This window comes from Pseudomonas citrullilanati (genome assembly GCF_030580855.1).
Classification (GTDB): domain Bacteria; phylum Pseudomonadota; class Gammaproteobacteria; order Pseudomonadales; family Pseudomonadaceae; genus Aquipseudomonas; species Aquipseudomonas citrulli.
This window is the reverse complement of the sequence record NZ_JAUQOP010000030.1, coordinates 1-80,943: the sequence shown is the minus strand read 5'-3', so window position 1 is coordinate 80,943 and position 80,943 is coordinate 1. Positions and strand designations below refer to the sequence as shown.

Sequence of the window (80,943 nt, the reverse complement as noted above, 5' to 3'; positions counted from 1 at the left end):
GTTTTTTTTTTGCCAACAAATATTTGGGGGGGGGGGATGTTTACTGCACCGGGGGGGGGGGGGGGGGGGCGCGGGGGGGGGGGGGGCGGGCCCCCCCCCCCCACAAAAGCTCTTGAGCTCGCGTTTTTTTGCGTCGAACAAAATAATTCGACATTCGCTGTAACACTTCCCCACGTCCCTTCTCTAGTTCAGCAGACCGGCGCTGAAGCCGGTTCATTTCCCAAGAAGAACTGGAGAAACATCATGTCCGCTACCACCCGTACCCTGTCCGCTTCCGCCCTGATCCTGGCCCTCGGCTCCGCATTGAGCGTCGCCGCCGTGCCGACCGCCCACGCGGCGGATGACAACATGGAGAAATGCTTTGGCGTGGCCATGAAAGGGCAAAACAACTGCGCCGCCGGCGCGGGCACGACCTGTGCCGGCACCGCCAAGATGGACTACCAGGGCAACGCCTGGAAGCTCGTCCCGAAAGGCACCTGCATGACCACCGAGAGCAAGACCTCGCCGACCGGTTTCGGTCAACTCCAAGCCTTCAAAGCCAAGTCCTGATCCCCTGGCCGCCTGGGTGTCGATCATGACCATGTCTTGTGAACCTGCTTTCTCCGGCACCCAGGCAGCCTGCGTCGGGCTCCCGCCCCGCGCCGGGCTGGGCCTCAAGACCGGGCACTTCCAGCAAGTGCTCGGTTCAAGGCCGGACATCGGCTTCTTTGAAGTCCACGCCGAAAACTACATGGTGGCCGGCGGCCCGTTCCCTCATTACCTGGGTTTGATCCGCGAACGCTATCCGCTGTCGCTGCACGGCGTCGGCTTGTCCATCGGCACCGAGGGCGAGCTGGACAAGGCGCATCTGGGGCGCCTCGCCGAACTGATCGAACGCTATCAACCCCAAGCCTTTTCCGAACACCTGGCCTGGTCCAGCCATGGCCCGGTGTTTCTCAACGACCTGCTGCCCCTGGCCTACGACGCGCCAACACTGGACCGTGTCTGCGCCCACATCCAACAGGTGCAGGACACCCTCAAGCGCCCGCTGTTGCTGGAAAATCCGGCGACCTACCTGGCGTTCCAACGCTCGACCCTCGACGAACCGGATTTCATCAACCACGTCATCCGTCGCACGGGTTGTGGCCTGCTGTTGGACGTCAACAACCTGTACGTGTCCTGCGTCAATCATCAGCGCGAGCCCCTGGCTTATCTCGATGCGCTGCCGCTGGACGCGGTAGGCGAAATTCACCTGGCCGGCTTTGCCGAAGATGCCGACAACCTGGGCGATCGCTTGCTGATCGACGACCATGGCGCGGCCATCGACCAGGCGGTCTGGGCACTGTATCGGCAGGCGCTGGAACGCATCGGCCCGGTGGCGACCCTGATCGAGCGGGACAACCAGGTCCCGGCCTTCAGCGTCCTGCTGGACGAAGCCCGCCAGGCCGACGAACTGCTGCGCAGCGCGCGGAGGCCGGCATGAGCAGCCAGGCCGCATTCGCCGCGGCGCTGCTCGACCCTCGGCAGGCCTGCCCGGACGGTTTGTGCTGCGCCAACGGCGCCGACCCGGCGAGCCGCTTCGCGGTGTATCGCAACAACGTCCTGGGCTCATTGATCAATGCCTTGGCGGACGGCTACCCGGTGGTCCGGCAACTGGTGGGCGACGAATTCTTCCAGGCCATGGCGGCGATCCACGTGCAAGGCTGCGCGCCCGATAGCCCGCTGATGAATCGCTATGGCGCCGGCCTGGCCGAGTTTATCGAAGGCTTCGAACCCGCATTCGCCGTGCCGTACCTGGCGGATGTGGCCCGGCTGGAACGGCTGCGCACGCTGGCCTACCACGCCGCTGACGCCCAAGCGCCAGCCCCCGGGCAGATTGTCGAGGCACTCGCCGAACCACACGCATTGGACGCGTTGCGGGTGACCTTTCACCCTTCCGTGCAGCTGCTCGCGTCAGGCTTCGCGGTCGTGGCGATCTGGGCCGCCCATCAGACCGGCGCGACGCTCGCCGGCATCGATCCGCACCAGCCACAACAGGCCCTGGTCCTGCGCAACGGTCTCGATGTCGAGGTGTTCGCCATCGACCATCCGACACACACCTTCATCCGCCACCTGCAAGAGGGCCAGGCGCTGGGCCAGGCCTGGGCGGGCGTGCCGGACGTCGACCCCACACACACCCTGGCACTGCTGATCAGCCACAACGCCATCACTCGCCTGCATCACGACAAGGTCTCGCCATGAACAACCCCGTCACCCGCGCCATCGCCCTGCTGGAACGAATCCCCCACAGCCTGATCGCCTTCATTGCCCGATTTTCCATCGCGGCGGTGTTCTGGAAATCCGGGCAGACCAAGGTCGAAGGGCTGGCGATCGATCTGATCGACGGTACGTTCCAGCTCGGTTGGCCACACCTGGCCGACTCGACCGTGCCGCTGTTCGAGAGCGAATACCACGTGCCGCTGTTGTCGGCGGAAGTCGCCGCCCACCTGGCGGCATTCGCCGAGCACGTGTTCCCGGTGCTGATCCTGCTCGGGCTCGCCACACGCTTTTCGGCCCTGGCGCTGCTGGGCATGACCCTGACCATCCAGGCCTTCGTCTACCCCGACGCCTACCCGACCCATGGCACCTGGGCCGCCGTGCTGCTTTACCTGATGGCACGCGGGCCTGGGGCGTTTTCCCTCGACCACCTGATCGCCCGCCGCTGGGCATGAGGGATCACGGCTGGAGCCGGTCCAGTGCTTCGCCGCTGCGCTTGAACCAATCGATCAAGTAGTCGGCCAATACCTGGGTCCGCTTGGGCAACCCGCCTTGGTAGGGATGCACCAGGTACATCGGCATGCGCCGGGTCTGAAAATCCCGCAGGATCTGGCGCAAGCGCCCGTCAGCCAATTCCTCATGGAGCAGGTACGACGGCAACCGGGCAATGCCGGCGCCGGCTAGCGCGGCTTTTTTCAGCAGGCTGTAGTGGTTGCTGGCGAAGGGCCCCGACACCCGGACCCGCAACAGCTCGTGTTGCTGGTGATACAACCATTCCTCCCGGCCGCTGTAGTGACTGTTGAGCAGGCAGCGGTGTTCCGCCAGGGCCTGGGGCGTGTCTGGCTCGCCATGACGGTCGAGATAGGCCGGGCTGGCGCAGGTCATTTCATGCCACGCCAGCAACGGCCGGGCCACCAGGCGCTCATCGATGGCGGCGTCGGAACGGATCGCCAGGTCGAAACCCTCGCGGCTCAGGTCGCGGTAGCCGTTGCTGAGCTCCAGTTCGATCTGCACGTGGGGGTAGGTGCGCGCGAATTCCACCAGCAAACCTTCGAAGAAGGTTTCACCCAACGACACTGGCACCGTCATGCGCACCGGCCCGGCGATGTCGTCCTTCAGCCGTGCCAAGGCCTGGCGGGCCTTTTCCACCTGCACCAGCAACGCCTGGGCCTGGGGCAACAACGCCGCGCCCGCCGCCGTAAGGCTCAAGCGCCGGGTGGTGCGTTGCAGCAACACCACGCTGAAGCGGCTTTCCAACAAGCTGATGCGCTTGGACAACTGGCCCTTGCTACAGCCCAATTGCTGGGCCGCCAGGGTAAAGCTGCCGGCCTCCATCAACACGGCGAACGCCGCCAGGTCATCCATCTCGCTCATTGGATTGTTTCCAATTGAAAACCAAAGGTTGCTTATTAGCACGATTATCACCAGAAGGAACCCTTCTAGACTGCAACCTCTTCCCCACACATAGAGGACCTGCTCATGAAAATCCTGTTGATCGGCGCCAACGGCACCATCGGTTCGGCCATAGACAAGGAACTGTCGCCCCGCCACGACATCGTTCGTATCGGTCGCGACAGCGGCGAATTGCAGGTGGACATCAGCGACAGCGCCTCCATCCGCGCCCTGTTCGAAAAGACCGGGCGCTTCGACGCCCTGGTTTGCGCAGCCGGCAATGTCACCTTCGCGCCCTTGGGCGACATGACCGAAGAAAGCTTCGCCCTGGGCTTGAAAGACAAGCTGATGGGCCAGGTCAACCTGCTGCTGATCGGCCGTGAGTTCGCCAACGATGGCGCCTCCTTCACCTTTACCACCGGCGTCCTCAGCCACGACCCGATCAAGAGCGGCGCGTCGGCGGCCCTGGTCAACGGTGCCCTGGACAGTTTCGTCCGCGCGGCGGCCATCGAGTTGCCCCGGGGCTTGCGGGTCAACTCGGTAAGCCCGAATGTGCTGCTGGAGGCGATGGACAAGTACGCCCCCTACTTCCGCGGCTACAAGCCGGTGCCGGCCGCAGACGTGGCATTGGCCTACGCGAAAAGTGTTGAAGGCCTACAAACCGGACAGACTTTTCATGTGGGTTGAATAGCATCTTGCCTACGCTCCCGCTTGTGATGCGGGATCAGTCTGAGTAACGTGGCGGCACCTGTCTGGAGACCCAATGATGCGTGCCGCCCGCTCCCTGCTGTTTATCGCCCTCCTGCCGCTGTTCGCTGGCTGCCAACTGCTCGATGCTCCGCGCCAGAGCGTTTCCCACGCCGGGCAAACGCGCCTGCAGGGCGAGCTGACGGCGGCCGATGGCAAGCTGGTGTTCCAGCCATGCCAGGAACAGCGTCGCTACATCGTCAACGACAGCGGCGGCACCAGCGTGCTGCAACAAGCCGCAACCCTGGCCGACAAGCAGGGCAAGCTGTTCGCCGACGTGCGCGGCCGCATCGTGTCCAGCACAACGGCGGGGGCCGACAGCCAGTTGGACCTGGAACAGCTCTATCGCCTCGAACGCTCGGGCAGCGCGTGTGACGACGGCAATTTCAAACGGCTGGTCCTGCGTGCCAGCGGCCATGGGCCAGAGTGGGACCTGAAGGCCAACGGCAAGGGCCTGGTGCTTGAGCGTGAAGGCCAACCGCCACTGGCCGTGCCCTACCTCGAGGAACAATTGGGCGACGGTCGTTTCAACCTCAGCACCGAAGCCAACGGCCAGAAAGTCGATCTCTGGGTCGCGCCGCAGCGCTGCGTCGACAGCGTCACCGGCAGCGTCCAGCACATGAGCGCCGAGGTACGGATCAACGGCCAGGTCCAGCGCGGCTGCGCCTATTTCGGCGGTGCTCGCGACGACTGATTCACCGCGGCCAGGCATTGCAGCCTATAATCGCCGGTTTGAAGAACGCCCTGGCGCAGTTGTGCGCCCCGCGAACCGGACCCCGCCATGTTACGAATCACCGAACTCAAGCTGCCGCTCGACCATCCCGAAGAAGACCTGCGCGCCGCCATCCTGCAGCGCCTGGGCATCGCCAGCGATGAGCTGCTCGATTTCACCTTGTTCAAGCGCAGCTACGACGCCCGCAAGAAGTCTTCCGAGCTGTGCTTCATCTACACCATCGACCTGACGGTGCGCGACGAAGCCAGCCTTCTGCGCAAGTTCGCCGATGATCGCAACATCAACGAAGCGCCGGATGTCAGCTACACAGTGGTTGGCCAGGCACCGGCCGGGCTGGAGGAGCGGCCGATCGTGGTCGGCTTCGGTCCCTGCGGGATCTTCGCCGCCCTGCTACTGGCCCAGATGGGCTTCAAGCCGATCATCCTCGAGCGCGGCCCGGAAGTGCGCCAGCGCACCAAGGACACCTGGGGCCTGTGGCGCAAAAGCGTGCTCAACCCCGAATCCAACGTGCAATTCGGCGAAGGCGGCGCGGGGACGTTCTCCGATGGCAAGCTCTACAGCCAGATCAAGGATCCGAAGTTCCTTGGCCGCAAGGTCCTGCACGAGTTCGTCAAGGCCGGCGCGCCGGAAGAAATCCTCTATGTCAGCAAACCGCACATCGGTACGTTCCGCCTGACGGGCGTCGTGGAAAACATGCGTGAGGAAATTCGCGCCCTGGGCGGCGAAGTGCGCTTCCAGCAGCGGGTCACCGACGTGCTGATCGAGGACGGCCAACTGGTCGGCGTCGAACTGGCCAGCGGTGAACGCCTCCACTCCCGGCATGTGATCCTGGCCCTCGGCCATAGCGCCCGGGACACCTTCCGCATGCTCCACGACCGTGGCGTGTACATGGAAGCCAAGCCGTTCTCGGTGGGTTTCCGGATCGAGCACCCGCAATCGCTGATCGACCGCGCGCGCCTGGGCAAGTACGCCGGGCACCCGAAACTCGGCGCCGCCGACTACAAGCTGGTGCACCACGCCAGGAATGGTCGCTCGGTGTACAGTTTCTGCATGTGCCCGGGGGGCACCGTGGTGGCCGCGACGTCCGAGCCGAACCGCGTCGTGACCAACGGCATGAGCCAGTATTCGCGCAACGAGCGCAACGCCAACTCCGGCATCGTCGTCGGCATCACCCCGGAGGTGGATTATCCGGGCGGCCCGCTGGCCGGCATCGAATTGCAGGAGCGCCTGGAATCCCACGCGTTCGTGCTTGGCGGCAGCAACTACGAAGCCCCGGCGCAACTGGTGGGCGATTTCATCGCCGGCAAACCGTCGACGGCCCTGGGCAGTGTCGAGCCGTCCTACAAGCCCGGCGTCTCCCTGGGCGACCTGGCCCTGGCCCTGCCGGACTTCGCCATCGAAGCCATCCGCGAAGCCCTGCCGGCGTTCGAGAAACAGATTCGCGGCTACTCCCTGCATGACGCCGTGCTGACCGGCATCGAGACCCGCACCTCGTCGCCGCTGCGCATCACCCGCGACGAATCGCTGCAGAGCTTGAACGTCAAAGGCCTGTTCCCGGCCGGTGAAGGCGCCGGTTACGCGGGCGGGATTCTCTCGGCGGGCGTGGACGGTATCCGGATCGCCGAGGCCGTGGCGCGGGATATGCTGGGCCTCGAAGCTTGACACCCATCCCTTGTGGGAGCGGGCTTGCCCGCGAATGCGGTACATCATCCACTGATAAGTTGACTGATCCACTGCATTCGCGAGCAAGCCCGCCCCCACAGGGGCCTCAGTGATTCAGATATTCGCCCGCAACACACTCTCCGGCAGTGCCTCGCCCCGCTCCACGCTCGCCGCCACGACCGTCATCAACCCGTCCAGCTCATAGCCCTGGGCCTTGAGCCAGGTCGGATCGTAATAAGTCGTTGCATAACGCTCGCCGCCGTCGCACAGGATCGCCACGATCGAGCCCGACTCGCCCGCTTGCGCCATCTGCCGCGCGGCGATCAGCGCCCCTATCAGGTTGGTGCCGCTGGAACCCCCGACCCGCCGTCCCAGGCGCTGGGCCAGGTAGTGCATGGCCGCCAGCGACAGGGCATCCGGAACCTTGACCATCGCATCGATGACCTTCGGCAGGAACGACGCCTCGACCCGTGGCCGGCCAATGCCCTCGATCCGCGAGCCGCAATCCAGGCGCAGGCTGGCGTCGCCGCTGCGGTAATAGTCGAAGAACACCGAACGCTCGGCATCGGCGCACAGCACGCGGGTACCGTGCTGGCGATAGCGCACGTAACGCCCCAGGGTGGCCGTGGTGCCCCCGGTGCCAGGGCTGGAGATCAGCCAGCTCGGCTCCGGGTAGTGCTCGAACCGCATCTGCTGGAAGATCGATTCGGCAATGTTGTTATTGGCCCGCCAGTCCGTTGCCCGCTCGGCATAAGTGAACTGGTCGATGAAGTGGCCATCGTGCTCACGGGCCAGGCGTTCGGATTCGGCGTAGATCTGCGTAGGATCATCCACCAGATGACTCTGGCCGCCGTAGAACGCGATCTGTGCGATTTTTTCCCTGGAAGTGGTCGCCGGCATCACCGCAATAAAGGGCAGCCCCAGCAGCCTGGCGAAATACGCCTCGGAAATCGCCGTCGAGCCACTCGAGGCCTCGATCACCGGCGCCCCGGGCTTGAGCCAGCCGTTACACAACGCATAGAGGAACAGCGAACGCGCCAGGCGATGCTTGAGGCTGCCAGTGGGATGGCTGGACTCATCCTTGAAGTACAACTCGATACCCGGCAGGCCCGGCAACGGCAGCGGGATCAGGTGGGTATCGGCGCTGCGCTGGAAGTCAGCCTCGATGATGCGGATCGCTTCGCGCGCCCACTGGCGATGGTCGTTCATGGTGTGTTCTCACAGGATCGGTTCGCACGGGAAATCCCCGTGGTCATGCAGGCACGGATTGATTCGGAAAAACCAGTCGCCAGCTTAGGAAAAAACCGACATCTCGCACAGGTACAGCTAAGGTCCAATATGGGCCGTAACTGCCCGACCGCCTGGCACGGCTGTTTGTAACGTCATATAACAAAAAAGAATATAACTTTTGTTTTAACAACTAACAGTACGGGTTAGGGTGTGCCGACTTTTTGATCGATGAATGGAGAGCAAATCTTGGCTCTACGTAACTCACTGACACGCTTCTTCCAACTGGAAGCCGCCAGTGGCCTGCTGCTGATCGCCGCCGCCATACTGGCCCTGGTCATCAACAATTCGCCGCTGTCCTGGCTGTACAACGGCCTGCTGGACACGCCGGTGGTCGCCCAGGTCGGCGCATTGAAGATCGCCAAGCCGCTGCTGTTGTGGATCAACGACGGCCTGATGGCCATGTTCTTCCTGCTGATCGGCCTGGAGGTCAAGCGCGAAGTCCTCGATGGCCAGTTGTCGAGACCTTCGCAAATCGTCCTGCCGGGCGCGGCGGCGATTGGCGGCATGCTGGTCCCGGCGCTGATCTACTGGTTTCTCAACCGCGACAACCCGCCCGCCCTCGCCGGCTGGGCGATTCCGACGGCCACCGACATCGCCTTCGCGCTTGGTGTCCTGGCGCTGCTGGGCAAGCGTGTGCCGGTGTCGCTCAAGCTGTTCCTGATGACCCTGGCAATCATCGACGACCTCGGCGCCATTATCATCATCGCCATCTTCTACTCCGGCGCCCTGTCGACCTTGTCGCTGATGCTGGCAGCCGCCTGCATCGCCGTGCTGGTGGCGATGAACCGGATGGGCGTGGTCAAGCTCGGGCCGTACATGGTCGTGGGCCTGATCCTGTGGGTCTGCGTGCTCAAGAGCGGTGTCCACGCCACCCTGGCCGGCGTGACCCTGGCCTTCTGCATCCCCCTGCGCACGAAAAACGCCGAGACCTCGCCGCTGCGAACCCTGGAGCATGCCCTGCATCCCTGGGTGGCCTACGGCATCCTGCCGCTGTTCGCCTTCGCCAACGCCGGCTTGTCCCTGAGCGGCGTGACGGTCGAAAGCTTCACCCACCACGTCCCCATGGGCATCGCGATCGGCCTGCTGCTGGGCAAGACCGTGGGCGTGTTCGGCCTGACCTGGCTGGCCGTGAAGGTCGGCATCGCCAACCTCCCCGCCGGCGCCAACTGGGGGCAGGTGCTGGGCGTGGCGATCCTGTGCGGCATCGGCTTCACCATGAGCCTGTTCGTCGGCTCCCTGGCCTTCGAGCCGGGTGTCAGTGATTACGCGGGCATGGACCGGATGGGCATCCTCACGGGTTCGATCCTGGCGGCGTTGCTGGGCTACGCGATTACCGCGGCAGCCAGCCGCAAATCCGTTTCGATGCCCGGGCACGGCTAGCCCGACATCGCCAGCCGCCAAGGGCCAGTGGGAGCGAGCCTGCTCGCGATAGCGGTGGGTCAGCCTGCATCGGTGTTGAATGGACCGCCGTCTTCGCGAGCAAGCTCGCTCCCACAAGGGGCAACAAAAAACGGCGCTGCCCTCTTCAGGACCAAGCGCCGTTTACGCATCAGAAAACCTCAATCAGTGCGATACGCGACTCGTACCACCCACGGTGGAAATCCGAACCCGCTCACCCACGCGGAACACTTCGTTCTCCTGAACCTGCTGCACATAGGCACGCATGCTACCGTCGTCTTCGCGAACGGTAATCTCCACGCCCTGGGTACGGGTCAGGCCTTCTTCGGTGGCGGAGCCGATCAGGCCGCCGGCCACGGCGCCGATCACCGCGGCAACGATGCTGCCACGGCCACCGCCGACGGCGCTGCCACCGACACCGCCCACCACGGCACCGGCGGCGCCACCGATAGGGGTCTTGGTGCCTTCGATCTTGACCGGACGCAAGGATTCGATGGTGCCCATGCGAATCGTCTGCACGCGACGTGCTTCGTCGCGGGAGTAGGAGTCACCGGTCAGGCTCGACTGACAGCCAGTGAGCAACATCGCCATCGTGGAAAAGGAAGCAACCAGTAAAACAGACTTACGCATAGCATCAGCTCCAAAAGACAGGAATTCATTAAACTCCCCAACTTGACGCCTGTCACGGCCTCGCCGGGATAAAATTGCTTTCATTCAGGTGGGATACAGGCGCGCCCGAAAAATTCACCCAACAGTAGCGCCTATTTCCGAAACCTGCGTCCTCAACCTGGGATTTTCCATGGATTACTTCATCATCGTCGCTACCACCGTGGCCGGTTTGTACTTCCACTGGTGGCTGTACGTGCGGATCAAACGCTGGGCGGACCGCGACCTGGCGCTGTCGCTGGCCGGAAAGGACGAGCAGAAGAAAAGCTACATGCTGCAACAATTGGCCAGCGCCCGGGAACAAGGGATCAAGCGCCGGGACCTGCCGCGGTGGCTGGAAACCGCCGCGGCAGGGTACGCCGAGGCTAAGGCGCCAGGCGCTCGCGCGTCCAGTTCGCCCCTTGCAGGCGGTAGTTGAGGCGATCGTGCAGGCGGCTCGGGCGGCCCTGCCAGAATTCGATGCGCTCGGGCAGCAAGCGGTAGCCGCCCCAATGTTCCGGACAGTCGGGCTGACTGTCACTGAAGCGCTGCTCGGTGGCCTTGAGCAAGTCTTCCAGCTCACCGCGCCCGGCGATCACCCGGCTCTGGGGTGACGCCCAGGCGCCGAGGCGGCTGCCCAGCGGACGGACCTGGTAATAGGCATCCGACTCCTGCGCCGTGACCTTCACCACTTTGCCCTCGATGCGCACCTGGCGCTCCAGGCCCGGCCAGAAAAATGTCATGGCCGCGAAGGGATTCGCCGCCAGTTGCTGGCCCTTGGCACTGTCGTAGTTGGTGAAGAACGTGAACCCTTCGGCATCCAGCCCCTTGAGCAGCAGGACGCGGCAATGGGGACGACCATCGGCATCCACCGTCGCCAGGGTCATGGCGTTGGCTTCCACCGGCGCCTGTTCGGTCTTCACCGCCTCGGCGAACCATTGGTGGAACAGTGCGAACGGCTCGTCCGGGGCCAGGGCCTCGGTCAAGCCATCACGGGTGTAGTCACGGCGCATATCAGCCAGCGCTTGGGTCATGGCGCGTTCCTTGTGGTTGGCCCATCACTGCTTGGGCGTATCGGCGGCCGCGACTTTCTTGGTGTCCGTGGCGGCTTTGGCCGGTTGGGGTTTCTTCGCCGGAGTCGCGGCCTTGGCCGGTGCCTTCTTGGCAGGGGCCTTGGCGGCGGCTTTCTTCGCCGGCGCTTTCTTGGTCGCCGGGGCAGCGGCTTTCTTGGCAGCAGGAGCAGGTGCCGGGGCAGCAGGCTTCACATCCTGGGCAGCCACCATCGTCACGGGTGCCGGGGCCGGCATGTTGTATTTGCTCAGCAGCGCCACCATGGTGTTCTGCGGTGTCACCAGCAGCTCCACGCGACGGTTCAAGGCACGGCCTTCGGCGCTGTCGTTGGCCGCGCGCGGCGATACCGCGCCCATGCCGCGCAACATCAGGCGGTCACGTTGCAAGCCACTGAGACGGAAAATCGCCGCCACGGCCTGGGCCCGCTCCTGGCTGAGCTTCAGGTTGGCTGGCGCGGCGCCCGTAGTGTCGGCGTGGCCCAGCACCAGCACGGCGGTCTTCGGGTCGGCCTCGAGGATCTTCGCCACCCGGGTGAACGGGCCGAGGGTCACGGGCAGCAGCATGGCCGGACGATCCGGGTTGAAGGAACTGTCCACCGGCGCGGTGACCACCAGCACGTTGTCGCGACGCTCAAGCTCGAGCTTGCTGTCCTGGATCGCCGTGCGCAGCTTCGGCTCGTAGTCGTCGAGCCAGGCCTGGGTCACCTTCGGGTCGGGCATCGGCACGGCCTTGGCGGTTTCCTGTTCCTTGCCGCCGAATGGCCACCACCACTTGCCGTTGCTTTCGGCTTCGGCCTTGGCGACCGTGGCCGGCGCCTTGGCTTCGGACTTGACGGGCTCTTTAGCGGCGACGTCGGCGCTGTCATCGGACGAGAACGGCCACCACCAGTGCGTGGCGCTCTCGGCCTTGGCTTGCGGCGCGGCGGCCGCCGGCTTCAGGGGTGCCGCTGGCGCCGTGGGCGCGGTGTCCTTGGCCGCCACCTTGTCGGAGGAGCCGAACGACCACCAGCTGCCACCGCGTTCGGCATCATTTTGTGGGGTTTGTGCGCAACCGGTAATCGCGAAGCACAGCGCCAGGGCGAGGGTTTTATTCGATGACATTGGATATCCACAAAATGATGTAAATGAAAAAGTTGAAGGCCGTGTCCAGGCCACATAAACAGACGCTTCGAAACTGAAAAGGGCATGAGGTTCCTGTGCCCATCGCCTTCAATGGCGTTTTACAGACAAGTGGCAAGGACCCTTGCCAGGTTCTGCGCGCGCGGGTCCATCAGCACGTACGGGCCAAGCGTGTTGGTCACGAAGCCAAACGCGACATCGTGTTCCGGATCGGCGAAACCGATGGAGCCGCCTGCCCCCGGATGCCCGAACGCCCGTGGCCCGAGGCCGAAGGTCGCGTTCGCCACGTCTGGCTGGTCCAGCATGCAACCCAGGCCGAAACGGGTCTGGGTCAGCAATGTCTTGTCGTCGCCGAAGCTGTGCTGGCGAGTCAGCTCATCGAGCATTTCCCCTTCCAGCAGGCTGCCGTCCAGCAGGCCGGCATAAAAACCGGCCACGCTGCGGGCATTGCCATGGCCGTTGGCGGCGGGTTGCTGCATGCGCCGCCATTCCGGCTTGTTGGTGCTGGTCATGATCGACGGCGGATTGGTGAAGGCCCGCGTGGTCATGGCCGTGGGTTCGCGCATCGTCACTTGCAGCAGGCGCTGGGCCGCCGCGTCGCCGACGTTACCCTTGCCGCGGGCGATGTGGGCCACGCGATGGAATTCGGCATCGGCCAGCCCCACGTGGAAATCCAGGCCCAACGGCTTGGCCACCCGGGCCACGATGGACTCCCCCGGGCCACGACCGTCCGCCCTGCGCAACAGCTCGCCGACCAGCCAACCGTAGGTGATCGCGGCGTAGCCGTGCCCTTCGCCGGGCGTCCACCAGGGGCTTTCGGCGGCCAGGGCATCGACCATGGCTTGCCAGTCATACAGCGCCTCGGGCGGCAACAGTTCGCGCAGGGCCGGCAGGCCGGCCTGATGACAGAGCAGTTGGCGCAGGGTGATGGCGCCTTTGCCGGCGGCGGCGAACTCCGGCCAGTAGCGCGCGACCGGGGCGTCCAGTTGCAACTTGCCTTCAGCCACCAATTGCAGGGCGGCGACGGCGGTGAAGGTCTTGGTGCAGGAAAACAGATTGGCGAGGGTGTCGCTGTGCCAGGCCTCATGGCCGTCCTTGTCCGCCGTGCCGGCCCACAGGTCGATCACCGTCCGGCCACCGACCTGGATGCACAACGCCGCGCCGCGCTCCTGAGGATCGTCGAACAGCGCCGCGAAGGCTTCACGCACGGCTTCGAACTGAAGTTCATAATGACCTTGAATGTGCACCCGCAACTCCCTCGAAACAAAGGCTTTCTCACGTGGCCGCATTGTTTCAGCCATTGGCGGTTTTGGGAACCACCACGGGACGGCTGGCAGTTCGCCCGCGCCTGGAGAAGGCTGTCTCTAGAGCACCTTGCCGCCCGGCCTCAGGAAATTTCCCGCCGAAATGGCGGCAGCGCATTCAGGATCGCCTTGCCATAACGCTGGGTCACCAGCCTGCGGTCAAGCAAGGTGATGGTCCCGCGGTCTTCCTCGGTGCGCAGCAGCCGGCCACAGGCCTGGACCAGTTTCAGCGACGCATCCGGCACGGAGATCTCCATGAACGGGTTGCCGCCCCGGGCCTCGATCCACTCGGCCAGCGCGGCTTCCACCGGATCGTCGGGCACCGAGAACGGAATCTTGGCGATCACCACGTGTTCGCAATACGCCCCCGGCAAGTCGACACCCTCGGCAAAACTGGCCAGGCCGAACAACACGCTGGAGTCCCCGCCGTCGACCCGGGCCTTGTGCTTGTTCAGGGTTTCCTGCTTCGACAGGTTGCCCTGAATGAACACCTGCTTGCGCCAATCACGGTCAAGACCGTCGAACACGTCCTGCATTTGCTTGCGCGAGGAAAACAGCACCAGGGTGCCGCGCGAGCCTTCCACCAGCTCCGGCAGGTCGCGGATGATCGCAGCGGTATGGCCGGCGGCATCCCGTGGGTCGGCGTTGAGGTCCGGCACCCGCAACACGCCGGCATCGGCATGGTGGAAAGGGCTCGGGACCACGGCGGTCACAGCTTTCTTGGGCAGCCCGGCACGCATGCGGAAGCGGTCGAACGTGCCCAGGGCCGTCAGCGTGGCGGAAGTCACCAGCGCGCCATAGGCGACGTTCCACAGGTTGCGCCGCAGCATGTCCGCCGCCAGGATCGGGCTGGCGTTGACCTCGATGTCGAACAGCGAGCCGCTTTCGGCCAGGGTCAGCCAGCGCGCCATCGGCGGGTTGTCTTCCGGGTCCTCGACGGTGAAGGCCGTCCATAGCTCCCAGTTGCCCTGGGACCGCGACAACAGGCTGCCGAACAATGGGTACCATTCCTCGGCCTGGTTGCTGGCGATGCCGATATTCACTTCGCCGTCCATGCCTTCCTTGAGCAGGTCGGTCAGGCGGGTGAACAGGTCGGTCAGGCGCGCGAAGCCTTTCTTGAGCTCGATGCCCATTTCGCGCATGTGCTCGGGGATCACTCCACCGACGAACCGGTGGCGGGGTCGCTCGCGGCCCTCGACGTCTTCGCCCGGCTTGAAGTCGGCCACCTGCTCGCAGGCGGTGAACATGAACTGCTGGTTCGTCTTGATTTCCCGCGCCAGCTCGGGCACCTGCTCGATCAGCTTGCCCAGGTCGCCGGGCAAGGGATGCTGGGCCAACAGCTTGGTGAGGTTCTTGGCGGTGGTTTCCAGCCAGTCGGCGGTGGAACGCAACCGGGTGTAATGGGCGAAATGACCGATGGCCTTGTCCGGCAGGTGATGGCCTTCGTCGAACACGTAGATCGTGTCCCGCGGGTCCGGCAGCACCGCGCCACCGCCCAGGGCCAGGTCGGCCAGGACCATGTCGTGGTTGGTGACGATCACATCGACCTTGCCCATGCCTTCGCGGGCCTTGTAGAAGGCGCACTGACCGAAGTTCGGGCAATGGCGATTGGTGCACTGGCTGTGATCGGTGGTCAGGCGGGCCCAATCGGCGTCTTCCAGCGCGGTGGACCAACTGTCGCGGTCGCCGTCCCACTTATTGCCGGCGAGTTTCTCGATCATGCTGGTGAACAGCTTCTGGCTGGCCTCGTCGACCTCGATCTTGAAGCCTTCTTCCTCGAACAACTGGGCCGTGGCGGTCTGCGCCTGGCCTTCCTGGAGCAGCATGTCGAGCTTGGACAGGCACATGTAGCGCCCACGGCCCTTGGCCAGGGCGAAGGTGAAGCTCAGCCCGCTGTTGCGCATCAGGTCGGGCAGGTCCTTGTAGACGATCTGCTCCTGCAGGGCGACGGTGGCCGTGGCGATCACCAGGCGCTTGCCGGCAGCCTTGGCGCTGGGAATCGCCGCCAGGCTGTAGGCCACGGTCTTGCCGGTACCGGTGCCGGCCTCCACCGCCACGACGGCGGGCTCGCCATTGCGCCGGCCTTCGTCGTCGGTGTCGATATCGCCGAGGACTTTCGCCACTTCGGCGATCATCAGGCGCTGGCCGTATCGCGGTTTCAGGCTCTTGGCTTCGAGAAAACGCGAATAGGCGCCCTGGATCGTGGTTTTGAGTTCGGTGCTGATCATGAATGGTCGGGCGCTGGAAACGCTGGATAAATTTTCAGTGGTTCGGATCGGCGGCTATCATACCCCGCTAATGAATCCTGCGCAGAACGGAGTAACCCAATGACACCCTTTGCCCTTGTCTACACCCTGCATTTGTTGGCGGCCCTGGTCTGGGTCGGCGGCATGTTTTTCGCCTGGATGATCCTGCGACCCGCCGCAATGACGGCACTTGAGGGCCCTGCCAGGCTCACGCTGTGGGTGGAAGTGTTTCAGCGTTTTTTCATTTGGGTGTGGGTCGCGGTGATACTTTTGCCGATCAGCGGTGTAGGCCTGATCCACTTGCGCTTCGCCGGTTTCGAAACCGCGCCGCGTTATGTACAGGTGATGATGGGCTTGTACGTGGTAATGACCGCCCTGTTCATCCGCATCCAGGCCTTGCAGTTGCCGCCATTGCGCAATGCCGTGGCCGCGCAGGACTGGCCAACGGGCGCGGCGATGCTGGGGAAAATCCGCAAGCTGGTGGGCATCAACCTGCTGATCGGTTTGCTGGTGGTGGCGCTCGGCGCGGCGCGACCGATGTTCTGAACGTAACGCATCACCCTCTGTGGGAGCCAGCCTGCTCGCGATGGCGGTGTACCCGCCACCTCAGGACTGGCTGACCCGACGCTATCGCGAGCAGGCTCGCTCCCACACCGGATCTGGCTAGGACACAATTTCCCGGGCCACCCCAAATCCCTCTGTGGGAGCGGGCCTGCTCGCGATGGCGGTCTGGCTCAACCCGTGATGTCGGACTGTGCCGTCACCTTCGCGAGCAGGCTGGCTCCCACAGTCAGATTCGAAGCCGTCCTAGAACCGCTGCACCGTTACCACGCCCGCCGCTCCGGCAGGCCCAGGCTGGCCGTCGGCGCCAGGGCGGCCGCTTTTGCCGCCATCCGCGGTATAGACCAGGCAGCCCTTGGCCTTGCCACCGTGCCCGGGCTTGCCACCCGGCCCCGGGGCGCCGCCGGCACCGCCGTCCACCGTCACCTTGATCTGCTCGGCGGGGAAGGCGCTCGGCAATTCGAGGCGTACTCGCGCACCCGCCGCGCCCGGCAGGCCGTCGCTGCCATTGCTGCCGTCGGCGCCACGACCGGCCGCGCCCCACGTGCAACCCGGCGCCTGGCCGTTGGCGCCGTCCAGGCCGACATAACCCGGCGCGCCGGCACCGCCGCGCGCATCCACGGACAGCACAGGCGCAGTCAAGGCATTGAAACGCAGATTGAGATCACGTCCCGGCCGTGCCGCCTTCGTGTAGGTGCCCGGGGCGCCGCGCGACGTGATCTGGCTGCCCTCGGCCAATTCTGCCTGAGCCACCTTCAGGTCCAACGCCTGTTGCGCCGGCACGATGGCGATCCGGGCTTCACGCCCCAGGTGCAGTTGGCCAACGGACAATTCGGTGACATTGGACGGCACCAGCAGCGTGCCGTAATCGGCCACGACCAACCGCTCCAGGGTCAGGGTGCTGGTGGTATTGGGCAGGCGCATCAGCGAATGGCTTTCCACCTCCAGTACCTGGGCCGAGGCCCATGGGCAGACGAGGGCGAAGAGCAGGCACAATTTACGCATGGGAAGCCTCTGGCGCGACCGGAAGGGTTTGCAGGTGGAAAATGCCGAACAGCAGCACGCGCAGGCGATCGCGGCCCGGTGCCGGTCGCCCGCGGAAACTGGCCCTGAACAGCAGCAGTTCCAGCCCATGGAGCACCAGCAGCACAGCGCCGGCGAGATTGACCAGCAGAGCCAGCGGATGGACCAGCGGCATGCTCAGGTTGACCAGCACCACTAGCCAGAACAGCAGGGTCAACAAGCGGCCCAGCCCCCAGAACACCTTCATACGCCCCCCGATCAACATTATTCTTTGGGCGCACAGTAACGGCTAGCGCGCGGGATAAGCCAGAGGCCGGGGCAAATTTAATTTAACGCCGGCCGACGGCCGCCGGTTCCCGTCATGGCGAGCCGGCGGCCATCGGCGGACTGTCAGTGGACCGGATCAGCGCTGGATGTGCAGTTCCACCCGACGGTTCTGCGCCCGCCCTTGCTCGGTCTCGTTATCGGCCACCGGCTCGCTTTCCCCCTTGCCTTCACTGGTGAGCTTGTCCGGCGCCAGCCCTTGGGTCAGCAGGTACTCCACGACACTACTGGCCCGCCGCTCGGACAACCCTTGGTTATAGGCATCCGTCCCGACGCTGTCGGTGTGGCCGACCACACGGATACTGGCGACATTGGCATGGCCCAGCTTGCCCATCAGCCCGTCAAGCTCACCTCGGGCGGCGGGCGTGAGGTCGGACTTGTCGAAATCGAACAACACCTTGCCGGCATCGTTGAGGGTGACGACTTCCGTCGCCGGTGCCTCGGGTTCGGCCACCGGGGCGCTGGCCGGGTATTGCGGCAGCGGGCAGCCGTGATGTTCGACCGGGGTGTTGGCCGGCGTATCGGGACAACGGTCACGGCGATCGAACACGCCATCGTCGTCTTCATCGCCATCCTGGGCGTAACAGATCAATCCACCGCCCAAGAGGCCCAGCGCGGCGCCGCCGGCGGCCCAGCCACTGCTTTCGATGGCGCCCAGGCCACCGCCAGCCAAGCCGCCGATCAAGCTGCAGATCGGCCAGGTACGTTGATTGAGAGCGGCGCTGCCATCGCTGTGGGTGGCGCAACCGGACAACAGACTGCTCGCGAGCAGTACCGGTAAGGCGGCCCTGATTAGAACGTTCATGGTGAAGGCTCCTGTGTCACCGGCCCATACCGGTCACACAGGAGTAAAGACGGCCATCCGCAACTCTACAAGCCGCGGATGGCAAGGGCTTCAGCGGTTTATCCGAATTTCGGTGCGGCGGTTCAGGGCACGTCCGTCGGCGGTTTTGTTATCGGCCACCGGCTGGCTCTCCCCGGCGCCGGACACCGAGACGAAACTGGCGCGCGGCACGCCCTGCTCGACCAGGTATTGCACCACCGAATTGGCGCGTTTTTCCGACAACCGCTGGTTATACGCATCGCTGCCAACGCTGTCGGTATGGCCGGTGACCCGCAGTTGCGCGGTGGACGTTTCCTGCTTCAACCGGGTCGCGACGGTGCCCAGGACCTCTTTGTCGGTCGGGGTCAGCGTGGCCTTGTTGAATTCGAAGTGCACGTCGCGGATCACGATGGTTTCTTCCTTGACCACCACGGGGGTCTCGACCACTGGCGCTGGCGCCGGTGGCGGGCAGCCATCGGCATCGACCTGCACGCCCTTCGGCGTCCCCGGGCACTTGTCGCGGCTGTCCGGCACGCCATCACCGTCTTCGTCGCCGTCGCCATGGGCCCAGCACCAGGCCCCTGCCACGGTACCGGCGACCAACGCGCCAGGACCGATCCAGGAACTGCTTTCGATGGCGCCCAACCCGGCGCCGACGACACCACCGGTGGCCGCACAGATCGGCCAGTCGGTCTTCTGCAAACCTGCGCAACCAGTCAACACACTGGTTAGCAGAACCAGGGGTAACGCTGTCCGAACTATGCTCATCGGGTGTTCTCCTTGAGGGATCGGCTGGGCGCCGATTCAGGGGAGTAAAGACCCGAGTTCGGATCTGCGCCAGCTTCACGCGATCGCGGCTTTTGCCCAGTGTTTGCGACCGTTCGACACGGTTAAGCGCAAACCGCTCTAGGCCACGCTGTCCGGGCAGGCTATCGTGGCGGCTCTGACAGAGGAACTTCGATGACCGTTGCCATTTCTTCACGCACGCCCCAGCAAGCCTTGGCGGCCGTGCTTGAGCGCTATGCCCCGCAAAGACTGCTGTTGCTCGGTGCCAGCGGCTTTCCCGCGCTCGAGGCGTTCCAACAGGCACACCCGGCCGCCGAAGTGGTGCACGCCGGCCCCGGGCCGTTGCCGGCGGACGTAGCGGCGCGGCGTTTCGACCTGGCCCTGGCGCTCGATTGCCTGGAGCATTTGCCCAAGCGCGACGGTCTGAACCTGTTGGGTGGCATCCGCAACCTGAACGCCAGCCGCATCGCCGTACTGGCGGACCTGGACGCCTGCGGCTGGCAAGAGACAGATTTTTATTCCCTGGCCCTGCAAGCCAACGAGCGATTCCAGCGCGAGGAACAGGTGCTGACCTTGTTCACCTACGATCTGCTTGAATACAAGCAGGTCCCCGACTGGCTCAACTCACGCTTTTGGGCCAACCCGGAAAACTTTGGAAAATACTGGTGGTAGCCGAGACCATGAGCCCACACACCCCCATTTGCCCGTGCGGCAGCGGCAATTCGCTGGACGCCTGCTGCGGCCATTACCACGACGGCCACCCGGCGCCTTGTGCGCAAGCCCTGATGCGCTCGCGCTACAGCGCCTACGTACTGGGACTAGTGGATTATCTCGTCAGCACGACCCTGCCCGCCCAGCAGGACGGCCTCGACCGCCAGGCCATCCGCGACTGGAGCGCCAACAGCACCTGGCTGGGGCTGGAGGTGGAAAGCAGCGAAGTGTTCGGCGGCCAGCCGGAACACGCCTTTGTCACGTTCACGGCGCGCTGGCACGATGGCCAGGGCGAACACAGCCACCGGGAACAGTCCTCGTTCGTGCAGAACGACGGGCGCTGGTACTTCATCGATCCGACCGTGCCGGTCAAGGCCGGGCGCAACGACAGCTGCCCGTGCGGCAGCGGGCACAAGTTCAAGAAGTGCTGCGCGGGCTACTTCGGCCGTTGATTTCGGACACGTCCGACACTCACGCCTTTCGCCAGCGGGCTAGACTGGGGTAAACCAGAGGCGCGGACATGACCCAGACAACGCACCTGCTCCGCATCACTTGCCTGCTGCTGTTCATCGGGCTTGGCGGCTGTGCGTCCTGGCAAGGTGAAGAGGCGCCCGAGCCCCAGGTGCACCTGGCCAAGGTCGAGGTGGTGCGGGCCCGGCTGCTGGAGCAGAAGTTCACCCTGCACTTTCGCGTCGACAACCCCGGCGACAGCGACCTGACCGTGCGCGGCCTGACCTACCGCATCCACCTGGGCGACCTGCTGCTGACCGAAGGCGAACATGAACACTGGTTCACCGTAGCTCCCCGGCACAGTGCCTATTTCAAGGTGCCGATCCGCACCAACCTGTGGCCCCAGGTGCGGGAGGTGGTGAAACTGCTCCAGAAACCCCGGGAGCAGATTCCCTATCGGTTGGAAGGTGAGCTGGAAACCGGATTATTCATCGCCCACTACGTGCACCTGGAGCGCAATGGCGTGATAATCGCCGCCGATTTAATTGCGGAGTAACCCCTATGACCCAGCAACCCCACGTCCACGGCCCTGATTGCAACCACGATCACGACCATCATCACGATCATGACCACGGCCACGTCCATGGCCCGAACTGCGGCCACGCCCACCAGGAGCCTGTGCGCAACGCCCTGAAGGACGTCGGTCGCAACGACCCTTGCCCGTGTGGCAATGGCAAGAAGTTCAAGAAGTGCCACGGGGCTTGATCGGTCGGTCGATACGCTGTTTCGCCGGCTGAATCGTCTTCGCGAGCAGGCTCGCTCCCACAGGGCACCCGGGCATGCACACCCTGCATGCCGCCACCCTGAATCATCGTGGGAGCGGGCCTGCTCGCGAAGGCGCCGGCCCAGTCACCCCCGCTTCAATCCGCCTCCAGAATCCGCTTCACACTGACCACCGTCGCATACTCGCCCTGCAAGTTCCCCAGGGACATGCCGTGCACCTCTCCAGCCGACCGGGCAATGCCGAAATAGTCGGGTTTGTCGAAGGTAAAGCAGGCGTCTTCGGCCACCCAGGTGTCGAAACCCAGGTTGCCGGCCGTGCGGGCCGTGGACTCCACCGAATTGTTCGTCGCCACGCCCACGATGACCAGTTGCTCGATACCTGCCTGGCGCAGGTCCGCCTCCAGGTGAGTGCGGCAGAACGCGTCCGGCACACCCTTGTGGATCACCCACTCCCCGGCCATGGGCTCGAACCGCTGCTGGACCTCCACGCCCGACTGCCCCGGCCAGAACACCGATTCCGGCGAACGGGACAAGTGATGGACATGCACCACCGGCCGTGCCGAGGTTCGCCAGAACCCCAGCAGTTCCAGCATGCGCAGCTCCGCCTCGGGGTTGTTGCGGGGCCCGAGCCTGGGATGGAGGATGCCTTTTTGCTGGTCGATGAGGATCAAGGCCGCGTTTTTCCGTAGTTCCATGCCGTGTCTTCCTGGCGTGCTTGAGCGCCCTCTCTTCCTACCCGCAACAGCGGACAAGATCAACCCGCCCCGGCCCCGATGGCCGAGGTTCCATTCGCGCAGGGGCTTTCATCGCCAAATCGATAAATAACCCTCGCCCCCGCTTGCGCGGCCCCCTGCCGCTCACTAACGTAGCGCCTTTATTGACGCTACCCCCTCCCGCAGGAGCTTTGCCATGGCCTCGCCAGCCTCTATTTCCTTCATCCCCCGGCTCGGCGTTGCCGCCGCAGTGGCCAGTGTGCTCGGTTTGAGCGGATGCCAGTCCTGGAACACCCAGGACACCGTCCCGCCCACCTCCGGCGTGCAGCCGCTCAAGGGGCTGGCACAGAACGTCTCGGTTCGGCGCAATGCCATGGGCATGCCGCTGATCGAGAGCAACAGCTTCCATGATGCGCTGTTCTCCCTCGGCTACGTCCACGCCAGCGACCGCATCGGCCAGATGGTGACCCTGCGCCTGCTGGCCCAGGGACGCCTGGCGGAAATGTCCGGTGCCGAACGGCTGGACGTCGACCGCTACATGCGTGCCGTCAACCTGAAGAAGAGCGCCGATGAGCTGTACAAGGCTTCGTCGCCACGGCTCAAGCGCTTCTTCGAAGTCTATGCCCGGGGCGTCAACGCCTACCTGTTCCGCTACCGCGACAAGCTGCCGGCGGACCTCGCGGCCACGGGCTACAAGCCCGAATACTGGAAGCCGGAAGACTCGGCACTGATGTTCTGCCTGCTCAACTTCAGCCAGTCGGCCAACCTGCCGGAAGAGATCGCCAGCCTGGTGCTGGCCCAGACGGTGACCCCGGACAAACTCCCCTGGCTGAGCCCGTCCTACCCGGACGAACCATTGCCCCTGGCCGAAGCCGACAAACTCCAGGGTCTGCGCCTCAACGGCCAGGTCCCGGGCCTGGGCGAGATCAGCAAGGCGAGCAGCCAGTTGGCCACGATGAACCTGCTTGGCGCCGCGTCGTCGAGCAACTGGGCCATCGCGCCGCAACGCAGCCGCAGCGGCAAGAGCCTGCTGGCCAGCGACAGCCACGGCCCCCTGGGCGTGCCGGCGCTGTGGAGCCCGGTGCAGATCCGCGCGCCCAAGTACCAGGCGGCCGGGATGTCCGTGGCCGGCATCCCGATGATCCTGAGCGGTTTCAATGGCAAGGTGGCCTGGAGCATGACCAGCGTGCTGGGGGACAACCAGGACCTGTTCCTGGAAAAAATCCGACGCCAGGGCAATGGCCTGTCCTACGAGGTCAACGGCAAATGGCAGCCGGCAATGGTCCGCAACGAAACCTACTTCATCAAAGGCCAGCGGTCGATTCGTGAAGCCGTCTACGAGACCCGCCACGGTCCGTTGCTCAACAGCGCCCAGGGCCCGGCCCTGGCCAATGGCTTCGGCCTGGCCTTGCAGGTGCCGAGCTTTACCGACGACAAGACCCTGGACGCGTTCTTCGACCTGTCCCGGGCCCAGAGCGCCGAGAAGGCCTCCGATGCCAGCCGGGAAATCCGTGCCATGGCCGCGAACCTGGTGTTCGCCGACGCCAACCACATCGGCTGGCAAGTCACCGGGCGCTACCCGAACCGCCGCGAAGGCGAAGGCCTGCTGCCATCGCCGGGCTGGGACGGCCGCTACGACTGGGACGGTTATGCCGACCCGATGCTGCACCCCTACGACCAGGACCCGGCCCAAGGCTGGCTCGGCACCGCCAACCAGCGGGTCATCCCCCATGGCTACGGCATGCAGTTGTCCAACTCCTGGGCGGCGCCGGAACGTAGCGAGCGCATGGCCGAACTGGCCGGCGCCGGCAAGCACGACACCCGCAGCCTGACCGCCATGCAATACGACCAGACCACTCTGTTCGCCGCCAAGCTCAAGAAAGCCTTCGAGGCGCCAGGCATGGCCCAGCCACTCAAGCAGGCGATCGAAGCCCTGCCGACGGCCGAGCGAGCCAAGGCGCGTGAAGCGTACACCCGCCTGATGGCGTTCGATGGCCGCCTTAGCCCGACCTCCGCCGACGCGGCGATCTATGAGTTGTTCCTGCAGGAAAGCATGAAGCAGATCTTCCTCGACGAACTGGGCCCGGACAGCAGCCCGGCGTGGAAAGCGCTGGTCGCCAACGGCCAGATGTCCTACTCCGCCCAGGCCGATCATCTGCTGGGGCGCGAGGACAGTCCGTTCTGGGACGATGTGCGCACGCCGCAGAAAGAAGACAAGGCGGTCATCCTCGCCCGCAGCCTGGCGGCCGCCATCAGCGCCGGTGACAGTCAACTGGGCGGTGCCCATCAGGCCTGGCAGTGGGGCAAGTTGCACGGCTACGCGTGGAAAAACAGCAGCGGCCAGGTCGTGCGCGGCCCGCTGGCGGCGGGTGGCGATGCCAGCACGCTCAACATCGCCGCGTTCGCCGGGGGCCAGGACTTCGCCACCGCCGTGGCCCCGGCCATGCGCTTGATCGTGGACTTCGGCCAACCTGAACCGCTGATGGTCCAGGACGGCGCCGGCCAATCCGGCAACCCGGCCAGCCCGAACTACCTCAATGGCATCGATCCGTGGATCAAGGGCCAGTACCAGAGCCTGCCCTTGCAACCGCAGAACTTCGACCGGGCCTATGGCAAGACGCGGTTGACCCTGGTGCCGGGGAAGTAACCTGCCGCCTGTGTGGCGAGGGCGCTTGCTCGCGCCTGGGTGCGCGGCGCCTACGGCAATCCCGGGACCGCCTCGCGGCCCGGCGGGAGCGAGCGCTGTCGCCACACAGACTTGCGCAACCCCGTCAGGGCACCAAACCCGATAGAACTTCTCCCCCCGCCACCGCCTCTACCTGACAAGCCCATTGCCAGGTGTTTGCATGGATCTTGTCATCGCCCGACCCGAAGGATTGTATTGCCCGCCCGGGGATTTCTACATCGACCCCTGGCGCCCAGTGGAGCGCTCGGTCATCACCCACGCCCACGGCGACCATGCCCGGGGCGGCAACCAGCACTACCTGGCCGCGGCACCCGGCGAAGGCATCCTGCGTTCGCGACTGGGCCAGGACATCAACCTGCAGACCCTGCCCTACGGCGAACGCCTGCTGCATCACGGCGTGACGCTGAGCTTCCATCCCGCCGGCCACGTGCTGGGATCGGCCCAGGTGCGCCTGGAATATCAAGGCGAAGTCTGGGTCGCGTCCGGGGACTACAAGGTCGAACCCGATGGCACCTGCACACCGTTCGAACCGGTGCAATGCCACACCTTCATCACCGAGTCGACCTTCGGCCTGCCGATCTATCGCTGGCAGCCCCAGGCGCAGATCTTCAATGAGATCAACCAGTGGTGGCGGGCCAACATCGCCGTCGGACGCGCCAGCGTGCTGTTCTGCTATTCCTTCGGCAAGGCCCAGCGCATTCTCCACGGCATCGACGCAAGCCTCGGGCCGATCCTCGCCCACGGCGCGGTGGAGCCGCTGAACCGCGTCTACCGCGAGGCCGGCATCCATCTGCCGCCGACGATCTACGCCGGCGACGTGAAAAAGAACGATCCGCTCATGGGCCAGGCGCTGGTCATTGCCCCGCCCTCCGCCGGCGGTAGCACCTGGATGCGGCGTTTCGGCGATTACAGCGATGCTTTCGCCAGCGGCTGGATGCGCCTGCGCGGCACCCGCCGGCGGCGCGGCGTCGACCGCGGCTTCGTGCTCTCCGACCACGCTGACTGGCCGGGCCTGCTGTGGGCGATCGAGCAGACCGGCGCCGAACGGGTCATGGTCACCCACGGTTCGGTGGGCGTGCTGGTTCGCCATCTGCGCGAGCTGGGCCTCGACGCCCAGGGCTTCACCACGGAATACGGCGATGACGAAGAAGACGTGGCCAGCACCGCCGACGCCGAGGAGGACGCCCCATGAAAGCCTTCGCCGAACTGTATGCCGACCTGGACGCCACCACCTCCAGCAATGCCAAGCTGGCCGCCATGCAGGACTACTTCGCCAAGGCCCCGCCCCAGGACGCGGCCTGGGCCGTGTACTTCCTGTCCGGAGGACGCCCGCGGCAGTTGGTCCCGGTCAAGATCCTGCGGGAATTGGCGGTGCAGGTCTCGGGGCTGTCCGCGTGGTTGTTCGAGGAGAGCTATCAAGCCGTGGGCGACCTGGCCGAGACCATTTCGTTGGTCATGCCCGAGTCGCCCCACCGTTCCGACGAAGGCCTGGCCCTGTGGATCGAGGAGAAACTGCTGCCGTTGCGCGGCGAGACGCCCGAGGTGCTGGCGCAGCGACTACCCGCCTTGTGGGCGCAACTGGACCGGCCGAGCCTGATGCTGTGCATCAAGCTCATCACCGGCAGTTTCCGCGTCGGCGTGTCCAAGCTGCTGGTGACCCGCGCCCTGGCCGGCCTGGCCGGGCTGGACAGCAAGCGGGTGGCCCAGCGCCTGGTGGGCTACACCGACCTGTCCCATCGCCCGAGCGCCGCGAGCTACCTGAAGCTGATCGCCGCCGAGTCCGCCGATGAACATGCCCAGCGCGGCGGCCAGCCTTATCCGTTCTTCCTGGCCCACGCGTTGTCTGCGCCGGTGGAACAATTCGATGCCCTGCTGGGCCCGGCCAGCGGCTGGCAAGTGGAATGGAAGTGGGACGGCATCCGCTCCCAGGTGGTCAAGCGCGACGGCCATTTGTGGGTCTGGTCCCGGGGCGAAGAATTGGTGACCGAGCGTTTTCCCGAATTGCATTCACTGGCCCGGGCCTTGCCCGACGGCACGGTGATCGATGGCGAAATCGTTGTCTGGAAAACCTCGCCCGCGCTGACCGAGGACGCGTTCGACCCGGATACGCCGCTGTCCGCCTCGGTGCAACCCTTCGCCCTGTTGCAGCAGCGTATCGGGCGCAAGACCCTGGGCAAGAAAATCCTCGAGGACGCGCCGGTGGTGGTGATGGCCTACGACCTGCTGGAATGGCAGGGCGAGGACTGGCGCAATCGCCCCCAGGCCGAACGCCGCGAGCAACTGGAGGCCTTGCTGGCCCGGGTCCACAGCCCGGTGCTGCTGCCCTCGCCGGTCGTCACCGGCCAGGACTGGCTTGACCTCGCTCGCCAACGAGAGGCGTCGCGCAGCCTGGGCGTCGAGGGCATGATGCTCAAGGCCCGCGATGCGCTGTACGGCGTCGGGCGCACCAAGGACATGGGGGTGTGGTGGAAGTGGAAGATCGACCCGTTCAGCGTCGACGCGGTGCTGATCTACGCCCAGCGCGGCCACGGTCGACGCGCCAGCCTCTATAGCGACTACACCTTCGCCGTGTGGGACAACCCGCCAGGCAGCCGCGAGCGCACGCTGGTGCCGTTCGCCAAGGCCTACTCCGGCCTGACGGACGCCGAGATGCGCCAGGTCGACAGCATCGTGCGCAAGACCACCGTGGAGAAGTACGGCCCGGTGAGCAGCGTCACGCCGACCCTGGTGTTCGAACTGGGCTTCGAGGGCATCGCCCTGTCCAAGCGCCACAAGAGCGGCATCGCGGTACGGTTCCCTCGGATGCTGCGTTGGCGCCAGGATAAAACCGTCGATGAAGCCGACACGTTGGCAACGCTTCAGGACCTGCTGAAATAGCAGGCACTCCCTTTGTGGCGAGGGGATTTATCCCCGCTGGGCTGCGAAGCAGCCCCCAAAAAGCCTGAGATGAACAACCTGACACTCCGAGGCGGCTGACTGTTGGGTCTGCTGCGCAGCCCAGCGGGGATAAATCCCCTCGCCACAAATAATTGCTCCCCCCATAGTGTTTACCCAAACAACGCACGCGCCATCCCGGTGCACCTTTTTGTTGTACGATCTCCCCCTCGCGCACCAATGCGTTCCGTTGCCCGCCGCCGACGCTTTTAAAACACTTGTTCGGCACTCTGGTTCGGAAATTGCTACCTTTATGCCGTCATACCGTTCTCGCCTTCACCGGTAACAATACTTACGCGCCACAAGCGCTCATATTGGTTTTAGGGATTGAATAATGAAAAAAACACTGCTGACCCTTTCTGCACTGGCGTTGTGCATGGCCGCCGGCGTTGCCACGGCCAAGGAATACAAGCAATTGCGTTTTGGTGTCGATCCTTCCTACGCCCCGTTTGAATCCAAGGCGGCCGACGGCAGCCTGGTGGGTTTCGACATCGACCTGGGCAATGCGATCTGCAAAGAACTGAAGGTCGAGTGCAAGTGGGTCGAAAGTGACTTCGACGGCATGATCCCGGGCCTGAAGGCCAACAAGTTCGACGGCGTGATTTCTTCCATGACCGTCACCCCGGCGCGTGAAAAGGTCATCGACTTCTCCAACGAACTGTTCTCCGGCCCGACCGCCTACGTATTCAAGAAGGGTTCTGGCCTCAACGAGAGCGTCGCTTCGCTCAAGGGCAAGACCGTCGGCTACGAGCAGGGCACCATCCAGGAAGCCTACGCCAAGTCCGTGCTGGACAAGGCCGGGGTCAAGACCCAGGCCTACCAGAACCAGGACCAGGTCTACGCCGACCTGACCTCCGGGCGCCTCGACGCGGCCATCCAGGACATGCTGCAGGCCGAGCTGGGCTTCCTGAAATCGCCGAAGGGCGCCGATTACGAAATCAGCAAGCCGGTGGACAGCGAACTGCTGCCGTCCAAGACCGCCATCGGTATCAAGAAAGGTAACAACGAGCTGAAGGCGCTTTTGGATAAAGGTATCAAAGCGTTACACGATGACGGCACGTACGCCGAAATCCAGAAAAAACACTTTGGCGATCTGAATCTGTACAGCGGCAAATAATGCGCGGCGCCCATCCCTTACGCGGATGGGCGCTTTTTTCCTGCCAAAGGCTTCCTCCATGTTCGAACAACTCCTACAAAATCTGGGGCTCGCCGCCTTCAGCCTGCAGGGCTTTGGCCCGCTGCTGTTGCAGGGCACCTGGATGACGATCAAGCTGTCGGCCTTGTCCCTGCTGTTGAGCGTCGTGCTCGGCCTGCTGGGCGCCAGTGCCAAACTGTCGAGCGTCAAACTGCTGCGAATTCCTGCCCAGCTCTACACCACGTTGATTCGCGGCGTGCCGGACCTGGTGTTGATGCTGCTGATTTTCTACAGCCTGCAAACCTGGCTGACATCCTTTACCGACTTCATGGAATGGGAATACATCGAGATCAACCCATTCGGCGCCGGGGTGATCACCCTGGGCTTCATTTACGGCGCGTACTTCACCGAGACCTTTCGTGGTGCGATCCTCGCGGTGCCGCGGGGCCAGGTCGAAGCCGCCACGGCATACGGACTCAAGCGAGGCCAACGCTTTCGCTTCGTGGTGTTTCCCCAAATGATGCGCTTCGCCTTGCCGGGCATCGGCAACAACTGGATGGTGATGCTCAAGGCCACCGCCCTGGTGTCGATCATCGGCCTGGCCGACCTGGTCAAGGCCGCCCAGGACGCCGGCAAGAGCACTTACCAACTGTTCTATTTCCTGGTACTGGCGGCCTTGATCTACCTGCTGATCACCAGTGCCTCCAATTTCATCCTGCGCAGGCTTGAACGCCGCTATGCCGCCGGAGCCCGGGAGGCCGTGCGATGATCGAACTCTTGCAGGAATACTGGCGACCGTTCCTCTACAGCGACGGTGTCAACGTCACCGGCCTGGCGATGACCCTGTGGCTGCTCAGCGCTTCGCTGCTGATCGGCTTCTTGGTGTCGATCCCGCTGTCCATCGCCCGGGTTTCGCCCCAGCGTTTCATCCGCTGGCCGGTGCAGTTCTACACCTACCTGTTCCGAGGGACGCCGCTCTACATCCAGTTGCTGATCTGCTACACCGGCATCTACAGCATCGCGGCGGTACGCGCCCAGCCCGTGCTCGACAGCTTCTTTCGCGATGCCATGAACTGCACGATCCTGGCCTTCGCCCTGAACACCTGCGCCTACACCACGGAGATCTTCGCCGGGGCGATCCGCAGCATGAACCACGGCGAGGTGGAAGCGGCCAAGGCCTACGGCCTGACCGGCTGGAAGTTGTACACCTACGTGATCATGCCATCGGCATTGCGCCGCTCGTTGCCGTACTACAGCAACGAAGTGATCCTGATGCTGCACTCGACGACCGTGGCATTCACCGCTACCGTTCCCGACGTACTGAAAGTGGCCCGGGACGCCAACTCGGCGACGTTCCTGACGTTCCAGTCGTTCGGGATCGCCGCGCTGATCTACCTGACCGTCACCTTCGCACTGGTAGGCCTCTTCCGCCTCGCCGAACGCCGATGGCTGGCCTTTCTCGGGCCGACCCACTAGGGCCTTGTTCCAGGACACACACGCACATGCGCCACCAGATCCATGACCTGCTGGCCCCGGTACCGGGGACCGCACGCAAGATCCACAGTTTTCACTTCGGCCCGGAAAAGGCCGCCGGCAAGATCTACATCCAGTCGTCCCTGCACGCCGATGAACTGCCCGGCATGCTGGTGGCCTGGCACCTCAAGCAACGCCTGGCGGAGCTCGAAGCGTCAGGCCACCTGCGCTACGAGATCGTGCTGGTGCCCGTCGCCAACCCGGTCGGCCTTGAGCAGGTGTTGATGGACGTGCCGCTGGGCCGCTACGAAACCGAGAGCGGACAAAACTTCAACCGGCGCTTCGTCGACCTGAGCGAAGAGATCGGCAACGAAATCGAAGCACTGCTCACCGACGATCCGCAGCACAACCTGATGCTGATCCGCACCAGCCTGCGCGATGCCCTCGCGCGCCAGACCGCCGGCACGCAATTGCAATCCTTGCGCCTGGCGCTGCAACGGCTGGCCTGTGACGCCGACATGGTGCTGGACCTGCATTGCGATTTCGAAGCCGTGGCCCACTTGTACACCACCCCGGAAGCTTGGCCGCAGGTCGAGCCGCTGGCCCGCTACATCGGCGCCGAGGCCAGCCTCCTGGCCACCGATTCGGGCGGCCAGTCGTTCGATGAATGCTTCACCCTGCTCTGGTGGCAACTCAAGGAACGCTTCGGCGAGCGCTTCGAGATCCCCCTGGGCAGCTTTTCGGTCACCGTGGAATTGCGCGGCCAAGGCGACGTCAACCATGGCCTGGCGAGCCTCGACTGCCAGGCCCTGATCGAATACCTGATCCGCTTCGGCGCGATCGACGGCGAACCGATGCCCATGCCCGAACTGCCCTACCCGGCCACGCCACTGGCCGGGGTCGAGCCGGTGGCGACGCCGGTGGGTGGCCTGCTGGTCTACAGCGCCCTGCCTGGCGAATACCTGGAGGCGGGCCAACTGATCGCGGAAATCATCGACCCGCTCAGCGACACCGTCACCCCTGTTCATTGCCGTAACGCCGGGCTGATGTACGCCCGTTCGCTGCGCCGCATGGCCACCGCCGGCATGGTGATCGCCCATGTCGCCGGCGCCGAAGCCTACCGCAGCGGCTACCTACTTTCGCCTTGAGGATGCCTGTTCCATGTACAAACTGACCATCGAAGGCCTGCACAAAAGCTACGGCGAACACGAGGTGCTCAAAGGTGTTTCGCTCAAGGCCAAGACCGGCGACGTCATCAGCCTGATCGGCGCCAGCGGCTCGGGCAAGAGCACCTTCCTGCGCTGCATCAACTTCCTGGAACAGCCCAACGACGGCGCCATGAGCCTGGACGGCCAGGCGATCCAGATGATCAAGGACCGCCACGGCATGCACGTGGCCGACGCGGGTGAACTGCAACGCATCCGCACCCGCCTGGCCATGGTGTTCCAGCACTTCAACCTGTGGAGCCACATGACCGTGCTGGAGAACATCACCATGGCGCCACGCCGGGTGCTGGGGGTTGATCGGCAGGAAGCCGAGGCCCGTGCCCGTCGCTACCTGGACAAGGTCGGCCTGCCCGCGCGGGTCGCCGAGCAATACCCGGCGTTCCTCTCCGGCGGCCAGCAACAGCGCGTGGCCATCGCCCGCGCCCTGGCGATGGAGCCGGAGGTCATGCTGTTCGACGAACCGACCTCGGCCCTCGACCCGGAGCTGGTGGGTGAAGTCCTGAAGGTGATCCAGGGCCTGGCCGAGGAAGGCCGGACCATGATCATGGTGACTCACGAAATGAGCTTCGCCCGCAAGGTTTCCAACCAGGTGCTGTTCCTGCACCAGGGCCTGGTGGAGGAAGAAGGCGCGCCGGAAGACGTGCTGGGCAATCCCACCAGCGAACGGCTCAAGCAGTTTCTCAGTGGCAACCTGAAATAGATTCGGGCATCTGAAAGAAGGGCCAGGTATTCATTTTGTGGCGAGGGGATTTATCCCCGCTGGCTGCGAATCAGCCCCAAGGGATTGGGGCTAATCTGCCGGATGCTCCGAAGTGGTCAACCGAGGGCTGCTTCGCAGCCCAGCGGGGATAAATCCCCTCGCCACAGGTTGTTGCCCGGCGATCAACCGTAGCGTCGCCCGCCAATCACTTGATAAAACCTTTCCCATCCCGCCGTGGTCACTGAAAGAAGACGTTCAGGGGCGCACACGGCAGGCATGGCGACAACCAATAACTTCGCGAAACAGTGGTTCGATGCCCGCGGCTGGAAGCCGTTCGCCTTTCAGAAACAGGTGTGGGCCGCCGTCAAGCGAGGCGAGTCCGGGTTGCTCCACGCCAGCACCGGCGCCGGCAAGACCTACGCCGTCTGGTTTGCCGCCCTCAACCGCTTCGCCCGCCCGGCGCCGCCACCCGACAAGCCGCGCAAGCGCAAGCCGCCGGCCGAACCGCTGACGGTGCTGTGGATCACGCCGATGCGGGCCCTGGCCGCCGACACCGGCAAAGCCCTCGAAGCGCCGCTGGCAGACTTGCAACTGCCCTGGAGCGTCGGCCTGCGGACCGGCGACACCAGCGCCAGCGAACGGGCCCGCCAAGGCCGGCGCCTGCCCACTGCGCTGATCACCACGCCGGAAAGCCTGACACTGATGCTCGCCCGCGCCGATGCCCACGTGGCCACCTCGACGCTGCGCATGGTGGTGGTGGATGAATGGCACGAATTGATCGGCAACAAGCGTGGCGTGCAGTTGCAGTTGGCCTTGGCCCGCCTGCGCCACTGGAATCCGGACCTCATCGTCTGGGGCGTGTCCGCCACGCTGGGCAACCAGGACCATGCCGGACACGTGTTGATCCCCCAGGGCAACGGGATCAGCGTGCAAGGCGCCGACAGCAAGGCGTTGCAGGTCGACACCTTGCTGCCCCCGGCCCTCGAACGCTTTCCCTGGGCCGGACACATCGGCCTGAAAATGCTGCCCCAGGTGGTGGCGCAGATCGACGCCAGCCGCAGTTGCCTGGTCTTTACCAACACCCGTGCCCAATCGGAAATCTGGTACCAGGCCATTCTCGAAGCCAGGCCCGACTGGGCCGGCCTGATCGCCCTGCATCACAGCTCGTTGTCGCGCGATACCCGCGATTGGGTGGAGCGCGCATTGAAGGACGGCCAGTTCAAGGCGGTGGTCTGCACCTCCAGCCTCGACCTGGGGGTGGATTTCCTGCCGGTGGAACGGGTGCTGCAGATTGGCTCGGCCAAAGGCGTAGCCCGGCTGATGCAACGGGCCGGGCGATCCGGCCATGCGCCGGGACGAACCTCGCGAATAACCCTGGTGCCGACCCACAGCCTGGAATTGATCGAGGCGGCGGCCGCCCAGGACGCTGTGGCCCAACGGCGCATCGAGCCGCGCGAATCCCCCCACAAGCCGCTGGACGTGCTGGTGCAACATTTGGTCAGCATGGCGCTGGGGGGCGGCTTCGTGCCCGAGGCGTTGTTCGACGAGGTGCGCGGCGCCTGGGCCTATCGCGACCTGAACCCGGCCGAATGGGCCTGGGCGCTGGCCTTCGTGCGCCACGGCGGCCTGTCATTGACCGCCTACCCCGATTACCGTCGGGTCGAACCGGACGAGCACGGCATCTGGCGGGTACCCGACGCCCGCCTGGCCCGCCGTCATCGCATGAGCATCGGCACCATCGTCAGCGACGCCAGCCTGCAGTTGAAATTCTGGAGCAAGGGCGGTGGCGGCAAGACCCTGGGCAGCGTGGAGGAAGGTTTCATCGCCCGCCTGCGGCCGGGGGACGGCTTCCTGTTCGCCGGGCGCCTGCTGGAGCTGGTCCGCGTCGAAGACATGACCGCCTACGTCCGCCGCAGCCAGGCGAAAAAAGCCGCGGTGCCGCGCTGGAACGGCGGGCGAATGCCCCTCTCCAGCGAACTGGCCGCCGCGGTCGTGGCCCGCCTGAGCGAAGCGGCGCAAGGCCGTTTCGAAGGCCCGGAGATGCACGCCGTCAAACCGTTGCTGTTGACGCAACAGCGCTGGTCCGGCTTGCCCACCCAGGGTTCGCTGCTGGCCGAGGCGCTCAAGTCCCGGGAGGGCTGGCACCTGTTCCTCTACCCGTTCGCCGGGCGCCAGGTCCATCTGGGGTTGGCAAGCCTGCTGGCCTGGCGCGTCAGCCGGCAACAGCCGGTGACGTTCTCCATCGCCGTCAACGACTACGGCCTGGAACTGCTCAGCGCCACGCCAGTGGACTGGTCAACCTACCTGACGCCCGGGCTGCTAAGCACCGAGCACCTGCTGGCGGACGTACTCGCCAGCCTGAATGCCGGCGAACTGGCCCTGCGCCGCTTTCGTGAAATCGCCCGGATCGCCGGGCTGGTATTCGCCGGTTACCCCGGCGCGCCCAAGAGCACCCGCCAAGTCCAGGCCTCCAGCGGCCTGTTCTTCCAGGTGTTCAAGCAGTACGACGCCGACAACCTGCTGCTGGCCCAGGCCGGGGAAGAAGTCTTGCGTGAAGAATTGGATATCCGTCGACTGGAGCAGACCTTGGAACGCCTCAACGCCTTGACGCTGGACCTGCATGTCATCAAGCGCCCCACCCCGCTCGGTTTCCCGCTGTTGGTGGAGCGATTCCGGGAAAGCATGAGTTCGGAAAAGCTCGCCGATCGCATCCGCCGGATGGTGAACGAGCTGGAAAAAACCGCCGATCGCGGTGACGCCTGATGCCCGCGGCCTATCCCGTCAACCTGGCCGGGGAGGAACTCTGGCTGCTGCCGGAAAAAGCCCTCTACTGGCCCGCCCAGGAAACCCTGATGGTGGCCGACGTGCATTTCGGCAAGGCCGCCGCCTACCGCAGCCTCGGCCAACCGGTGCCCCACGGCACCACCGCCAGCAACATCGAGGTTTTGGATGGGCTGCTGGCGCGCCTGCCGTGCCGGCAACTGATCTTCCTCGGGGACTTCCTCCACGGTCCGGGCTCCCATGCGCCAGGCACCCTGAACGCCCTGGCCGACTGGCGCGCCAGGCATCCGCACCTGGCAATGACGCTGATCCGTGGCAACCACGACAAGCGTGCCGGCGACCCGCCCGCGGCGCTGAACATTCGCGTGGTGCCGGAACCTTTGCTGCTGGGCCCGTTCGCCGTGCAGCACGAACCGGACCCCCACCCTAGCCGGCACGTCCTGGCCGGGCATGTGCACCCGGTCTATCACTTGAGCGGCAAGGGCCGGCAACGCCTGCGCCTGGCCTGCTTCCGGCTGGGCAGCGACATCAGCCTGCTGCCCGCCTTCGGCGCATTCACGGGGGGCTATCGGGTCGAACAGGACAACGACTGCAGGATCTTCGTCATTGGCGATAACGAAGTATGGCCCGTCAATTGACGGGCCATACCGTGATCAGGCAACTGGCGCGGGTGGCGGCTCGTCCGGCAGGGTAGGCTCGCCGGGCTCGGTGGGCTGTTCGTTGGGAGTATCGGGATCAGGCTGGCCGGGGATGCCACCTGCCGCTTCGACAGGATGGGCCAGCAGTGACCAGGCCATGACACCAATCTGATTGGGCTCAAGCCTTGCCAGTTCGGCACTGATTCGCGGATCGATCTTCATAGAGCAACTCCTGAGCGAAGGCCCGCTGCGCTGACGCAAAAAAAAACGGGCAGTACACCCAATAGAGTGCCTGCCCGCCCAGGAATTCCCACTGTTCGTCAGAATCAGGTCCGCGGCAGTGTCACGCCACGCTGGCCCTGGTACTTGCCGCCCCGATCCTTGTAGGACACTTCGCACTCTTCATCGGATTCGAGGAACAGCATCTGCGCCACGCCCTCGTTGGCGTAGATCTTGGCCGGCAGGGTCGTGGTGTTGGAGAACTCCAGGGTCACGTGGCCCTCCCACTCCGGTTCCAGCGGCGTGACGTTGACGATGATGCCGCAGCGGGCGTAGGTGCTCTTGCCCAGGCAGATGGTCAGGACGTTGCGCGGGATGCGGAAATATTCGACGGTACGGGCCAGGGCGAACGAGTTCGGCGGGATGATGCAGACGTCGCTCTTGACGTCGACGAAGCTCTTCTCGTCGAAGTTCTTCGGATCGACGGTGGCCGAATTGATGTTGGTGAACACCTTGAATTCGTCGGCGCAGCGCACGTCGTAGCCGTAGCTGGAGACGCCGAAGGAAATCAGCCGGTCGGCGCCTTCGCCACGCATCTGGCGCTCGACGAAGGGCTCGATCATGCCGTGCTCTTGCGCCATGCGGCGAATCCACTTGTCCGATTTGATGCTCATGGCGGGTTCCTGAATAGCGAGGTGGAAAAAAGACGTCCGGCATCTTACCGGGGCACGGGGCCGGGTTCAAAGCACGGGACGCAAATCTCGCCGATCCGCCGCGATTTACGGGGCCTGGCGCCCACTGCCGCCGCCGTCAGTCACCAAAACCGAGAAACCTTCGCAAAGACCATTGGCACGTTCCGGAAAAAGGGTTAAGGTGGCGTCACTGTGTTGCTTGTGTCACTGAGAATCTCTACACGATATGTTGAATTTCGATCCAACCATCTACAAGAATTTTTCCTGCTCTTTGCACTCAGTCTCGGCCAGGGTTCTTCCTGAGTCGCAGTTATCTTTGTTCAAGGAGTTACACCATGTCTAATCGCCAAACCGGTACCGTTAAGTGGTTCAACGATGAAAAAGGCTTCGGCTTCATCACTCCACAATCCGGTGACGATCTGTTCGTTCACTTCAAAGCTATCCAATCCGACGGCTTCAAAAGCCTGAAAGAAGGCCAACAGGTTTCTTTCATCGCTACCCGCGGTCAGAAAGGCATGCAAGCTGAAGAAGTACAAGTTATCTAACTTGTCCTTGCTTTAGTAAAAGGCCCCGCCCTCAAAAGCGGGGCTTTTTTGTGCCTGGGTGTTTTTACCGGCACAAAAAAAGGTGGGAGCGGGCTTGCTCGCGAAAGCGGTGTGCCAGTCACTGTACATCTGACTGATCCGACGCCTTCGCGAGCAAGCCCGCTCCCACGGCTTGTTTCGGGGTACGACTTACCAGGTCACGCCAAACCCGGCCGTATACCGCGTCTTGCTCAGGTCGCTGTCCTCGGTCCCTTCGATGACATCCTTCTCGGCCTTGAGGTTGAGCGACGCCCAGTCGGTGACCTTGTAGCGCAGGCCCATCTCCGCGTCGTAGGCGTACTCGGCCACGCCGGACAAAGGCTTGCCCACTTCGCCATTGGTGAAGAACTCCACGCGCTTGCCGATCAGGTAGCGGTTGTAGTCCCACTTCATGGCCACGGAATAGAAGTTGTCCTTGCCGCCATCCCGATACTCGTAGTCCGTGCGGTTGAGCAGCGAGCCCAGCGAGAACGCCCCCAGTTCGTCGTCCCAGAACTGGTAGCCCGGGCCGGTGCCGACCACGCGCTGGCGGGCCAGGTCTTCGACCTTGTCGCGCTTGTAGTTGAGCCGGCCCTGCCAGAACCACTTGTCCGTCAGGAACCGGTCGAGGGAGTATTCCAGGCGCCAGTTGTCGGTCGACACCACGTCGTCCTGGAATTCACGGTTGTATTCGCCTTCGGCGTTATGCCGCCACCTGCCGTGGCGTGCCGAGGTCTTGAAGTCGATGTCGTAGTCGTCGGTATCGTTTTCCGCGCGTTTGTAATCCAGCGCGGCATCGATATTGCCCTTCCACACGAGGTCCTCGACCACCGGCTTGGGCTTGAGGATCTGCTGGATACTGGCCAGCTCGACGGTCTTGGGCGCCTCGCCGTTGGCCAGCGTCACCTTGCCATCTTCGGCCGCGTGCAACGCCTTGGCTTTCTCGCCGGTGTAGGCGTCCTGTTTGACCAGCAACTGCTGGTCGCTCTCCAGGGTCTTGACCTGTTTCCAATCGATGGGAACCGCCCCGGCGTAATCGGTCTGGATCAGCAACTTGCCGCCATCGAAAACGGTGATCTTGCCGCTGAGCTTGTCGCCGTTCTTCAACCAGACGGTGTCGGCAAGCAAGGGCATGGAGGCGCTGGTAACAGCTAGGCATAGCAGGGTTCTTGACAACATAAGCGTATAAAGAGCTCAAGTCTGCGGTGAAAAGGCGGCATTATCCCCCAGGACGACACCTCAGCAACGACTGACCCGAGTATTTCGAATGAGTTCATTTCTCAATCGGCCTTGTAGGAATTAATCTACAGGCGGGCACTACATCATCAGGAATCCCACCCGTGACCGATACGCCAGCGGCTCCCGAGAACGCCGCCCAGATTCGCCGCACCACCCTCTACCTGACCCTGGCCCAAGTACCGTCCGGCAAAGTGGTCACCTATGGCCAACTGGCCGAAATGGCCGGCCTGGGCCGCGCGGCGCGCTGGGTCGGGCGCGCCCTCAGCCAGTTGCCGGACGACACCAAGCTGCCGTGGCACCGGGTGCTCGGCGCCGGCGGTCGGATCAGCCTGCCGGTGGGCAGCCCGTCGGGGGATGAACAACGCGCACGCCTGCGCACGGAAGGGATCAGTGTCCTGAATAATCGTGTTGATATTCAGCGTCATGGCTGGCGCCCGGTAGAGCACAGCGGTTAGAGTGCGCGCTTTGTTTTCGCAATTTTTGAGGCAGACTCCAGCCCATGCCCCGTAAAACCTGGCGCGCCGCCCTCGCCGCCTATGCCAGTCCCTCGACGCTCGTGCTGTTGCTGCTTGGCTTCGCTGCCGGCTTGCCGTACATGCTGGTGTTCTCCACGCTTTCGGTCTGGTTGCGCGAGGCCGGCGTGGCCCGCGAAACCATCGGCTACGCGAGCCTGATCGGCCTGGCGTACGCCTTCAAATGGGTCTGGTCGCCACTGCTCGACCAATGGCGCCTGCCGCTGTTGGGCAAGCTCGGGCGTCGTCGTTCCTGGCTGGTGCTCTCCCAGGCGCTGGTGATCCTCGGCCTGGTGGGCATGGGCTTCTGTGATCCACAAAAACACCTGTCGTGGTTGATCGCGATCGCGGTGCTGGTCGCCTTTGCCTCGGCCACCCAGGACATCGCCGTCGACGCGTATCGCCTGGAGATCGCCGACGACACCCGCCAGGCGGCGCTCGCCGCCAGCTACATGTCCGGCTATCGCGTCGCCGCGCTGCTGGCCACCGCCGGCGCGTTGTTCTTCGCCGAAGGGTTCGGCTCCACCGGTTTCAGCTACAAGCACTCGGCCTGGGCCGGCACCTACCTGCTGTTCGGCGTGCTGATGGTCCCCGCGCTGCTAACCTCGCTGTTCATGCGCGAGCCGCCAGTGCCGCTGCGCACCCAGCTGCAAGCCGGGCGCTACACCTTCGCCCACCAGCTGGCTTCGGTGTTCGTGCTGATCATCTTGCTGGTGTCGGTGCCGGCGATGTTCACCCAGCTCTACAACACCGACTTCGCCAGCGTATTGTTCGAAGGCGTCAGCCTGCTCGACCTGCTGCTGGAAGACCGCGCCTTCCTGCGGGCCATCCTCTATATCATCCTGACCTCCCTGTGCCTGTCGGCCATGGGCCGTCGCGGCCTGGCGCCGGTGCTCACGCCGGTCAACGACTTCATCCTGCGCTACCGCTGGCAGGCGCTGTTGCTGCTGGGCTTGATCGCCACCTACCGGATGTCCGACACGGTCATGGGGGTCATGGCCAACGTGTTCTACATCGACCAGGGCTTCACCAAGGACCAGATCGCCAGCGTCAGCAAGATCTTCGGCCTGATCATGACCCTGGTCGGCGCCGGCATGGGCGGCCTGCTGATCGTGCGCTTCGGCATCCTGCCGATCCTGTTCATCGGCGGCGTGGCCTCGGCCGCCACCAATATCCTGTTCCTGATGCTCACCGACATGGGCGCCAACCTGAAGATGCTGATCCTCACCATCTCCCTGGACAACTTCAGCTCCGGCCTGGCCACCTCGGCGTTCGTCGCCTACCTGTCGAGCCTGACCAACCTGAAGTTCTCCGCCACCCAGTACGCCTTGCTCAGCTCGATCATGCTGCTGCTGCCGCGCCTGATCGGTGGCTACTCCGGGGTCATGGTGGAGAAGTTCGGCTACCACACCTTCTTCCTGATCACCGCACTGCTCGGCGTGCCGACCCTGGTGCTGATCGCCTTGCACTGGTTCCAGGAAAACCGGCGCCAGGCCGCCGCGCCAGCGGTGGAACCGACGCCGACCCGCCCGGCGGAAGAGTCGTAGGACACTTCAGCAGACGCCGGTGAAACCGGCGTTCGCACCTGGCGACGACCCACGCGCCTGTACGCCAGGGCATCTCGCCCGTACAATGCTCCGTCACTTCTCGTCTCAGCAACCGACAACGGCCAACCATGCGCACCAGTCAATTTTTGCTCGCCACACAGAAAGAAACGCCTTCCGACGCCGTCGTGATCAGCCATCAGTTGATGCTGCGTGCCGGCATGATCCGCAAGCTCGCCTCGGGCTTGTACACCTGGCTGCCGATGGGCCTGCGGGTGATGCGCAAGGTCGAAGCCATCGTCCGCGAAGAAATGGACGCCGCCGGCTCTCTGGAAGTGTTGATGCCGGGTACCCAACCGGCCGAGCTGTGGCAGGAATCGGGGCGCTGGGAAGAATATGGCCCTGAGCTGCTGCGCATCAAGGACCGCCACGGTCGCGACTTCTGCGCAGGCCCGACCCACGAGGAAGTCATCACCGACCTGATGCGCAACGAGCTGAGCAGCTACAAGCAGCTGCCCATCAACCTGTATCAGATCCAGACCAAGTTCCGTGATGAAATCCGCCCACGCTTCGGCTTGATGCGCGGCCGCGAATTCATCATGAAGGACGCCTATTCGTTCCACACCGACCTGGCCTCGCTGCAAGTCACCTATGACCGCATGCACCAGGCGTACTGCAACGTGTTCACCCGCCTGGGCCTGAAATTCCGTCCGGTCGAGGCCGACAACGGCTCGATCGGCGGTGCCGGCTCCCACGAGTTCCACGTGCTGGCCGAATCCGGCGAAGACGACATCGTCTTCAGCAATGGCTCCGACTACGCCGCCAACATCGAGAAAGCCGAGGCCGTGCCACGGGAAACCTCCCGCGCCGCGCCAACCGAAGAGCTGCGCCTGGTGGACACGCCGAACGCCAAGACCATCGCCCAGCTGGTGGAAGGCTACAACCTGCCGATCGAGCGCACCATCAAGACCCTGATCGTGCACGCGGAAGAACCCGGCAAGCTGATAGCCCTGATCGTCCGTGGCGACCACGAGCTGAACGAAATCAAGGCCGCCAACCAGCCGGGCGTCGCCAGCCCGCTGGTCATGGCCAGCGAAGCCGAACTGCGCGACGCCATCGGCGCCGGTGCCGGTTCCCTTGGCCCGCTGAACCTGCCGCTGCCGATCATCATCGACCGCTCGGTGGAACTGATGAGCGACTTCGCCATCGGCGCCAACCAGGATGACAAGCACTATTTCGGCGTGAACTGGGAACGCGACCTGCCGGTGCCCACCGTGGCCGACCTGCGCAACGTCGTGGCCGGCGACCCGAGCCCGGACGGCAAGGGCACCCTGGAAATCAAGCGCGGCATCGAAGTCGGACACATCTTCCAGCTGGGCAACAAGTACAGCAAGGCGATGAAGTGCGAAGTGCTGGGCGAGAACGGCAAGCCGGTCACCCTGGAGATGGGCTGCTACGGCATCGGCGTGTCCCGCGTGGTCGCCGCCGCCATCGAGCAGAACAACGACGACAAGGGGATCATCTGGAGCGATACCCTGGCGCCGTTCCAGATCGCCCTGGTGCCACTGCGCTACGAGACCGACCTGGTTCGCGAAGCGACCGACAAGCTCTACGCCGAACTGACGGCCGCCGGCTTCGAAGTGTTGCTGGACGATCGCGACAAGAAAACCAGCCCCGGCATCAAGTTCGCGGACATGGAACTGATCGGCATCCCGCACCGGATCGTCGTCAGCGACCGCGGCCTGGCCGAAGGCAACCTGGAATACAAGAGTCGCACCGAGGCCGAGCCGCAAGCGCTGCCGGTCGCCGAGGTGCTGTCTTTCCTCCAGGCCCGTATCCGCCGCTGACACCAGATAGAGACGTCATGTTCAAGCGAAACACCTTAGGCCTCGGTGGCGCCGCCCTGTGCGGCGCCCTCTTGGTCAGCGGCTGTGCCAACCACATGTCCCAACGCAGCGAGCACGAAGAGCGGGTCGAGCGCAAATTGCTCGACCACAGCCTGCAGATCGACGTGGGCGAGCCCAAGGTGCTCGACCTGCCGCAGCGTCGGGTGCGCATCAATGAGCAGAAGACCTTCGAAGTCACCGAATTCGAGGTCACGCGCCATTACGACCGCTACACGCCTTACCAACCCTGGCGGGAGGTCTACGAGATCCCGTTGGGCGCGGTGGCCGTGGTCGCCGGTATCGGCGCGAACGTAGTCAATGTGTTCACCCTGGGCAACCTGCCGGACACCGTGACCCACGACTGGCTCAGCTACGGGGTCGCCGGTCTCAACCCGTTCATGAACGTCCCCTCCCACGGTCGCGCCCAACAGAACCTGGCCGGCATCGACGAAGTCCAGCGCGACAAGCGCACGGAGCACTCGAGCCTGCCCTGGAGCGAACGCCCGGTGGAGGTCAAGGCTGCCCGGCAGACCTTCGAGCTGAGCACCGACCGCAACGGCGTGCTGCGCCTGAACCTGCTGGAAAGCCCCTTCGCCGAGCAGGACCTCAGCCAGTTCGGCAAATTGCAGATCAGCGTGACCGATGCCCAGGACGAGGTGCACACCGATTCGTCCCTGAGCATCAGCAGCAGTTTGCGCAGCAAGCTGGTGGAAGCGCACGCGCTGATCTACGACGACCTGGAAGACGACGAGGTGAGCCAGTGGGTGCACCGGGTCAAGCGCCTGTCGGAACTGGGGCTTGAAGAAGAAGCCAGTGAACTGGAGCAGAGCCTGATCGAGCTGACGCGCAACGATCCGGAGCTGCAGACCGAGTTCATGAAGGCGCTGACCAAGGATGGCGGGCGGTTGGTCGCGGATCCGGGCGCTCGTTGAAAAAGCCAGGATTAGCCCTGTGGCGAGGGGATTTATCCCCGTTGGGGTGCGTAGCGCCCCCCTCCAAAGTCTGACAACTCAGATATTTCAGACATATCGAGTTGATTGGCTTGGGGCTGCTGCACACCCCAACGGGGATAAATCCCCTCGCCACAAACAACCCTTTGTGCAGGCCTTCCACCGCCTCACCGTTCGAACAGCTCCAACTGCTCGAACCCTCCACGCAGATCCTCCAGCCGCACCCCTATCCCCAGTAAACGCACCGGTTTGCCGCCACGGTTGAAGGCTTGGGTCAGCAACAGCTGATAACTGCCCAGGTCCCGCCCTGCCCCGGCCTGTTCCAGGGTGGTCTGGGTGAAGTCGTGGAATTTCACTTTGACGAACGGCTTGCCGGGACGGTAGCTGCTGTCGATGCGAGCCATTCGGCCGCTGAGGGTTTGCATCAGCTCCGGCAACTTGTCGAGACAGCTCGCCAGGTCAGGCAGATCGACGTCGTAGGTGTTTTCCACACTGATGGATTGCCGTCGGCTGTCATTGTGCACCAGGCGCTCATCGATCCCACGGGCCAGGCTCCAGAGTCGCTCGCCGAAACTGCCGAATTCGCGCACCAACGCCAGCTTGTCCCACTGACGCAACTGCAGGCAATCGATGATGCCGAGCCTGTTCAACTTGTCGGCGGTGACCTTGCCGACGCCGTGGAGCTTGCTCACCGGCAGGGCCGAGACAAAGTCCTCGACCTGGTCTGGGGTGATCACGAACAGCCCGTTGGGCTTCTTCCAGTCACTGGCGATCTTGGCCAGGAACTTGTTTGGCGCGACGCCGGCGGAGACGGTGATGTGCAGTTGATTGGACACGCGTCGCCGGATGTCCTGGGCAATGCGGGTGGCGCTGCCGCCGAAATGAGTGCTGGCGGAAACGTCCAGGTAGGCCTCGTCCAGGGACAACGGCTCGATCAGGTCGGTGTAGTCGCTGAAGATCGTATGAATTTCCTTCGATGCTTCCCGGTAGGCATCCATGCGCGGCTTGACGATGGTGAGGTCCGGGCAGAGCTTCAAGGCATGGCCGGAGGACATCGCCGAGCGCACGCCGTAGGCCCGCGCTTCGTAGTTGCAGGTAGCGATCACCCCGCGCCGATCCGCCGAGCCGCCCACCGCCAGGGGTTTGCCGGCCAGCCGTGGATCGTCGCGCATCTCGATGGCGGCATAGAAGCAGTCACAGTCGACGTGGATGATCTTTCGTTGCGTCATAAAGGAGCGGAGTGTGGGACGAATCGGGGCCCCAGTATCGCACCCATACCTGTATATAGCACCAGTGGTACGGAAAGATCGCACAACAGAGCCCGAAAAGACCTACGTGAATGTGTTCCTTTAATCGGAACAAACAGGTCAATAGAGCGCGAGCCCTTGCCGGGCCTGCGTCATAGCGCAGTCACCCGTCCCGGAGCCAGGCTAAGCGCTTGAAGCTGAACAGATTTTCTGAACACAGGGGTTGACAGCTGCTCGTTCCCCTGTAGAATGCCGCCTCACAGACGCGGGATGGAGCAGCCTGGTAGCTCGTCGGGCTCATAACCCGAAGGTCGTCGGTTCAAATCCGGCTCCCGCAACCAAACATCAAGAAAGGCTACTCGAAAGAGTGGCCTTTTTTGTGCGCGTATGTTTCAGGTCATCCTCGGCAGAAGCCGCCTACCCCACCGTCCTGCCGACCCTGCTTGTAGGACAATTTTCCCTTTGATTTCGAGTATTTACACAGCAAAGGGACGGTCGAGCGGTTTATTTGAGGCCACGCGCCGTTATCGGTTGACACTCGGGCGTTCGCCTGTAGAATGCCGCCACACAGACGCGGGATGGAGCAGTCTGGTAGCTCGTCGGGCTCATAACCCGAAGGTCGTCGGTTCAAATCCGGCTCCCGCAACCAAATATCAAGAAAGGCTGCTCGAAAGAGCGGCCTTTTTTGTGTCTGCTATAAAAGGCTACATTACAAATTTTTTGTAATTATTTTCTGCCGCAGGGATTGGTAACTTGGCTGGATACCCCCATCCTGTCGCGCATAGCTCAAGAGGTGATTGATGCGCGCCCACTCGTCTGACCCGCAAGACTCTGTTACCGCGACACAACCGATCAAGGCCGAGCGTCTGCGCTGGCTCGATCGGATCAGCCAGTACCGCCAGCCTATCGGTCTCGCCATCACGCTGCTGTTGTTCGCGATTGCATTGATTGCCTGCCGCCACTTGCTCAGCGAGCTCGACCTGTACGCGCTGCACGATTCGATCCTGGACGTGCCCCGGCCAGCCCTGCTCGGCGCATTCGCTGCCACGGCGGTCGGCTTCATCATCCTGCTGGGCTACGAATGGTCGGCCAGCCGCTATGCCGGGGTGAAGCTGCCGCCGCAGACGCTGATCCTGGGCGGGTTCAGTGCCTTCGCCATCGGCAATGCGATTGGCCTGTCGCTGCTGTCAGGCGGCTCGGTTCGCTACCGCCTGTATGCACGGCATGGCCTGGGCGCAGCCGACGTCGCCCACATGACGCTGTTCGCCAGCCTCTCGCTGGGTTGCGCGCTGCCCCCACTGGCGGCCCTGGCCACCCTGAGCAATCTGCCCGCTGCCGCTGCCGCGCTGCACCTGCCTGCCACCCTGCTTGGCGCGATTTCCGTGGCGGTGTTGCTGCTCACCAGCGTGCTGGCCATCGGCATCTATCGTCGGCGCCTGCCGGAACAGCCCCACCGCGACAGCCTGCTGGTCAAGGCCGGGCGCCGCACCTTGCGCCTGCCGGGCCGCCGCCTGACGTTCCTGCAACTGGTCATTACCGCACTGGATGTCGCGGCGGCCGCCACCGTGCTGTATCTGTTGCTGCCCGAGGCACCGCCATTCGGCCCCTTCCTGCTGGTGTACCTGCTGGCCCTGGCGGCCGGCGTGCTCAGCCATGTGCCGGGCGGCGTCGGCGTGTTCGAAGCCATCCTGCTGGCCGCGTTCGCCGACAAGCTGGGGGCCGCGCCGCTGGCCGCCGCGCTGCTGCTCTATCGGCTGATCTACGTGCTGCTGCCGATGTTGGTGGCGTGCGTCCTGTTGCTGGTCAATGAGGCACAACGGCTGTTCCAGACCCGCCAGACGTTGCGCGCGGCGTCCGGTTTCGCCGCGCCGATCCTGGCGGTGCTGGTGTTCCTGTCGGGCGTGGTGCTGCTGTTTTCCGGCGTGACGCCAGAGATCGATACCCGCCTGGAGCACATCGGTTTCCTGATCCCCCATCGGCTGGTGGACGCTTCGCACTTCGGCGCCAGCCTGGTGGGCGTGTTGTGCCTGCTGCTCGCCCAAGGCCTGCGCCGACGCCTGTCTGCCGCCTGGATGCTGACCACCGTGCTGTTGCTGATGGGCGCGCTGCTCTCGCTGCTCAAGGGTTTCGACTGGGAGGAAGCCACGCTGCTGACCCTCACCGCCGCCCTCCTGGCCGTGTTCCGGCGCTCGTTCTATCGCCCCAGCCGCCTGACCGAGCTGCCTTTCTCCCCGCTGTTCCTGATCGCCAGCCTCTGTGTGCTCGGTGCCTCGATCTGGCTGCTGCTGTTTGCCTACCAGGACGTGCCCTACAGCCATCAACTGTGGTGGCAGTTCACCCTCGATGCCGATGCTCCGCGCGGCTTGCGCTCCCTGCTGGGGGCGGCGGTGCTGCTGGTGGTGGTGTCATTGACTTGGCTACTGCGTACCGCACGGCCGGTGATCCACTTGCCGACCCCGGAAGAACTGGAGCGCGCCCGGACCATCCTCATGGCCTCCTCGCAGCCTGACGGCGGCCTGGCGCTGACCGGCGACAAGGCATTGCTATTCCACCCCAACGACGAGGCGTTCCTGATGTACGCCCGCCGCGGTCGCAGCCTGGTGGCGTTGTACGACCCGATCGGCCCCACCCAGCAACGGGCCGAGATGATCTGGCAGTTCCGCGACCTGTGCGACATCCATCATGCGCGCCCGGTGTTCTATCAGGTGCGTGCCGAGAACCTGCCCTACTACATGGACATCGGCCTGACGGCGATCAAGCTCGGTGAAGAAGCGCGGGTCGACCTCAAGCGTTTCGACCTCGAAGCCAAGGGCAAGGAGATGAAGGACCTGCGCTACACCTGGAACCGTGGCACCCGCGACGGCCTGTCGCTGGAGATCCATGAACCGGGCCAGGCGCCGATGGAGGAACTCAAGGTCATTTCCGACGCCTGGCTGACCGGCAAGAACGTGCGCGAGAAAGGTTTCTCCCTGGGCCGCTTCAGCGACGACTACCTCAAGCACTTCCGCATCGCGGTGATTCGCTTCGAGGGGCGCCCGGTGGCGTTCGCCAACCTGCTGGAAACCCACAGCCATGAGCTGGCCAGCCTCGACCTGATGCGCGCCCACCCCGAGGCACCGAAACTGACCATGGAATTCATGATGGTCGGCCTGATCCAGCATTATAAGAACCATGACTACGCCCGCTTCAGCCTTGGCATGGTCCCGCTGTCGGGCCTGCAACCGCGTCGCGGTGCGCCGTTGACCCAGCGCCTGGGTTCGATGGTGTTCCGCCGTGGCGAGCAGCTCTACAACTTCCAGGGACTGCGCCGCTTCAAAGACAAATTCCAGCCTGACTGGGAACCTCGCTACATGGCCGTGCCCGCCGGACTCGATCCGCTGGTGGCACTGGCCGATACCGCCGCCCTGATTGCAGGCGGCCTGACTGGACTGGTGAAACGCTGATGATGCAACGCTCCTGGCGATACATAGTGGCCGCCCTGCTGGTGCTGGCGGTGATTCTCGGTGGCGGCTACTGGTACTGGAACCGCCCCGCCCCACAACCCACCCTGGAACAGCTGGCGCCCGCCGATGGCGTCGCGATGACCCGGGTGGTCCCCGGCACCAAGCCCCGTGCCCAGGTGCTGGTGGCGGTCAATGAGGACCAGAAGCTCAGTGACACCCAGCTGACGACCCTCAGCCGCAGCGGTTCGGCGCAGATCGTCCAGGTGATCCTGCCCAAGGACTGCATGCAACAAGGGCGCGCCCTGCAAGCGGGCCTGCGCGAACTCCAGGGCCCCGCCACGCTGGTCAGCGGCATCGGCCCGGGCGCCGTGCTGGCCTGGCGCTGGCTGGCCGAGCAGAAAGACGACAAGACCACGGCCGTATCGGTGGACCTGGCCCTGGAAAAACCCGGCTGCACGCACCTGCTGCCCAAGAGCGCGGCCCACGGTCACTGGCTGGTGGCCTGGAACGACAACCCTGACGACACCAGCGCCGGTTTCGTACGGGACCAGAAAAACGCCGAGACCAGCATCAGCGACTACGACATCAGCCTGCCGCAAGTGCTGAACAACGAGCTGCGCAAGATCCTGGTGGGCGCCGACAAGGGCAAGGGTGGCCTGGCCATCCCGGTGGTCGAAGTGCCGGCCAGCCAGGCCCGGGACACCGTGACCCTGTTCCTCTCGGGCGACGGTGGCTGGCGCGACCTGGACCGCGACGTGGCCGACGAGATGGCCAAGATCGGCTACCCGGTGGTCGGCATCGACACCCTGCGCTACTACTGGCAACACAAGAGCCCCGAGCAGAGCGCGGTGGACCTCGCCGAGCTGATGCAGCACTACCGCCAGATCTGGGGCACCAAGCGCTTCATCCTGACCGGCTACTCGTTTGGCGCCGACGTGCTGCCAGCGATCTACAACCGCCTGCCGGCCACCGAGCAGCAGCGGGTCGACGCAATCATCCTGCTCGCCTTCGCCCGCACCGGCAGTTTCGAGATCGAGGTCGAGGGCTGGCTGGGCAACGCCGGCACCGAAGCCGCCACCGGACCGGAGATGGCCAAGCTGCCGGCCGAGAAAGTGGTGTGCATCTACGGCGGCGAAGAAGCCGATGAAAGCGGCTGCACCGACAAGACCGCCGTGGGCGAAGCCATCAAGCTGCCTGGCGGCCACCACTTCGATGAAAACTACCCGGCCCTGGCCAAGCGCCTGATCGATGAGATCAACAAGCGCCAGAGCAAACCTGCCGACCAGTAATCCATCGCAGATTCAAGAAAAAGCCCCTGCAGCCATACGGTTGCAGGGGCTTTGTCATTGTGGCTGCCGGCCGCTTCGCGAGCAGGCTCGCTCCCACAGGGTGCCGGGGGTGATGTCACTGGCCGGCCCTAACCCAAATGTGGGAGCGAGCCTGCTCGCGATGGCGGCCTCCCAGCCACCCTCACCGCCCGGGTCACATCTCGACCTGGGTCCCCAGCTCGATCACCCGGTTCACCGGCAGGTTGAAGAAGCGCAGGTTGCCGTTGGCGTTCTTCAGCAGGAAGGCGAACAGCAACTCGCGCCAGCGGGCCATGCCTTCGAGCTTGGAGGCGATGACCGTCTCGCGGCTGAGGAAGTAGGTGGTGCGCATCGGGCTGAAGTCCAGGTCATCCAGATGGCAGAGCTTGAGCGCCAGCGGGACATCCGGCTCATCGGTGAAGCCGAAGTGCAGGATCACCCGGAAGAACCCTTCGCCGTAGGCATCGACTTCGAAGCGGCGTTGCGGCGGCACCCGGGGAATGTCTTCGTACACCACCGTCAGCAGCACCACTTGCTCATGCAGCACCTGGTTGTGCAGCAGGTTGTGCAACAACGCATGGGGCACCGCGTCCGAACGGGCGGTCAGGAACACCGCGGTGCCCTGCACGCGATGGGGAGGCTGGACGCGGATGCTGCTGATAAAGATCGGCAGCGGCAGCGCGCCTTCGTCCAGGCGCTCCACCAGCAATTGCTTGCCGCGCTTCCAGGTGGTCATCAGCACGAACAGGGCAATACCGGCGATGACCGGGAAGGCGCCGCCCTGGATGATCTTCGGCACGTTGGCGGCGAAGTACAGGCCGTCCACCAGGAGGAAGCCGAGCAGCACCGGCACCGCCAGCAACGGCGGCCATTTCCACAACAGCAGCATCACCGCCGAGACCAGGATCGTGGTCATCAGCATCGTGCCCGTCACCGCCACGCCATAGGCCGACGCCAGCGCGCCCGAGGATTCGAAGCCCAGCACCAGCAGCACCACGCCGACCATCAGCGACCAGTTCACCGCGCCGATGTAGATCTGGCCCTGCTCGGCACTGGAGGTGTGCTGGATGTACATGCGCGGGATGTAGCCGAGCTGGATCGCCTGGCGCGTCAGGGAGAAGGCCCCGGAAATCACCGCTTGCGAGGCGATCACCGTGGCCAGGGTCGACAGCCCCACCAGCGGGATCAGCGCCCAGCTCGGCGCCAGCAGGTAGAACGGGTTGCGCGCCGCTTCCGGGTCCCCCAGCAGCAACGCACCCTGGCCGAAATAATTGAGCACCAGCGCCGGCAGAACCAGGATGAACCAGGCGCGGGCGATCGGCTTGCGGCCGAAGTGGCCCATGTCGGCGTACAGCGCCTCGGCGCCGGTCAAGGCCAGCACCACGGCGCCAAGGATCGCCACGCCCATGCCCGGATGGACCAGGAAGAAGCGCACCGCCCAGACCGGGTTCATCGCCTGCAGGACCTCCGGGTGCTGGCTGATGCCGTACACGCCGAGGGCGCCGAGCACCAGGAACCAGGTCACCATGATCGGCCCGAACAGGATGCCGATCCGCGCGGTACCGTGGCGCTGGATCAGAAACAGCCCCACCAGCACCACCAGCGACAGCGGCACCACCCAGTGGTCGATCCCTTCGAACGCCAAGCCCAGGCCCTCGATGGCCGAGAGCACGGAAATCGCCGGGGTGATCATGCTGTCGCCGTAGAACAGCGCCGCGCCGATCAAGCCGCAGATCACCAGGAAGGTCCGCAACCGCGCCCGTCCCGCCGCCGCCCGGCGCGCCAGCGCGGTGAGCGCCATGATCCCGCCCTCGCCCTGGTTGTCGGCGCGCAGGACGAACATCATGTACTTGATCGACACGACCCAGATCAGCGACCAGAAAATCAGCGACAGGATCCCCAGCACCCCGTCATGGTTGACAGGCACGCCATAGCCACCGGAAAACACTTCTTTCAGGGTGTACAACGGGCTCGTGCCGATGTCGCCATAAACCACTCCGACCGCCGCGACCAGCATGCTCAGCGGTTTGGCTGCCGAATGTCCGGCACCTGCCGCTTCACTACTTGCATGACCCATCCAACACTCCTGATTCCCAGACCTGTCTTCTCACGAAGCACTATGCTCGATGACGCAGCATGCGCTGTTTTACATCTCGTAACAGGTGTTTTATTGACTGTAAAAAACCGGTAAAGCGCAAAGGCGCGAAGCATAGCGCAGCACTCGTCGTTTTTCCCGGTATAAAGCTGGTCAACTGCCTCGTCCATCGCTAGAATTGCGCACTTTTTGATCAGAGGCGCGTTCAGGCGCCCTGTCTCGGCAAGAGACGATCCCCCTACACCGAGGTTAGACATGTCCACCACTACCGCGCCAGCCAATCCGAAGGTCGGCTTCGTATCCCTGGGTTGCCCGAAGGCTCTGGTCGACTCCGAGCGCATCCTCACCCAGCTGCGCATGGAAGGCTATGACGTCGTGTCCACCTACCAGGACGCCGACGTGGTAGTGGTCAACACCTGCGGCTTCATCGACTCGGCCAAGGCCGAATCCCTGGAAGTGATCGGCGAGGCCATCAAGGAAAACGGCAAGGTCATCGTCACCGGCTGCATGGGCGTGGAAGAAGGCAACATCCGCGAGGTGCACCCCAGCGTACTGGCGGTGACCGGCCCGCAGCAGTACGAGCAGGTGGTCAACGCGGTGCACGAGGTGGTGCCGCCGAAACAGGACCACAACCCGCTGATCGACCTGGTCCCGCCCCAAGGCATCAAGTTGACCCCGCGCCACTACGCCTACCTGAAGATTTCCGAAGGCTGCAACCATAGCTGCAGCTTCTGCATCATCCCGTCGATGCGCGGCAAGCTGGTCAGCCGCCCGGTGGGCGACGTGCTCGATGAGGCCCAGCGCCTGGTCAAGGCCGGCGTCAAGGAGTTGCTGGTCATTTCCCAAGACACCAGCGCCTACGGCGTCGACGTGAAATACCGCACCGGGTTCTGGAACGGTGCGCCGGTGAAAACCCGCATGACCGAACTGTGCGAGGCCCTCAGCACCCTCGGCGTCTGGGTTCGCCTGCACTACGTCTACCCGTATCCGCATGTCGACGAACTGATCCCGCTGATGGCCGCCGGCAAGATCCTGCCGTACCTGGACATCCCGTTCCAGCACGCCAGCCCGAAAGTCCTCAAGGCCATGAAGCGCCCGGCCTTCGAAGACAAGACCCTGGCCCGCATCAAGAACTGGCGCGAAATCTGCCCGGACCTGATCATCCGCTCGACCTTCATCGTCGGTTTCCCCGGCGAAACCGAAGAAGACTTCCAGTACCTGCTGGACTGGCTGACCGAAGCCCAGCTCGATCGCGTCGGCTGCTTCCAGTATTCCCCGGTCGAAGGCGCACCGGCCAACGACCTGGACCTGGACGTGGTGCCGGACGACGTCAAGCAGGACCGTTGGGAGCGCTTCATGGCGCACCAGCAGGCCATCAGCTCGGCGCGCCTGCAAATGCGCATCGGCCGCGAAATCGAAGTCCTGGTGGATGAAGTCGACGAACAAGGCGCCGTAGGCCGCTGCTTCTTCGATGCCCCGGAAATCGACGGCAACGTCTTCATCGACAACGGCAGCCATCTCAAGCCGGGCGACAAGGTCTGGTGCAAGGTGACCGACGCCGACGAATACGACTTGTGGGCCGAACAGATCGCCTGATCCACACCTGTGGCGAGAGGATTTATCCCCGCTGGACTGCGAAGCAGTCCCAAAGCAGGCGAATCAGTCGAACTGGAATACCGGGAGTTCAGGTTTTAGGGCCGCTTCGCGTCCCAGCGGGGATAAATCCCCTCACCACAGGGTTCTTGTCCAGGTCATTGGCTCGCACCGCCGCGGAAAACCCGAAAAGCCCTGCCTTGCGACAAGATGCGGGGCTTTTTTACGGCTATCGTATGGAGATCACCTAGAACATCCAGCACAAGGAACAGGCGGCATGCGTCAGCATTCGGTCATCCACACACCGAAACCGAGCGATTACCAGGAACTGACCCAACTGTGGGAAGCATCGGTGCGGGCCACCCATGACTTCCTGCCGGACAGCTACATCGAGTTGTTGAAGAACCTGGTGCTGACCCGCTACCTGGACGCGGTGATGCTGATTTGCACCCGGGATGCCCGGCAGCGCATCACCGGTTTCGCCGGCGTGGCGGCCGGCAAGATCGAAATGCTGTTCATCGATCCGCAGCACCGTGGCCAGGGCCTGGGCAAGCAACTGCTGCACTACGCCATGGACCATTTGAACGCCGATGAACTGGACGTCAACGAACAGAATCCGCAGGCCCTGGGTTTCTACCTCAAGCAAGGTTTCGAAGTCATCGGCCGCTCGGAACGGGACGGCATGAACCAGCCCTACCCGTTGCTGCACATGCGCTACAGGCAGGCCGACCTGAAGGCCCGGCGCGGCTAAAAAGCCACACGGCGCAAATGGACCCGCGATTAACCGGCGCCAGGCAGGTACAATGCCCACCCTCTTTTTGTTACGGCCCTGTCATGACTGACCCGATTCGTCTCTCCAAGCGCCTCATCGAACTCGTCGGCTGCTCCCGTCGGGAGGCTGAGCTGTTCATCGAGGGCGGCTGGGTCACCGTGGACGGTGAAGTGATCGATGAACCGCAGTTCAAGGTCACCACCGAAAAGGTCGCCCTGGACCCCGAGGCCAAGGCCACCGCGCCGGAACCGGTCACGTTGCTGCTGAATGTCCCCGCCGGCATGGACGTGGACACCGCCATGGCGTCCCTGGGGCCCCAGACGCTGAGCGAAGAACATCGCTTCGGCAAGCGCCCGCTCAAGGGCCACTTCCTGCGCCTGACCGCCAGCGCCGACCTGCAAGCCAACGCCAGCGGCCTGCTGGTGTTCACCCAGGATTGGAAGATCCTGCGCAAGCTCACCGCCGACGCCGCCAGGATCGAACAGGAATACGTGGTGGAAGTCGAAGGCGAGATGGTCGCCCACGGCCTCAACCGCCTGAACCACGGCCTGACCTACAAGGGCAAGGAGTTGCCGGCGGTCAAGGCCAGCTGGCAGAACGAGAACCGCCTGCGCTTCGCCATGAAGAACCCGCAACCGGGCGTGATCGCACTGTTCTGCCAGGCGGTCGGCCTCAAGGTGGTCGCCATTCGCCGCATTCGCATTGGCGGCGTGTCCATCGGCAAGGTGCCGCTGGGCCAGTGGCGCTACCTGTCCGCAAAAGAAAAGTTCTAATTCTACGGCGCCACGCCGAGCCGGGCGCCTACTGCCGATTGATCAGGATTGCACACATGATTCACAACGACGTACTGCGCAGCGTGCGCTACATGCTCGACATCAGCGACAAGAAAGTCATCGAGATCATCAAGCTCGGCGGCCTGGACGTGACCCTGGCGGACCTGGCCGGCTACCTCAAGAAAGACGAGGAGGAAGGCTTCGTGTTCTGCCCTGACGAGGTCATGGCGCACTTCCTGGACGGCCTGGTGATCTTCAAGCGTGGCAAGGACGAGAGCCGTCCACCACAACCGATCGAAGTGCCGGTGACCAACAACATCATCCTCAAGAAATTGCGGGTGGCCTTCGAGCTGAAGGAGGACGACATGCACGCGATCCTCAAGGCCGCCGACTTTCCCGTCTCCAAGCCGGAATTGAGCGCGCTGTTCCGCAAGTTCGGCCACACCAACTACCGCCCGTGCGGCGACCAGTTGCTGCGCAACTTCCTCAAGGGGCTGACGCTGCGCATTCGCGGCTGATCCCATGTCCTACACCGTCGCCCCCATCGGCTTCGTCCGCTCCTGCTTCAAGGAGAAGTTCGCCATCCCCCGCCAACCGCAACTGGCCCCTGCCGCACGCGGCGTGCTGGAGCTGGTGGCGCCGTTCGACCAGGGGGACGCGGTGCAGGGGTTGGAACAGGTCAGTCATGTCTGGCTGCTGTTCCTGTTCCACCAGGCCCTGGAAGACAAACCGCGGTTGAAGGTGCGCCCGCCGCGCCTGGGCGGCAACAAATCCATGGGCGTGTTCGCCACCCGCGCCACCCATCGCCCCAACGGCATCGGCCAGTCGGTGGTCAAGCTGGAACGGGTGGAAGCCGGGCGCCTGTGGATTTCGGGCATCGACTTGCTGGACGGCACCCCCGTGCTGGACATCAAGCCCTACGTGCCCTACGCCGACATCATCGGCGCAGCCACGAACGCCATCGCCAGCGCGGCGCCCGGGCTGGTCCCGGTGCACTGGGCGGACACCGCCCTGCTGCAAGCCCGCGACCATGCCATGCGCCTGCAGGAGCCCTTGGTGGAGTTGATCGAACAATGCCTGGCCCAGGACCCACGCCCGGCGTACCAGGTGCCTGCGCCCGAACGGGAATATGGCGCGCAATTCTGGGACCTGGATGTTCGTTGGCATTATCCGCAGCCGGGGTTGATCCGGGTGCTGGAAGTGGTCCCGGCGAACCCGTAGCCGCCAGAAACGAAAAAGCCCGCGCGGCCCTTATCAGGCGGCGCGGGCTTTTTTTGTGGCTATCAGCTGAATCGAGTCGCGGCTATCGCGAGCAGGCTCGCTCCCACAGGGATTTGTGTTAAGTGAAACTCCATGAACAACACAGATCAACTGTGGGAGCGAGCTTGCTCGCGATAGCGATCTTTCAGTCGCCACAAATACAGCTTACTTCTCTACGAACGCCCGCTCGATCAGGTAGTCGCCCGGCTCGCGCATACGCGGCGAAACGGTCAGGCCGAAGCTGTTGAGCACTTCGCTGGTCTCGTCGAGCATGCTCGGGCTGCCGCACAACATGGCGCGGTCGTCCTGCGGGTTGATCGGCGGCAGTCCGATGTCGCGGAACAGCTTGCCGCTGCGCATCAGGTCGGTCAGGCGGCCTTCGTTCTCGAAGGGCTCGCGGGTCACGGTCGGGTAGTAGATCAGCTTCTCGCGCAGGGCCTCGCCGAAGAATTCGTTCTGCGGCAGGTGCTCGGTGATGAACTCGCGGTAGGCGACTTCATTGACGTAGCGAACGCCGTGGCACAGGATCACCTTTTCGAAACGCTCGTAGGTTTCCGGGTCCTGGATGACGCTCATGAACGGCGCCAGGCCGGTGCCGGTGCTGAGCAGGTACAGGTGCTTGCCAGGCTTGAGATCGTCCAGCACCAGGGTGCCGGTGGGCTTCTTGCTGATGATGATCTCGTCGCCTTCCTTCAGGTGCTGCAACTGGGAAGTCAGCGGGCCGTCGGGTACCTTGATGCTGAAGAATTCGAGATGCTCTTCCCAGTTCGGGCTGGCGATCGAGTAAGCGCGCATAAGCGGGCGGCCATTGGGTTGCTGCAGGCCGATCATCACGAACTGACCGTTCTCGAAGCGCAGGCCCGGATCGCGGGTGCACTTGAAGCTGAACAGTGTGTCGTTCCAGTGATGAACACTGAGGACACGCTCGTGGTTCATGTTGCTCATGTACGGGGACTCCTGGGAATGATGCCTGCGTCGTCAAGGTGCGCAATTGCATCGCATTCTAATGGCGGCGACAATATCTGTTAACTGAATTATCAAGATAAGGGTTATCGGTTATATAGATATGCGATTTACTCTACGTCAACTTCAAGTCTTCGTCGCCGTCGCCCAGCAGGAGAGCGTGTCTCGCGCGGCGGGCCTGCTCAATCTGTCGCAATCGGCGGCCAGCACCTCTATCACCGAACTGGAGCGGCAATCGAGCTGCCAACTGTTCGACCGCGCCGGCAAGCGCCTGAGCCTCAATGCCCTGGGCAAGCAACTGCTGCCCCAGGCGGTGGCGCTGCTGGACCAGGCCAAGGAGATCGAGGACCTGCTCAACGGCAAGTCCGGGTTCGGCTCGTTGGCGGTCGGCGCGACCCTGACCATCGGCAACTACCTGGCGACCCTGCTGATCGGCGGCTTCATGCAGCGTCATCCGGAAAGCCAGGTAAAGCTGCATGTGCAGAACACAGCCAATATCGTGCACCAGGTCGCCCACTATGAAATTGATCTGGGTCTAATCGAAGGCGATTGCAATCATCCGGACATCGAAGTGCAAAGCTGGGTCGAGGACGAGCTGGTGGTGTTCTGCGCCCCGCAGCATCCCCTGGCCAAGCGCGGCCAGGCGAGCATGGAGGAACTGACCCATGAGGCGTGGATATTGCGCGAGCAAGGTTCGGGCACGCGGCTGACCTTCGACCAGGCCATGCGTCATCACCGCAGCGCCCTGAACATCCGCCTGGAACTGGAACACACCGAAGCCATCAAGCGGGCCGTGGAGTCCGGCCTGGGCATCGGCTGCATCTCCCGCCTGGCCCTGCGCGACGCCTTCCGTCGCGGCAGCCTGGTGGCCGTGGAAACCCCGGACATGGACCTGGCGAGGCAGTTCTACTTCATCTGGCACAAGCAGAAATACCAGACCTCGGCGATGCGCGAGTTCCTCGACCTGTGCCGAGCCTTCACCGCCGGCGTGCAGCGCAGCGACGAGATCGTGCTGCCGGCGATTGCCTGACGTATCAAAGCAGGATCACGCCCCACACCAGGGCGATCATCGTCAGGGCGACGAGCTGGGCGGCGCTGCCCATGTCCTTGGCGTTTTTCGACAACGGGTGCAGCTCCAGGGAAATGCGGTCGATCGCCGCTTCCACTGCCGAGTTGAGCAACTCCACGATCAATGCCAACAGGCAGACCGCGATCAACAGCGCCTGCTCGACCCGGCTGACATTCAGGAAGAACGACAACGGAATCAGCACGACGTTGAGCAGCACCAACTGACGGAACGCCGCTTCACCGACAAACGCGGCGCGCAGCCCGTCAAGGGAATAGCCGGAGGCATTGAGGATGCGTTTCAGGCCGGTTTGGCCTTTAAAAGGTGACATAGAGTAGGCACTGATCGAAAAGGAGGTGGAGAAGCTAATTCAAATCCGGTCAAAAAAGCGTGAAGCCGCGCTTCAAGGCTGTGGCGAAATTGACTCAAGTTGTTGCAGCAGCAACGCCGCCTGGGTCCGGGTACGCACATTCAACTTGCGAAAGATCGCCGTGACGTGGGCCTTGATGGTGGCCTCCGACACATTCAGTTCATAGGCGATCTGCTTGTTCAACAGCCCCTCGCACACCATGGTCAACACCCGGAATTGCTGCGGCGTCAGGCTGGCCAGGCCTTCGCTGGCGGCCTTGGCCTCTTCGGAGACGCTCACCGCTTCGAACGCCTGGGGCGGCCAGGACACATCGCCATCGAGCACTGCCTTCACGGCACGCTGGATCATTTCCAGGGAACCGGACTTGGGGATGAAGCCACTGGCCCCGAACTCGCGCGCCTTGACCATCACCGAGGCTTCTTCCTGGGCCGACACCATGACCACCGGGATCTGCGGGTATTGGCCGCGCAACAGCACCAGGCCGGAAAAACCGTAGGCACCGGGCATGTTCAGGTCCAGCAGGACCAGGTCCCAGTCTGCCTTTTCAGTCAGCCGGGCTTCCAGCTCCGCGATACTGGCCACCTCCGTCAACCGGACATCCGGGCCCAGGCCCAGGGTCACTGCCTGACGCAACGCGCTGCGAAAAAGCGGGTGGTCGTCGGCAATCAGGATTTCGTATGTGGCCATTTTTTCAATGATCCTGTTTTTAATGGCGGGCCCGATGCATTCGCGCCTCGCCAAAACAACTCAAGTCCACGGGGGCACATGCGCGCCAGACACAGCATCCAGCCGTTGGCCGCACCCGGGTCGGCGCCAAGCATGCCCAGCGAAGTCGGGGTGGTCAAGCAGCACGGCCGCCCCGGCCTCCAGTATGGGCCACTATTACGCCAATACGGCGGGGCCCATGCGGACAAAGGGCTGCAACTCGGCGTGAGCCGGGGTCGCTACATTCACGGCCTGCTGGCGCTTGGCCCCCAGGTAATGCTGGCTGAACACGTCGAAATAGGCGTCCAGCGCCGACGCGGCATCGCTGTCCCCCGCCAGTTCCAGGCACAACGCCGCCACCTCGGCGGTGCACAGGTGCTCGCTGCGGGTCGAACGGCGCAGGCGGTAGCGCGACAACCGGTCGGGCAACAGGCTCAGGATCGGCAGCCGGTCGAAATACGGGCTCTTGCGAAAAATCTTCCGCGCTTCCGTCCAGGTTGCGTCCAGCAGGATGAACAGCGGACGCCTGGCGTGATCGACGTCTACCGTGTGGGTCACCCGGGAAGGCTCGACGTACTCCCCCGGAAACACCAGGTACGGCTGCCGCTGCGGGTCGTTCAGCAACGCCAGCAGTTGCTCGTCGACATCGGTCCGCGACCAGATGAACGCATGATTGTCGCGCACTACGTCGGCGATCAACCAGCCGGTGTTGCTCGGCTTGAACACTTCCTTGTTGGTCATGATCAGGCAGATCCCGGAACGGGTCTCGACACTGGGGCGCCAGGCACACAGGCAATGGCTCTCGATCACCCGGCAGGCGCTGCAACGGGGTGCGCGCCAGCCGCGGGCCTGGAGCGGCTTGATGCCTTCATCGATACGCTGGTCGCGCAGGCGGGCGACGGCGTTGGGGGCATGGTTCATCGTGGACGACGCCGACGGACAAGGGAACTGGACACGAACAACACTCGGCAGGGCAATAAAGGCCGGCAGTCTACCAGAGCGCGCAAGCCTGTACCGTCCACCCGGGCTCCCCTATAATTCCCGGCCACTGAACGCACAGTCATGTGATCGGTCGAACCACCAGTCACTGAACCAGGAGAGTTTCATGCTGCGCCTTATCGTCCCCACCGTTGCCGTTCTGCTGGCGACGTCCTTCAGCGCTCAGGCTGCTTCGCTGAAAGAACTCGAACTGAACAAGATGCTGCAGAACGTTGCCAAGGAAAGCAGCATCGGTACGCCGCGGGCGATCAACGAAGACATCCTCGACCAGGGCTACACCGTCGAAGGCACCGAGCTGATCAATCACCTCAGTGTGCAGAGCAGCCATGCCCAGAAAATGCGTGCAGACCCCAAGGCCGTGTACTTCCAGCTGGGCTCCACGGTGTGCACCAACCCAGGGTTCCGCAAGCTGATGGCCAAGGGCGCGACGATGCGCTACGAATTCACCGAGGTGAAGACCAACCGTCCGGTGGCCACGGAACGCTTCCAGGAATCGGACTGCCCGAAACCGACCAAGCCGAAGAAGTAACCCGGTCGGCCCGCAGGCATCAACCGCACAGGCCACTGTCGCGCCGCTGCTCATCATCGGCGCGCAGTTCCTCCACCAGCGCCTGCAGGTAGCGCGAGCGCCAGGCCCGCCCTTCCAACCGACGACAGCACTCTTCCTCCAGGCTCAGCCGATTGGCCTGGGCCGACTCCAGCAGCATCAGGTACAACTGCCTGTCGAGTTCCAGCGTCACCCTCATTTTCCACGCCTCCCTGCACGATCCGACTTCAATCCATCGCGTGGCGCCCAGCCCTGGTGGCCTGTTTGCATAGACACGCTTGATATTCAGTAAATCAGAGCCCTGTGTGCCCGGCCGGGCATCTGACGAGCGGCGCGCCCTGTCCGGGTGTGTATCGAGCGGTTGCCAATCGTCACTTTTGGGCGCCATGATCAAGACAGCATTGATCGGGGCGAGGATCTGGATTCGTCCTGCCAAGAAGGAGAAGTTGAATGCCTTATAAACCGAATGACCTGCTCAGTCGTCATTTTGAGAACCACGGCCACGACCTCATCCACAAGGTTGAAGAACAACTCAACCTGGTTTCACCCAACAGCCCGAACCTGCCCATCTACCGCGACATGATCCTGACCGTACTGCGTATGGCCCAGGAAGATCACAACCGCTGGAATGCCAAGATCACCCTCCAGGCGCTACGGGAACTGGAGCACGCCTTCCGCACCCTCGAACAGTTCAAGGGACGGCGCAAGGTCACCGTCTTCGGCTCGGCCCGGACGCCGATCGAACACCCGCTGTACGGCCTGGCCCGGGAACTGGGGGCGGCACTGGCGCGCTCGGACATGATGGTCATCACCGGTGCCGGCGGCGGCATCATGGCGGCGGCCCATGAAGGCGCGGGACGCGAACACAGCCTGGGGTTCAACATCACCCTGCCGTTCGAACAGCACGCCAACCCCACCGTCGAAGGCACGCCGAACCTGCTGCCGTTCCACTTTTTCTTCACCCGCAAACTGTTCTTCGTCAAGGAAGCCGACGCCCTGGTGCTTTGTCCGGGCGGCTTCGGCACGCTGGATGAAGCCCTGGAGGTACTGACGCTGGTGCAGACCGGCAAGAGCCCGCTGGTGCCCGTGGTCCTGCTGGACGTGCCGGGTGGCAAGTTCTGGCAAGGCGCCCTGGATTTCATCCGCGAGCAATTGGAAGAGAACCGCTACATCCTGCCCACCGACATGAAGCTGATGCGCCTGGTGTACAACGCCGAGGATGCCGTGGAGGAGATCAACCAGTTTTACCGTAACTTCCACTCCAGCCGCTGGCTCAAGCATCAGTTCGTGATCCGCATGAATCACAAGCTCAACGAACAGGCGCTCCAGCGGATGCAGGTGGACTTTGCCGACCTGTGCCTCAATGACTGCTTTCATCAGCATGACGATAACGATGAAGAACACGATGAAGCCCGTTTCAGCCATCTGACGCGCCTGGCATTCAACTTCAACGCCCGCGACCATGGCCGCTTGAGGGAACTGGTGGACTACATCAACCTGGCGGAAAACTGGGCCCAGCCCGCCGAAAAGATCCAGCCCCTCACGTGGGAGCCGATCAAGGCAACCTGAACCCATAAAAAAAGACCCGCTATCGAAATAGCGGGTCTTTTGTGTTCAATCGTCCATGGCGCGACCGCTGAACAAGCGGTTGATCATCTCCATGGAATACCCTCGATACGCCAGGAACCGCCCTTGCTTGGCTCGCTCTCGTGCATCGACGGGCAAGTGCCCGGAAAATTTGCGCCGCCAGGTGTCCGCCAATTGCGCCTGCCAATCGATACCGCTTTCGCGCAGGGCGAGTTCGATATCCGGTCGCTGCAAACCTCGTTGGCCCAGTTCCTCACGAATTCGCAACGGACCGTAACCGGAGCGGGCGCGATAGGAGACAAAGCTTTCAAGGTAGCGGGCTTCCGACAGCAGGCCCTCCTCCGTCAAACGGTCGAGGGCCGTGTCGATCAGTTCATCAGGTGCGCCGCGCTGACGCAGTTTACGCGTCAGCTCGACTCGCCCGTGCTCGCGCCTGGCGAGCAGGTCCATCGCCGTTCGCCGCACCGCGACGAGTGTATCGAGTACGACGGTCATCGAATCGATCAGATGTCAGCGTCAGCCAGGTCGTCGGCGGTCTCACGGTTGGCCAGTGCCTTGACGTCGGCAACCGGGCTCAGCAGCTTGTCACGCAGTTGTTTCTCAAGGGCCGCTGCAACCTCCGGGTTATCCGCCAGGAACTTGGCCGAGTTGGCCTTGCCCTGACCGATCTTGGTGCCGTTGTAGGCGTACCAGGCACCGGACTTCTCGACGAAACCGTGCAACACACCCAGGTCGATCATCTCGCCATTGAGGTAGATGCCCTTGCCGTAGAGAATCTGGAACTCGGCCTGACGGAACGGCGAAGCCACCTTGTTCTTCACGACCTTGACGCGGGTTTCGCTGCCGACCACTTCGTCGCCTTCCTTCACCGCGCCGGTGCGGCGGATGTCCAGGCGAACCGAGGCGTAGAACTTCAGCGCGTTACCACCGGTAGTGGTTTCCGGGCTGCCGAACATCACGCCGATCTTCATCCGGATCTGGTTGATGAAGATCACCAGGCAGTTGGCGTTCTTGATGTTACCGGTGATCTTGCGCAGGGCCTGGGACATCAGGCGAGCCTGGAGGCCCACGTGCATGTCGCCCATTTCACCTTCGATTTCAGCCTTGGGTACCAGGGCGGCCACGGAGTCGACGATGATCACGTCAACCGCGTTGGAACGCACCAGCATGTCGGTGATTTCCAGGGCCTGCTCGCCGGTGTCCGGCTGGGACACCAGCAGGTCGTCGACATTGACGCCCAGCTTGCCGGCATACTCCGGGTCCAGGGCGTGTTCGGCGTCGACGAAGGCGCAGGTCGCGCCCGCTTTCTGGGCCTGGGCGATCACCGACAGGGTCAGGGTAGTTTTACCGGAAGATTCAGGGCCGTAGATTTCAACGATCCGGCCCTTTGGCAGGCCGCCGATGCCCAGTGCGATGTCCAGGCCCAGGGAGCCGGTGGAGATGGAAGGAATAGCCTGGCGGTCCTGATCGCCCATACGCATTACGGCACCCTTGCCGAATTGACGTTCGATCTGACCCAAGGCCGCAGCCAAGGCTTTCTTCTTGTTGTCGTCCATTAAAGTCCTCACGTAATCAATAAGGCCTGGCGGCCAACACCTGTATAAGTAGCCAGTATTATTCCACAGGGATTGAAGATCGCCTACCCCTGATTTGAGATTTCTGCCGAGGCATACTGCAGCAGCCCCTCTAGCGCGGCCTTCACCGTTTGTCGGCGGACCTCATCGCGGTTGCCCGGGAAAAAGCGCCGTTCACTGATCACCACCTCGCCAACGCCCCAGGCCAGCCACACGGTGCCCACCGGTTTGTGCGGCGAGCCCCCGTCGGGCCCGGCCACGCCGCTGACCGCCACGGCAAACCGCGCCAGGCTTTTTTCCTGCGCGCCCTGGGCCATGGCCTCGACCACCTCGCGGCTGACGGCGCCCACCGTCTCGAACAAGCCGGCTGGCACGTCCAACTGCTGGGTCTTCTGGCGATTGGAGTAGGTGACGTAGCCGGCCTCGAACCAGGCGGAGCTGCCCGGAATCCGCGTGATCGCCTCGGCGATCCCGCCACCGGTACAGGACTCGGCAGTGGTGACATGGGCATTGAGCAGCTGCAAGCGCCGGCCCAGTTCAGCGGCCAGTTGGGTAATGTCGTCCACGGTGCCCTCCAGATTCGACGCAATGAAGGCCTACCGTACACGAGCGGTCGAAGCTTGCAAGGCTCGCCGGATTACCGACCCAGGGCCCTGACGTAGGCCTGGCAAGCCTGCAAGGCGATCAGTCCACGGTCGCCTTCGTCGGTGATGGCGATAATTCGTTGAGCATGCGCCGGGTCAAGTCGGGCGCGTGGGGGGCCATGATCCACGCCGCTGGCGCCGGGGGTGGAAGGCACTGCGCAACCGGCGGCAACCTCGTCGGCGTCGAGGAGGACTGACAGCCGGACATCGGCAGTAGCAAGGCGATCGCGCAGGCGATCCTGGTCACGTTGGGCATCGCTCAAGGCTCGGTAGTGGGTTTGTTCGCTGGCGGAGAGTTGCCGCTCCAGGGCCAGGCGCCTATCGGTCTCGCGTTGTTGCGAAGTGGCAGCGGCGAGGTTCAATTGATTCAAGGTGTCGGCCTGCGACTGGGCCTGCTCCGCGAGCGCTCGACCATAGCGCCAGTCCTGGACCTTCCACGCCACGCCCGCCGCCGCCAACGCCAGGACCAGTACCGAGATGTACCTCAATAAGCCCGGGCTCATTCCAGCACCTGCAATGCCCGTGCATAAAGCGCCTGGCGATCCGCGGCGCCATTCTGGCCGCCGTTGATCCGCTGCGTGATCTTGTCGAACCGCCCCGCATCGGCCAGGGCGTTGAGACCGTGGGTCGCCCAGAACCAAGCCGCCGACTCGGCGGCCCATTGTGGCAGTTCCAATAACGCCGGGTCATTGACCAGGTCCAGGCCCAGGGCTTCACCGCACGCCTGGTAGTTGGCTCGTCCGGTGATCTGAATCAAACCCCGGCCCCGGTAGCGCTGGCCATCACCGTCCGCCGTGGGTGTGTTGCCGAGGCGCAAGGCCAGTGGGCCGGTGTCATATTTCGACAGGTAGGCCTCGTTACCCGACTCTCGCACATAACGTAGTTGGCCGGACTCATGACCCACCTGGGCGATGAATGCGGCAACCCGGCTACGACCGATGATCTGGTGGCGACCCATGGCGATATTCAGGACAGGTGCAAAAACGCCAGCGTTGACGCCGGCGTTCGGGAGAATGCGCAGCAATTGCGCTTGAGTAATGGGCACGGCGTGCTCCTTGCCGCGATCGCGGGATCGCTTGCGCAGAAGTGGTAATGGGTCAGGCCTTGGCATCCAGGCAGGTCGCGTCGATGCTGCAACGGTAGCTTTTTGCCCGGTCGCCACTGGCGGTGACCTTGTCGATCGACCAGCGACCGCGCATGAAGTCCGGCCAGGAGGGATCCAGCAGGACGATACCCTCGGCGCAAAGCCCTGGGTTGCCCGGGCATTCGATCGTCAGCTTGAGGGCCTCGCGCAGCATCCGGCGCACCTCCCCCTCCCCGGCTGCGCGGGCGTCGTCGGCGCCCTGGAAGCGCTGGCGCAAGGTCTTGAACGGCGCCAAGCCGCTCTCCTCGATCCGCAACTGGCCGGCCGCCGCGTCCCACCAACGGGTCTTGCAGCCCTGGTACTTGGCCCGGGCAGTGTCATCCAGCTTGGCCGAGATGAACGCGTGGTCGCCCGGGCGGTTGTTCGTGGTCACCGACAGTTTCGCTTCTGGCAGGACCTTGCCCGACAACGACTTCACCTGGCCGCGCCGGGCCAGCACATACAACTCGTTGACCGGCTTGGCGACGGCGTCATAACGATGGGCCAGGCGCGTCAGGAAACCCATGTCGGTTTCGTCGGACTGGTCGACGTGGGCAATTTTTATCAGCGACAGGTCCGGCGCCACGCGCGGCGAAAAACCGTGCCGCGAAGTCAACTCACGGAACAGCGCCCCCAGGGTCGTCGGCCCATGGCTGACGGATCGGCGTTGCTTGAATCCGGTCTGGTCCGCAGCGCTGAACGGCGCCGCCATGGCCACCAGGGTGAGCGTGAAGGGAAACAGCGTTGGCGTACGCCGGGTAATGACGAACTCGCCCTTGTCCACCAGGCCCGACTCCAGATAACCGACCCGCAGACCGATCTTCCCGCCCAGGCTGGGCAACCCTTCGAGCCCGTCAAGGCTGAGGGTGAGCGTCAACTGATCGGACTCGATTCCCGCCGCGTCGACGTGCGTCCAACTGAGCAAGCGTTCGTTGAGCAGCGCGGCGTTCGCACCATAAATGTCCACCGCAGGGGTGAAGCCCAATGACATGTCGCCTCCTTAATCCCAAGCCGAAACCGCCGGGGTTGCAACCGGTTTGAGGTCCACTTCCGGCAAGACAACCGATACCCCCGCCGGTAACAGCGGGCCCCATTCCGCCAGCCCCGGGTTGAGCCGCCAGAGTGCTTCCTCGACGGCGTCGTCACACCGTTCAAGCTCGCGGTACAGCAACAGATTCACCGAATCACCGGCGATACTTCGAACCCTACGCATTGGCGAACTCCATCAATTCAACGACCCAGCCGACCACCATCGCGGTGCCGTCATCAATGATCTCGGTCTGGGTCTCGGTGATCTTGTTGATCTGCCACAGCCCCCAGTTGCGGCCGATGCCATCCACCAGAGGCAACGGAACGCGCAATGCCTGCAAGGCGCGCAGCTCATCGAGGCGATCCATCGCCGTGGCGTACATCGACTTGCCCGTGATGGTCAGGCCTTGCAGGCCCTGGCCAACCTGGCTCGACTTGGGTTTGCTGGTGAGGATGTCGATGCTCTTCCAGCCGCCGTCCGAGCTGCGCACCAGGCTGTGGTAGGCGAAACTCCTCGACAGGCCGAAAACGAAACTGCCCAGTGCCATTTGCTGGCGCATCACGTACCTCCGTCGGTCAGGGCCGCGTCACTGCGCATGGCCAGTGAGTTGGGGGTGGATGCCAGGCCGAATTGGCCGGCGATCTGTTGCACGACCAGATTGGCCAACTGGCTGGCGCTGGCCTGGTCCTGGCCGTTGATGTAGATGTTGGCGGTCATGGTGTTTTGCTGTGTAGCTGCCTGGGTGCTGGTCAGGTCTTTGCTGACCTGGTCTGGAGCGGCAAGTTTGTCGGCAGGCGAAGCAAGCTTTTCCCCCAGCCACGCGCCCGACTCACTCCCCAGCCAGCTTCCCGCCAACCCACCCACTATGGCGCCAAGCGCCCCACCAATGGCCGTACCAATGCCCGGCCCAAAGAAGGTGCCGATCGCTGCGCCTGCGGTTGCCCCCGCCGAAGCGCCCGCCCAACCGCCGCCGGCGGCGCCCAGGCCGGCGCCGGTCTTGCGGGTGTCGCCGGTCATCACCCCTTCGGCCACATCGGGGATGGCCATCAGCGCCGCCGCGGCGGGCGCAAGCCGGGCCGATGCGCCCAAGGTAGCGCTCACCCCGCGCAAGGCAGCACTGGACCCGTTCACGGCTCCAGCCTTCGCAACGCTTGCCGGGGCATCCATGAGCGCCAAGCCTCCCAAGCGATTCTTCCTGACGTCTTCGGAGATGACTTCGCCCAGTCGTCCGGGTAACCGAGTCGCCACACCGCCCAATATGCGCTTGGCCGCCTGGCTGCCCAGCTCGTCGGTGATGGCTTTGAGTAGTGCGCCTGCCAGCGGTTTGATCGCGGCGGCAACCAGCACAATGGCAGCAGCGGTTTTGGGTGAAGACTCCGCCAGCTCGCTCATGCCCTCCGCCAGCGATCCCAACCCTTGAATCGAGGTGTCTGCCGTGGGCGCCAAGGCATCACCGGCCGCCACCTGCATGCGATCGCTGCGGGCGCTCAAGGCATTCCAGCGGCCTTGCCGGGTTTGCGACAGCGCCAGGGCATCCTGTCTCACCGAACCGTCGTTACCCAGCACCGAGGTGGCGTACTGAGCCTTGTCGCTCACTTGCCCGAAGGCTGCATTCACATCCGGCAGCTTCTGCGCCATGCGCAACACCACCGCATCGCCATTGCCGAAGAGTGTGGCGGCCAGGGCCGAGCGCCGGTCGGCCGGTTGCGCGTTCAACGCCGCTAACACCGTCATGACAGTGCCGGATGCCGTGTCCTTGTCCCGCAGGCCGCTCGCCACCGCCGCCGGCGACAGTGCCAGCTGTTTCCAGGCGGTTCGCTCGGAGGCGGAAGCCTGGTCCCCCTTGCCCAGGGCGCTGGAGAAGGTGCCCAGCGCCACGCCGGCTTCATTCGTTTTCGCGCCACTGGCGAGCAGTGCCGCGGTCAATGCCGCAGCTTGCGCGGGGGATAGCCCGGCCGCCGTCGCAGCCGCCGCCTCGTCACGCTGCAGGACCGCGCCGATCTCGGCCGGTTTCGCCCCGCCGGGCAGCTTGCCCAGCTGGTTGATGGCATCCGCCAGGTCGAAGGCCTGGATGCCGCTGAGGGCCATATTGGTGCGCCAGCCGAGCATCATCTCGGCGACTTCCAGGGCCGGCACCCTGAACGCCGACGAGACAGTGCCGGCGTCGCTGGCGAAACGCAGCAGCTCAAACTGCCGGTCCGAAGCATTGGGCAACTGACTGCCCACGCCGCCCTTGGCCGCCAGGGTTTCAATCTTCACCAGGTCGACCGCCTTGGTCGCCCCGGCCGCAATCAGCGGGGCAGCGGCAATCTGCTGGGTCCCTTGGGCCATCTCCTGGCCCTGGCGCGGGGTGAATTTGCCCGCCTGGCGCAGGTCGGCCAGGGCCGAGTCCATGGCCATCGCCGGCTTCAGCAGATCCGGCGGCTCGAGACTGCCGGCGGCTTTTTTCTCGGCGGCCGGCTCTCCCTTGGCGCCGGCCGTCACCGCCTGGGTGAGCAGTGGTTGCGACGACAGCTTCAAGGTCAATGCCTCGATGGCCGTCGTCAGCAGGCCGAGCTTGAGCCCGACGCGGTCCAACGCCAGATCGAGGCCGGACAACCGGCCTTGGGTGGACTGGCTCGAACCCTGTGCCGACACGCCGCCGGAGGCGACCGTGGCCGCGCTGCTATTACCGAACGCCAGCCCACGCTCATCGAAGGCTGCGTATTTGAGCGAATATCTATCGTCCGCCATCCTGCTCTACTCCTGTTTCACGCCAAGGCGAGTGATCGCGATGTCGTAGCGGCGCAAGGCCTTGCCGGCGTCCCACTCCAGGATTTCCGCCTCACTTACCGAGTAAATGAGCGGCACCACATCGAGGATCACTTCGATGTCGCGCTCCGAAAGAAGTCCGCCGGTTTGTTTAAAAAATCGTCGATGCGCACCTGAAGCTGGGTCCAGTCAGGCACGGTCAGTTGGTTCAGGTCGGGCAGCATCAAGCCGGTGCAATGGGCGGTGATGAATTCGGCGCGTTCCTTGGCCGTCTTCAGTTTCTTCATCGCCTTGGTGGCCCTGAGCACCGGCATTTCCAGGGTCAGCGAGGTCACGTTGCGGCCCGCCACGGCGAGCGGTTGCAGCAGTTGCACCTGGTCGGGATCCGCCGGCGCAGTGTCCAGGAAATACGCCGCCGGGCGCGTGGACATCTCGTGCACGTACTGCGCGATGCTCACGTAGTCAGGGCGCTTGAGCTGGTCGAGTTCCTTCACCGACAGGCCGGTGGCGAGCCTGGCCAGTTCGAAGAATTGATCGTCTTCGTCATCGCCGGCACGGGCCAGGGCCTCTTTCTGCGCGGCGTAGTACAGCGGCTTGAGTTGCAGTTGGTCGATCTGCGCCCCGTCGTCACCGGTGATCGGCGACAACAGGGCATGCGTTGGAGGCATCCAGGGCATGAAAGCAATTCCTTGGTAAATACTGGACAACCTGTGGGAGCGAGCTTGCTCGCGATGACGGCGGAACATTCAGCATCGAGGTGGCTGACACACCGTTATCGCGAGCGGGCTCGCTCCCACAGGGCGGGTGACGGCAGCCGGCTTAAGGCAGCAACACCGCGCGGCGGGCGTCGCCGAGGATGTCGACACCGTTGAGCACGAACTTCTGGGTGCGCACGTCGATGTCGATCACCGGGATGCCGTTCTCCAGGCGGTTGTAGGTGCGGCAGGACAGATCGAGGACGGTAGTGGGCTTCTCGTTCATCTTCAGGGGGGTTTCCTCGAGGGATTTCAGCTTGCCGCCCACCGTGTGATAGGTGAACCAGGTGTTGCCATCCTGATCCTGACCCGCTTCGCGCACGTTCAGCAGGATGTCGTCACCCACGCTCACGCCCAGCGCCAGCATGATTTCCGGGCCAACGCCTTGCAGTTTCAACTTGGCGGTCAGCGCCTTGCCGCTCTTGGCCATTTCCTCGGCGATGAAACGCCCGCCGGTCATGGCCTCCATCTCGAACTCGATCTTCGGCGGGGTGAACTCCTCCACCGTCGCCGACAACGGCAGGCCTTGCAGGGTGGCCGCGATGGCCTGTCTTACGCGGTTGGTAAACATTAGAGAACGTCCTCCAGGAACTGCTCGATGATTTCATCGCGGGCATTGAGTTGATAAATCATGTGTTCGTTCGGCGCGTAGCGGCCGTAGTCGATGACCACGTACCAGGTGCCGTTCTTGTACTTCTCGACACTGTTCAATTCGGGGTGCAGGTACACGCTGCCGCCCGGGATGGTTTCGTCGGCGACCAGGGTTTGCAGCCAGTCGTTGATGCGCTTGACCTCCTGGTCCATGAACGACTTGGTCAGGTTCTTGGCCATGGCTTTCTGGCCGGCCTTGACCAGCTTGCGGCTGATGGCGTCTTCCAGGCCGACGTAGCTGATGAACTTGCCGGTGATGGAGCGGTTACCCAGCAACGAGAAGCCGCCGAGGATGGTCCGGGCGTAGTAGCTGACGCCGTAGCGGTTGAGCAGGTCGCCCTCGGTGGAGGTGTCGAGGATGTTGTATTCCACGGTGCGCGAAACGTCTTCGGCGTAGGTCACCTGGTTGCCCGGGCTTTCCCATTGCTTGACCTTGGCGAGCGCGGCGATGGCCAGGCTCGACGGGGCCAGGAAGACGTTCTTCTTGGCGGCCTTGGAATACACCGCCGGCATGTTGTGCACCACCAGGCAACGGTCGAAGCCCAGGTCCGCGCCGCCCAGCTCCTGGCTGTAGGTCACCTGGTCGGCGACCGAGGCGTCCTTGCCGTCGAGCACCACACGGGCCTTGATGCGCTTGCCGAACGAGGCGAACTCGCTGGCGACGGCCTTGGTGCCGGTAAAGCCCGGCGCACCGATGATGGTCAGGTCCTCGGCGACCCCACTCAACGCCGCCAGCCCCAGCTTGCGACCGGTCTGCGCCTCGACGCCGCCGATCACGTTGTTCTGGGTGTCGGCCGGGGTCGCGCCCTCTTCGACGATGACCACGTAGACCGGCACCTTGACCACTTTGAGGATCTGGAACACCGCGTGATACAGCGTGCCCGCCTCGGTACCGGTCGGGTCGAGCAAGGCCTGGGTGGTGAAGCTGTTGATGCGGAACGGGGCATTGCGCGGAATCAGCGGATCGGCCTTCGGCGCGGTGCCGACCAGGCCGATGACGTTGTCACCAAGGCCACCCATGGCCTCGGGGGATTCGGAGGCATTGACGGTAATGCCGTTGTGCTCGAAGTTCAAAACCTCAGCCATGGTTATTCAGCCTTCTTGGTGGCGGCCTTCTTGGCCGGTTGGGAGGTGGAGGCCACATCGGCGGCCTCGGTGTTTTTCAGCGCCAGGCGACCGGCGCTGCGCAGCGCACTGGCTTCCACATCGAGCAGGTCGAGCTCCTGGCCGACGCTCGACCAGTGACCTGCGCCGATGGGGAATGGAACGAGTACGGTGTAGGTTTGGCGTAGTGCCATTTGGGGTTCTCCAGGTATGAAAAAGCCCCTTGGGAAAGGGGCTTCGAGGTTTTGGACGGATAAGAAAACGCCCCGACGGTGCGGGGCGTTTATTGGGGTTGCTCAGTTAGCCAGGACGGCGCAAGCGGACGATATTCACTCTTCGGAAAATCCCCGACCTCAGGCCAGTGACGTAGAGCCCGGCGATATGCTTGCAGCTCGGTATATTGCTCAGCCAAAAGCGTGGTGTCGGTCCCTTCTTCCTGCTCATCTCGGTGGCGCGTTACCATCCCATCCGTAAGCAAGAGCTGTCTGTCCCGCCATACACGCTCAATGCGCGATAGATCAACGAACGTCGGCAACGGCGGGACTTGCAATTGCGGACGACCATCAGGCCCCTTACCGATGACTTTTCCATCCAGTCGCGACTCAAAGAGCGCCGCATGATCTTCATCAGATATCTCAACGCCCCCGTTATCCGTTAACTCAAAGGCAAATCGACCATCTTCTTCAATCCATTTTGCGTACATAGTCCCCTCAGTAGCCAATGGCTAGCCAGTTGTAACCACCCACAGTGACAGCTGCGTTATTGCCAGCCACATTAGTGATATAGCCCGTAAAACCTGTTCGGGTCGGTATGCCGGATTGACAAACAGATGAATTCGTCGCTGAGCTAGCCCCGGCATAAATCGCCCCCACATACATGCAAGCAGTGGGAAATGCCACGGGAAACGTTACCGGCACTGTTCCTGTCGCAACATCCGTGGACGCGTGTCCGATTTTGAGTATCCAGCCGCTTGGCAATACCTGATTGGCAGTATTTCCAACAGTTGCTGCGAATACATTGGAAAACTTCAACGCAACGGTACCGCCAACCAATCGCCATTCGCCGCTCAGTCTGGTCAACATCGCGAAATCACCCTGCCCCAAAACAGGTGTTATCGCGCCTCCGCTCGAATTAGTAATCTGCTCTCCATTCGAAGCCAGCAGCGTGACGGCACCTGTCCCACCACTCAGAACCATGATCATGGCTCCTGGCCCTACTGGCACGGTGAGCGGCAGGGTAACGTTGATCGCCGTCGCAGATGACGCACTGACGATACTGCCAGCGCTTGAACTTCCCAGCACCGTGCTGGCGTTCACCGAGGTGAAGCCCGACCACTCGACGCCCATTCGCTTCACAAACTCGGTGGTAGCCAACAACTTGCTGCTTTCGAATTGCGCCGCAGTAGCACCGAACACCCTGGAGTATTGCAACTGCGCAGTCCCGGCGGCCCACCAGGCACTGGCACCGTTCCCGGTCAACTCCAGGGTCGCGCCCACCTGCAGATCAATACTCGTAATCTGGCCCGCACCCGAGTTGATGTTGTCAGCCCCAGCACATACGACGGTGACAACGCCGCTGCCGATATTCCGGAAGTGAATAGCGCCCCCTGCCGGCAGGGCATTGACCGCCGGCAACGTGATGGTGAAAGCCCCAATAGTTGTAACCAGCGTGCCAACAGCCGAAGCCGTCAAGGTGGTGGTCGTGGTCAAACTTGTAAAGCCGCGATAGTTGCCGCTGGCACGCATCACATACTCAGTCGTCGCGATCGACTTGGTATTGTCGAACAGTGGCGGCGTATTGGCCGTCGGGTTGACCAACACCGGCGAATTGAGCGGCGCAAACCCTTGGGTGATGTTCTGGAACGCCAGCGCAGTAGTGCCCAGCACGATCGCCCCATCGGTCACCAACTGCCAGATCGTGTTGGCGAGCGTCGTGCCCTCCTCCACCGAGACGATCAAGCCCGACGTCACCTCGGCACTCGCATCGGCATCCTTTGCCCGAGCCCAGGCGCCGTTCGCCACCACATAGATGCCGTTGTCCTTCGCCAAGGCCTGCGACTTGACCAGGACCCGGTTCCCGGCAATCACCGCAACGCCATCGATCGCCTGGGCGCCGCTCAGGACAATGTTGGCCGTCGTTGCCGCTCGCACCGATTGCTTCGCGTCGAGTTTGGCGAGCTCATCGGCGACATAACTCGCTACCCAGGCACGGGTCGCCTTGACCACCGTATCGTCGATCAGCAACGTCACCAGCTCGGCATTGCTGGTCTCGAAAATCGAGCGGATATAAAACTCTTTTCCGGAACCGGAGGTCGCCAGCACCGGCTTGAACGACTCCGGATACTTGACGATCGCATAGAGGATACCGGTGTCGGTCCAGATCCCGGCTTCACGTACGTACCAGCCACCCACGTCGGACGGAATGGTGACTTCGGCCAGCAACCAGCTCGGGTTCTTTTCATCCTGGAACAACGCATTGAGCGGCCCGCGCCACACTTCGCGCTTGAGCGCCGTGGCGGTGGCTGCCGGGTTGTAGACCGCGCCGCCGCCGTCGCCGACGGAAATCTGCGACAGTCTGATCGGTACGCCCGCCGCCTTGCAGGCGGTTTCGTAGGCAATCCCCGCATCGGTGAGCAGGGTGTAGTAGTCGGCCATTTAGGACCCCTGTGGATAAATAGTGGAAGTTTCGACGGTGTAGAGCCCGGCGGCCATGAAGGCTCGGCCCGAGGCCTCAAGGCCCTGGATGACGATCGGATAAACCGTGGTCAGCTCGCCGCACACCGTGGCGGCCCCGATGACGTGGCGACCGGAGGCGCTCAAGCCGACCGACACCGTCAAGGTGTCGCGTTCGCTCTTGGCGTCGGCCAGACGACGGTCAAGGCGGGCATCGATTTCTTCGCTGTAGGGCTGCTCGGTAAACGCCCTGACGGAAAAACTGTAGGGCGGCCCGGGCGGTGTCTGCTCGTACCAGGCGCGCACCTCGGGCATCAGTTGCAGGCCCTTGGCAGCGTTTTGCAGCGCCTTTCGCGTCCCGGCCTGTCGCGCAGTAGGCCAGGCAAGCTCTACGGTCAGGCGCTTTTCCTGTTCGGGCGCTGAAGAACGCCACTCACTGACACCACGATCCGCCGCCAGATACGGCAGGAAGGCCAGGGGCGTCGTCGCCGGGTTCATCAGTTGGGGAAACGGCGGATCGATGCGCTCCAGCAGGCGGGCGAAACCCAGATCAAGCGCCCGTTCCAGCGCTGAGCTGTTGACCGGCAACAGGCTCGGGGGAGACGTATCCTCACTCATAATGTATCCACCTCGACCTCGACACCCGTGCAATACGGGGCTTGGAAGGCCGTCGTCACAATCGGCGCAAGCGGTTCGAGGATTTCGAGCTGGACGGCACCGGCGCTGTGCAGCGTGTAGTCGATCCAGCTGGGGTCCACGCGCCCTTCCAGGCGATGGCGGGCCTCGGCGTAGGCCCGCAGTTGCTGTTCAGCGGCGACCTGGGTCAGGCCCGAATCCGGGCCGGCATTGATCTTCGCCACGACGCGGATCTTGTAGTTCTTGATCTGCGCGGCCTGCACGATGACCTGGTCCGTTTCCGGTCGAACATCCGGCCGGGCGAAGTGTTGGCGAACGCCCTCGAGCAACGCCGCCGAAGGGGTGCCGTCACCCTCCCGGGACAGCACCGTGACCGTGACCTGCCCCGGCGCCGTCCGGCGCGCATTGCCGTCCTTGACCTGCGCGGCCATGCCGTCAGGGTCGAACGTGTAGGTCACTGTCACCTCACCGCCCATGGCGCTCTGCACCTTTACCGCCGGCCGTTCGCCCAAGGTAAAGATCTCCCGCCGATACTGCATGCGCGAACCCGCCGCCGGGGCGTGGGGGGCCAGGTAGTAACGCAACCGGGCGTCATCGTCGCTCTCATAAACCGCGGGAACGGGCGGGAACGCCGCCGGATCGCCGGGATCGAGCAACTGGCGCTCCAACCCCATGTCGGCGAGGCGCGCATCGAGGTTGCTGCCCGTGGCCCACCACGCCAGCATCTGCTGAATACGGGCGTTGTACTTGCGCTCGTGGGTTTGCAGGCGGACGCAGAACGCTTCGAGGGCCAGGGTCAGCAGTTCGCTTTCGTTTTCGAGGCTGTCCACCAGCTTCGCCGCGCTGGCGGGAGAGCGTGCGCCGACGTACTCGACGACGAACGTCTTGAACTCGGCGAGCAGATCCTCGAAGGCCTCGACGTGGACGATGGCCGGTTCGGCCAATGCATTCTGGCCGGGAATCAACATGCTCATGTCACCACCTCGAAGGTCTGTTTGCGGTTTTTCCAGGTGCCGGCAAAACGCAACAACAAGCCGGCACCGTGTCGACTGGCGACAATGACCTGCGGCTCGAAATCACCGATGCCGTTCTGCGGGTTATAGAAGGCTTGGGCGGCGTGGCTCTGGGCCAGGATCAGCATGTCATCGCCGAGGTTCTGCCCAAGCAATTGGGTGAGCGCGCAGCCATACAGCGGGCGCTTCTGGCGGGTCCCCAGAGGGGTGGTCAACGCCCGTGTGGCGCGCTGCACGAACTGCAGCCAGTCGTCGACCGTCGCGCCGGTGTTCCTATCGATTCCGATCATGGGAAATTCTCACGCAGTACTGATGACGCGCCCCTGGTGATCCACCAGCGGGCCGCTCAAGTGCACGCCGGCCGCGTCGAGCCGCAAGCCGACAGCGCCCATTTGCAACTCGATCGAATCGGCGGTCATCGTCAGCCTGGACGGGCCGAGGTTCAGTTGCAGGGCTTCACGGGCGCCGGTGAACGCCGCCGGACCGTTCTTCCAGTGCAGGACATGGGCGTCGTGGTCGTAGCCGTTTTCCGTGCCGTCCTGGTAGAGGCGACGGGTCAGCGAGGCCAGGGTCGAAACGGGCGGAAACTGCCCACCGTTGAGGCCGAACAACGCCACCGCCTGCCCGCCGCCGTCACCGCCGCCGTGGTTCAGCAGCAGGCATTGCTCGCCCACCGAGGGAATCCGCGACTCGCTCTGGGCGCCGGCACTGGGATTGAAAAAGCGGATCGCCGGTGTCAGCAAGTCGCCGTGACTGACCCGGCAGGTATTGCTGGCCGCGTCGACCGCCTGGCATACGCCGATCCGACAGACACTGTCGGCCCGCCGATGCAGGTCTTCGAGTTCGGTTTCCATCTCGGCCAGGCGCTCGATGATCGGCGCCAGGTGCATACGCAGAAACGCATCCAGCATGGGTCAGTCCTCGAGGGCGGTGTATTGGGTCGGGTCGTCGATATCGGAGACTTCCCAGGTGCGGGCAAACAGCGGGATACCGGTCGGATCCTCCAGCAACGGTTGACCGAAATAGAGCGTCTGGACGAAGGAAACTGTCCAGGTGGAGTAGGTTGTTTCGGCGAAGACCCAGGTCGAGGGTTGCGCCACAAGGGCGGTGGGCACGTCGCACTGGGCACCCGAAAGGCCCCAGCGGTTATTCGCCACCACGTCCATCAAGGCAGCGGCCAAATCGCAGGCGTCGAAGTCCGGACGCCCCGGCAAAAGGCACTGCAGGGACACCGACAAGGCATGGGCGCTGCGACCGTCATTCGCCGACGGGCCCCAGGCATCACCGTCCATCGCAATCAACACCCAGGCGTCGTCGCCGACAGCGACGACGTCCTGGCGAGTGCCAACCTTGAACTGGGGAAAAGCGGCGCGCAGCGTATCGCCCACCGCAGTACAGAACTGCGAAGGCTTCTGGATAGAAAGGGACATGACGGGTTTCCGTTCAATGCATGCCGCCGGGTGCAATGGGTTGCGGGGGGCGGCACAGGTCAGTTTGTCTAATGCGGGTCGCGGTCGGTGGGGCCCTCGACGCCAATGCGCTTGGCCACCCAACGCTCATAAAGGCCGATCGCCACATCGGCACCGGCCATGGCCGTCAGGCAACCGATGGCGCAGGCACTCCAGATCGACATGCCGAGGGCATACAGCAGCATGGTCGCCGAGACGCCGCAGACCACGCAGGCGCCGGAGCGCAGGGCCACGCGACGCAGCAACGGCCAGCCGCGTGCGCCCTCCTTGTCGGCACGCCACATCTCGCCGGACACCCCACCCACCAGGGCGAGCACGATGACCAGCCAGATCGGCATGTCCAGCAACGCTTGTTGCTCGTTTGTCATTCACGCCTCCTGGGGGTGATTGAAGGATAAGAAGGCCCTGGGGCCGATCACCGACCTTGAGCCACTCCAGTCAAAAGCATTTATCGAGTGATGAGCATGTCGATACTGGTCGCATCGCAGGAGTTATTGGCCTTGCGGTCAATGACCAGATAGAGCGAGGACGTCGGCGTAACCGCAACATCGCTCAACTTGAACGTGGCACTGCCCCCATTTGCCAAGCTTCCGGACTGAAGCACGGTGTCACCTAGATTGATCGACCAGCCGATGCCATCTCCGCATGCGTTGTGCAGATCATTGACCCGACCCAATACGTTGATGTTGCCGGTAACAGGGCTGGCCCAACGGAAGATGCTTTGGCTGTTGGTGCCGGGATGGGTCGCGACGTCGCCTTGCTTGAACACGAAGCTGGTGCCCGAACCGGTAAATGTGAAGCTTTCATTTGGGATGGAAATCCAGGCGCCCGTTGCATCATCGCGCCAGCAGGTAGTCGGCTTGCCGTTGCATTGCCCCGCCTGAAAGGACGGAAACAACGTGTAATTGACCGAAGCGTTTACCCCCGACTTGTTTTGCATCAAGGACCATGGCGATCCAGAGGGCGATTGTTCGGTCATCAAGTACATGTCCCTGGCCAAGTTCCAGGACATTGCCGTTTCCGCCCACGTGTTCAGCGACACGAATGGCGAGAGAAGTGCGGCAGCCAATAAAAGTTGTTTAAAGAGTTTCATCTTTGTGACCTCGTTGATGTGTTTGAGCAGTGATTGCACGATCGATAGCGCGTGCAGTTCGCTCGTCGGCGTTCACTCGAAGCTCAGAGGCCTTCACATGATTCAACGTCCCGCATCGGGAACACTTGATCTGGAGTTCGGCGTTCTTGCCCATGCGGGCCAGAAGTTTCTTGCAGTGTCCGCATCTGAAATCCTTCAACATCGAAAGCCCTCCACTGGCTGCGGCAGTTACTTGAAGCACCTCACGGCACAGGCATTCCAAAAAGCCCGGTTGCCCAGGCTTTTCAGTAATGCGCTTGATCTTTCGGCGCGACTGGCGCGGTACGGATCCATTCAAATTGTTCCTCCGACCGCGGCCCCTGCCCGCCGGATAACTGTTTCTGGTGCTTTACGCTGCACACCCGGGCCAGTTGCCAACCCTCTGAACCGTTGAGGCCGGTTCATCGCTGCCTGTTTGGTGACACTAAAGAGCGGTTCTTGCCAGCCGCTTTGTCGAGCGGCTTGGACACAGAATATGCATGTATGCATATACAGTCAATGCACAAATGCATTTATTTATGCGAGGCGCATGCGCAGATGCATGGACAGCCCCGCAGCGCGGGGCCTGGAGGGTTTTTCAGGGGCGAAAAAAAACCCGCACAGCGGCGGGTTTTATCTGACAGTGGTGGGGTTAGCGGGCGTACATGCCCCACCAGAAGACGTGACCGAGGATGACAATTTGCTCCTCCTGCATGTCCTGGAAGCTGTAGTCCTCATCCGGATGCTCGTCGCGATTGAAGCTGCGCAGGCGGATCCCGGTGGGCAGCCGATAGAGCTGCTTGACCCGCAGTTGGCCATTGTGATTGATGGCGTAGAGGTCGCCGTCGACGATGTCGCCGATACCGCATTTGGCCACATTCACCCCGACCGTGGCGCCGTCACGCAGCACGGGCAACATGCTGTTGCCGCGTACCGTCACGCATTTGGCCTGGTCGAACTGCACGCCGTTGTGGCGCAGGCTGCGCTTGCCGAAGCGCAGGCTCGAGCGCTCGCTTTCCTCGATGACGAATCTTCCTGATCCAGCAGCCAATTCAACCTCACGCAGAAAAGGGACCGACACCTCGTCTTCCTCGACGGGGGTCTCGTCGTCCCACAGGCTTATGTCCTTGAGCTCGGCATGGGACTCGTCGCGGCGACTGCCGCCGACAGGGGTAATGTCGGCGCGCCCGCGCAACTGGTCGGTGCTCACGGCGAAGTACTCGGCGATCTTCGAGATGTGCTTATCCGAAGGGTCGACGATCTTGCCGCTGAGAATCCGCGAGAGGGTGGACTGGGGCACGCCGGTACGCCGGTGAAGCTCCGTGGGGGAGATCCCGTGCTGGTCGAGCAATGCTCTTAATACGGTAGAAACGTTGCGTTTTTGCATAACGCGCATGATGCGTGTTCTTTTTGCAGAAGACAAATGCTGATTTGCATAAATGTGCATTTCCAGCCATATGCATCCATTGTGGCGAGGGGATTTATCCCCGCTGGGACGCGAAGCGGCCCTACAGGCGCACTAGCCACTTAGGGGCTGCTACGCAGCCCAACGGGGATAAATCCCCTCGCCACAGGCGCTCGGCTCCATATCTGATGCTTGCTGATCACAAGGGGGAATTTGCCCTACGAGTCCTTAGGAAAAGGCTCCAAATCCGTCCTTCAAAAGCGCAACACAAGGCTACGTTGCCTTGCGCCTCTGCCTACAACTACGCCAGAATCCGCCGGCTTGTTCATCTTGGATCCCATCGGTACTTTGGTTCTCGTCACTGCCCATCAGTGATCGGGTTTAGTAGCTCGGCATCCAAGATGTTCATTGCTCCATTCAGTCAGGTATTCCTTCTCCTGCGCTCAATGGCAGCTGTGCGCAGGGCGCCCTCGGGCGCGCCGGTTCCTTGGATCCCCGGTCTACTAACCTGTGTACAGCTGCCACCCACTTCGTTTAGTAGCGGACCGGTGATGGCTCTCACTTCGAGGATCCAAGCATCATGAGCAAAAACAAATCCAATCCCTCTACCCCAGACGATCACATCTCCCGCAGCCAATCGATCAACGCCAAGAAACTCGACGACGCGGCCACCCGCGCCCTGGACTATTACCTCAAGCTCGAAGCCGACAAAGCAACCTCCGACTCACTCGACACCCTCTACATCATCGCCCCTGACATCGACGCCGAATGCCTGCTCGCCAACCTCAGCGAAACCCTGGCCTCGGCCAACGCCATGGTCAGCGACCTGGCATTCGACCTGGAGGGCTCACGACGGCACATCGCCCTGGGGGTCCAGCAGATGATCGAGCTGGGCCAATTGCTGGCGAATCGGGCGTTGGACGTGGTCGAGCCGAGGTAGGCCGAGGCCAATCGGCCCGTAACCAAACCCTGTGGGAGCGAGGGTGGGGGGGGGGGGGGGGGGTTTTGGAAAAATTTTGTTAAATACACTACCCCCACCCCCGCAAGCCCGCGGCCCCCCATCGTTTTTTTTTTTATTTACAATT

Annotated in this window: 86 protein-coding genes and 2 tRNA genes; 42 read left to right on the top strand and 46 right to left on the bottom strand. The window is 63.5% G+C overall.

What is annotated here, in order from left to right:
• Nucleotides 1–243: 243 nt before the first annotated feature.
• From Q6A48_RS18985 to Q6A48_RS18970, 4 genes are read left to right on the top strand one after another with little or no spacing between them, the layout of a single operon-like run.
• Entirely contained in the window at nucleotides 244–549 is a 306-nt protein-coding gene (locus Q6A48_RS18985; RefSeq protein WP_304555756.1) for a BufA1 family periplasmic bufferin-type metallophore, read from the top strand.
• A 25-nt stretch (nucleotides 550–574) separates the two neighbouring features.
• Nucleotides 575–1,462: an MNIO family bufferin maturase gene (gene bufB, locus Q6A48_RS18980; RefSeq protein ID WP_304555755.1), complete on the top strand. Its 888-nt coding sequence runs from the start codon at nucleotides 575–577 to the stop codon at nucleotides 1,460–1,462.
• Entirely contained in the window at nucleotides 1,459–2,220 is a 762-nt protein-coding gene (locus tag Q6A48_RS18975; RefSeq protein ID WP_304555754.1) for an HvfC/BufC N-terminal domain-containing protein, read from the top strand. The genes bufB and Q6A48_RS18975 overlap by 4 nt, the downstream gene beginning before the upstream one ends.
• The gene (locus Q6A48_RS18970; protein WP_304555753.1) at nucleotides 2,217–2,690 is read left to right on the top strand and encodes a DoxX family protein; all 474 of its coding nucleotides are present in this window, start codon (nucleotides 2,217–2,219) and stop codon (nucleotides 2,688–2,690) included. Before Q6A48_RS18975 ends, Q6A48_RS18970 begins: the two co-directional genes overlap by 4 nt.
• Before the next feature lie 4 nt (nucleotides 2,691–2,694).
• Here the strand turns inward: Q6A48_RS18970 and Q6A48_RS18965 are convergent, their stop codons facing one another.
• Complete coding sequence (locus Q6A48_RS18965; protein WP_304555752.1) at nucleotides 2,695–3,609, bottom strand: LysR family transcriptional regulator; 915 nt, start codon at nucleotides 3,607–3,609, stop codon at nucleotides 2,695–2,697.
• Nucleotides 3,610–3,714: 105 nt separating this feature from the next.
• Between Q6A48_RS18965 and Q6A48_RS18960 the strand changes: the two genes are divergently transcribed.
• The 3 genes from Q6A48_RS18960 to Q6A48_RS18950 all read left to right on the top strand — a co-directional run bounded on the left by Q6A48_RS18960 (nucleotide 3,715) and on the right by Q6A48_RS18950 (nucleotide 6,769).
• The gene (locus Q6A48_RS18960; RefSeq protein WP_304555750.1) at nucleotides 3,715–4,314 is read left to right on the top strand and encodes a short chain dehydrogenase; all 600 of its coding nucleotides are present in this window, start codon (nucleotides 3,715–3,717) and stop codon (nucleotides 4,312–4,314) included.
• Nucleotides 4,315–4,393: 79 nt separating this feature from the next.
• On the top strand, nucleotides 4,394–5,068 hold the full coding sequence (locus Q6A48_RS18955) for a COG3650 family protein (protein WP_304555749.1): 675 nt from the start codon (nucleotides 4,394–4,396) through the stop codon (nucleotides 5,066–5,068).
• A gap of 87 nt (nucleotides 5,069–5,155) precedes the next feature.
• The gene (locus tag Q6A48_RS18950; protein ID WP_304555748.1) at nucleotides 5,156–6,769 is read left to right on the top strand and encodes an NAD(P)/FAD-dependent oxidoreductase; all 1,614 of its coding nucleotides are present in this window, start codon (nucleotides 5,156–5,158) and stop codon (nucleotides 6,767–6,769) included.
• 114 nt (nucleotides 6,770–6,883) lie between these two features.
• Here the strand turns inward: Q6A48_RS18950 and Q6A48_RS18945 are convergent, their stop codons facing one another.
• Nucleotides 6,884–7,978 (bottom strand): PLP-dependent cysteine synthase family protein, encoded by a 1,095-nt coding sequence (locus Q6A48_RS18945; protein ID WP_304555747.1) that lies wholly within the window; start codon nucleotides 7,976–7,978, stop codon nucleotides 6,884–6,886.
• A 267-nt stretch (nucleotides 7,979–8,245) separates the two neighbouring features.
• Between Q6A48_RS18945 and nhaA the strand changes: the two genes are divergently transcribed.
• The gene (gene nhaA, locus Q6A48_RS18940; RefSeq protein WP_304555746.1) at nucleotides 8,246–9,439 is read left to right on the top strand and encodes a Na+/H+ antiporter NhaA; all 1,194 of its coding nucleotides are present in this window, start codon (nucleotides 8,246–8,248) and stop codon (nucleotides 9,437–9,439) included.
• A gap of 183 nt (nucleotides 9,440–9,622) precedes the next feature.
• Here nhaA and Q6A48_RS18935 read toward each other — a convergent pair whose 3' ends face one another.
• Entirely contained in the window at nucleotides 9,623–10,087 is a 465-nt protein-coding gene (locus Q6A48_RS18935; RefSeq protein ID WP_041021792.1) for an outer membrane lipoprotein, read from the bottom strand.
• A gap of 169 nt (nucleotides 10,088–10,256) precedes the next feature.
• Between Q6A48_RS18935 and Q6A48_RS18930 the strand changes: the two genes are divergently transcribed.
• The gene (locus Q6A48_RS18930; RefSeq protein WP_304555744.1) at nucleotides 10,257–10,541 is read left to right on the top strand and encodes a hypothetical protein; all 285 of its coding nucleotides are present in this window, start codon (nucleotides 10,257–10,259) and stop codon (nucleotides 10,539–10,541) included.
• Here Q6A48_RS18930 and pdxH read toward each other — a convergent pair.
• From pdxH to dinG, 4 genes are all read right to left on the bottom strand, one after another.
• Nucleotides 10,489–11,136 carry a pyridoxamine 5'-phosphate oxidase gene (gene pdxH, locus Q6A48_RS18925; RefSeq protein WP_304555743.1) on the bottom strand — a complete coding sequence of 216 codons (648 nt, stop codon included), beginning with the start codon at nucleotides 11,134–11,136 and terminating at the stop codon, nucleotides 10,489–10,491. The genes Q6A48_RS18930 and pdxH overlap by 53 nt on opposite strands.
• 24 nt (nucleotides 11,137–11,160) lie before the next feature.
• On the bottom strand, nucleotides 11,161–12,273 hold the full coding sequence (locus Q6A48_RS18920) for an OmpA family protein (RefSeq protein WP_304555742.1): 1,113 nt from the start codon (nucleotides 12,271–12,273) through the stop codon (nucleotides 11,161–11,163).
• Between the two features lie 119 nt (nucleotides 12,274–12,392).
• Entirely contained in the window at nucleotides 12,393–13,538 is a 1,146-nt protein-coding gene (locus Q6A48_RS18915; protein WP_304555741.1) for a serine hydrolase domain-containing protein, read from the bottom strand.
• A 140-nt stretch (nucleotides 13,539–13,678) separates the two neighbouring features.
• Nucleotides 13,679–15,823 (bottom strand): ATP-dependent DNA helicase DinG, encoded by a 2,145-nt coding sequence (dinG, locus tag Q6A48_RS18910; RefSeq protein WP_304555740.1) that lies wholly within the window; start codon nucleotides 15,821–15,823, stop codon nucleotides 13,679–13,681.
• Nucleotides 15,824–15,922: 99 nt separating this feature from the next.
• On the opposite strand from dinG, the gene Q6A48_RS18905 reads away from it, so the two are divergent.
• Nucleotides 15,923–16,387, top strand: coding sequence for a CopD family protein (locus tag Q6A48_RS18905; RefSeq protein WP_304555739.1), 465 nt, complete (start codon nucleotides 15,923–15,925; stop codon nucleotides 16,385–16,387).
• 261 nt (nucleotides 16,388–16,648) lie between these two features.
• Here Q6A48_RS18905 and Q6A48_RS18900 read toward each other — a convergent pair whose 3' ends face one another.
• The 4 genes from Q6A48_RS18900 to Q6A48_RS18885 all read right to left on the bottom strand — a co-directional run bounded on the left by Q6A48_RS18900 (nucleotide 16,649) and on the right by Q6A48_RS18885 (nucleotide 19,340).
• Nucleotides 16,649–17,407, bottom strand: coding sequence for a collagen-like protein (locus tag Q6A48_RS18900; protein ID WP_304555738.1), 759 nt, complete (start codon nucleotides 17,405–17,407; stop codon nucleotides 16,649–16,651).
• Nucleotides 17,400–17,672 (bottom strand): DUF1145 domain-containing protein, encoded by a 273-nt coding sequence (locus Q6A48_RS18895; RefSeq protein ID WP_304555737.1) that lies wholly within the window; start codon nucleotides 17,670–17,672, stop codon nucleotides 17,400–17,402. The genes Q6A48_RS18900 and Q6A48_RS18895 overlap by 8 nt, the downstream gene beginning before the upstream one ends.
• Nucleotides 17,673–17,828: 156 nt before the next feature.
• Nucleotides 17,829–18,554: a PA1041 family peptidoglycan-binding anchor lipoprotein gene (locus Q6A48_RS18890; RefSeq protein WP_304555736.1), complete on the bottom strand. Its 726-nt coding sequence runs from the start codon at nucleotides 18,552–18,554 to the stop codon at nucleotides 17,829–17,831.
• A gap of 90 nt (nucleotides 18,555–18,644) precedes the next feature.
• Nucleotides 18,645–19,340: a PA1041 family peptidoglycan-binding anchor lipoprotein gene (locus Q6A48_RS18885; RefSeq protein WP_304555734.1), complete on the bottom strand. Its 696-nt coding sequence runs from the start codon at nucleotides 19,338–19,340 to the stop codon at nucleotides 18,645–18,647.
• A gap of 192 nt (nucleotides 19,341–19,532) precedes the next feature.
• Between Q6A48_RS18885 and Q6A48_RS18880 the strand changes: the two genes are divergently transcribed.
• The 4 genes from Q6A48_RS18880 to Q6A48_RS18865 all read left to right on the top strand — a co-directional run bounded on the left by Q6A48_RS18880 (nucleotide 19,533) and on the right by Q6A48_RS18865 (nucleotide 21,284).
• Nucleotides 19,533–20,030, top strand: coding sequence for a DUF6231 family protein (locus tag Q6A48_RS18880; protein WP_304555733.1), 498 nt, complete (start codon nucleotides 19,533–19,535; stop codon nucleotides 20,028–20,030).
• 8 nt (nucleotides 20,031–20,038) lie between these two features.
• The gene (locus Q6A48_RS18875; RefSeq protein ID WP_304555732.1) at nucleotides 20,039–20,521 is read left to right on the top strand and encodes a YchJ family protein; all 483 of its coding nucleotides are present in this window, start codon (nucleotides 20,039–20,041) and stop codon (nucleotides 20,519–20,521) included.
• 68 nt (nucleotides 20,522–20,589) lie between these two features.
• Nucleotides 20,590–21,075, top strand: a complete 486-nt coding sequence (locus Q6A48_RS18870) for an LEA/WHy family protein (RefSeq protein ID WP_304555731.1) — start codon at nucleotides 20,590–20,592, stop codon at nucleotides 21,073–21,075.
• A 5-nt stretch (nucleotides 21,076–21,080) separates the two neighbouring features.
• Nucleotides 21,081–21,284, top strand: a complete 204-nt coding sequence (locus tag Q6A48_RS18865; RefSeq protein ID WP_003198420.1) for an SEC-C metal-binding domain-containing protein — start codon at nucleotides 21,081–21,083, stop codon at nucleotides 21,282–21,284.
• Nucleotides 21,285–21,439: 155 nt separating this feature from the next.
• Here Q6A48_RS18865 and Q6A48_RS18860 read toward each other — a convergent pair whose 3' ends face one another.
• Nucleotides 21,440–21,997: a cysteine hydrolase family protein gene (locus tag Q6A48_RS18860; protein WP_304555729.1), complete on the bottom strand. Its 558-nt coding sequence runs from the start codon at nucleotides 21,995–21,997 to the stop codon at nucleotides 21,440–21,442.
• 214 nt (nucleotides 21,998–22,211) lie between these two features.
• Between Q6A48_RS18860 and Q6A48_RS18855 the strand changes: the two genes are divergently transcribed.
• The 10 genes from Q6A48_RS18855 (at nucleotide 22,212) to pdeM (ending at nucleotide 35,588) form a co-directional block, all read left to right on the top strand.
• Entirely contained in the window at nucleotides 22,212–24,662 is a 2,451-nt protein-coding gene (locus Q6A48_RS18855; RefSeq protein WP_304555728.1) for a penicillin acylase family protein, read from the top strand.
• Nucleotides 24,663–24,861: 199 nt separating this feature from the next.
• Entirely contained in the window at nucleotides 24,862–25,893 is a 1,032-nt protein-coding gene (locus Q6A48_RS18850) for a ligase-associated DNA damage response exonuclease (protein WP_304555727.1), read from the top strand.
• Nucleotides 25,890–27,578: an ATP-dependent DNA ligase gene (locus Q6A48_RS18845; protein ID WP_304555725.1), complete on the top strand. Its 1,689-nt coding sequence runs from the start codon at nucleotides 25,890–25,892 to the stop codon at nucleotides 27,576–27,578. Before Q6A48_RS18850 ends, Q6A48_RS18845 begins: the two co-directional genes overlap by 4 nt.
• 391 nt (nucleotides 27,579–27,969) lie before the next feature.
• A complete protein-coding gene (locus tag Q6A48_RS18840) occupies nucleotides 27,970–28,752 on the top strand; it encodes a transporter substrate-binding domain-containing protein (RefSeq protein WP_304555723.1) in 783 nt (260 codons plus the stop codon).
• Nucleotides 28,753–28,810: 58 nt separating this feature from the next.
• On the top strand, nucleotides 28,811–29,539 hold the full coding sequence (locus tag Q6A48_RS18835) for an ABC transporter permease (protein ID WP_304555722.1): 729 nt from the start codon (nucleotides 28,811–28,813) through the stop codon (nucleotides 29,537–29,539).
• Nucleotides 29,536–30,246, top strand: coding sequence for an ABC transporter permease (locus Q6A48_RS18830; RefSeq protein ID WP_304555721.1), 711 nt, complete (start codon nucleotides 29,536–29,538; stop codon nucleotides 30,244–30,246). Before Q6A48_RS18835 ends, Q6A48_RS18830 begins: the two co-directional genes overlap by 4 nt.
• Before the next feature lie 26 nt (nucleotides 30,247–30,272).
• On the top strand, nucleotides 30,273–31,391 hold the full coding sequence (locus tag Q6A48_RS18825; RefSeq protein WP_304555720.1) for a succinylglutamate desuccinylase/aspartoacylase family protein: 1,119 nt from the start codon (nucleotides 30,273–30,275) through the stop codon (nucleotides 31,389–31,391).
• 13 nt (nucleotides 31,392–31,404) lie between these two features.
• Nucleotides 31,405–32,169 (top strand): ABC transporter ATP-binding protein, encoded by a 765-nt coding sequence (locus Q6A48_RS18820; RefSeq protein WP_304555719.1) that lies wholly within the window; start codon nucleotides 31,405–31,407, stop codon nucleotides 32,167–32,169.
• A gap of 276 nt (nucleotides 32,170–32,445) precedes the next feature.
• A complete protein-coding gene (locus tag Q6A48_RS18815; RefSeq protein WP_304555717.1) occupies nucleotides 32,446–34,932 on the top strand; it encodes a ligase-associated DNA damage response DEXH box helicase in 2,487 nt (828 codons plus the stop codon).
• Complete coding sequence (gene pdeM / locus Q6A48_RS18810; RefSeq protein ID WP_304555716.1) at nucleotides 34,932–35,588, top strand: ligase-associated DNA damage response endonuclease PdeM; 657 nt, start codon at nucleotides 34,932–34,934, stop codon at nucleotides 35,586–35,588. The genes Q6A48_RS18815 and pdeM overlap by 1 nt, the downstream gene beginning before the upstream one ends.
• 15 nt (nucleotides 35,589–35,603) lie before the next feature.
• Here pdeM and Q6A48_RS18805 read toward each other — a convergent pair whose 3' ends face one another.
• Both Q6A48_RS18805 and dcd read right to left on the bottom strand, forming a co-directional pair.
• On the bottom strand, nucleotides 35,604–35,810 hold the full coding sequence (locus Q6A48_RS18805; protein WP_003184748.1) for a hypothetical protein: 207 nt from the start codon (nucleotides 35,808–35,810) through the stop codon (nucleotides 35,604–35,606).
• Nucleotides 35,811–35,914: 104 nt separating this feature from the next.
• Complete coding sequence (dcd, locus tag Q6A48_RS18800) at nucleotides 35,915–36,481, bottom strand: dCTP deaminase (protein WP_003184751.1); 567 nt, start codon at nucleotides 36,479–36,481, stop codon at nucleotides 35,915–35,917.
• Between the two features lie 353 nt (nucleotides 36,482–36,834).
• On the opposite strand from dcd, the gene Q6A48_RS18795 reads away from it, so the two are divergent.
• Nucleotides 36,835–37,044 (top strand): cold-shock protein, encoded by a 210-nt coding sequence (locus Q6A48_RS18795; protein ID WP_002554837.1) that lies wholly within the window; start codon nucleotides 36,835–36,837, stop codon nucleotides 37,042–37,044.
• 189 nt (nucleotides 37,045–37,233) lie between these two features.
• On the opposite strand, the gene Q6A48_RS18790 is transcribed toward Q6A48_RS18795, so the two are convergent.
• A complete protein-coding gene (locus Q6A48_RS18790; RefSeq protein WP_304555712.1) occupies nucleotides 37,234–38,241 on the bottom strand; it encodes a DUF481 domain-containing protein in 1,008 nt (335 codons plus the stop codon).
• Nucleotides 38,242–38,393: 152 nt separating this feature from the next.
• Between Q6A48_RS18790 and Q6A48_RS18785 the strand changes: the two genes are divergently transcribed.
• From Q6A48_RS18785 to Q6A48_RS18770, 4 genes are all read left to right on the top strand, one after another.
• Complete coding sequence (locus Q6A48_RS18785) at nucleotides 38,394–38,756, top strand: MGMT family protein (RefSeq protein ID WP_369811715.1); 363 nt, start codon at nucleotides 38,394–38,396, stop codon at nucleotides 38,754–38,756.
• Between the two features lie 44 nt (nucleotides 38,757–38,800).
• On the top strand, nucleotides 38,801–40,360 hold the full coding sequence (locus Q6A48_RS18780) for an AmpG family muropeptide MFS transporter (protein WP_304555710.1): 1,560 nt from the start codon (nucleotides 38,801–38,803) through the stop codon (nucleotides 40,358–40,360).
• 128 nt (nucleotides 40,361–40,488) lie between these two features.
• Complete coding sequence (locus Q6A48_RS18775; protein WP_304555709.1) at nucleotides 40,489–42,204, top strand: proline--tRNA ligase; 1,716 nt, start codon at nucleotides 40,489–40,491, stop codon at nucleotides 42,202–42,204.
• Between the two features lie 17 nt (nucleotides 42,205–42,221).
• Nucleotides 42,222–43,175, top strand: coding sequence for a hypothetical protein (locus Q6A48_RS18770; protein ID WP_304555707.1), 954 nt, complete (start codon nucleotides 42,222–42,224; stop codon nucleotides 43,173–43,175).
• 185 nt (nucleotides 43,176–43,360) lie between these two features.
• On the opposite strand, the gene dinB is transcribed toward Q6A48_RS18770, so the two are convergent.
• Nucleotides 43,361–44,422 (bottom strand): DNA polymerase IV, encoded by a 1,062-nt coding sequence (gene dinB, locus Q6A48_RS18765; RefSeq protein WP_304555705.1) that lies wholly within the window; start codon nucleotides 44,420–44,422, stop codon nucleotides 43,361–43,363.
• Nucleotides 44,423–44,704: 282 nt separating this feature from the next.
• On the opposite strand from dinB, the gene Q6A48_RS18760 reads away from it, so the two are divergent.
• From Q6A48_RS18760 to Q6A48_RS18745, 4 genes are all read left to right on the top strand, one after another.
• Nucleotides 44,705–44,781: transfer RNA gene (locus Q6A48_RS18760), tRNA-Met, on the top strand.
• A gap of 231 nt (nucleotides 44,782–45,012) precedes the next feature.
• Nucleotides 45,013–45,089 (top strand) — tRNA-Met (locus Q6A48_RS18755).
• 151 nt (nucleotides 45,090–45,240) lie between these two features.
• Nucleotides 45,241–47,883, top strand: coding sequence for a bifunctional lysylphosphatidylglycerol flippase/synthetase MprF (mprF, locus tag Q6A48_RS18750; RefSeq protein ID WP_304555704.1), 2,643 nt, complete (start codon nucleotides 45,241–45,243; stop codon nucleotides 47,881–47,883).
• Nucleotides 47,883–49,172, top strand: a complete 1,290-nt coding sequence (locus Q6A48_RS18745; RefSeq protein WP_304555703.1) for a virulence factor family protein — start codon at nucleotides 47,883–47,885, stop codon at nucleotides 49,170–49,172. The genes mprF and Q6A48_RS18745 overlap by 1 nt, the downstream gene beginning before the upstream one ends.
• A 193-nt stretch (nucleotides 49,173–49,365) precedes the next feature.
• Here Q6A48_RS18745 and Q6A48_RS18740 read toward each other — a convergent pair whose 3' ends face one another.
• On the bottom strand, nucleotides 49,366–51,207 hold the full coding sequence (locus Q6A48_RS18740) for a potassium transporter Kup (protein WP_369811714.1): 1,842 nt from the start codon (nucleotides 51,205–51,207) through the stop codon (nucleotides 49,366–49,368).
• A 333-nt stretch (nucleotides 51,208–51,540) separates the two neighbouring features.
• Between Q6A48_RS18740 and rimO the strand changes: the two genes are divergently transcribed.
• From rimO to tsaA, 5 genes are all read left to right on the top strand, one after another.
• On the top strand, nucleotides 51,541–52,881 hold the full coding sequence (gene rimO, locus Q6A48_RS18735; RefSeq protein WP_304555701.1) for a 30S ribosomal protein S12 methylthiotransferase RimO: 1,341 nt from the start codon (nucleotides 51,541–51,543) through the stop codon (nucleotides 52,879–52,881).
• Between the two features lie 274 nt (nucleotides 52,882–53,155).
• On the top strand, nucleotides 53,156–53,629 hold the full coding sequence (locus Q6A48_RS18730) for a GNAT family N-acetyltransferase (RefSeq protein WP_304555700.1): 474 nt from the start codon (nucleotides 53,156–53,158) through the stop codon (nucleotides 53,627–53,629).
• Nucleotides 53,630–53,712: 83 nt separating this feature from the next.
• The gene (locus Q6A48_RS18725) at nucleotides 53,713–54,423 is read left to right on the top strand and encodes an rRNA pseudouridine synthase (RefSeq protein ID WP_304555699.1); all 711 of its coding nucleotides are present in this window, start codon (nucleotides 53,713–53,715) and stop codon (nucleotides 54,421–54,423) included.
• A 56-nt stretch (nucleotides 54,424–54,479) separates the two neighbouring features.
• Entirely contained in the window at nucleotides 54,480–54,941 is a 462-nt protein-coding gene (locus tag Q6A48_RS18720; protein WP_304555698.1) for a YehS family protein, read from the top strand.
• 4 nt (nucleotides 54,942–54,945) lie between these two features.
• Nucleotides 54,946–55,644, top strand: coding sequence for a tRNA (N6-threonylcarbamoyladenosine(37)-N6)-methyltransferase TrmO (tsaA, locus tag Q6A48_RS18715; RefSeq protein ID WP_304555697.1), 699 nt, complete (start codon nucleotides 54,946–54,948; stop codon nucleotides 55,642–55,644).
• 204 nt (nucleotides 55,645–55,848) lie between these two features.
• On the opposite strand, the gene fpr is transcribed toward tsaA, so the two are convergent.
• Nucleotides 55,849–56,628: a ferredoxin-NADP reductase gene (gene fpr, locus Q6A48_RS18710; protein WP_003198368.1), complete on the bottom strand. Its 780-nt coding sequence runs from the start codon at nucleotides 56,626–56,628 to the stop codon at nucleotides 55,849–55,851.
• Between the two features lie 121 nt (nucleotides 56,629–56,749).
• Between fpr and Q6A48_RS18705 the strand changes: the two genes are divergently transcribed.
• Nucleotides 56,750–57,676: a LysR family transcriptional regulator gene (locus tag Q6A48_RS18705; RefSeq protein WP_304555695.1), complete on the top strand. Its 927-nt coding sequence runs from the start codon at nucleotides 56,750–56,752 to the stop codon at nucleotides 57,674–57,676.
• A gap of 4 nt (nucleotides 57,677–57,680) precedes the next feature.
• Here the strand turns inward: Q6A48_RS18705 and Q6A48_RS18700 are convergent, their stop codons facing one another.
• The 3 genes from Q6A48_RS18700 to Q6A48_RS18690 all read right to left on the bottom strand — a co-directional run bounded on the left by Q6A48_RS18700 (nucleotide 57,681) and on the right by Q6A48_RS18690 (nucleotide 59,708).
• Complete coding sequence (locus Q6A48_RS18700; RefSeq protein ID WP_042730780.1) at nucleotides 57,681–58,043, bottom strand: diacylglycerol kinase; 363 nt, start codon at nucleotides 58,041–58,043, stop codon at nucleotides 57,681–57,683.
• A 72-nt stretch (nucleotides 58,044–58,115) separates the two neighbouring features.
• On the bottom strand, nucleotides 58,116–58,769 hold the full coding sequence (gene erdR / locus Q6A48_RS18695; RefSeq protein WP_304555694.1) for a response regulator transcription factor ErdR: 654 nt from the start codon (nucleotides 58,767–58,769) through the stop codon (nucleotides 58,116–58,118).
• 195 nt (nucleotides 58,770–58,964) lie between these two features.
• Nucleotides 58,965–59,708 carry a tRNA-uridine aminocarboxypropyltransferase gene (locus tag Q6A48_RS18690; RefSeq protein WP_304555692.1) on the bottom strand — a complete coding sequence of 248 codons (744 nt, stop codon included), beginning with the start codon at nucleotides 59,706–59,708 and terminating at the stop codon, nucleotides 58,965–58,967.
• Between the two features lie 184 nt (nucleotides 59,709–59,892).
• Here Q6A48_RS18690 and Q6A48_RS18685 point away from each other — a divergent pair, with 184 nt between their 5' ends.
• On the top strand, nucleotides 59,893–60,315 hold the full coding sequence (locus tag Q6A48_RS18685) for a quorum-sensing-regulated virulence factor family protein (protein ID WP_304555691.1): 423 nt from the start codon (nucleotides 59,893–59,895) through the stop codon (nucleotides 60,313–60,315).
• A 19-nt stretch (nucleotides 60,316–60,334) separates the two neighbouring features.
• Here Q6A48_RS18685 and Q6A48_RS18680 read toward each other — a convergent pair whose 3' ends face one another.
• The gene (locus Q6A48_RS18680; RefSeq protein WP_304555690.1) at nucleotides 60,335–60,532 is read right to left on the bottom strand and encodes a hypothetical protein; all 198 of its coding nucleotides are present in this window, start codon (nucleotides 60,530–60,532) and stop codon (nucleotides 60,335–60,337) included.
• Between the two features lie 251 nt (nucleotides 60,533–60,783).
• On the opposite strand from Q6A48_RS18680, the gene Q6A48_RS18675 reads away from it, so the two are divergent.
• The gene (locus Q6A48_RS18675) at nucleotides 60,784–61,902 is read left to right on the top strand and encodes an LOG family protein (RefSeq protein ID WP_304555689.1); all 1,119 of its coding nucleotides are present in this window, start codon (nucleotides 60,784–60,786) and stop codon (nucleotides 61,900–61,902) included.
• Nucleotides 61,903–61,947: 45 nt separating this feature from the next.
• Here the strand turns inward: Q6A48_RS18675 and recX are convergent, their stop codons facing one another.
• The 24 genes from recX to Q6A48_RS18555 all read right to left on the bottom strand — a co-directional run bounded on the left by recX (nucleotide 61,948) and on the right by Q6A48_RS18555 (nucleotide 79,840).
• Nucleotides 61,948–62,415, bottom strand: coding sequence for a recombination regulator RecX (recX, locus tag Q6A48_RS18670; protein ID WP_304555688.1), 468 nt, complete (start codon nucleotides 62,413–62,415; stop codon nucleotides 61,948–61,950).
• Between the two features lie 8 nt (nucleotides 62,416–62,423).
• Complete coding sequence (recA, locus tag Q6A48_RS18665) at nucleotides 62,424–63,476, bottom strand: recombinase RecA (protein ID WP_245138884.1); 1,053 nt, start codon at nucleotides 63,474–63,476, stop codon at nucleotides 62,424–62,426.
• Between the two features lie 83 nt (nucleotides 63,477–63,559).
• Nucleotides 63,560–64,060 (bottom strand): CinA family protein, encoded by a 501-nt coding sequence (locus Q6A48_RS18660; RefSeq protein WP_304555686.1) that lies wholly within the window; start codon nucleotides 64,058–64,060, stop codon nucleotides 63,560–63,562.
• A 71-nt stretch (nucleotides 64,061–64,131) separates the two neighbouring features.
• Nucleotides 64,132–64,641, bottom strand: a complete 510-nt coding sequence (locus tag Q6A48_RS18655) for a lysis system i-spanin subunit Rz (RefSeq protein WP_304555685.1) — start codon at nucleotides 64,639–64,641, stop codon at nucleotides 64,132–64,134.
• Nucleotides 64,638–65,183, bottom strand: coding sequence for a glycoside hydrolase family 19 protein (locus Q6A48_RS18650; protein WP_304555684.1), 546 nt, complete (start codon nucleotides 65,181–65,183; stop codon nucleotides 64,638–64,640). The genes Q6A48_RS18655 and Q6A48_RS18650 overlap by 4 nt, the downstream gene beginning before the upstream one ends.
• A 52-nt stretch (nucleotides 65,184–65,235) precedes the next feature.
• Nucleotides 65,236–66,252, bottom strand: coding sequence for a phage late control D family protein (locus tag Q6A48_RS18645; RefSeq protein WP_304555683.1), 1,017 nt, complete (start codon nucleotides 66,250–66,252; stop codon nucleotides 65,236–65,238).
• Nucleotides 66,253–66,261: 9 nt separating this feature from the next.
• A complete protein-coding gene (locus tag Q6A48_RS18640) occupies nucleotides 66,262–66,474 on the bottom strand; it encodes a tail protein X (protein WP_304555682.1) in 213 nt (70 codons plus the stop codon).
• Nucleotides 66,467–66,850: a phage tail protein gene (locus Q6A48_RS18635; protein WP_304555681.1), complete on the bottom strand. Its 384-nt coding sequence runs from the start codon at nucleotides 66,848–66,850 to the stop codon at nucleotides 66,467–66,469. Before Q6A48_RS18635 ends, Q6A48_RS18640 begins: the two co-directional genes overlap by 8 nt.
• On the bottom strand, nucleotides 66,850–69,024 hold the full coding sequence (locus Q6A48_RS18630) for a phage tail tape measure protein (protein WP_304555680.1): 2,175 nt from the start codon (nucleotides 69,022–69,024) through the stop codon (nucleotides 66,850–66,852). Before Q6A48_RS18630 ends, Q6A48_RS18635 begins: the two co-directional genes overlap by 1 nt.
• A 128-nt stretch (nucleotides 69,025–69,152) precedes the next feature.
• Nucleotides 69,153–69,719, bottom strand: coding sequence for a phage tail assembly protein (locus Q6A48_RS18625; protein WP_304555679.1), 567 nt, complete (start codon nucleotides 69,717–69,719; stop codon nucleotides 69,153–69,155).
• Nucleotides 69,720–69,861: 142 nt separating this feature from the next.
• Complete coding sequence (locus Q6A48_RS18620; RefSeq protein ID WP_304555678.1) at nucleotides 69,862–70,368, bottom strand: phage major tail tube protein; 507 nt, start codon at nucleotides 70,366–70,368, stop codon at nucleotides 69,862–69,864.
• Nucleotides 70,368–71,534: a phage tail sheath protein gene (locus Q6A48_RS18615; protein ID WP_304555677.1), complete on the bottom strand. Its 1,167-nt coding sequence runs from the start codon at nucleotides 71,532–71,534 to the stop codon at nucleotides 70,368–70,370. Before Q6A48_RS18615 ends, Q6A48_RS18620 begins: the two co-directional genes overlap by 1 nt.
• A 2-nt stretch (nucleotides 71,535–71,536) precedes the next feature.
• A complete protein-coding gene (locus Q6A48_RS18610; RefSeq protein WP_304555675.1) occupies nucleotides 71,537–71,746 on the bottom strand; it encodes a hypothetical protein in 210 nt (69 codons plus the stop codon).
• 89 nt (nucleotides 71,747–71,835) lie between these two features.
• Nucleotides 71,836–72,255 carry a phage tail assembly chaperone gene (locus Q6A48_RS18605; RefSeq protein WP_304555674.1) on the bottom strand — a complete coding sequence of 140 codons (420 nt, stop codon included), beginning with the start codon at nucleotides 72,253–72,255 and terminating at the stop codon, nucleotides 71,836–71,838.
• 7 nt (nucleotides 72,256–72,262) lie between these two features.
• Nucleotides 72,263–74,206 (bottom strand): phage tail protein, encoded by a 1,944-nt coding sequence (locus Q6A48_RS18600; RefSeq protein WP_304555673.1) that lies wholly within the window; start codon nucleotides 74,204–74,206, stop codon nucleotides 72,263–72,265.
• Complete coding sequence (locus Q6A48_RS18595; RefSeq protein WP_304555671.1) at nucleotides 74,207–74,842, bottom strand: phage tail protein I; 636 nt, start codon at nucleotides 74,840–74,842, stop codon at nucleotides 74,207–74,209. It lies immediately after the preceding gene.
• Nucleotides 74,839–75,834 carry a baseplate J/gp47 family protein gene (locus Q6A48_RS18590; RefSeq protein ID WP_304555670.1) on the bottom strand — a complete coding sequence of 332 codons (996 nt, stop codon included), beginning with the start codon at nucleotides 75,832–75,834 and terminating at the stop codon, nucleotides 74,839–74,841. Before Q6A48_RS18590 ends, Q6A48_RS18595 begins: the two co-directional genes overlap by 4 nt.
• A complete protein-coding gene (locus Q6A48_RS18585; RefSeq protein WP_304555669.1) occupies nucleotides 75,831–76,163 on the bottom strand; it encodes a phage baseplate protein in 333 nt (110 codons plus the stop codon). Before Q6A48_RS18585 ends, Q6A48_RS18590 begins: the two co-directional genes overlap by 4 nt.
• Nucleotides 76,164–76,172: 9 nt before the next feature.
• A complete protein-coding gene (locus Q6A48_RS18580) occupies nucleotides 76,173–76,784 on the bottom strand; it encodes a phage baseplate assembly protein V (protein ID WP_304555668.1) in 612 nt (203 codons plus the stop codon).
• A gap of 3 nt (nucleotides 76,785–76,787) precedes the next feature.
• Nucleotides 76,788–77,303 (bottom strand): hypothetical protein, encoded by a 516-nt coding sequence (locus Q6A48_RS18575; protein ID WP_304555667.1) that lies wholly within the window; start codon nucleotides 77,301–77,303, stop codon nucleotides 76,788–76,790.
• A 68-nt stretch (nucleotides 77,304–77,371) separates the two neighbouring features.
• On the bottom strand, nucleotides 77,372–77,710 hold the full coding sequence (locus tag Q6A48_RS18570; RefSeq protein ID WP_304555666.1) for a phage holin family protein: 339 nt from the start codon (nucleotides 77,708–77,710) through the stop codon (nucleotides 77,372–77,374).
• Between the two features lie 80 nt (nucleotides 77,711–77,790).
• A complete protein-coding gene (locus Q6A48_RS18565; protein WP_304555665.1) occupies nucleotides 77,791–78,435 on the bottom strand; it encodes a hypothetical protein in 645 nt (214 codons plus the stop codon).
• On the bottom strand, nucleotides 78,422–78,637 hold the full coding sequence (locus Q6A48_RS18560) for a Com family DNA-binding transcriptional regulator (RefSeq protein WP_304555758.1): 216 nt from the start codon (nucleotides 78,635–78,637) through the stop codon (nucleotides 78,422–78,424). The genes Q6A48_RS18565 and Q6A48_RS18560 overlap by 14 nt, the downstream gene beginning before the upstream one ends.
• A 468-nt stretch (nucleotides 78,638–79,105) precedes the next feature.
• Nucleotides 79,106–79,840 (bottom strand): LexA family transcriptional regulator, encoded by a 735-nt coding sequence (locus tag Q6A48_RS18555; protein ID WP_304555757.1) that lies wholly within the window; start codon nucleotides 79,838–79,840, stop codon nucleotides 79,106–79,108.
• Between the two features lie 598 nt (nucleotides 79,841–80,438).
• Between Q6A48_RS18555 and Q6A48_RS18550 the strand changes: the two genes are divergently transcribed.
• Complete coding sequence (locus Q6A48_RS18550; RefSeq protein WP_304555664.1) at nucleotides 80,439–80,798, top strand: DUF6124 family protein; 360 nt, start codon at nucleotides 80,439–80,441, stop codon at nucleotides 80,796–80,798.
• Nucleotides 80,799–80,943 lie beyond the last annotated feature (145 nt).

What these genes read in the sequence shown, in the direction of transcription:
- Q6A48_RS18875 (WP_304555732.1), top strand. Translation starts at nt 20,039, where the DNA reads ATGAGCCCACACACCCCCATTTGCCCGTGCGGCAGCGGCAATTCGCTG.
- Q6A48_RS18580 (WP_304555668.1), bottom strand. Translation starts at nt 76,784, where the DNA reads ATGCTGGATGCGTTTCTGCGTATGCACCTGGCGCCGATCATCGAGCGC.
- Q6A48_RS18585 (WP_304555669.1), bottom strand. Translation starts at nt 76,163, where the DNA reads ATGATCGGAATCGATAGGAACACCGGCGCGACGGTCGACGACTGGCTG.
- Q6A48_RS18880 (WP_304555733.1), top strand. Translation starts at nt 19,533, where the DNA reads ATGACCGTTGCCATTTCTTCACGCACGCCCCAGCAAGCCTTGGCGGCC.
- Q6A48_RS18720 (WP_304555698.1), top strand. Translation starts at nt 54,480, where the DNA reads ATGATTCACAACGACGTACTGCGCAGCGTGCGCTACATGCTCGACATC.
- Q6A48_RS18620 (WP_304555678.1), bottom strand. Translation starts at nt 70,368, where the DNA reads ATGTTTACCAACCGCGTAAGACAGGCCATCGCGGCCACCCTGCAAGGC.
- Q6A48_RS18560 (WP_304555758.1), bottom strand. Translation starts at nt 78,637, where the DNA reads ATGTTGAAGGATTTCAGATGCGGACACTGCAAGAAACTTCTGGCCCGC.
- Q6A48_RS18630 (WP_304555680.1), bottom strand. Translation starts at nt 69,024, where the DNA reads ATGGCGGACGATAGATATTCGCTCAAATACGCAGCCTTCGATGAGCGT.
- Q6A48_RS18840 (WP_304555723.1), top strand. Translation starts at nt 27,970, where the DNA reads ATGAAAAAAACACTGCTGACCCTTTCTGCACTGGCGTTGTGCATGGCC.
- Q6A48_RS18975 (WP_304555754.1), top strand. Translation starts at nt 1,459, where the DNA reads ATGAGCAGCCAGGCCGCATTCGCCGCGGCGCTGCTCGACCCTCGGCAG.
- Q6A48_RS18675 (WP_304555689.1), top strand. Translation starts at nt 60,784, where the DNA reads ATGCCTTATAAACCGAATGACCTGCTCAGTCGTCATTTTGAGAACCAC.
- Q6A48_RS18595 (WP_304555671.1), bottom strand. Translation starts at nt 74,842, where the DNA reads ATGAGTGAGGATACGTCTCCCCCGAGCCTGTTGCCGGTCAACAGCTCA.
- Q6A48_RS18865 (WP_003198420.1), top strand. Translation starts at nt 21,081, where the DNA reads ATGACCCAGCAACCCCACGTCCACGGCCCTGATTGCAACCACGATCAC.
- Q6A48_RS18950 (WP_304555748.1), top strand. Translation starts at nt 5,156, where the DNA reads ATGTTACGAATCACCGAACTCAAGCTGCCGCTCGACCATCCCGAAGAA.
- Q6A48_RS18845 (WP_304555725.1), top strand. Translation starts at nt 25,890, where the DNA reads ATGAAAGCCTTCGCCGAACTGTATGCCGACCTGGACGCCACCACCTCC.
- Q6A48_RS18565 (WP_304555665.1), bottom strand. Translation starts at nt 78,435, where the DNA reads ATGAAACTCTTTAAACAACTTTTATTGGCTGCCGCACTTCTCTCGCCA.
- Q6A48_RS18860 (WP_304555729.1), bottom strand. Translation starts at nt 21,997, where the DNA reads ATGGAACTACGGAAAAACGCGGCCTTGATCCTCATCGACCAGCAAAAA.
- Q6A48_RS18835 (WP_304555722.1), top strand. Translation starts at nt 28,811, where the DNA reads ATGTTCGAACAACTCCTACAAAATCTGGGGCTCGCCGCCTTCAGCCTG.
- Q6A48_RS18740 (WP_369811714.1), bottom strand. Translation starts at nt 51,207, where the DNA reads ATGCTGGTCGCGGCGGTCGGAGTGGTTTATGGCGACATCGGCACGAGC.
- Q6A48_RS18725 (WP_304555699.1), top strand. Translation starts at nt 53,713, where the DNA reads ATGACTGACCCGATTCGTCTCTCCAAGCGCCTCATCGAACTCGTCGGC.
- Q6A48_RS18790 (WP_304555712.1), bottom strand. Translation starts at nt 38,241, where the DNA reads ATGTTGTCAAGAACCCTGCTATGCCTAGCTGTTACCAGCGCCTCCATG.
- Q6A48_RS18855 (WP_304555728.1), top strand. Translation starts at nt 22,212, where the DNA reads ATGGCCTCGCCAGCCTCTATTTCCTTCATCCCCCGGCTCGGCGTTGCC.
- erdR (WP_304555694.1), bottom strand. Translation starts at nt 58,769, where the DNA reads ATGGCCACATACGAAATCCTGATTGCCGACGACCACCCGCTTTTTCGC.
- Q6A48_RS18575 (WP_304555667.1), bottom strand. Translation starts at nt 77,303, where the DNA reads ATGTCCCTTTCTATCCAGAAGCCTTCGCAGTTCTGTACTGCGGTGGGC.
- pdxH (WP_304555743.1), bottom strand. Translation starts at nt 11,136, where the DNA reads ATGACCCAAGCGCTGGCTGATATGCGCCGTGACTACACCCGTGATGGC.
- Q6A48_RS18930 (WP_304555744.1), top strand. Translation starts at nt 10,257, where the DNA reads ATGGATTACTTCATCATCGTCGCTACCACCGTGGCCGGTTTGTACTTC.
- dcd (WP_003184751.1), bottom strand. Translation starts at nt 36,481, where the DNA reads ATGAGCATCAAATCGGACAAGTGGATTCGCCGCATGGCGCAAGAGCAC.
- Q6A48_RS18625 (WP_304555679.1), bottom strand. Translation starts at nt 69,719, where the DNA reads ATGCCCTGGATGCCTCCAACGCATGCCCTGTTGTCGCCGATCACCGGT.
- recX (WP_304555688.1), bottom strand. Translation starts at nt 62,415, where the DNA reads ATGACCGTCGTACTCGATACACTCGTCGCGGTGCGGCGAACGGCGATG.
- Q6A48_RS18555 (WP_304555757.1), bottom strand. Translation starts at nt 79,840, where the DNA reads ATGCAAAAACGCAACGTTTCTACCGTATTAAGAGCATTGCTCGACCAG.
- Q6A48_RS18745 (WP_304555703.1), top strand. Translation starts at nt 47,883, where the DNA reads ATGATGCAACGCTCCTGGCGATACATAGTGGCCGCCCTGCTGGTGCTG.
- Q6A48_RS18600 (WP_304555673.1), bottom strand. Translation starts at nt 74,206, where the DNA reads ATGGCCGACTACTACACCCTGCTCACCGATGCGGGGATTGCCTACGAA.
- Q6A48_RS18895 (WP_304555737.1), bottom strand. Translation starts at nt 17,672, where the DNA reads ATGAAGGTGTTCTGGGGGCTGGGCCGCTTGTTGACCCTGCTGTTCTGG.
- Q6A48_RS18590 (WP_304555670.1), bottom strand. Translation starts at nt 75,834, where the DNA reads ATGAGCATGTTGATTCCCGGCCAGAATGCATTGGCCGAACCGGCCATC.
- Q6A48_RS18920 (WP_304555742.1), bottom strand. Translation starts at nt 12,273, where the DNA reads ATGTCATCGAATAAAACCCTCGCCCTGGCGCTGTGCTTCGCGATTACC.
- rimO (WP_304555701.1), top strand. Translation starts at nt 51,541, where the DNA reads ATGTCCACCACTACCGCGCCAGCCAATCCGAAGGTCGGCTTCGTATCC.
- Q6A48_RS18700 (WP_042730780.1), bottom strand. Translation starts at nt 58,043, where the DNA reads ATGTCACCTTTTAAAGGCCAAACCGGCCTGAAACGCATCCTCAATGCC.
- Q6A48_RS18730 (WP_304555700.1), top strand. Translation starts at nt 53,156, where the DNA reads ATGCGTCAGCATTCGGTCATCCACACACCGAAACCGAGCGATTACCAG.
- bufB (WP_304555755.1), top strand. Translation starts at nt 575, where the DNA reads ATGACCATGTCTTGTGAACCTGCTTTCTCCGGCACCCAGGCAGCCTGC.
- fpr (WP_003198368.1), bottom strand. Translation starts at nt 56,628, where the DNA reads ATGAGCAACATGAACCACGAGCGTGTCCTCAGTGTTCATCACTGGAAC.
- Q6A48_RS18965 (WP_304555752.1), bottom strand. Translation starts at nt 3,609, where the DNA reads ATGAGCGAGATGGATGACCTGGCGGCGTTCGCCGTGTTGATGGAGGCC.
- Q6A48_RS18905 (WP_304555739.1), top strand. Translation starts at nt 15,923, where the DNA reads ATGACACCCTTTGCCCTTGTCTACACCCTGCATTTGTTGGCGGCCCTG.
- dinG (WP_304555740.1), bottom strand. Translation starts at nt 15,823, where the DNA reads ATGATCAGCACCGAACTCAAAACCACGATCCAGGGCGCCTATTCGCGT.
- Q6A48_RS18820 (WP_304555719.1), top strand. Translation starts at nt 31,405, where the DNA reads ATGTACAAACTGACCATCGAAGGCCTGCACAAAAGCTACGGCGAACAC.
- Q6A48_RS18550 (WP_304555664.1), top strand. Translation starts at nt 80,439, where the DNA reads ATGAGCAAAAACAAATCCAATCCCTCTACCCCAGACGATCACATCTCC.
- Q6A48_RS18850 (WP_304555727.1), top strand. Translation starts at nt 24,862, where the DNA reads ATGGATCTTGTCATCGCCCGACCCGAAGGATTGTATTGCCCGCCCGGG.
- Q6A48_RS18705 (WP_304555695.1), top strand. Translation starts at nt 56,750, where the DNA reads ATGCGATTTACTCTACGTCAACTTCAAGTCTTCGTCGCCGTCGCCCAG.
- Q6A48_RS18890 (WP_304555736.1), bottom strand. Translation starts at nt 18,554, where the DNA reads ATGAACGTTCTAATCAGGGCCGCCTTACCGGTACTGCTCGCGAGCAGT.
- Q6A48_RS18960 (WP_304555750.1), top strand. Translation starts at nt 3,715, where the DNA reads ATGAAAATCCTGTTGATCGGCGCCAACGGCACCATCGGTTCGGCCATA.
- Q6A48_RS18830 (WP_304555721.1), top strand. Translation starts at nt 29,536, where the DNA reads ATGATCGAACTCTTGCAGGAATACTGGCGACCGTTCCTCTACAGCGAC.
- mprF (WP_304555704.1), top strand. Translation starts at nt 45,241, where the DNA reads ATGCGCGCCCACTCGTCTGACCCGCAAGACTCTGTTACCGCGACACAA.
- Q6A48_RS18685 (WP_304555691.1), top strand. Translation starts at nt 59,893, where the DNA reads ATGCTGCGCCTTATCGTCCCCACCGTTGCCGTTCTGCTGGCGACGTCC.
- Q6A48_RS18970 (WP_304555753.1), top strand. Translation starts at nt 2,217, where the DNA reads ATGAACAACCCCGTCACCCGCGCCATCGCCCTGCTGGAACGAATCCCC.
- Q6A48_RS18610 (WP_304555675.1), bottom strand. Translation starts at nt 71,746, where the DNA reads ATGGCACTACGCCAAACCTACACCGTACTCGTTCCATTCCCCATCGGC.
- Q6A48_RS18805 (WP_003184748.1), bottom strand. Translation starts at nt 35,810, where the DNA reads ATGAAGATCGATCCGCGAATCAGTGCCGAACTGGCAAGGCTTGAGCCC.
- Q6A48_RS18935 (WP_041021792.1), bottom strand. Translation starts at nt 10,087, where the DNA reads ATGCGTAAGTCTGTTTTACTGGTTGCTTCCTTTTCCACGATGGCGATG.
- Q6A48_RS18795 (WP_002554837.1), top strand. Translation starts at nt 36,835, where the DNA reads ATGTCTAATCGCCAAACCGGTACCGTTAAGTGGTTCAACGATGAAAAA.
- Q6A48_RS18775 (WP_304555709.1), top strand. Translation starts at nt 40,489, where the DNA reads ATGCGCACCAGTCAATTTTTGCTCGCCACACAGAAAGAAACGCCTTCC.
- tsaA (WP_304555697.1), top strand. Translation starts at nt 54,946, where the DNA reads ATGTCCTACACCGTCGCCCCCATCGGCTTCGTCCGCTCCTGCTTCAAG.
- Q6A48_RS18815 (WP_304555717.1), top strand. Translation starts at nt 32,446, where the DNA reads ATGGCGACAACCAATAACTTCGCGAAACAGTGGTTCGATGCCCGCGGC.
- Q6A48_RS18985 (WP_304555756.1), top strand. Translation starts at nt 244, where the DNA reads ATGTCCGCTACCACCCGTACCCTGTCCGCTTCCGCCCTGATCCTGGCC.
- Q6A48_RS18645 (WP_304555683.1), bottom strand. Translation starts at nt 66,252, where the DNA reads ATGTCATTGGGCTTCACCCCTGCGGTGGACATTTATGGTGCGAACGCC.
- Q6A48_RS18770 (WP_304555707.1), top strand. Translation starts at nt 42,222, where the DNA reads ATGTTCAAGCGAAACACCTTAGGCCTCGGTGGCGCCGCCCTGTGCGGC.
- Q6A48_RS18945 (WP_304555747.1), bottom strand. Translation starts at nt 7,978, where the DNA reads ATGAACGACCATCGCCAGTGGGCGCGCGAAGCGATCCGCATCATCGAG.
- recA (WP_245138884.1), bottom strand. Translation starts at nt 63,476, where the DNA reads ATGGACGACAACAAGAAGAAAGCCTTGGCTGCGGCCTTGGGTCAGATC.
- Q6A48_RS18640 (WP_304555682.1), bottom strand. Translation starts at nt 66,474, where the DNA reads ATGCGTAGGGTTCGAAGTATCGCCGGTGATTCGGTGAATCTGTTGCTG.
- Q6A48_RS18690 (WP_304555692.1), bottom strand. Translation starts at nt 59,708, where the DNA reads ATGAACCATGCCCCCAACGCCGTCGCCCGCCTGCGCGACCAGCGTATC.
- dinB (WP_304555705.1), bottom strand. Translation starts at nt 44,422, where the DNA reads ATGACGCAACGAAAGATCATCCACGTCGACTGTGACTGCTTCTATGCC.
- Q6A48_RS18825 (WP_304555720.1), top strand. Translation starts at nt 30,273, where the DNA reads ATGCGCCACCAGATCCATGACCTGCTGGCCCCGGTACCGGGGACCGCA.
- Q6A48_RS18605 (WP_304555674.1), bottom strand. Translation starts at nt 72,255, where the DNA reads ATGTACGCAAAATGGATTGAAGAAGATGGTCGATTTGCCTTTGAGTTA.
- Q6A48_RS18680 (WP_304555690.1), bottom strand. Translation starts at nt 60,532, where the DNA reads ATGAGGGTGACGCTGGAACTCGACAGGCAGTTGTACCTGATGCTGCTG.
- Q6A48_RS18655 (WP_304555685.1), bottom strand. Translation starts at nt 64,641, where the DNA reads ATGAGCCCGGGCTTATTGAGGTACATCTCGGTACTGGTCCTGGCGTTG.
- Q6A48_RS18780 (WP_304555710.1), top strand. Translation starts at nt 38,801, where the DNA reads ATGCCCCGTAAAACCTGGCGCGCCGCCCTCGCCGCCTATGCCAGTCCC.
- Q6A48_RS18900 (WP_304555738.1), bottom strand. Translation starts at nt 17,407, where the DNA reads ATGCGTAAATTGTGCCTGCTCTTCGCCCTCGTCTGCCCATGGGCCTCG.
- Q6A48_RS18615 (WP_304555677.1), bottom strand. Translation starts at nt 71,534, where the DNA reads ATGGCTGAGGTTTTGAACTTCGAGCACAACGGCATTACCGTCAATGCC.
- pdeM (WP_304555716.1), top strand. Translation starts at nt 34,932, where the DNA reads ATGCCCGCGGCCTATCCCGTCAACCTGGCCGGGGAGGAACTCTGGCTG.
- Q6A48_RS18570 (WP_304555666.1), bottom strand. Translation starts at nt 77,710, where the DNA reads ATGACAAACGAGCAACAAGCGTTGCTGGACATGCCGATCTGGCTGGTC.
- Q6A48_RS18870 (WP_304555731.1), top strand. Translation starts at nt 20,590, where the DNA reads ATGACCCAGACAACGCACCTGCTCCGCATCACTTGCCTGCTGCTGTTC.
- Q6A48_RS18885 (WP_304555734.1), bottom strand. Translation starts at nt 19,340, where the DNA reads ATGAGCATAGTTCGGACAGCGTTACCCCTGGTTCTGCTAACCAGTGTG.
- Q6A48_RS18635 (WP_304555681.1), bottom strand. Translation starts at nt 66,850, where the DNA reads ATGCGCCAGCAAATGGCACTGGGCAGTTTCGTTTTCGGCCTGTCGAGG.
- Q6A48_RS18955 (WP_304555749.1), top strand. Translation starts at nt 4,394, where the DNA reads ATGCGTGCCGCCCGCTCCCTGCTGTTTATCGCCCTCCTGCCGCTGTTC.